This window comes from Mycobacteroides saopaulense, assembly GCF_001456355.1.
Taxonomy (GTDB): Bacteria; Actinomycetota; Actinomycetes; order Mycobacteriales; family Mycobacteriaceae; genus Mycobacterium; species Mycobacterium saopaulense.
Map to the genome: position 1 here is coordinate 3573585 of NZ_CP010271.1, position 115343 is coordinate 3688927.

General features: G+C 64.5%; 113 protein-coding genes, 4 tRNA genes and 1 pseudogene (2 of these 118 cut by a window edge). 44 read left to right on the plus strand and 74 right to left on the minus strand.

Annotated elements, in window-relative coordinates:
- On the minus strand, positions 1–91 hold the beginning of the coding sequence (gene rpsJ / locus MYCSP_RS17910) for a 30S ribosomal protein S10 (protein WP_003883485.1). The gene continues 215 nt to the left of window position 1, outside the view; 91 of the gene's 306 nt are visible here — the first part of the coding sequence; its start codon is at positions 89–91; its stop codon lies off the left edge, out of view.
- A gap of 407 nt (positions 92–498) precedes the next feature.
- Between rpsJ and MYCSP_RS17915 the strand changes: the two genes are divergently transcribed.
- Positions 499–969, plus strand: a complete 471-nt coding sequence (locus MYCSP_RS17915; RefSeq protein WP_088415660.1) for a hotdog fold domain-containing protein — start codon at positions 499–501, stop codon at positions 967–969.
- 64 nt (positions 970–1033) lie between these two features.
- Positions 1034–2293: a cytochrome P450 gene (locus tag MYCSP_RS17920; RefSeq protein WP_088414560.1), complete on the plus strand. Its 1260-nt coding sequence runs from the start codon at positions 1034–1036 to the stop codon at positions 2291–2293.
- 8 nt (positions 2294–2301) lie between these two features.
- On the opposite strand, the gene MYCSP_RS17925 is transcribed toward MYCSP_RS17920, so the two are convergent.
- The 11 genes from MYCSP_RS17925 to mftA form a co-directional block, all read right to left on the minus strand.
- Positions 2302–3804, minus strand: a complete 1503-nt coding sequence (locus MYCSP_RS17925) for an acetyl-CoA acetyltransferase (RefSeq protein ID WP_083013490.1) — start codon at positions 3802–3804, stop codon at positions 2302–2304.
- A 66-nt stretch (positions 3805–3870) separates the two neighbouring features.
- Complete coding sequence (eutC, locus tag MYCSP_RS17930; RefSeq protein ID WP_083013489.1) at positions 3871–4656, minus strand: ethanolamine ammonia-lyase subunit EutC; 786 nt, start codon at positions 4654–4656, stop codon at positions 3871–3873.
- Positions 4653–6056 carry an ethanolamine ammonia-lyase subunit EutB gene (locus tag MYCSP_RS17935; protein WP_070909382.1) on the minus strand — a complete coding sequence of 468 codons (1404 nt, stop codon included), beginning with the start codon at positions 6054–6056 and terminating at the stop codon, positions 4653–4655. Before MYCSP_RS17935 ends, eutC begins: the two co-directional genes overlap by 4 nt.
- A gap of 7 nt (positions 6057–6063) precedes the next feature.
- Positions 6064–7527, minus strand: coding sequence for an ethanolamine permease (eat, locus tag MYCSP_RS17940; protein ID WP_070909381.1), 1464 nt, complete (start codon positions 7525–7527; stop codon positions 6064–6066).
- A gap of 60 nt (positions 7528–7587) precedes the next feature.
- On the minus strand, positions 7588–9003 hold the full coding sequence (mftG, locus tag MYCSP_RS17945) for a mycofactocin dehydrogenase MftG (protein WP_268873123.1): 1416 nt from the start codon (positions 9001–9003) through the stop codon (positions 7588–7590).
- Positions 9004–9011: 8 nt separating this feature from the next.
- A complete protein-coding gene (gene mftF, locus MYCSP_RS17950) occupies positions 9012–10460 on the minus strand; it encodes a mycofactocin biosynthesis glycosyltransferase MftF (protein WP_070909379.1) in 1449 nt (482 codons plus the stop codon).
- On the minus strand, positions 10457–11203 hold the full coding sequence (gene mftE / locus MYCSP_RS17955) for a mycofactocin biosynthesis peptidyl-dipeptidase MftE (protein WP_070909378.1): 747 nt from the start codon (positions 11201–11203) through the stop codon (positions 10457–10459). Before mftE ends, mftF begins: the two co-directional genes overlap by 4 nt.
- Positions 11204–11361: 158 nt before the next feature.
- Complete coding sequence (gene mftD, locus MYCSP_RS17960) at positions 11362–12540, minus strand: pre-mycofactocin synthase MftD (protein WP_070909377.1); 1179 nt, start codon at positions 12538–12540, stop codon at positions 11362–11364.
- The gene (gene mftC / locus MYCSP_RS17965; protein WP_070909376.1) at positions 12541–13755 is read right to left on the minus strand and encodes a mycofactocin radical SAM maturase; all 1215 of its coding nucleotides are present in this window, start codon (positions 13753–13755) and stop codon (positions 12541–12543) included.
- Positions 13755–14057, minus strand: a complete 303-nt coding sequence (gene mftB / locus MYCSP_RS17970; protein WP_070910023.1) for a mycofactocin biosynthesis chaperone MftB — start codon at positions 14055–14057, stop codon at positions 13755–13757. Before mftB ends, mftC begins: the two co-directional genes overlap by 1 nt.
- Positions 14058–14071: 14 nt before the next feature.
- The gene (gene mftA, locus MYCSP_RS17975) at positions 14072–14176 is read right to left on the minus strand and encodes a mycofactocin precursor MftA (RefSeq protein WP_030096679.1); all 105 of its coding nucleotides are present in this window, start codon (positions 14174–14176) and stop codon (positions 14072–14074) included.
- Between the two features lie 94 nt (positions 14177–14270).
- On the opposite strand from mftA, the gene mftR reads away from it, so the two are divergent.
- Entirely contained in the window at positions 14271–14867 is a 597-nt protein-coding gene (gene mftR, locus MYCSP_RS17980) for a mycofactocin system transcriptional regulator (RefSeq protein WP_070909375.1), read from the plus strand.
- 10 nt (positions 14868–14877) lie between these two features.
- Here mftR and MYCSP_RS17985 read toward each other — a convergent pair whose 3' ends face one another.
- Together MYCSP_RS17985 and MYCSP_RS17990 are read right to left on the minus strand one after the other, a co-directional pair.
- Positions 14878–16068, minus strand: a complete 1191-nt coding sequence (locus MYCSP_RS17985; RefSeq protein WP_070909374.1) for an NAD(P)/FAD-dependent oxidoreductase — start codon at positions 16066–16068, stop codon at positions 14878–14880.
- 56 nt (positions 16069–16124) lie between these two features.
- Positions 16125–16577 (minus strand): Lrp/AsnC family transcriptional regulator, encoded by a 453-nt coding sequence (locus MYCSP_RS17990; protein ID WP_030096676.1) that lies wholly within the window; start codon positions 16575–16577, stop codon positions 16125–16127.
- 136 nt (positions 16578–16713) lie between these two features.
- Between MYCSP_RS17990 and ddaH the strand changes: the two genes are divergently transcribed.
- From ddaH to MYCSP_RS18010, 4 genes are read left to right on the plus strand one after another with little or no spacing between them, the layout of a single operon-like run.
- The gene (gene ddaH, locus MYCSP_RS17995) at positions 16714–17571 is read left to right on the plus strand and encodes a dimethylargininase (protein ID WP_088414564.1); all 858 of its coding nucleotides are present in this window, start codon (positions 16714–16716) and stop codon (positions 17569–17571) included.
- A gap of 20 nt (positions 17572–17591) precedes the next feature.
- Entirely contained in the window at positions 17592–18812 is a 1221-nt protein-coding gene (rocD, locus tag MYCSP_RS18000; protein WP_083013535.1) for an ornithine--oxo-acid transaminase, read from the plus strand.
- 26 nt (positions 18813–18838) lie between these two features.
- Positions 18839–20314: an APC family permease gene (locus tag MYCSP_RS18005; RefSeq protein WP_070909372.1), complete on the plus strand. Its 1476-nt coding sequence runs from the start codon at positions 18839–18841 to the stop codon at positions 20312–20314.
- Complete coding sequence (locus tag MYCSP_RS18010; RefSeq protein WP_070909371.1) at positions 20311–21192, plus strand: universal stress protein; 882 nt, start codon at positions 20311–20313, stop codon at positions 21190–21192. Before MYCSP_RS18005 ends, MYCSP_RS18010 begins: the two co-directional genes overlap by 4 nt.
- An 11-nt stretch (positions 21193–21203) precedes the next feature.
- On the opposite strand, the gene MYCSP_RS18015 is transcribed toward MYCSP_RS18010, so the two are convergent.
- Positions 21204–22025 carry a mycofactocin-coupled SDR family oxidoreductase gene (locus MYCSP_RS18015; protein ID WP_088414569.1) on the minus strand — a complete coding sequence of 274 codons (822 nt, stop codon included), beginning with the start codon at positions 22023–22025 and terminating at the stop codon, positions 21204–21206.
- A 160-nt stretch (positions 22026–22185) separates the two neighbouring features.
- Entirely contained in the window at positions 22186–22980 is a 795-nt protein-coding gene (locus MYCSP_RS18020; RefSeq protein WP_070910021.1) for a hypothetical protein, read from the minus strand.
- 110 nt (positions 22981–23090) lie between these two features.
- On the opposite strand from MYCSP_RS18020, the gene MYCSP_RS18025 reads away from it, so the two are divergent.
- Positions 23091–24476, plus strand: coding sequence for an oxygenase MpaB family protein (locus MYCSP_RS18025; RefSeq protein WP_070909369.1), 1386 nt, complete (start codon positions 23091–23093; stop codon positions 24474–24476).
- Positions 24477–24574: 98 nt separating this feature from the next.
- A complete protein-coding gene (locus tag MYCSP_RS18030) occupies positions 24575–25924 on the plus strand; it encodes an oxygenase MpaB family protein (RefSeq protein WP_088415661.1) in 1350 nt (449 codons plus the stop codon).
- A 79-nt stretch (positions 25925–26003) separates the two neighbouring features.
- Here MYCSP_RS18030 and tuf read toward each other — a convergent pair whose 3' ends face one another.
- The 5 genes from tuf to MYCSP_RS18055 all read right to left on the minus strand — a co-directional run bounded on the left by tuf (position 26004) and on the right by MYCSP_RS18055 (position 31255).
- On the minus strand, positions 26004–27197 hold the full coding sequence (gene tuf, locus MYCSP_RS18035; protein ID WP_070909368.1) for an elongation factor Tu: 1194 nt from the start codon (positions 27195–27197) through the stop codon (positions 26004–26006).
- 101 nt (positions 27198–27298) lie between these two features.
- Positions 27299–29404, minus strand: coding sequence for an elongation factor G (fusA, locus tag MYCSP_RS18040; protein WP_070909367.1), 2106 nt, complete (start codon positions 29402–29404; stop codon positions 27299–27301).
- A gap of 76 nt (positions 29405–29480) precedes the next feature.
- A complete protein-coding gene (rpsG, locus tag MYCSP_RS18045; protein WP_043076430.1) occupies positions 29481–29951 on the minus strand; it encodes a 30S ribosomal protein S7 in 471 nt (156 codons plus the stop codon).
- Complete coding sequence (rpsL, locus tag MYCSP_RS18050) at positions 29951–30325, minus strand: 30S ribosomal protein S12 (protein WP_003929602.1); 375 nt, start codon at positions 30323–30325, stop codon at positions 29951–29953. The genes rpsG and rpsL overlap by 1 nt, the downstream gene beginning before the upstream one ends.
- Before the next feature lie 321 nt (positions 30326–30646).
- The gene (locus tag MYCSP_RS18055; RefSeq protein ID WP_070909366.1) at positions 30647–31255 is read right to left on the minus strand and encodes a TetR/AcrR family transcriptional regulator; all 609 of its coding nucleotides are present in this window, start codon (positions 31253–31255) and stop codon (positions 30647–30649) included.
- Positions 31256–31461: 206 nt separating this feature from the next.
- Here MYCSP_RS18055 and MYCSP_RS18060 point away from each other — a divergent pair, with 206 nt between their 5' ends.
- Both MYCSP_RS18060 and MYCSP_RS18065 read left to right on the plus strand, forming a co-directional pair.
- Positions 31462–31842, plus strand: a complete 381-nt coding sequence (locus MYCSP_RS18060; RefSeq protein WP_083013534.1) for a DUF3060 domain-containing protein — start codon at positions 31462–31464, stop codon at positions 31840–31842.
- A gap of 37 nt (positions 31843–31879) precedes the next feature.
- Positions 31880–32320, plus strand: a complete 441-nt coding sequence (locus MYCSP_RS18065; RefSeq protein WP_088414572.1) for a DUF3060 domain-containing protein — start codon at positions 31880–31882, stop codon at positions 32318–32320.
- A gap of 13 nt (positions 32321–32333) precedes the next feature.
- On the opposite strand, the gene MYCSP_RS18070 is transcribed toward MYCSP_RS18065, so the two are convergent.
- The 6 genes from MYCSP_RS18070 to MYCSP_RS18095 form a co-directional block, all read right to left on the minus strand.
- Positions 32334–32876 (minus strand): DUF3558 domain-containing protein, encoded by a 543-nt coding sequence (locus MYCSP_RS18070; RefSeq protein ID WP_070909364.1) that lies wholly within the window; start codon positions 32874–32876, stop codon positions 32334–32336.
- Positions 32873–33442 (minus strand): DUF3558 family protein, encoded by a 570-nt coding sequence (locus MYCSP_RS18075; RefSeq protein ID WP_162266258.1) that lies wholly within the window; start codon positions 33440–33442, stop codon positions 32873–32875. The genes MYCSP_RS18070 and MYCSP_RS18075 overlap by 4 nt, the downstream gene beginning before the upstream one ends.
- Before the next feature lie 63 nt (positions 33443–33505).
- On the minus strand, positions 33506–34282 hold the full coding sequence (locus MYCSP_RS18080) for a crotonase/enoyl-CoA hydratase family protein (RefSeq protein ID WP_088414574.1): 777 nt from the start codon (positions 34280–34282) through the stop codon (positions 33506–33508).
- Entirely contained in the window at positions 34279–35022 is a 744-nt protein-coding gene (locus MYCSP_RS18085; RefSeq protein ID WP_088414576.1) for a PaaX family transcriptional regulator C-terminal domain-containing protein, read from the minus strand. The genes MYCSP_RS18080 and MYCSP_RS18085 overlap by 4 nt, the downstream gene beginning before the upstream one ends.
- Before the next feature lie 2 nt (positions 35023–35024).
- Positions 35025–35930, minus strand: a complete 906-nt coding sequence (locus tag MYCSP_RS18090; protein ID WP_088414578.1) for a crotonase/enoyl-CoA hydratase family protein — start codon at positions 35928–35930, stop codon at positions 35025–35027.
- A 5-nt stretch (positions 35931–35935) separates the two neighbouring features.
- Positions 35936–37570 carry an acyl-CoA dehydrogenase family protein gene (locus MYCSP_RS18095; protein ID WP_088414580.1) on the minus strand — a complete coding sequence of 545 codons (1635 nt, stop codon included), beginning with the start codon at positions 37568–37570 and terminating at the stop codon, positions 35936–35938.
- A gap of 86 nt (positions 37571–37656) precedes the next feature.
- On the opposite strand from MYCSP_RS18095, the gene MYCSP_RS18100 reads away from it, so the two are divergent.
- The 4 genes from MYCSP_RS18100 (at position 37657) to MYCSP_RS18115 (ending at position 39616) form a co-directional block, all read left to right on the plus strand.
- Complete coding sequence (locus MYCSP_RS18100; protein WP_088414582.1) at positions 37657–38358, plus strand: hypothetical protein; 702 nt, start codon at positions 37657–37659, stop codon at positions 38356–38358.
- A 66-nt stretch (positions 38359–38424) separates the two neighbouring features.
- Entirely contained in the window at positions 38425–38781 is a 357-nt protein-coding gene (locus MYCSP_RS18105) for an ArsR/SmtB family transcription factor (protein WP_088414584.1), read from the plus strand.
- Positions 38782–38784: 3 nt separating this feature from the next.
- On the plus strand, positions 38785–39270 hold the full coding sequence (locus MYCSP_RS18110) for an SRPBCC family protein (protein WP_088414586.1): 486 nt from the start codon (positions 38785–38787) through the stop codon (positions 39268–39270).
- Between the two features lie 55 nt (positions 39271–39325).
- Positions 39326–39616 (plus strand): DUF1905 domain-containing protein, encoded by a 291-nt coding sequence (locus tag MYCSP_RS18115; protein WP_088415663.1) that lies wholly within the window; start codon positions 39326–39328, stop codon positions 39614–39616.
- Here the strand turns inward: MYCSP_RS18115 and MYCSP_RS18120 are convergent.
- Positions 39613–41016, minus strand: coding sequence for an amino acid permease (locus MYCSP_RS18120; protein ID WP_070909355.1), 1404 nt, complete (start codon positions 41014–41016; stop codon positions 39613–39615). The two genes, MYCSP_RS18115 and MYCSP_RS18120, sit on opposite strands and share 4 nt — an antisense overlap.
- Before the next feature lie 136 nt (positions 41017–41152).
- Here MYCSP_RS18120 and MYCSP_RS18125 point away from each other — a divergent pair, with 136 nt between their 5' ends.
- On the plus strand, positions 41153–41575 hold the full coding sequence (locus MYCSP_RS18125) for a hypothetical protein (RefSeq protein WP_234809087.1): 423 nt from the start codon (positions 41153–41155) through the stop codon (positions 41573–41575).
- A gap of 40 nt (positions 41576–41615) precedes the next feature.
- Here MYCSP_RS18125 and MYCSP_RS18130 read toward each other — a convergent pair whose 3' ends face one another.
- From MYCSP_RS18130 to MYCSP_RS18165, 8 genes are all read right to left on the minus strand, one after another.
- Entirely contained in the window at positions 41616–45575 is a 3960-nt protein-coding gene (locus tag MYCSP_RS18130; protein WP_070909354.1) for a DNA-directed RNA polymerase subunit beta', read from the minus strand.
- A 35-nt stretch (positions 45576–45610) separates the two neighbouring features.
- Entirely contained in the window at positions 45611–49126 is a 3516-nt protein-coding gene (rpoB, locus tag MYCSP_RS18135) for a DNA-directed RNA polymerase subunit beta (RefSeq protein WP_088414588.1), read from the minus strand.
- Between the two features lie 373 nt (positions 49127–49499).
- Positions 49500–51680: a molybdopterin-containing oxidoreductase family protein gene (locus tag MYCSP_RS18140; protein ID WP_088414590.1), complete on the minus strand. Its 2181-nt coding sequence runs from the start codon at positions 51678–51680 to the stop codon at positions 49500–49502.
- A gap of 96 nt (positions 51681–51776) precedes the next feature.
- A complete protein-coding gene (locus MYCSP_RS18145) occupies positions 51777–52904 on the minus strand; it encodes an ABC transporter ATP-binding protein (RefSeq protein WP_070910015.1) in 1128 nt (375 codons plus the stop codon).
- Between the two features lie 207 nt (positions 52905–53111).
- On the minus strand, positions 53112–54482 hold the full coding sequence (locus MYCSP_RS18150; RefSeq protein ID WP_088414592.1) for an MFS transporter: 1371 nt from the start codon (positions 54480–54482) through the stop codon (positions 53112–53114).
- 81 nt (positions 54483–54563) lie between these two features.
- Positions 54564–55160, minus strand: coding sequence for a DUF4126 domain-containing protein (locus tag MYCSP_RS18155; protein WP_088414594.1), 597 nt, complete (start codon positions 55158–55160; stop codon positions 54564–54566).
- A gap of 49 nt (positions 55161–55209) precedes the next feature.
- Positions 55210–55761 (minus strand): nitroreductase family deazaflavin-dependent oxidoreductase, encoded by a 552-nt coding sequence (locus MYCSP_RS18160; protein ID WP_157886199.1) that lies wholly within the window; start codon positions 55759–55761, stop codon positions 55210–55212.
- 37 nt (positions 55762–55798) lie between these two features.
- Positions 55799–57310, minus strand: coding sequence for a carotenoid oxygenase family protein (locus MYCSP_RS18165; protein WP_083013477.1), 1512 nt, complete (start codon positions 57308–57310; stop codon positions 55799–55801).
- Between the two features lie 45 nt (positions 57311–57355).
- On the opposite strand from MYCSP_RS18165, the gene MYCSP_RS18170 reads away from it, so the two are divergent.
- Positions 57356–58111 carry a TetR/AcrR family transcriptional regulator gene (locus tag MYCSP_RS18170; RefSeq protein ID WP_083013476.1) on the plus strand — a complete coding sequence of 252 codons (756 nt, stop codon included), beginning with the start codon at positions 57356–57358 and terminating at the stop codon, positions 58109–58111.
- Here MYCSP_RS18170 and MYCSP_RS18175 read toward each other — a convergent pair.
- The 3 genes from MYCSP_RS18175 to rplJ form a co-directional block, all read right to left on the minus strand.
- The gene (locus MYCSP_RS18175; RefSeq protein WP_131822110.1) at positions 58108–58407 is read right to left on the minus strand and encodes a hypothetical protein; all 300 of its coding nucleotides are present in this window, start codon (positions 58405–58407) and stop codon (positions 58108–58110) included. The two genes, MYCSP_RS18170 and MYCSP_RS18175, sit on opposite strands and share 4 nt — an antisense overlap.
- Before the next feature lie 99 nt (positions 58408–58506).
- Positions 58507–58893 (minus strand): 50S ribosomal protein L7/L12, encoded by a 387-nt coding sequence (gene rplL / locus MYCSP_RS18180; protein ID WP_070909348.1) that lies wholly within the window; start codon positions 58891–58893, stop codon positions 58507–58509.
- A gap of 51 nt (positions 58894–58944) precedes the next feature.
- Positions 58945–59475: a 50S ribosomal protein L10 gene (rplJ, locus tag MYCSP_RS18185; protein WP_070909347.1), complete on the minus strand. Its 531-nt coding sequence runs from the start codon at positions 59473–59475 to the stop codon at positions 58945–58947.
- Positions 59476–59770: 295 nt separating this feature from the next.
- On the opposite strand from rplJ, the gene MYCSP_RS18190 reads away from it, so the two are divergent.
- From MYCSP_RS18190 to MYCSP_RS18205, 4 genes are all read left to right on the plus strand, one after another.
- Positions 59771–60703 carry an alpha/beta fold hydrolase gene (locus MYCSP_RS18190; protein ID WP_088414598.1) on the plus strand — a complete coding sequence of 311 codons (933 nt, stop codon included), beginning with the start codon at positions 59771–59773 and terminating at the stop codon, positions 60701–60703.
- A gap of 111 nt (positions 60704–60814) precedes the next feature.
- Positions 60815–62119, plus strand: coding sequence for an ABC1 kinase family protein (locus tag MYCSP_RS18195; RefSeq protein WP_083013474.1), 1305 nt, complete (start codon positions 60815–60817; stop codon positions 62117–62119).
- 1 nt (position 62120) lies between these two features.
- Positions 62121–63065 (plus strand): alpha/beta fold hydrolase, encoded by a 945-nt coding sequence (locus MYCSP_RS18200; protein ID WP_162266260.1) that lies wholly within the window; start codon positions 62121–62123, stop codon positions 63063–63065.
- A gap of 181 nt (positions 63066–63246) precedes the next feature.
- Entirely contained in the window at positions 63247–64107 is an 861-nt protein-coding gene (locus MYCSP_RS18205; protein ID WP_088414605.1) for a cyclopropane mycolic acid synthase family methyltransferase, read from the plus strand.
- On the opposite strand, the gene MYCSP_RS18210 is transcribed toward MYCSP_RS18205, so the two are convergent.
- Both MYCSP_RS18210 and MYCSP_RS18215 read right to left on the minus strand, forming a co-directional pair.
- Positions 64086–65531 (minus strand): glycerol-3-phosphate dehydrogenase/oxidase, encoded by a 1446-nt coding sequence (locus MYCSP_RS18210; RefSeq protein ID WP_088414607.1) that lies wholly within the window; start codon positions 65529–65531, stop codon positions 64086–64088. The two genes, MYCSP_RS18205 and MYCSP_RS18210, sit on opposite strands and share 22 nt — an antisense overlap.
- Positions 65532–65551: 20 nt before the next feature.
- Positions 65552–66142 carry a TetR/AcrR family transcriptional regulator gene (locus MYCSP_RS18215; protein ID WP_088414610.1) on the minus strand — a complete coding sequence of 197 codons (591 nt, stop codon included), beginning with the start codon at positions 66140–66142 and terminating at the stop codon, positions 65552–65554.
- Between the two features lie 60 nt (positions 66143–66202).
- On the opposite strand from MYCSP_RS18215, the gene MYCSP_RS18220 reads away from it, so the two are divergent.
- The 5 genes from MYCSP_RS18220 (at position 66203) to MYCSP_RS18240 (ending at position 71704) form a co-directional block, all read left to right on the plus strand.
- The gene (locus tag MYCSP_RS18220) at positions 66203–67795 is read left to right on the plus strand and encodes an FAD-binding oxidoreductase (RefSeq protein WP_070909340.1); all 1593 of its coding nucleotides are present in this window, start codon (positions 66203–66205) and stop codon (positions 67793–67795) included.
- A 4-nt stretch (positions 67796–67799) separates the two neighbouring features.
- Entirely contained in the window at positions 67800–68678 is an 879-nt protein-coding gene (locus MYCSP_RS18225; protein WP_083013469.1) for a diacylglycerol kinase, read from the plus strand.
- A gap of 334 nt (positions 68679–69012) precedes the next feature.
- Positions 69013–69675 (plus strand): TetR/AcrR family transcriptional regulator, encoded by a 663-nt coding sequence (locus MYCSP_RS18230; RefSeq protein WP_070909338.1) that lies wholly within the window; start codon positions 69013–69015, stop codon positions 69673–69675.
- 97 nt (positions 69676–69772) lie between these two features.
- A complete protein-coding gene (locus tag MYCSP_RS18235) occupies positions 69773–70471 on the plus strand; it encodes a YciI family protein (protein WP_070910012.1) in 699 nt (232 codons plus the stop codon).
- 6 nt (positions 70472–70477) lie between these two features.
- Positions 70478–71704, plus strand: a complete 1227-nt coding sequence (locus tag MYCSP_RS18240) for an RNA polymerase sigma factor (protein WP_070909337.1) — start codon at positions 70478–70480, stop codon at positions 71702–71704.
- A gap of 7 nt (positions 71705–71711) precedes the next feature.
- On the opposite strand, the gene MYCSP_RS18245 is transcribed toward MYCSP_RS18240, so the two are convergent.
- On the minus strand, positions 71712–72704 hold the full coding sequence (locus MYCSP_RS18245; RefSeq protein WP_083013467.1) for an alpha/beta fold hydrolase: 993 nt from the start codon (positions 72702–72704) through the stop codon (positions 71712–71714).
- A gap of 12 nt (positions 72705–72716) precedes the next feature.
- Positions 72717–73121 carry a hypothetical protein gene (locus MYCSP_RS18250; protein WP_070909335.1) on the minus strand — a complete coding sequence of 135 codons (405 nt, stop codon included), beginning with the start codon at positions 73119–73121 and terminating at the stop codon, positions 72717–72719.
- Between the two features lie 399 nt (positions 73122–73520).
- Between MYCSP_RS18250 and MYCSP_RS18255 the strand changes: the two genes are divergently transcribed.
- Complete coding sequence (locus MYCSP_RS18255) at positions 73521–74465, plus strand: LysR family transcriptional regulator (RefSeq protein ID WP_268873095.1); 945 nt, start codon at positions 73521–73523, stop codon at positions 74463–74465.
- 6 nt (positions 74466–74471) lie between these two features.
- Here MYCSP_RS18255 and MYCSP_RS18260 read toward each other — a convergent pair whose 3' ends face one another.
- The 14 genes from MYCSP_RS18260 to MYCSP_RS18325 form a co-directional block, all read right to left on the minus strand.
- Positions 74472–76175 (minus strand): sensor histidine kinase, encoded by a 1704-nt coding sequence (locus tag MYCSP_RS18260; RefSeq protein ID WP_070909333.1) that lies wholly within the window; start codon positions 76173–76175, stop codon positions 74472–74474.
- Between the two features lie 44 nt (positions 76176–76219).
- On the minus strand, positions 76220–76870 hold the full coding sequence (locus MYCSP_RS18265) for a response regulator transcription factor (protein ID WP_070910011.1): 651 nt from the start codon (positions 76868–76870) through the stop codon (positions 76220–76222).
- A gap of 219 nt (positions 76871–77089) precedes the next feature.
- Positions 77090–77797, minus strand: a complete 708-nt coding sequence (gene rplA, locus MYCSP_RS18270) for a 50S ribosomal protein L1 (protein WP_070909332.1) — start codon at positions 77795–77797, stop codon at positions 77090–77092.
- 102 nt (positions 77798–77899) lie between these two features.
- Complete coding sequence (gene rplK / locus MYCSP_RS18275; RefSeq protein WP_070909331.1) at positions 77900–78328, minus strand: 50S ribosomal protein L11; 429 nt, start codon at positions 78326–78328, stop codon at positions 77900–77902.
- 84 nt (positions 78329–78412) lie between these two features.
- On the minus strand, positions 78413–79201 hold the full coding sequence (gene nusG, locus MYCSP_RS18280) for a transcription termination/antitermination protein NusG (protein ID WP_070909330.1): 789 nt from the start codon (positions 79199–79201) through the stop codon (positions 78413–78415).
- Positions 79202–79236: 35 nt separating this feature from the next.
- Positions 79237–79662, minus strand: a complete 426-nt coding sequence (gene secE / locus MYCSP_RS18285) for a preprotein translocase subunit SecE (RefSeq protein WP_070909329.1) — start codon at positions 79660–79662, stop codon at positions 79237–79239.
- A gap of 47 nt (positions 79663–79709) precedes the next feature.
- Positions 79710–79782: transfer RNA gene (locus tag MYCSP_RS18290), tRNA-Trp, on the minus strand.
- Between the two features lie 169 nt (positions 79783–79951).
- Positions 79952–80422, minus strand: coding sequence for an FAS1-like dehydratase domain-containing protein (locus tag MYCSP_RS18295; RefSeq protein ID WP_083013464.1), 471 nt, complete (start codon positions 80420–80422; stop codon positions 79952–79954).
- Positions 80423–80424: 2 nt separating this feature from the next.
- Positions 80425–80856 carry a (3R)-hydroxyacyl-ACP dehydratase subunit HadB gene (gene hadB / locus MYCSP_RS18300; RefSeq protein ID WP_070909327.1) on the minus strand — a complete coding sequence of 144 codons (432 nt, stop codon included), beginning with the start codon at positions 80854–80856 and terminating at the stop codon, positions 80425–80427.
- The gene (gene hadA, locus MYCSP_RS18305) at positions 80856–81326 is read right to left on the minus strand and encodes a (3R)-hydroxyacyl-ACP dehydratase subunit HadA (protein ID WP_070909326.1); all 471 of its coding nucleotides are present in this window, start codon (positions 81324–81326) and stop codon (positions 80856–80858) included. The genes hadB and hadA overlap by 1 nt, the downstream gene beginning before the upstream one ends.
- 97 nt (positions 81327–81423) lie before the next feature.
- The gene (rpmG, locus tag MYCSP_RS18310) at positions 81424–81591 is read right to left on the minus strand and encodes a 50S ribosomal protein L33 (RefSeq protein ID WP_043077053.1); all 168 of its coding nucleotides are present in this window, start codon (positions 81589–81591) and stop codon (positions 81424–81426) included.
- Between the two features lie 39 nt (positions 81592–81630).
- Positions 81631–81707 (minus strand) — tRNA-Met (locus tag MYCSP_RS18315).
- 38 nt (positions 81708–81745) lie between these two features.
- Positions 81746–81818: transfer RNA gene (locus tag MYCSP_RS18320), tRNA-Thr, on the minus strand.
- A gap of 116 nt (positions 81819–81934) precedes the next feature.
- Entirely contained in the window at positions 81935–82492 is a 558-nt protein-coding gene (locus MYCSP_RS18325; RefSeq protein ID WP_088414614.1) for a Dps family protein, read from the minus strand.
- Positions 82493–82649: 157 nt separating this feature from the next.
- On the opposite strand from MYCSP_RS18325, the gene MYCSP_RS18330 reads away from it, so the two are divergent.
- Positions 82650–83207 (plus strand): type 1 glutamine amidotransferase domain-containing protein, encoded by a 558-nt coding sequence (locus MYCSP_RS18330; RefSeq protein WP_070909324.1) that lies wholly within the window; start codon positions 82650–82652, stop codon positions 83205–83207.
- 1 nt (position 83208) lies between these two features.
- Here the strand turns inward: MYCSP_RS18330 and MYCSP_RS18335 are convergent, their stop codons facing one another.
- The gene (locus tag MYCSP_RS18335) at positions 83209–84768 is read right to left on the minus strand and encodes a bifunctional aminoglycoside phosphotransferase/ATP-binding protein (RefSeq protein WP_083335778.1); all 1560 of its coding nucleotides are present in this window, start codon (positions 84766–84768) and stop codon (positions 83209–83211) included.
- A gap of 173 nt (positions 84769–84941) precedes the next feature.
- On the opposite strand from MYCSP_RS18335, the gene MYCSP_RS18340 reads away from it, so the two are divergent.
- From MYCSP_RS18340 to MYCSP_RS18350, 3 genes and pseudogenes are all read left to right on the plus strand, one after another.
- Positions 84942–85934 (plus strand): Acg family FMN-binding oxidoreductase, encoded by a 993-nt coding sequence (locus MYCSP_RS18340; RefSeq protein WP_070909323.1) that lies wholly within the window; start codon positions 84942–84944, stop codon positions 85932–85934.
- Between the two features lie 9 nt (positions 85935–85943).
- On the plus strand, positions 85944–86801 hold the full coding sequence (locus MYCSP_RS18345; protein ID WP_070909322.1) for a universal stress protein: 858 nt from the start codon (positions 85944–85946) through the stop codon (positions 86799–86801).
- A gap of 135 nt (positions 86802–86936) precedes the next feature.
- Positions 86937–87233 (plus strand): annotated as a pseudogene (locus tag MYCSP_RS18350) (hypothetical protein); the annotation flags it as partial.
- A gap of 143 nt (positions 87234–87376) precedes the next feature.
- Here MYCSP_RS18350 and MYCSP_RS18355 read toward each other — a convergent pair.
- Together MYCSP_RS18355 and MYCSP_RS18360 are read right to left on the minus strand one after the other, a co-directional pair.
- Positions 87377–87601 carry a hypothetical protein gene (locus tag MYCSP_RS18355; protein WP_088414616.1) on the minus strand — a complete coding sequence of 75 codons (225 nt, stop codon included), beginning with the start codon at positions 87599–87601 and terminating at the stop codon, positions 87377–87379.
- Positions 87598–88878 carry a S8 family serine peptidase gene (locus MYCSP_RS18360; protein WP_083013462.1) on the minus strand — a complete coding sequence of 427 codons (1281 nt, stop codon included), beginning with the start codon at positions 88876–88878 and terminating at the stop codon, positions 87598–87600. Before MYCSP_RS18360 ends, MYCSP_RS18355 begins: the two co-directional genes overlap by 4 nt.
- A 273-nt stretch (positions 88879–89151) precedes the next feature.
- Between MYCSP_RS18360 and MYCSP_RS18365 the strand changes: the two genes are divergently transcribed.
- Positions 89152–89397 carry a hypothetical protein gene (locus MYCSP_RS18365; RefSeq protein WP_157886200.1) on the plus strand — a complete coding sequence of 82 codons (246 nt, stop codon included), beginning with the start codon at positions 89152–89154 and terminating at the stop codon, positions 89395–89397.
- Positions 89398–89421: 24 nt separating this feature from the next.
- On the opposite strand, the gene MYCSP_RS18370 is transcribed toward MYCSP_RS18365, so the two are convergent.
- Both MYCSP_RS18370 and MYCSP_RS18375 read right to left on the minus strand, forming a co-directional pair.
- Positions 89422–92031 (minus strand): LuxR C-terminal-related transcriptional regulator, encoded by a 2610-nt coding sequence (locus tag MYCSP_RS18370; protein WP_083013532.1) that lies wholly within the window; start codon positions 92029–92031, stop codon positions 89422–89424.
- Positions 92032–92134: 103 nt separating this feature from the next.
- Positions 92135–93259 (minus strand): catalase family protein, encoded by a 1125-nt coding sequence (locus tag MYCSP_RS18375; RefSeq protein ID WP_088414622.1) that lies wholly within the window; start codon positions 93257–93259, stop codon positions 92135–92137.
- A gap of 216 nt (positions 93260–93475) precedes the next feature.
- Here MYCSP_RS18375 and MYCSP_RS18380 point away from each other — a divergent pair, with 216 nt between their 5' ends.
- The 6 genes from MYCSP_RS18380 to MYCSP_RS18405 all read left to right on the plus strand — a co-directional run bounded on the left by MYCSP_RS18380 (position 93476) and on the right by MYCSP_RS18405 (position 100594).
- Positions 93476–95281 (plus strand): peroxidase family protein, encoded by a 1806-nt coding sequence (locus MYCSP_RS18380; protein WP_070909316.1) that lies wholly within the window; start codon positions 93476–93478, stop codon positions 95279–95281.
- Positions 95282–95361: 80 nt separating this feature from the next.
- Complete coding sequence (locus tag MYCSP_RS18385; RefSeq protein WP_070909315.1) at positions 95362–96888, plus strand: S8 family peptidase; 1527 nt, start codon at positions 95362–95364, stop codon at positions 96886–96888.
- Positions 96889–96905: 17 nt separating this feature from the next.
- Complete coding sequence (locus MYCSP_RS18390) at positions 96906–98171, plus strand: alpha/beta hydrolase family protein (RefSeq protein WP_088414624.1); 1266 nt, start codon at positions 96906–96908, stop codon at positions 98169–98171.
- 133 nt (positions 98172–98304) lie between these two features.
- Entirely contained in the window at positions 98305–99249 is a 945-nt protein-coding gene (locus MYCSP_RS18395; RefSeq protein WP_083013460.1) for a trypsin-like serine peptidase, read from the plus strand.
- A gap of 45 nt (positions 99250–99294) precedes the next feature.
- Entirely contained in the window at positions 99295–99537 is a 243-nt protein-coding gene (locus MYCSP_RS18400) for a hypothetical protein (protein WP_083013459.1), read from the plus strand.
- A gap of 79 nt (positions 99538–99616) precedes the next feature.
- Positions 99617–100594, plus strand: a complete 978-nt coding sequence (locus tag MYCSP_RS18405; protein WP_083013458.1) for an SdiA-regulated/phytase-like domain-containing protein — start codon at positions 99617–99619, stop codon at positions 100592–100594.
- On the opposite strand, the gene MYCSP_RS18410 is transcribed toward MYCSP_RS18405, so the two are convergent.
- Both MYCSP_RS18410 and MYCSP_RS18415 read right to left on the minus strand, forming a co-directional pair.
- Positions 100588–102240, minus strand: a complete 1653-nt coding sequence (locus tag MYCSP_RS18410; protein ID WP_083013457.1) for a CotH kinase family protein — start codon at positions 102238–102240, stop codon at positions 100588–100590. The genes MYCSP_RS18405 and MYCSP_RS18410 overlap by 7 nt on opposite strands.
- A 268-nt stretch (positions 102241–102508) precedes the next feature.
- Positions 102509–102591: transfer RNA gene (locus tag MYCSP_RS18415), tRNA-Tyr, on the minus strand.
- Between the two features lie 91 nt (positions 102592–102682).
- Between MYCSP_RS18415 and MYCSP_RS18420 the strand changes: the two genes are divergently transcribed.
- Together MYCSP_RS18420 and MYCSP_RS18425 are read left to right on the plus strand one after the other, a co-directional pair.
- Positions 102683–103174, plus strand: a complete 492-nt coding sequence (locus MYCSP_RS18420; protein WP_070909311.1) for a YajQ family cyclic di-GMP-binding protein — start codon at positions 102683–102685, stop codon at positions 103172–103174.
- A 12-nt stretch (positions 103175–103186) separates the two neighbouring features.
- Positions 103187–103822, plus strand: coding sequence for a LysE family translocator (locus MYCSP_RS18425; protein WP_070909310.1), 636 nt, complete (start codon positions 103187–103189; stop codon positions 103820–103822).
- 52 nt (positions 103823–103874) lie between these two features.
- Here the strand turns inward: MYCSP_RS18425 and MYCSP_RS18430 are convergent, their stop codons facing one another.
- Positions 103875–104921 (minus strand): TIGR03617 family F420-dependent LLM class oxidoreductase, encoded by a 1047-nt coding sequence (locus MYCSP_RS18430; RefSeq protein WP_070909309.1) that lies wholly within the window; start codon positions 104919–104921, stop codon positions 103875–103877.
- A gap of 33 nt (positions 104922–104954) precedes the next feature.
- On the opposite strand from MYCSP_RS18430, the gene MYCSP_RS18435 reads away from it, so the two are divergent.
- Positions 104955–105977 carry an NAD(P)H-dependent glycerol-3-phosphate dehydrogenase gene (locus MYCSP_RS18435; RefSeq protein WP_083013454.1) on the plus strand — a complete coding sequence of 341 codons (1023 nt, stop codon included), beginning with the start codon at positions 104955–104957 and terminating at the stop codon, positions 105975–105977.
- Here the strand turns inward: MYCSP_RS18435 and MYCSP_RS18440 are convergent, their stop codons facing one another.
- From MYCSP_RS18440 to MYCSP_RS18470, 7 genes are all read right to left on the minus strand, one after another.
- Entirely contained in the window at positions 105978–106781 is an 804-nt protein-coding gene (locus tag MYCSP_RS18440; protein ID WP_083013453.1) for an RsiV family protein, read from the minus strand.
- Between the two features lie 21 nt (positions 106782–106802).
- A complete protein-coding gene (locus tag MYCSP_RS18445; protein WP_083013452.1) occupies positions 106803–107294 on the minus strand; it encodes a hypothetical protein in 492 nt (163 codons plus the stop codon).
- Positions 107295–107331: 37 nt separating this feature from the next.
- Positions 107332–108399 (minus strand): ferredoxin--NADP reductase, encoded by a 1068-nt coding sequence (locus MYCSP_RS18450; protein ID WP_088414626.1) that lies wholly within the window; start codon positions 108397–108399, stop codon positions 107332–107334.
- Between the two features lie 10 nt (positions 108400–108409).
- Complete coding sequence (locus tag MYCSP_RS18455) at positions 108410–109273, minus strand: SDR family NAD(P)-dependent oxidoreductase (protein ID WP_070909304.1); 864 nt, start codon at positions 109271–109273, stop codon at positions 108410–108412.
- A gap of 27 nt (positions 109274–109300) precedes the next feature.
- Entirely contained in the window at positions 109301–110905 is a 1605-nt protein-coding gene (locus MYCSP_RS18460; RefSeq protein ID WP_088414628.1) for a flavin-containing monooxygenase, read from the minus strand.
- Positions 110906–110997: 92 nt separating this feature from the next.
- On the minus strand, positions 110998–111984 hold the full coding sequence (locus MYCSP_RS18465; RefSeq protein WP_083013448.1) for an AurF N-oxygenase family protein: 987 nt from the start codon (positions 111982–111984) through the stop codon (positions 110998–111000).
- Positions 111985–112091: 107 nt separating this feature from the next.
- Complete coding sequence (locus tag MYCSP_RS18470) at positions 112092–113075, minus strand: diiron oxygenase (RefSeq protein ID WP_083013447.1); 984 nt, start codon at positions 113073–113075, stop codon at positions 112092–112094.
- Between the two features lie 171 nt (positions 113076–113246).
- Between MYCSP_RS18470 and MYCSP_RS18475 the strand changes: the two genes are divergently transcribed.
- On the plus strand, positions 113247–113612 hold the full coding sequence (locus tag MYCSP_RS18475) for a DUF4873 domain-containing protein (RefSeq protein WP_070909300.1): 366 nt from the start codon (positions 113247–113249) through the stop codon (positions 113610–113612).
- Between the two features lie 12 nt (positions 113613–113624).
- Here MYCSP_RS18475 and MYCSP_RS18480 read toward each other — a convergent pair whose 3' ends face one another.
- Positions 113625–114224, minus strand: coding sequence for a TetR/AcrR family transcriptional regulator (locus MYCSP_RS18480; protein ID WP_070909299.1), 600 nt, complete (start codon positions 114222–114224; stop codon positions 113625–113627).
- 49 nt (positions 114225–114273) lie between these two features.
- On the opposite strand from MYCSP_RS18480, the gene MYCSP_RS18485 reads away from it, so the two are divergent.
- Complete coding sequence (locus MYCSP_RS18485; RefSeq protein WP_083013446.1) at positions 114274–114714, plus strand: PaaI family thioesterase; 441 nt, start codon at positions 114274–114276, stop codon at positions 114712–114714.
- On the plus strand, positions 114714–115280 hold the full coding sequence (locus MYCSP_RS18490; protein WP_088414630.1) for a TIGR03086 family metal-binding protein: 567 nt from the start codon (positions 114714–114716) through the stop codon (positions 115278–115280). The genes MYCSP_RS18485 and MYCSP_RS18490 overlap by 1 nt, the downstream gene beginning before the upstream one ends.
- A 13-nt stretch (positions 115281–115293) precedes the next feature.
- On the opposite strand, the gene htpX is transcribed toward MYCSP_RS18490, so the two are convergent.
- Positions 115294–115343: the 3' portion of a zinc metalloprotease HtpX gene (gene htpX / locus MYCSP_RS18495; protein ID WP_088414632.1), read on the minus strand. The gene runs 823 nt beyond the window's last position; 50 of the gene's 873 nt are visible here — the last part of the coding sequence; its start codon lies beyond the right edge, outside the window — the gene reads right to left on this strand; the stop codon is at positions 115294–115296.

A 115343-nucleotide genomic window follows, 5' to 3' on the forward strand; every position in this document is an offset into this window, starting at 1 on the left:
GGGTCACCGTCTCAACAATCTTGCGCGCCGAAGCGTCAATCGCCTCATGGTCGTAGGCCTTGAGCCTGATGCGGATCTTCTGTCCCGCCACGCTTCCTACCTCTACTGTCACTGGTCCGGAGCACGCCGAAGCGCGCAACCCGATACCGCCGCTGTTTACCTGTCGTAGTTCACCGACCCCCGCGGTCGGGCGTGTCGCCCTCGCGCGCAGTCGTCCGCGTCGAAAATTCTCGTCGCTTGGACTGGGCCGACGCGCCCGCAAGGGCGCTAGTGGTTCGCCGTCCCCGTTCGCAGCGCACAATGGGGCGACCCAAGGCACCGAAACCGGTTCACGGCAACCCGAACAGTATGCCTTATCCCGCGGCTGCGGCCAAATCCCGACTCAAGGCCCCCTCCGGACGCCGAGCGCATACCGCACGCACACACTTTGAGCAGTTCAGCAGCACCAGGTATGCGGTCGGTATCGCCGGTATCTTACTTTCAAGTAAGGTACTGGCCGTGAGCGCATCTCCGACCTACAAGATCTGGCAGCGTCTGCAGAACAAGCCCGGCGGTTCCGCCTTGTTCTCCGCCGCCATGATGGCCCGTGTCCCCTACTTCGCCTCGGTGGTGCCGCACGTGCACCGGATGGAACCGGGCTACTGCGAGGTGACCGCCCCCAAGTGGTACTTCGTCTATAACCACATCAAGACCTTCCACGCCATCGCCGCGTGCAACCTGGCGGAAGTCGCGATGGGCATGTTGATGGAGGCCACCACCCCGTCCTCGCATCGCTGGATCCCCAAGGCGATGAACGTCCAGTACCTCGGCAAGGCCACCACCTCTCTGCGCGCGATCGCCCAGCTGGAGGGCGTCGACTTCGCCTCGATCGCCGAGGGCACCGATGTCGTCGTGCCGATCAGCATCACCGATCGCGACGGCAAGGAAGTGGTGAAGGCAGAGATCACCACCTGGGTGACACCCGCCTAATACATACCGGCGAAATTTGACCGTTAGAGGCAAATCTATGGTGTGACGCGCGCACACTCCGGCTATGGCCATCACCGCACTGTCAGAGATCGAAGAAGCCGGCCGAGTCCTGGCCGATCCCACCGCCTACGCCGACGAGCCTCGCCTGCACGCCGCGATGACCCTGCTGCGGCGCGAACAACCCGTGTCGAAGGTGACCGCCGACGACTACCGGCCATTCTGGGCGATCACCAAACACGACGACATCATGGACGTCGAGCGCAACAACGCGCTGTGGATCAACGAGCCACGTCCCCTGCTGATGAACCTTGAGCAGGAAGCCGAGCTGGATAAGCAGGCGGCGATGGGCATCGAACTCAAGACCCTCGTGCACATCGACGACCCCAAGCATCGCGTGCTGCGCGCCATCGGTGCCGACTGGTTCCGACCGAAGGCCATGCGGGACATGAAACTCCGCACCGACGAGCTAGCCACCCGATACGTCAACAAGCTGATGGAGGCCGGCGGAAGCTGCGATTTCGCGCAGGACGTGGCGGTGCACTTCCCCCTGTACGTCATCATGTCGCTGCTCGGCATTCCCGAGTCGGACTTCGACCGGATGCTCAAGCTCACCCAGGAGCTCTTCGGCGGCGACGACACCGAGTTCCAGCGCGGCGCCACTCCCGAGGAGCAGCTACTGGCGCTGCTGGATTTCTTCGGATACTTCAGTGGCCTCACCGCAGCCCGGCGCGAGAACCCCACCGAGGACCTGGCCTCCACCATCGCCAACGCCAGAGTCGACGGCGAACTGCTGTCCGATGTCGATACGGCGTCGTATTACACGATCATCGCGACCGCCGGACACGACACCACCAGTGCCACGATCGCCGGTGGGCTCGAAGCGCTCCTGCAACACCCGGAACAGCTGGACCGGCTGCGCGAGAACCCCGATCTCATGCCGCTGGCCGTCGACGAGATGATCCGCTGGGTGACGCCGGTCAAGGAATTCATGCGAACGGCGACTGCCGACACCGAGATTCGCGGTGTACCCATCGCCGAGGGCGAATCGGTCCTGCTGTCCTACCCCTCGGGCAACCGCGACGAGGACATCTTCAGCGATCCCTTCACCTTTGACATCGCACGCGATCCCAACAAACACCTGGCATTCGGTTTCGGCGTCCACTTCTGTCTGGGAGCGGCGCTGGCGCGCATGGAGGTCAGCAGCTTCTTCTCGGCGCTACTTCCGCGTCTGAAGTCCATCGAGATCGACGGAACCGTCGAACGGACGTCGACCATCTTCGTCGGCGGCATCAAGCACCTACCGATCCGCTACACACTGAGGTAAATGCCGTTCTAGGCGAACCGCGCGGAACCGTCCGCCGCGACGTCGACGGAGGCACCGGCAATATCGGTGTCCGCAATCTGCACGGCGGCATCGCGGTCGTCGATCTTGGCGAATGTGCGTGCGCCGGTTGGTGTGCGCACGCTGACGAACGTCTGGAACGGTGAGCCGTCCCGTCCATAGTTGACGGTCCAGGCTTCGACGCTCGCCCTGCCCGCATAACCGTCGGCGGCCTCGGTCCGGGGTTCTTTGTCGACCTCGGCCTGCACGTCCTCGAAGGTGAATCCGGATGCGGGCGGCTCGGTTCCATAAATTCCGAACGCGTGCTTGGTGAGATATCCGCCGTTGGCCGTGATCAGGCCCTTCGCGCCGGGACGCTCACGCAGTCGCTGCGCCATGGTGGCAATGGAGTGGGTGACGTAGTTGCACCAGGGGCCTCCGGCGAAGGTGAGCCCGCCGGTGACCGTCAACGGCCGTGCCGGGTCATCTAGCGCCAGCCCCAACTCGGTCGCCGCGACCTGGACCGCCGAGGGGAAGCACGAGTAGATGTCGATCAGCTCGACGTCATCGGTTCCCAGTCCCGCGATGTCGAAGGCACGCTTGCCTGCCAACCGAATGGCCGGCGACCGGTGCAGCTCGTGACGCTCACTGAGTGCGAAGGTGTCATTGGCATGCGCGCCCGCCAGGGGAAATATCCAGCGGTCCTTGGGGATTCCCAACCGGGTGGCAGTCTCCACGGAGGTCAGCAGCACCACCGCGCCCTGCTCCACCATGTTGTTGGAGTTCATCAGCTTGGTGTACGGAGAACTGATCCACCGATTGTCGGGGCCAGGCGTGGCGATCTCCTCGGCGGTGTACGCATCGTTGGACCACGCATGCGGGTTGTTCACCGCCACCGCGTTGAACCGCTGCCACAGCTGGGAAATAGCGGTTCGATGGTCCTCGATGGACGCACCCTGGGCGATACGTATCGCCTGCTCGAACAGCGGGTAGACATGGCCGGGAGAAATCAGGCCGATGGCGGTCTCGGCGCCGCCCACCTGATCCATGCGACCGCCGAGAATCGTTGGCTCGGCGATGGATTCATCCTGGGTAGTCCATGCGGGCTGCACACCGGTGGCCATCATCTTGTTGCGCGAACGCCACATCTCCGCTCCGCCGACGAGCACCACATCGGCATCCCCAGCCAGGATGTCCGCGGCGGCGTGATTGACCAACAGCTGTGGCGAGTTGCCGCTGGGGCCGGTGTAGAAGGTGCGCTTGGGCGCCGCCCCCAGACGCTCACCGAGGAGCGCACCAGGGTCGCGGTACTTCCACGAGAAGATGTTCGCCACCGACACGGTGTCGATGGCGGTGAGCAGTTCGGCCGCGCCGGCATCCTCGGCGGCCAGGCGCGCCGCGCGCTCCACCAGATCGATGGGCTCGGGGATCTCGGAGAACGGGGTATCCGCCTCTGTCCGCTGGTTGACCTGTCCGGTACCGACGAGGACCGGCGTGCGAGGGTCGATGGCCATTCGCCGATGGTAACCAACCGCCCGGTTGGCTCCGGCAAGTCCTCCGGAAAGCCGGTGTCCGTCCCATTAGGTGGGCAGCGCCGGCCCGGCACCTTCGATCTGATCCCCCGCGCCGGTCATATCCTTCAGGTCGACCCCGGAGCGGCCGATCTGACGCGCCCCCGCCACCAAGGCCGCCACCACCTGCGCCGCCTGGTCATAGCCCAAGCCCTCGGGGGGATGAATATTGGACACGCAATTACGTTGCGCATCAGTACATCCCACGATGGGGCTGTGCGTCAGGTATATCCCGACGCTGTCGGCGACCGAAAGTCCCGGACGCTCACCGATGAGCACCAACACCGTGTCCACGCCGAGGGCGGCACCGATGTGGTCCCCCAGGGCCACCCGCGCCTGCGTTGCGATGACCAGCGGTGCCATCGAATACCCGCGAAGACGCTGATGCAGTGCCTGCAACAGGAGCACACCGTGGTCGTCGAGCGCTCGCGGTGACAACCCGTCCGCCAGCACGATGCCGATATCGCCGCCGGACCCGGGCAACACGTCCAGCGCTCCCTCTGCGGGGGCACGGCCCAGATCTGGGCGGCGCAGATACTCGGATCGATCCGCCGCCCGGCTGGTCACCAGCAGCGGCGTACCCAGCCCGAGCCCGTCGATGCGGCCCGCCAAAGCCTGAGCGTCCAAGGGCGTGTGCACCGCGTCTCTGGCGGCGGCATGTGCGGTTCCGAACTCCAGCACTCGAGTGGTGGGCAGCGCGTCGCCGCTGCGCCCCAACCCGATGCGCGACTGCGTCGATCGACGCAGGGTGTCCCAGATATCGTGCGCTGCATCATTGTTGGCGATATCGCTCATATCAGCGCCCGCAACGGCGAGTCGTTGACCGCGACTTCACGCAGCCCACCATCGCGCTCCAGCATGCCCATCCGTTCAAGCCAATCGTTGAACTCCGGCGCCGGGCGCAGGCCGAAGGTGCGGCGCGCGAAGAGTGCGTCATGGAAGGACAGGCTCTGGTACCCGAGCATGACGTCGTCGGCGCCGGGCACGGCGATGACGAAGGCGACTCCTGCCGCGGTGAGCACGGTCAGCAGAATGTCCATGTCATCCGAATCCGCCTCGGCGTGATTGGTGTAGCAGACGTCCACGCCCATCGGCAGTCCGAGTAACTTGCCACAGAAGTGGTCTTCCAAACCGGCCCTGATGATCTGCTTACCGTCGTAAAGATATTCCGGCCCAATAAATCCCACGACGGTGTTGACCAGGAGCGGCTCCACCTCACGGGCGACTGCGTAGGCTCTGGCCTCCAACGTCTGCTGGTCCACCGGAGCACCGCCCACCCCGATATGGGCACCGGCCGACAGCGCCGATCCCTGGCCGGTCTCCAGGTACATGACATTGTTGCCAACGGTGCCGCGCGCCAGTGAACGCCCGGCCTCATTCGCCTCACGCAGCAGCGACAGGTTGACCCCGAAGCTCTCATTGGCACCTTCGGTTCCGGCAATCGACTGGAACACCAAGTCCACCGGCAGGTTTCGTTCGATGAGCTCCATCGTGGTGGTGACGTGCGCGAGCACACACGATTGTGTGGGGATATCGAACCTCAGTCGGATGTCGTCGATGAGGCGCAACAGGTCACCCGCGGCATGCGGGGAGTCGGTGGCGGGGTTGATGCCGATGACGGCGTCGCCGCATCCCAGCAGCAAGCCATCCAGGGTGGCGGCGGCGATGCCCCGTGCGTCGTCGGTGGGATGGTTGGGCTGCAGCCGGGTGGCCAGCGTGCCCGGTAGGCCGATGGTGGTGCGGAAGGCACTGTGATTACGCACCGCCGCACCGACTGCGATGAGGTCCTGATTACGCATCAGCTTGCTGACCGCAGCCACCATCTCGGGTGTCAGCCCGGACGATACATCCTTGAGTGATTGCGCCCCATGGGGTTTGGTGACGGTCTCCAACAGCCAGTCGCGAAAATCGCCGACGGTGAGGTGGGAGATGACCGCGAATGCCTCCGCGTCATGGGTATCGATGATGAGCCGGGTCACCTCGTCGGTGTCATACGGAACGATCTCCTCCGAGAGGAACTCCGCCAGAGGCACCTCGGCAAGCGCCCAGCGTGCTGCGGCCCGCTCGGCGTCGGAATGTGCCGCACAACCCGCGAGCTCGTCACCGGAGCGCGGAGGTGAGGCCTTCGCGAGAACCTCGGCCAGCGACCCGAACGTGTAGGTGACCGGTCCTGCGATGTGACGAAAAGTGCTCATGATGTGCCTATTTCAGTTCATTCTCGGCTTCAGCGAGCGCCGCGAACTCTTCATCCGGCGAGTTCGCAACCAAATGGTGACGGCTATACAACCCAAAGTACGCCATAAACAGCACGAATACCCCGAACGTGGCAAAAGCCGCGGTGGTATCCACGATGAACGTCGCCACCACCGCAGCGCAGGCGATCACCAGCGCGAAACCGCTGGTGACGATGCCCCCTGGCGTCCGGTAGGGCCGCGGCATCTCGGGTTCGCGGATCCGCAGCACGATGTGGCTCACCATCATCAGCACATAGCTCAGCGCCGCCCCGAACACGGCCATGTTGAGCAACATGGCGCCTTCACCCGTGAGCGACAACAGGAATCCGACGATTCCCGGCACGATCAATGCCAGCACCGGCGCCTTGCGGCTGTTGGTGATCGACAGCCCCGTCGGCAGGTAGCCCGCCCGGGACAGCGCGAAGGTCTGCCGACTGTAGGCGTAGACGATGGAGAAGAAGCTCGCGATAAGTCCGGCCAGCCCGATGTAGTTGACCGCCTTGGCCACCGTGGTGGTGCCGAGCGCCTCGACCAGCGGATTGCCCGATTGCCCCATGGCTTCGGCGCCACCTGCGCCGGGAACGAGAAACAATACGGCCGTGCCGGTGACGACGAGCACCAGCATCGCCATCACGATGCCGCGTGGGATGTTCTTTGCCGGATCGCGAGCCTCCTCGGCAGCCAGCGGCACGCCCTCGATCGCCAGGAACAACCAGATCGCGAACGGCACGGCCGCCCAGATGCCCAGATACCCAAAGGGCAGTAATGCCGATGCCCCCGTTGCGGTTTCGTCGACAGGAATGTCGGTCAGATTGTGCAGGTCGAATCGGCCGACGGCACCGATGGCGAAAATCGCGAGGCCGACCAGCGCGATCCCGGTGATCACGAACATCGTCTTGAGCGCCTCGCCGGCACCACTGAGATGGATTCCGATGAAAATCGCGTACACCGCCAGATAGATCCACCAGCCGTCTTTGAGCCCGAACAGGTGTAGGGACTGGACATAGCTTCCGATGAAGGTGGCGATGGCAGCCGGCGCGATCGCGTACTCAATGAGAATCGCGGTCCCGGTAGCGAACCCGCCCCACGGCCCCAACGCGCGCCGCGCGAAGGTATACCCGCCACCTGCGGTGGGTAAGGCCGACGACATCTCCGCCATGCTGAGCACCATGGACAGGTACATCGCCGCGATGATGACCGCCGCTATCGCCATTCCGCCGAAGCCGCCCTTGCTCAGGCCCGTATTCCAGCCCGCGTAGTCCCCGGAGATGACATAGCTGACTCCGAGACCTGCCAGCAGCACCCATCCCGCGGTACCCGACTTCAGCTGACGGCGGGCGAGGTAGTCGGCGCCCTCCAGGTGTGATTGAACGCCCGCGTGATCGAGCGGTGCATCCACGCGTGGGCTGACGGCATCATCGGGACTGGACATCGTCCAATTGTGCGACCGATGTCCGCGAAGCGTGGGTCAGACGACGAGATTCATAATGCGTTACGACCACGCAACAAACTGGGCGGCTCGATGCCCGATCATGGCAATGGTGGCGGCGGGGCCACGGCTGGGGATGGTCGGCATGACAGACCCGTCGATGACGAACAACCCGTCGATTCCCCTGACACGACAATATTTGTCGACAACAGCGTGCTTGTCGCCGTCATTGCCCATCGGCGCGGTTGCGCACAGATGCTGCGAGGTGGACCACCGCGGACCGCCGAACCGCCGCCCATACAGCTCGGACACCAAGCGCACCCCGTCGCGCAACCGATCCATATCGGCGGTCTCGCTGTCGTACCTCAGGTCGATGTAAACCGGTGCCCCGGGATCCGGTGATCGCAGTTCCACGCGGCCCCGGCATTGCGGTGTCATCAATGCGACACCGATCTGGCGGGCGTCTGCACCCTCCACTCGCACCCCCGCCATTGCCGCGAATCCTGTTGTATAGGGGCGTATCTCCACACCGGTCCGACGGTCGGTGTGCAGCACGGTATCCAGAACCGGATGGCCCTGCTGCCCCGCGTCGCCGGTATCCAGCACCCATTCCGCGTGATCCATCACTCGGGTACCCACACCCGGCAGATCCACGACCGGCTCCACACCCACCGCACGCAGATCGTCGGCCGGGCCGAGGCCGGACAGCAACAGCAGCTTCGCGCTCTCAATCGCCCCCGCGCTCAGAATGATTCGATCGGCGGTAAGGGTCCTCACCGAACTCCCCACCGCAACCTGCACCCCGGTGGCCCGCCCACCGCTGCACAACACCCGCAGCACCCGGGTACCGGAATACACCCCGAGATTGGGGCGCCAGCCCGCACTCTCCAGGTAAGCGCGCGCAGGCCCGACTCTCATCCCGCTGTCGATGTTCAGCGGCACCAAGCCCACGCCGACGCCGGCCGCACCATTGAGATCGGCCACCAACGGATACCCGCGTTTGACCGCGAGATCCATCAATTCCCTTCCAGCGCTACTCTGTTCGTGCCTACGCCCGATGGGTATGGGACCCGACGACCCGTGCAGCGGATCATCACGAAAGTCTCGGTCGGTCTCCATGGCACGGAAGTGGTCACGCACATCCGTCCAGGACCATCCCGGCACCGACCATCCGTCGAAGTCCTCTGGCCTGCCGCGCACGAAGTAGCCGCCGTTGATCGCACCCGAGCCACCCACCACAGATCCCCGAACCAGCTCGGCCTGATCACCCGTGGAGGTCAGCGTCGCCCAGTAATAGGTGGCTATCTGGCTGTCTGGCCCAATCGGGAGGCGATATCCGTCGCGCACACCGTCTTCGTCCGCGGAGGACGCCGGGCCCGCCTCGACAAGCATCACCCGAAACGATGGATCCTCGGAAAGGCGCCCTGCCAGAATGGAACCCGCGCTACCCGCACCCACGACGAGCGCATCCGCGTGGATCGGCCTACTCAGGGCCGTAGTTCCGGTCGGAGTGCGCCGAGGTCGCGCTCCTGCACGATCCCGGACCACAGGCCAATCCCATAAGCGATGTCGTCCAGACGCTTCAACAGCACATACTCGATCAAACCGATGCGATCATCGGGTGAGGCCGAGTTGTCGTTGCGCTTCATCCAATCCACGACGCCATCGACAACCGCGGCCACCACGAGCACCTGCCGACTACGGCGCGACAGCGCCGCGGCCATCAATGCCAGCGGCCAGTAATGACGGCACAGCGCCGACGCGATCTGCAACGCGGCCCCACCCACCCCTTGGGCGGCCACCCGAACCACGTCACGTGGCGGAGTGTCCACGCCGCGCAGCGTGCGCGCGACACGTCCCGCCGCCAGCGCGGCCATACCTGCCGCGGCCAGATAGCCCATCCCCGAGCCGACCGCCGCCAGGATCCACACCAGCAGCGTCCACCGGGAGATGACCATCGGTGCCACCTTGTCGGGGTGGCGTGTCGACAGCGGAGCCGCGCTCTTTCCGTAGAATGCTTTGCGCGCGAACCACTCTCGAAGAGTCAGCCGATGATCGTGAGCCACATGTGAGACGGGCTCGTACCGGAGCCGAGATCCCACCTCGATCAGTCGCCAGCACAGGTCCACGTCCTCGCCGCACTGCAACGATTCGTCGAATCCACCGATCTCGTCGATCGCGGAACGGCGGACCACGATCGCCGCGCTGGGGACGTACGACACCGGTCCGTACGGCACGACCGGCGCCTCCCGCAGGCCGAGGTCCAGTGAGGACCTAACCGCCTCATATCGAGCAATAGCGTTGTCACTCAACACCAATCCTACGATGCGGGGCGCGACGAGAGCGACCGCCGGATCGCTGAAGTGCCCCAGCAGCGCCTCGAGCCAGCCCCGCCTGGGCACCACATCCGAATCGAGGAACGCGACGAAGTCCGTGGTCGCCAGCTTCAAACCGGTGTTGCGAGCCGCCGCCGGACCGCGACTGTCCGCGTGGCGCACCACCTGCACATCGCAGTACATGCCCTCCAGATCGCTCTCCACGATCGGGATGGTGGAACCGTCGTCGACAACGATCACACGCATTCCGCGAAGCGCCCGAAGCAGTCTTCGTAATCCAAATCCGTTGTTACGGCAGGGAATAACAACTGTCACGTCGCGGTATCCCGGCCCACCCGCCGGACGCGGGTGCGCGACGGTCGCGTCCAGCAGTGTCCGCGCGAGCTGCGCGCTGGTCGCATCACGCACTTCGAGCCGCCCGCCCGATAGCAGCGTCCGCGCGGCCGGAGCCAATCTCAACAGACGGGTCGGCGAGCCGCCCAACAGGGCAGAGCCCTCATCGAGAACCCGGACCCTGCGGTCCACCTGGACGGCGAATCCATCGGGCAGCCGTTCCTGCGGCGTCGACACGTTCTGCGCCTGCTCGTCGCTCGTGGTCATACCAGCCGCCCGTCGGCATCGGGTGCCCACCGGCGCACCGCGTCGGCGCACTGTCGAGTCATCGTCGTAAGCATCCGCGCACCGTCCTGACCACTGGCCGTGGTCGGATCTCCCAGCACTCCGATGGCACTCACCGCAGCCACGCCACCTGCCCGCATGGGCGCCATCAACTCATGCAAGGGTGCAGAGTTTCCGGCCAACGCCTCCTCGCGGCGCACAGTTTCTGGTGAAATATGCAGCAGCAGAGAAGTTTCCACGTGTCCGGCGTGAGCGTCACCGCCCTCCACCGTGCACGCCCACCATGCGGCGTCACGGCCCTCCGCACGCAAAAGCCGTATCGCGGACACCGCCGCTTCGATGTTTCCGCCGTGACCGTTCACGAAGACGATGCGCCTGCACCACTGCGTGGCCGACCTCCCGTACTCGACGAGCATCTGGCTCAGTGCCGCGGTACCGATCGAGATCGTGCCAGCGAAGGATTGGTGCTCACCGCTGGCTCCGTAGGCGATGGCCGGCGCGAGAGCCGTCCGGTCCCCGCCGGCCGCTGCCGCCAGCTCACCGGCCGCGGCGGTTGCCACGGCGGTGGCAATCCGGGTGTCGGTATCCAACGGCAAGTGCGGCCCGTGTTGTTCGGTTGAGCCAAGTGGAGTGAACAGAGTGATGGCCTCGTCTGCGAGCTCCCGGGAGATGGCGGTGCTCAAGACAGTCGGAACAGCCACCCGCCGATGGTAGGCCGAATTCACTTCAAATGCATCCAAAGTTGGCGCACCCGATCGAGGTCTTTACATCCTTGCTGGCCGTCGGCTTATGCCCTGGGCCCTATTTCGCCCCGATTGTCACGCCAGCCCCTGCCGCCACATCGACTCTGCCGGACACCGTGTTCAATTCGCGGTGCGCCGAACTAGTGCCGGCCCAGTCCCCGAGCAAACCCCTCCGGGATGAGAAGGTCATCTGGCGATAGCTCGTGCACAGACTTCTTGCCGAGCCCCATCAGCGCAGAATCGATACCCCCGCGCATGATGTCCAGAACGTTCTCGACGCCGGACTGACCGGCCGCCGCGAGGCCCCACAGATACGCCCGGCCGATCATCACCGCACGGGCGCCCAGAGCCAGTGCCTTGACGACGTCGCTGCCCCGTCGGATGCCACCATCGAGTAGCACTTCGACATCGCCTCCCACCGCCTGGGCGATACCGGGCAGCGCGCGGATCGACGCCGGCGTTCCGTCGAGATTGTTGCCGCCATGATTGGACACCGAGATCGCTGAAACTCCGCTATCCACAGCACGTTTGGCGTCGTCGATACGCATGACGCCCTTCAGCATGAACGGACCGTCCCACTGCTCGCGCATCCAGCGCACGTCATCCCACGTCGGCGCCGGGGTGCCCATCCACTGCCCATAGGCGTCGAAGAACGGCGGGCCGGCCTCCCCACGGGCGGCCTGGTTCGGCACCCGCAGGTCCGGAATGTTCATCCCCTTCCCGAACGACCACAGCCAGCCGGGTTTGGTGACGACTTCCGGCGCCAGCCGGATCATCGATCGCAAGTTCATCTTCTCGGGAATGGACGGACTCCCCCAGTCGCGCCCGTGCGAGAAGCTCCAATCAAGGGTGGCGATAAGACCAACCGCTCCAGCATCTTTCGCACGCTGGATGCGCTGAGCGACATCGTCACGGCCACCCAGCCAGTAGATCTGAAAATGCGTCTTCGGGTTGGCGGCGACCACATCTTCGATGGGCTTGCTCGCGAACGAGGACAACCCCATCGCCGTTCCACGCGCCGCGGCGGCCCGCGCCACGGCGACCTCACCATCGGGGTCTACGGCCTGTACCCCGGTCGGAGAGATCATCACCGGAAGGGAAATATCCTGCCCCAGAACATTTGTCGATAGTTCGCGGTCCGGCTGGATGCCAACCACGTGGGGTTCGAACCCCAGCTCCCCGAATGCCTCGACGTTGTCGCTGACCGTCAGCCCCTTCTCACTGGCCGAGATCAGCGAGCTGTAGACGGACTTCGGCAGTCGCTTCTTGGCCCGCTGCTGGGCAATCGCGACCGTCTCGAACCATGTATTGCGGGCCATCTATCGTCCTGCTCGTAAATTGGAAAGAGGGTTCTCATCGCACGCGCGTGAAGGTGGACGGCGAGTCAGCGTCAGCGCCACCGGACCCGTGGCGGGGCTGCGCTTGCTCTTCGAATGCGAGTGGTCACCACTGGGTTTGGGCACCACGCGGTCCGCGGCCAGGGCCACTTCCCCGTAGCCCTGCACGCATTCCGGGTCCGGCCCGTCCATCGGGAGTCCGGTGAAGAACTTGGCGGCCATGCAGCCGCCCCGGCAGCTGTCGTAGTGACCGCAGCTGCCGCACGCACCGGCCGATTGCGGCTCACGCAGCTCGTTGAACAACCGGGAATGCTTCCATACCGCGTCAAATCCACCGTCGGACACCACGTTTCCAGCCATGAAACGGTCGTGGATCGCGAAGGGGCAGGCGTAGACGTCACCCACCGGGTCGATCAGACACACCACCCGGCCGGCACCGCACATGTTGAGACCGGGCAACCCGCCCGAGCCATCGCCGTAGGCCGAGAGGTGGAAGAAAGAATCACCCGTGAGCACTCGTTCGCCGTTGAGCACCAGCCAGTCATACAGCTGACGCTGCTGCGCGGGGGTCGGGTGCAACTCATCCCAGACGTCGGCCCCGCGGCCCGAGGGGCGAAGCCGCGTGATCCGCAGCGTCGCACCGTATCGCGCTGCCAGGTCCGCGAATTCATCGAGCTGGTCGACATTGTGACGGGTGACCACCACCGAGATCTTGGCGTCCTTGAATCCGGCGTTGGCCAGATTCTCCAGCGCACGCACGGCCATCGCGAATGATCCGGTCCCACGCACCGCGTCGTTGACCTCCGCGGTCGCGCCGTCCAGCGAGATCTGCACGTCGACGTAGTCGCTCGCGGCCAGCCGCGCCGCCACCTCCTCGGTGATCCGTACACCGTTGGTGGAGAATTTGACCCCTACGTGATGCTCGGTCGCATAGTCGACGAGCTCCCAAAAATCCGATCGCACAGTGGGTTCGCCACCACCGATGTTGACGTAGAACACCTGCATGCGTTCCAGCTCGTCGATGATGTCCTTGCACTGCTGCGTGGAGAGCTCACGCGGGTCGCGCTTACCCGACGACGACAGGCAGTGCACACAGGACAGGTTGCAGGCGTAGGTCAACTCCCAGGTGAGACAGATGGGAGCGTCAAGTCCCTGTTCGAACTGGTCGACCAGGCGGGGTACAGCGGGAGCACTCATCACGCGTCCTCTCGGGTCACGATCATCTTGGAATCCGCCAACACGGTCAGGGCATGCTGATACGCGGCGACCTGACCGTCGTCGACACCAACCGCCCGCCAGGCGTTCTCGGCGCTGCTGTGATCGGCGAGGGACTGCACGATCTGCAGCAGAGTGCGGTTCTTGAGGAAGGACAGCTTGCGAGTTCCGAAGTGGTAGAGCAGCGCCCCGAACGGCTCCGGGCGCAGCGACACCTGGGGATGCAACTGCCAGGGCCGGGTCCAGTCGAAACCGGCGGGCGCCTCGTCAATCATGGCGCTCATCGAGATGGGGCGTCTCAGTAGACGCCGCACATCCCGTCGATCGACACCTCTTCGACCAGCGATTCCTGGACCAACTCGGTGTCGGTGGTCTGTCCGGCGACAGTGGTGGGCTCGGCCATCTGTTCACTCCCTTGTGAGTCTGGACTGTGGCAACGGTCACGATAATAATGGCATCGAGTGCAGAAAGGAAAGAGGGTGGCAGGAAATGCTGGCATGACAGCACAGACGGCGCGCGTAGGGCGACGCCCTTCGACAACCCGGGACGAGATCACCACGGTTGCGATGGCGCTCTTCGCGCAGCGCGGATTCGACGAGGTGAGCGTGGACGACATCGCCGCCGCGGCCGGTATCGCCCGGCGCACGGTGTTTCGGTACTACAGCTCCAAGAATGCAATCGTGTGGGGAGACTTCGACTCTCATCTGCAGGTGATGCGCGACCTGCTGCAGGAAACGCCGGACACCGTGGATACCAGCACCGCACTGCGACGGGCAGTGCTGACATTCAACGATTTTCCCGTCAACGAGACACCGCGGCACCGCATGCGGATGCGGCTGATCCTGGAAATCCCCGCCCTGCAGGCGTACTCGATGCTGATGTACACGGGCTGGCGCGACGTCATCGCCCAGTTCGTGGCCAAACGCGGTGGCACCGAACCCAACGCCCTCTTGCCGCAGACCGTTGCCTGGACACTTTTGGGAGTCGCTCTGGCCGCATACGAACAGTGGCTTGCCGACGAGTCGTCAAAGCTCACTACGCTGCTCGGCAGGGGCTTCGATGCCGCCGAGGCAGGCCTGCGCGCCCTGGGCTGAGCCCGCCGAGCTACTCAAGCACCTCGGCGATGGGTGTTCCCGCCGCGATCTTGGCCCGCATCTTCATCACCGGGCCGGCCATCCCACAACCCACGACGCCGGTAAGCACGCCGTCGCGCTCCAGATATGCCAGGAACTTTCGGCCGTCGTCGGAGATCAGATGCACGACATCCGAGTCCCCCAGGTGGCCCAGCGACTGGATCTTCACGTCGTACTGGTCGCTCCAGAAGTAGGGCACAGCAGCGGTATTCGCGGACGGTTCCTGCCCCAGTAACGCCGGCACCAACGCGCGCACCTGATCGGCCACATTGCTCCAGTGCTCCACACGGTTCGGACGCCCGTCCGCGTCGGCCCATGCGGCGACATCGCCCAGTGCCCAGACATGCGGGGTGCTCGTGGCGCCCACCGCATCGCACACCACGCCGTTGTCCACCTCGACGCCTGACCCCTCCAGCCAGTCGGTCGCAGGCCGGCTCCCGATACCCAGCACGACAAGATCGGCGTCCAGCCGTGACCCGTCGGACAGGGTGACGGACTGAACCCGCCCCTCCCCTTCCACCGCGTCGACGCCGACACCAACCCGAACGTCCACTCCCTCGTTACGGTGCAGCCGGGCGACCAGGTCTCCGAGCTGCTGGCCGATCGCCGCCAACAGCGGGGCGGGCTGCGGCTCGACAAGAACCACGTCAACTCCATTGGCACGCAAGGTGGACGCAACCTCGCACCCGATGAAGCCCGCACCGACGACCACCGCGCGCCGCGCGTTCTCGGCGTCACCGCGCAACGCAAAGCTGTCATCGGCGGTGCGCAAGACGTGGATACCGGCCAGGTCGGGGAAGGACGGTATGCGGCGCGGAACCAGGCCGGTCGCGATGATGACTTCGCCGTATTCCAGCGTGCTCCCGTCGCTCAGGGTGACCGTTCGGGCGGCCGGATCCAGCGCGGTCACCTCGACGCCAAGCCGCAGTTCAATTTCCTTCTCGTCATAGAACTCTCGCGGCTTGAGCACCACGGCATCGATCGTCTTCTCCGCGTCGCGTAAGACATCCTTGGACAGCGGTGGACGGTCGTAGGGCAGATGCGTCTCGCTGCTCACGATGGTGATCGGCCCGGAGAACTCCGCGCGACGCAGCTGCTCGGCGGTACGCACCGCACCCAGTCCACCACCGATGATCAATACCCCGTGTTCCGCGTCACTCATGGGTCTCTTCTTACACGACTGGACACGCGGGATGTCAGGCCTATCGTCCCCGCTCGCTACCCCTGTACCTGCGCTCGGTCCACCAGATTGGAAAGCACCACGATGCTCTCGGTGCGGTCGATGTCTCCGCTGGCACGAATGCGTTCCAGGGCGCGCTCAAGGTGCTGAATGTCGCGTGCCAACACCCTGAGCATCGCATCGGAGGTTCCGGTCACCGTCGCCGCACTCACCACCTCGGGGATGTCGATCCACGCCCGCCGCAGGGCCTCCGGCGTGATGGTGCCCTGGCAGTAGACCTGGACGTAGGCCTCGGTGTTCCAGCCGACGGCAGCGCGATCGACCACGGTGGTAAAGCCCTTGATCACGCCCGTGGCGACCAACCTGTCGACCCGGCGCTTGACCGCGGGGGCCGAGAGGTTCACCTCCTCGCCGATCTCGGCGAACGTCGCCCGGGCGTTGCGCATCAACAACGTCACGATCCGCTCGTCGGTGGCATCCAGCTCGGCCATGAATGTTCCCTTCTCGGACCACCCGGCCCATTCCTGCAATAGAATGCCAAATTCATTACCTAGACGCAATGGATCGCATTCCATTGCACAATGGATGAAGATTGATTGCATGGTTCAGCTCTCATACGCTCAGCGCATGACCGCTGTGCACGAGGGTGGACACCCGGCCTCCTCCCCGACTGAACAACCAGACAGAACACCGACGACACGTCACTACGTGATGGTGCCCCCGACGTACTACACCGTCGAATACGCGATCAATCCCTGGATGGATGTAACCAATCCGGTCGATCCGGCTCTTGCCATCGCCCAATGGGATGCGTTGCGCGCCACCTACGAACGCCTCGGCCATACCGTGGACATCCTGTCCCCCGTCGCGGGCCTGCCGGACATGGTGTACGCGGCCAACGGCGGAATCGTATTGCGTGGCAACGCCGTTGTCGCCCGCTTCAAGCACGCCGAGCGTGCGAGCGAGGCCGCCGCGCACGCCGAATGGATGCGCGGACACGGATTGCGGGCCATGCACTCGCGTTACACCAACGAGGGGCAGGGCGATTTCCTGCTCGCAGGCGAGATCATGTTGGCGGGAACGGGGTTCCGCACCGATGTCAGGTCGCATGTCGAGATCGCGCGGATGCTCGAGATTCCCGTGGCGACGCTCGAACTGGTCGACCCTCGGTTCTATCACCTGGACACGGCGCTGGCCGTGCTGGATGCGCAGACCATTGCCTACTATCCGCCTGCATTCAGTGAGGCATCTCAGGCGCGCTTGAGGTCCATGTACCCCAACGCGATCATCGCCAGTTCCGCCGATGCCTATGTCCTCGGTATGAACGCGGTCTCTGACGGGCGCCACGTGATGCTGCCTGCCGGGGCAACCGGATTCGCCGAACAGCTCCGCGGTGCCGGATTCGAACCAATAGGCATCGATCTTTCCGAACTACTCAAGGGCGGTGGATCGGTCAAGTGCTGCACACTGGAGCTGCACTCGTGACCGTCACGGAGGCCCCCGGCATGTCACCCGACTCATACAAGAGCGTTGAGTACATCGAGTTGGCCGAGCAATACGGCGCCCACAACTATGCGCCGCTACCGGTCGTCGCCCACCGGGCCGAGGGCGCGTGGATCGAGGATGTGGACGGCAAGCGGTACCTGGACTGTCTGGCCGCTTACTCGGCCGTGAACTTCGGCCACGGGAATCCCGAAATCCTCGCGACCGCGCACGCGCAGCTCGACACGGTGACGCTGGTGAGCCGGGCGTTTCATTCGGATCGCCTCGGTAGGTTCTGCCGCGACCTCGCCCGGCTCTGCGGCAAGGGCATGGTGCTGCCGATGAACACCGGGGCTGAGGCCGTCGAGAGTGGCATCAAGGTGGCCCGCAAATGGGGCACCGACGTCAAGGGCGTACCGGCGGATCAGGCCAATATCGTGGTGGCGCACAACAACTTCCACGGTCGAACCATCAGCATCGTGAGCTTCTCCTCTGATGAGACGGCGCGCGGCGGGTTCGGCCCGTTCACTCCCGGATTCCGCATCGTGCCGTTCGGCGATGCCGCCGCCCTGGAGCAGGCGATCGACGCCAACACCGTCGCCGTCCTGCTGGAGCCCGTTCAGGGCGAGGCCGGCATCGTCATCCCGCCGGACGACTACCTGCCCACCGTCCGCACACTGTGCACCGAGAACAACGTCCTGTTCATCGCCGACGAGATCCAGGCCGGACTCGCCCGCACCGGCCGCATGTTTGCCTGCGACCACTGGAACGTGGTCCCGGATGTCTATCTGCTGGGCAAGGCGCTCGGCGGCGGAGTGGTCCCCGTCTCTGCCGTGGTCGCCGATACCGACGTACTCGGTGTGCTACACCCCGGCGAGCATGGCTCGACCTTCGGCGGAAATCCGTTGGCCGCGGCCGTCGGGTCGACCGTAGTGGCAATCTTGGAACGCGGCGAATTTCACCGCCGGGCAGCCGTTCTTGGACGGCACCTGCGGGCCCGACTCGATGCCCTGATCGGCCACGGCGTCACCGAGGTGCGATCACTGGGACTGTGGGCCGGCGTCGACATCGACCCGAATCTGGCAACGGGAAGACAAATCAGTCTGCGCATGGCAGAGTTTGGCATCTTAGTGAAGGACACGCATGGCGCGACCCTCCGGTTCGCACCACCCCTTGTCATCACCGAGGACGAAATCGATTGGGCGATAGACCAGTTCACTGACGTGCTGGCCACCTTCCGGTAGGTTTCGTCCCGGCCACAGGAGGCACCATGGCACCCTCGTCACCCAGCTTTGCCCAACAGCTGCTGCGGCGCCGACCGACGTCCGGGGCGCCGACCGCGCACGGCGCGGGCGGACACCTGAAGCAGTCGATGGGAACGTTCCAGCTGACCATGATCGGTGTCGGCGCCACCGTGGGCACCGGTATCTTCTTCATCCTCGCCGAATCAGTACCCAAGGCGGGCCCGGCGGTGATGGCCTCGTTCCTAGTCGCCGGCCTCGCCGCCGGACTGGCCGCGCTCTGTTATGCCGAATTGGCCTCGGCAGTACCGGTATCGGGCTCCTCGTTCTCCTACGCCTACACGACCATGGGCGAACTGGCGGCGATGGTCGTGGCCGCCTGCCTGCTCTTGGAATACGGGGTGTCAGCAGCGGCGGTCGCCGTGGGCTGGAGCCAGTACCTCGACAAGCTCTTGGTCAATCTCTTCGGATGGCACCTGCCGCATGCGATCAGCGCCGCACCCTGGGACGGTGCCGATCCCACGGCACCGCATCCCTGGCTCAACCTGCCCGCGGTCCTGCTCATCATCATGTGTGCGATCCTGCTCATCCGCGGGACAAGCGAATCCGCACTGGTCAACACCGTCATGGTACTGCTCAAGCTCGCCGTCCTGACGGTGTTCGCGATCATCGCGTTCACCGCCTTCCAGGTCGGCAACTTCTCCGACTTCGCACCGTTCGGTGTCAGCGGGATCGGAGCCGCTGCCGGGACGATCTTCTTTACCTACGTGGGGCTGGATACGGTGTCCACCGCCGGAGAGGAGGTGAAGGATCCGCAGCGGACGATGCCGCGCGCGCTCATCGCGGCACTGCTCATCGTCACCGCCTTCTACCTCGTCGTGGCGCTGGCCGCGCTGGGCGCACAGCCCTGGAAAGAGTTCGAGGGGCAGTCCGCCGGCCTGGCCCTGATTCTGGACAAGGTCACCGGAAGCACCTCTGCCAGTACGTTCCTCGCGGCGGGCGCGGTGATTTCCATCTTCTCGATCACCCTGGTCTCGATGTACGGCCAGACGCGCATTCTGTTCGCCATCGGCCGTGACGGCCTACTGCCCTCGGTCTTCGCACAAGTCAACCCACGCACGCTGACACCGGTGAACAACACGATCATCGTCGCGGTCGTGGTGGGCCTGATGGCCGCCTTCGTCCCCCTGGACAGCCTGGCGAACATGGTGTCGATCGGAACACTCACCGCTTTCATCGTCGTATCGATCGGCGTCATCATCCTGCGGGTGCGTGAACCCGAACTGCCGCGCGCCTTCCGGGTTCCGGGTTATCCGGTGACTCCCGTGCTGTCCGTCATCGCCTGCGGGTACATCCTGTACAGCCTGCCCTGGATCACCTGGATCGCATTCGGGTCCTGGGTCGCCATCGTCCTGGTGTTCTATCTGGTGTGGGGCCGACACCACAGCGCGCTCAACGACTTACCCAGCGACCCGGCCGAGTTACCGGAGAAGGAACCGGTATGACCGTCGTCGTCGGATATCTTTCGGGCAAGGGCGGCAAGGGCGCCCTGCATCTGGCGGTCGAATCCGCCCGCGTCCTGGAGACCTCGCTCACCGTCACCACCGTGGTGCCCAAACCGTGGACCACGCTGTCGAAGGCCAAGATCGACGCCGAGTACGCTCAATGGGCACAAAAACTCTCCGACGACTCGAAGACCGAGGCTGCCGCGTATCTCGAAAAGATCGGTACCGGAATCGATGTCACGTTCCACAATGTGGCCCACCGCTCGGTGTCCGGTGGCCTGCTGGAGGCCGTGGAGGCCTCCGACGCCGACGTGCTCGTCGTCGGATCCGCCTCAGAGGGACGCCTCGGGCAGGTGGTCCTTGGCTCGACCGGCGACCGGTTGCTGCACTCCTCCCCCGTCCCACTGGCGATCAGCCCACGCGGCTACCGCGGTTCCAAGGCCGGCACGGTCAGCCGTGTCACGTGCGGTTATCCCGGCACAGAAGACGCGGTCGACGTTGTGCAACAAGCTGTTCGACTGACACAGCGCCTGCATGCGCCCCTACGTGTGGTCACCTTCGCGGTGCGCGGCCGCACCATGCTGACCGCAGGGGTCGGTCCCGAGGCCGAGGATGCGGTGCTCGCCAGTTGGGTCGTCCAGTCCGAGGAGGCGCTGGAGGGGCTGCGCCAGAACGACATCGTGACGCCCGAGGTGGAGTTGAAGGTCGTCACCGGCGATACCTGGGATGACGCACTCGACAATGCCGAGTGGCTCGACGGCGAGCTGTTGGTTCTCGGCAGCCGTCCGCACAGCACCGTCGCCCGTGTGTTCCTGGGCTCCCGCGCAACGAAAATCGTCAGGCACAGCCCCGTGCCCGTCGTCGTGATGCCGGGCTAGCCCAGACGGATCTAGTAGGTGAGGTGCCCCTTGTCCACCGGCACCTGAGCTCCGGCCAACGTTCCCGACGCATCGCCCGCCAGCCACAGCACCACGTCCGAGATCTCATCGGGTTCAAGCATCTTGGTGGGCGACAACGGCATCGGGGCAATACTCGGCAGGTAGTTGGGGTGCTCGGCGAGGATCTTCATCATGGCGTCGCCAGTGATCATGGGCGTGGTCACCCCATACGGGTGGATCGAGTTGACCCGGATGCCGTACTCGGCGAGTTCGATCGTCAGCGATTTGGTGAGGCCGGTGAGGCCGAACTTCGAGGCAACATAGGCGCCGTTACCCGGGGTGCCCTTGAGCCCGGACACCGAGCTCACGATCACGATCGAACCACCGTTGCCGGCCTCGATCATCGTCGGCACAACGGCTTTGACGGTTTTCCAGGTGCCGGTGAGGTTGGTGTCGATGATGTCTTCCCACTGCTGGTCGGGCATCTCCCACAGCCGTCCCCAGCTGAGCACTCCCGCGTTGGCAATGAGGATGTCGATGCGCCCGAACTGTGCGACGGCCTCTTCGACCACGCTCTGCAGCGCGGCGCCATCACGGACGTCGGCCTGCTCGGCGATGATCTTGCGCCCGGCCGCCTCGACGAGCCGGATGGTCTCCTTGAGGTCTTCAGGCGTGGCCGCCTCGTATCCCGCGTAGTCAGACACGGGTGCACAGGCGTCGATCGCGACAATATCCGCGCCGGCCTGGGCCAGCCGCACGGCGTGCTGACGTCCCTGTCCGCGAGCCGCGCCGGTTACGAAGGCCACTTTTCCGGCCAGGGGCTGATCCGCCATCTATCTTGCTCCTTTGCAATCGAAACCAGGCTAGCAGCATTTCTAGAACGTGTTCCAGATTGGGGACCGCTCAGCGGGCGGTGAACACGCGCGACTCTTGCCGACGACGCCTGGCCATGACGGTGACCAAAATGCCCCCACGGCAAGCCACACGGTCGATCTACAGGTCGCCAAGTATCTCCGCACGCTTGGTGTCGTATTCCGTCTCGGAGACCAGTGATGCCAGCTTCAACCGATCGAGCTCGGCGAGCCGGTCGGCCACCGAACCATTGGAATCGGAGCCGGATGCCTGCCCGGATCCCTCCGTCTTGCGCAGAATCGCATCGATCTGTTGGCGAACAACCGGATTCGAACGGATGTCCACCACACCATCGGTACCTATGCCGTTGTCCTTGAGAACCTTCATGATCTCGAACAGCGGACCGGCCTGTCCGGTGAGGTCGTACTCGCGCCCCTGGGATGAGCTGGAGAACTTGGCGGGCACCTGTCCGTTGAGCAACGCGCTGCGCTGCCAATCGATCTGGAATTGCTCGGTACCGGGAGCGACCAGCACGACGAGCTTGCCGCGCGAGAGCGTGGGCACCTGCAACACCGACACCCGAGCCCTTGTCTCGGCGCGGAACGGGCTGATCCCGTCACCATGCACCTGCAACGTCAGCTTGATCACCGGCTGGTCGTTGACCGTCATGCCCGTCTCGTTGGCCGCCACCACGTCAGCCAGCGCCAGAATGCCGTGCGCTTCCAACTGCTCGCGCGCCTCCTGGGTTCGGGTGAACACCAGCGTCAACACGAATGCCAACACCACGATCCCGATGGTGATGCCGATGCCGCTGTACAGCATCCAACTCGTCGCCGGCTCGTCGATCACGTAATACATCACTATGAAAATCGGCCCGACGATCCCGCAGATCAGCGAGAAAGCCAGGATCTTGAGAAAGCGCGCCATCACGTTCATGGGGCAATGATCCTCCATCCGTATGGCATCTTGTGCCGGATCGATCCGACGCTTAATATTGGCAATGGATGTTGTCAACGATGCCGACATCGCCGACAGGAGGCACTCGCATGCCCAAGCTCACCACCGTGGTCGACGACTCACTTCCGGGTGCACCCCACCCCTTCGACTACTACCACCGGCCCGGGATGGATCTGCGCCCAATCCCGGAGGGCAAGAACGAATTCGGCTGGATCTGGCGGCATTGCCGGCACGTCCTCTTCGACAACTGGTTCGACGTCGAGGACCACGTCACCCCGACCCCGCTTACCTGCATGTTCGACGATCACATGTGGCAGGGCGACGAGCTCATGGACGCCGTGGTCGCCATGTTCGACCGGATCGGCTCCAAACGGGCACGCCCCATGTTCGAGCAGGCCATCACCGAGGGCATCGACTCCCTCGATGACCCGCCGGATGAACTGCGCGCACTCCTGGAGGATGCGTACCGGGTGCCGCAGTGGTGGGATCCGGTCAAGGCAGAGCGCGGACGAGTGCGTCTGAACCAAATGGGCGCGCCCACAGCGCTCCTCATGACATCGTTCGGGGTCTTCGACACCGTGATGAACTCCGACGTTTCGGCGACCACCGGCGCCTCCGGCAGGTTCCGGGACCAAGGCCAACAGCGCCTGCTGGAGACCGCGCGCTTTTTCGCGGCACTGCGCGACCGCGACGCCATGCGTCCCGGCTCATGGCAGATACAGATGACCTTGCGCGTGCGCCTCGTACATTCACTGGCCCGCAAGGGACTTCGATCCGCATGGGGGGTGGACAACTTCGCCGACTTCGGCGTGCCGATCTCCAACTCATCGATGTGCGGATTCATCGAAGCCGAGTCCCTGGGGCAGATGCTGATCGAGCACCGGTTCGGCCGGCCCTGCACCGCCGAAGAGCTCGACGACGCATGGCACTACATGACGCGATGGGCGCTGCTGTTCGGCATCACCGAGGAGATGTGCCCCAAGACAGGCGCCGACGCCATGCGCAATCTCGACTACCTACTGGCACGCTCCGGGGATGCCTCGCGCTGGCGCGTCGAGCTCGTGGAGGTCCTGTCCTCGCTACCCTCTGCCGTCATTGCCCCCGTCCCCATGGAACGTTTCCGCAAGCTGCTCAGCGACGTGATGTTCGTGGCAGGCATCGGCGCACCCGGCTGGGTCCTCATGGGCCCCCGGGCCATGGATGAATTCGTGCGTGGCACAACCTACGAGCGGCTCCCCCGGCAGCTCCCCGGGATGGTTCTGCAGGCCGCGATGTCGGTGAGCGCACGCACCGCCGCGATCCGCGACCGGCTACCCGGCACCCGATTGGCGCGACGGCTCGTCTACGGGACCCTGCTGCCCAACCCGAGCGCGGTGCTGAATCCGGCGTTCGGCCTCCTGGAGAAGCTGAACAAGGTGACCTCGACCTACACCATGCACGACAACAACACCGCCGGTCACGCCTTTGCCCGCTAGTTCGAGACGTCACCTCTTGTGAGCAACGTCCCGGCGGCCTAACATTGACAATGCGCGTTGTCAATGATGTCGACGTCAACAACCCAGGAGGCGCCCGGATGCCCAAGCTCACCGTGGTCGACAAACCAGAGGCAGGCGAACCGCACCCGTTCGACTACTACTACCGGCCGGGCATGGACCTTCGCTCAATTCCGGAGGGCAAGAACGAGTTCGGCTGGATCTGGCGCCACTGCCGGCACTACCTCTTCGACCCCTGGTTCGACGTCGAGGACGAGGTAACCCCCACTCCGGCAACCCGGATGTTCGATGACCACATGTGGCAGGGCGACGAGCCCATGGATGCCGTGGTGGAACTGTTCCACGAGCTCGGTTCCGCCGAGGCACGTGCCCTGTTCGAACAGGCCGTGGAGCACGGCGTCGATAGCCTGGACAATCCGCCCGAGGCACTGCGCGCTCTGTTCGCGGATGCGTATCGCATCCCGGAATGGTGGGACCCCGAGAAGGCAGAACGCGGTCGGCAGCGGGCACGGCAGGTGACCACCGCGACCACCGCCGTCATGGCGACCTTCGCGGTCTTCGACACCGTGATGAACTCCGACGTGTCGGCGGCTACCGGAGCCACCGGTCGGTTCCGCTATCAGAGCGCCCAACGGCTGGCCGAGACCAACCGGTTCTTCTCGATGATCTTCGACCGCGACGGCCTGGTGCCGGGCTCCGAACAGATCAAGCTGACCATGCGGGTCCGGCTGGTGCACTCACTTGCCCGGCGGGGTCTGCGCAGCGCCTGGGGCGAGGACAATTTCGCCGAATACGGTGCGCCCATTTCGAACTCGTCCATGTGCGGGTTCATCGAGGCGATGCTGGGGGCTCTCCTCGTCGACTACCGACTTGGAAGGTCCTGCACGCTCAGGGAGATCGACGATGTGTGGCATTACCTACTGCGCTGGGCGTTGATGTTCGGCGTCACCGAAGACCTACTGCCGCGCACCGGGATCGACGCCATGCGCAATCTCGACTATCTGTTGGCACGCTCCGGGGATGCCTCGCGCTGGCGCGTCGAGCTGGTAGAGGCGTTGGCCACCGGCATGTCCGGCGCGCGCACCGGCCCGGTCCGGCGCCTCTTCGCGGAGGTGCTCGCCGGCCCCGGCTCCATGCTGATGGGACCGGCGGCAATGGACGAGTTCTTCCAGGGCACCACATTCGAGGGCGTCAATCATCGGCTGTCCGGTTGGCTGTTCAGCAGAGCGGCCGCGGTCAACGCCAATGCGAGCGCCGTCATGGACCGGTTGCCCGGCATGGGTTTGGTGCGCCGACAGTTGGACGCCTTCAACCCCAATCCCAGTACGGTGAACAATCTTTTGTCCGAACTGATCGAGAAGCGCGCCAAGGTTAGCTCCACCTACACCATGCACGACAACAACACCGCCGGGCACGCATTCGCCCGCTGACGCAACTAAAAGCATTGCACCACAAAAGAAAACGGCGCCCACCCCGAAGGGTGAGCGCCGTTTTCCTGGCGTCTTCAGATCACTTGATGATCTTGGTAACGCGACCCGCGCCGACGGTACGACCGCCCTCACGGATGGCGAAACGCAGACCCTCGTCCATGGCGACCGGCTGGATCAGCTTGACGGAGATGTCGGTGTTGTCACCGGGCATAACCATCTCGGTGCCCTCGGGCAGAGTCACAACACCGGTCACGTCGGTGGTGCGGAAGTAGAACTGCGGACGGTAGTTGTTGAAGAACGGCGTGTGGCGGCCGCCCTCGTCCTTGGACAGGATGTAGACGCTGCCCTCGAACTCGGTGTGCGGGGTGGTGGTGCCGGGCTTGACCACAACCTGGCCACGCTCGACGTCCTCACGCTTCACACCACGAACCAGCAGACCGACGTTGTCGCCCGCCTGGCCCTGGTCGAGCAGCTTGCGGAACATCTCAACACCGGTGACCGTGGTCTTGGTGGTGGTGTCCTTGATGCCGACGATCTCGACATCCTCGTTCACGTTGATCACGCCACGCTCGACGCGACCGGTCACCACGGTGCCACGACCGGTGATGGTGAACACGTCCTCGACGGGCATCAGGAACGGCTTGTCGGTCTCGCGGACCGGGTCCGGGATCGACTCGTCAACCGCGTCCATCAGGTCGGCAACGGTCTTGCCCCACTCGGCGTCGCCCTCGAGCGCCTTGAGCGCCGAGACACGCACCACGGGAGCGTTGTCGCCGTCGAAGTCCTGGCTGCTCAGCAGTTCCCGGACCTCCATCTCGACGAGCTCGAGGAGCTCCTCGTCGTCCACCATGTCGGACTTGTTCAGCGCGACGAGGATGTAGGGCACACCCACCTGACGGGCGAGCAGCACGTGCTCACGGGTCTGCGGCATGGGGCCGTCCGTCGCAGCGACCACCAGGATCGCACCGTCCATCTGGGCGGCACCGGTGATCATGTTCTTGATGTAGTCAGCGTGACCGGGGGCGTCGACGTGTGCGTAGTGACGCTTCTCGGTCTGGTACTCCACGTGCGAGATGTTGATCGTGATACCACGAGCCTTCTCTTCGGGAGCGTTGTCGATCTGGTCGAAGGCCGACGCCTCGTTCAAATCGGGGTACTTGTCATGCAGCACCTTGGTGATAGCTGCAGTGAGAGTGGTCTTGCCGTGGTCAACGTGACCGATGGTCCCGATGTTGACGTGCGGCTTCGTCCGCTCGAACTTCGCCTTCGCCACTTGTGTCCTCCTGGACTCTTGTTGTTGTTACTTACAGTTTTGCGCCAGGGGCGCGATCTTAGGACCTACTCGCGCAAGCCCAATTGGGTCGTTCGCTTCGCTTACTCCCCGGTCGCCTTCGCGATGATCTCCTTCGACACGTTCGCCGGAACTTCGGCGTACGAGTCAAACACCATGGAGTAGTTGGCCCGGCCCTGGGTCTTCGACCGAAGGTCGCCGACGTAGCCGAACATCTCCGACAGCGGAACCTGTGCCTTGACGACACGAGCGCCGCTGCGCTCCTCCATAGCCTGGATCTGGCCACGGCGGGAGTTCAGGTCGCCGATCACGTCACCCATGTAATCCTCGGGTGTGGTGACCTCGACAGCCATGAGGGGCTCCAGGATGACCGGCTGCGCAGCCTGCGCCGCCTTCTTCAGGGCCTGCGAACCCGCGATCTTGAACGCCATTTCCGACGAGTCGACATCGTGGTACGCGCCGTCGAGCAGCGTGACCTTGATGTTGACCAGCGGGTAGCCGGCCAAGATGCCGTACTGCATGGCGTCCTGGGCACCGGCGTCCACCGAGGGGATGTACTCGCGCGGAACGCGTCCACCGGTCACCTTGTTGGCGAACTCGTAGGTCGCGCCGTCCTCGGCATCCACCAGCGGCTCGACGGTGACGATCACCTTCGCGAACTGACCCGATCCACCCGTCTGCTTCTTGTGGGTGAATTCGACGTTCTCGACCTTCTTGCGGATGGTCTCGCGGTAGGCCACCTGCGGCTTGCCGACGTTGGCCTCGACCTTGAACTCACGGCGCATGCGGTCCACCAGGATGTCCAGGTGCAGCTCGCCCATGCCGCCGATGACGGTCTGGCCGGTCTCCTGGTCCAGCTTCACCTTGAAGGTGGGGTCCTCTTCGGCGAGCTTCTGGATCGCGGTGCCCAGCTTCTCCTGGTCACTCTTGGTCTTGGGCTCGATGGCCACCTCGATAACCGGATCCGGGAAGGTCATCGACTCCAGCACGATCTGGTTGTTCGGATCGCACAGGGTGTCACCGGTGGTGGTGTCCTTCAGGCCGATGACGGCGTAGATGTGACCCGCCGCGGCCGACTCCACCGGGTTCTCCTTGTTGGAGTGCATCTGGAACAGCTTGCCCAGCCGCTCCTTCTTGCCCTTGGTGGAGTTGACGACCTGCGCGCCCGAATCGACCTTGCCCGAGTACACGCGGATGTAGATCAGCTTGCCGAAGAACGGGTGGGTGGCCACCTTGAACGCCAGCGCGCTGAACGGCTCGGAGGTGTTGGGCTCACGGGTGATGAGCTCGTCTTCCTTGCCCGGCACGTGGCCGGTGGTGACGCCGACGTCCAGCGGCGACGGCAGGTAGTCGATCACCGCGTCGAGCATGGGCTGCACGCCCTTGTTCTTGAACGCGCTACCGCACAGCACCGGGTACGCCTCGGAGGTGATGGTGAGCTTGCGGATGGCTGCCTTGATCTCGTCGATGGTCAGCTCTTCGCCGCCCAGGTACTTCTCCAGCAGCTCTTCGTCGGTCTCGGCGACGGCCTCGAGCAGCGCCGCGCGGTACTCCTCGGCCTTGTCGGCCAGTTCCGCCGGGATCTCGACCGTCTCGTAGCTCTCGCCCATCTTGGTCTCGCCGCGCCACACCTTGGCGTTCATCTCGACCAGGTCGATGATGCCCTCGAAGTCGTTCTCGGCACCGATCGGCAACTGGATCGGCAGCGCACGCGCACCGAGACGATCCTCGATGGTCTTCACCGTGAAGTAGAAGTCGGCGCCCAGCTTGTCCATCTTATTGACGAAACAGATGCGCGGAACGTCATAGCGGTCGGCCTGACGCCACACCTGCTCCGACTGCGGCTCCACGCCCTCCTTGCCGTCGAACACGGCCACGGCACCGTCGAGCACGCGCAGGTTGCGCTCCACCTCGACGGTGAAGTCGACGTGCCCCGGGGTGTCGATGATGTTGAGCTGGTTTTCTTTCCAGTACGCGGTCGTCGCGGCGGACGTGATGGTGATGCCGCGCTCCTGCTCCTGCTCCATCCAGTCCATGGTGGCTGCGCCATCGTGAACTTCACCGATCTTGTAGGTGATACCGGTGTAGAAGAGGATGCGTTCGGTCGTGGTGGTCTTGCCGGCATCGATGTGCGCCATGATGCCGAAGTTGCGGACCTTGTTCAGGTCGGTCAGCACTTCCTGTGCCACAGAAGTTTCCGCTCTTTCGCTTCGAATATGGATGGACGAGCTGGGCGGGCCGCACGGTAACGCGCGGCCCGTCAGATCACCAGCGGTAGTGCGCGAACGCCCGGTTGGCCTCAGCCATCTTGTGGGTGTCCTCGCGACGCTTCACCGATGCACCCAGACCATTGCTGGCGTCCAGGATCTCGTTGGCGAGGCGCTCGACCATGGTCTTCTCACGACGAGCGCGCGAGAAGGACACCAGCCAACGCAGGGCCAGGGTGGTGGAACGATCGGGGCGAACCTCGACCGGCACCTGGTAGGTGGCACCACCGACGCGGCGGCTACGCACCTCGAGGGCGGGCTTGACGTTGTCCATGGCGCGCTTGAGAGTGACGACCGGATCGGTGCCGGTCTTGTCGCGAGCCTGCTCCAGGGCGCCGTACACGATGCGCTCGGCGATCGACTTCTTGCCGTCCAGCAGCACCTTGTTGACCAGCTGAGTCACCAGCTGCGAACCGTACACCGGGTCGTTGACCAGGGGACGTGAGGGCGCGGGTCCCTTACGTGGCATTAGCTCTTCTCCTTCTTGGCGCCGTAGCGGCTGCGAGCCTGCTTGCGGTTCTTGACTCCCTGGGTGTCCAGCGAGCCGCGGATGATCTTGTAACGCACACCGGGGAGGTCCTTCACACGACCGCCGCGCACGAGCACCATCGAGTGCTCCTGCAGGTTGTGACCCTCACCCGGGATGTACGCGGTGACCTCGACCGCGCTGGTCAGCCGCACACGGGCCACCTTCCGCAGCGCCGAGTTCGGCTTCTTCGGGGTGGTGGTGTAGACGCGGGTGCACACGCCACGGCGCTGCGGGCTGCCCTTAAGGGCCGCGGTCTTCACCTTGGCGATCTTGTCCCGGCGACCCTTACGGACCAGCTGGTTGATGGTTGGCATGTACCGGCTTTCTGTCTCTAGCTACTACTGGGCTCTAGCACTGTGAGCCCATCTAAAGGCCCTGTTGTCCTGCGGTTTTCGCCCAGTTCGGTATCCCGAGGCCGGGCGTGTCGCACGCACCGCGGCCGCGAAGAAACTCCTTCACCCTCTGGGCATGCGAATTGACCTGGCGCCTTATTTGACCCTCACCGGGGCTTCCAGCGGTGGCCATTGGCCAGGCACAGCGCCCTACCATACCAGGGCTGATCACGGTGAGACAAACTCGCCTACCAGGGACAAAGCGCTGGTAGGCGGTGACTCACCAACACCCGAGCAACATGCCTATTTGCGCTCGGCAAGACCCGAGGCGAAGCGATGCACCATCTCCGTGAACGCGATATCGGGGTCCATCTCGATACCTGCCATGAAGCCGGTCATCTCCAGCATCACGAACCCGTGCATCGCAGCCCATAGCTCCACACCCGCATGGAAGGCGGTGTCCTCGTTGAGCCCGTAGACGCCGATGGCCTCGGTCGCCGGCTTGGCCAGCTCGCGTGCGTCGATCGTCGGACGGTTCACCGCATCCAGGAACGGCATCCGGGTCAGCGCCGCATATCGACCGGGATGGTGATGCGCGTAGCTGCGGTATGCGCCGGCCATGGCCAGGATCGCGTCCTCGCTGCTGCGGCCCGCGCTCACCGTGTGCAGCATGCCGACGATCTCCGCCAATACCCGGTCACGCACCTCGTGGCGCAGGTCGTCGAGACTGTCCACATGGTTGTAGAGCGACGGGCCCTTCGTGCCCAGTTCGACCGCCAGCGCATTGATGGTCAGCGCATCCCAGCCGGCGCGGTCCAGAAAGGACAGCGCCGCGTTGACGACGGTGTCACGGTTGAGCCGCGTGGCCCGCGCAGAGTTTCTGCGGTGCGCGGTTGCGGGCTCGGTCGTCACGTGTGGCCGCCTTCGGGGGTGAGTCGTTCTAGTGGGTGCTGTCTGGCGCGGCCCTCTGGGCAGATGGCCTGCTATGACCCTATCTCCCCCACCGCCACCTTTGTGTTTGTCTGCCCATCGAGCCTGTCGTGGCGCGCCGTGGCCTATTCTCATCGAGTGACCAGGAGGCTGAAATGAAACACGTTCTAGTTTCCGCCGGGCAACGCGTGCTGGTCGGCGTCATGGTGACCGCCGGCATCGCCGCGTTGACGAGTACACACGCGGTGAGTTCACGTCTCGCCGACAACATTCGGCTGACCAAGAACGGCGACACCCACATCACCCAGTACGGCCTCGTCACCACCATCGATTGCGGCGACTCCACCGTCTTTGTGAACGGGTCGCAGAACGTCATCACCGCACTCGGCAGCTGCTACGCGATTTCGGTACAGGGATCGTCGAACACGATCATCGCCGACAACGTGGTCAACGACATCACCGTCTACGGCTTCAACCAGAAGGTTCTCTACAAGTCCGGCGAACCGGCGGTCATCGATCGCGGGCGCGAGCTGGGCATGATGAATTTCATCGACCGCATTCCCGGCTGACCCCATCCCGTCACTCGGATCTCGGGATACTGGGGACATGTCCCGTAATCACGTGCTCCTCGCCATCGCCGTCGCCTGCCTCGGGCTGGCTGGTTGCGGCGTCATCAAGCCGGGTTCGAGCAATCCGACACCCGGCACCTGGACTCCCCCGTCCAGCAGCACTTCGTCCACCGTCAGCACGCCGACATCCGCGAAGGTCGACATCGGGGACGAGACGGTCATCGGATACTTCGGCCAGACCACGACGGCCGCCTGTGAAGACGGCAAGCGCCTGAACATCACCGGTGCCAACAACACACTCACCATCACCGGCGCCTGCGACAAGGTCACCGTCTCGGGCTTCTCGAACACCATCACGTTCGACGAACTGAAGTCCGAGGTGACGGTCACCGGGTATGCGAACAAACTCACTTACAAGGCGGGCGAGCCCAAGGTCAACAACTACGGAAGCAACAACACCATCCAGAAGGCCTCCTAGAGCCCCTGGCCCCCTACAGCACCGTCTGCACGATGTGCTCGACCAACTGGCGCGCCGCGGCACAGCTGTCACCGCCCTTGCGGTACTGAACCCACCAGGTCAACGAACCGGTTCCGGCCGGCACGGTGACACCGCACCCGGAGCCGGGCCCGGTGCTGGTGAACCCCTTGCGGCTGTTGATCGTGATGTCGGCGGTCTTCTGTCCCATCCCGTCGGCGGACTTGCGGTCGCGATCGACGTCACCGCCCTCGTAGTACGCGTACAACAGGTCGATGAGGTTTCCGGCGTCATCGGCGGCTACCCAATAGCACAGGGCCCCAAAGAAATTCTGATAGATCTGGGCGGCCTTGACCGTCTCGACGATGGTCTTCTCATCCAGCGGACCGCACTGGCCGTTGGCGAATCCGTAGGGATCCAGCTTGTCGTTCTCGCCCCGTTCATTGGCGTTCAAACCCTCACCCGGCGTAACCGCGGTGCCGTCCACGGTTCGCGCGCAGCCGGTCGGTCCCACTAGCAGCAGTGTCGCCGCAGCCAGGGCGCCGATGATCTTCTTCATTGCTTGCCCACCTTGCCCAGCAGTGAGTCCATCAGGGTCTCGACGGCCTTGCACGGATCATTCTTGACGGCGGCACCCGACTGCAGCGACCAGTGCAGGAAATCCGGTCCCGATCCCGCGGACAGCTCGCACAGTCCGACATTGCTCACCCGGTAACCGGGATAGGACTTGGTGGTCACCGATTCGACCGTGTGCCCGAGGTTTCGCGCGACCGACGCCTCCTTCTCCGCAGAGCTGCCCCGGTACCAATAGAGCGAAATCGAGGTGTCCTCGGTGCCGGGGCCCGTTGACCACCGGCAGCCGAGCAAGCTGTCCACATCACGCTTGAGTCCTGGATTCCCCACTGCCGCTGTGACTTCCCCATCGGTCATGCCACCACAGTCACCCAGCTTGAAGCCCTTACCCGGCCCGTTGTTCACCTCGGGCACGGTGGTCACCTGCACGTCTGGCGACCCGCCATCATCGCCGTCACCGCCGGTAGACGACCGGGGCGAGCACCCGGCGAGCATTACGGCGGCGACAATCAGCGCCGAGACCGAGACAATCCGCACACTCACGCTGTCCACAGTACGTCCGCGACTCGCGCGTCTCCTAGATGGACGAGTGTGTCGCTGCCGCTACTCGGCGTGTCAGACTCCGGCGCCGTGTCGACCCGCACCCGCGGCGAACCGACCGGCACCCTCCAGCGCCTCGGCGGCCACTCGTTCGATGCTGCCAAACTCGTTGTCCAGCGCCGCTTCCTCGGTCATCCCCCATTGCGCGATCGCCGAATCACGGTCGGCACGCACACATTGTTGCGGGAAGGCCGCGATCTCGGCGGCCAATGTCTCGGCCGCCTCACGGGCATGTCCGCGCGGGACCACCCGATTGACGAGTCCGATGTCCAGGGCCTCATTCGCCGTGACGGGCCGCCCCGTCAAGATGAGGTCCATCGCACGCGAGTGCCCGATCAGCCGGGGCAACCTGATCGTGCCGCCGTCGATGAGTGGAACACCCCAGCGCCGGCAGAACACGCCCAGCACCGCATCCTCCTCGACCACCCGAAGATCGCACCACAACGCGAGTTCGATGCCACCGGCGACGGCGTGCCCCGAGATCGCCGCAATCACCGGCTTGGACAGCCGTAGCCGCGAGGGGCCCATCGGACCGGGACCGTGCGGATTCAGTTCGTTTCCGCGGTCGGTCCCCATTGCCTTGAGATCTGCTCCGGCACAGAATGTTCCGTTATCACCCCAGAGCACCGCCACCGATGCCCCGGGGTCCGCGTCGAACTCGGTGAAGGCTGCGAGCAGCGCCGCCGCAGTCGGGCCGTCGACCGCATTGCGCGCATGAGGCCGGTTGAGGATGACGGTGGTCACCGGCCCCGACTTCTCAACCCGCACGGCCGGATCGATGTCTTCACTCATAGCGAGGCCTCCTCCATCTCCGCGGTGTCCCGCAGTGCCACCAACTCATCCTTGAATTCTCGGTAACGGGAGCGTATTTCGTCGGCAGGCCAGCCCGTCGGCAACAACTCATCCGGCAGCACCGGGTCGGCCAACAGATGCCGCACCATCGCCGCGGCGAGTACGAATCGCGCGGGAATCGCCTCGGCCTGCTCCCACCAATGCAGCAGAGACGTTGCATACAGGGACCACCCGGGCAGATCCCACAGTTGGGCGGCCAACACGTCGGGACGCTCGGTTCTGGTACGCAGCGCCCACACATGGTCCGTCACCGACGCCGGTAGGTCGATATCCAGATTATCCGGCCGCAGCCACACTCCCTCTCGCAGTTCACCGAAGCGTCTCTGCCGCAGGGCTGTTCGCAGATCGTTGCGGTCGCGGGCATCGCGACCCACGCTGGTGATCACGAGCTGGCTCCAGTTGCCGTCCCAGGAGCCTCGATGCGGATCGCACGCCTCGTCCTGCCGAAGCTGACGGGCCTGCAGACGTTCGGCGAGCCGGTATCCCGCTTCGGTTCTGACAAGGTCTCCGGCGGAGACCATCCGGGTGAGCGCCACCCGGACCGTGGTGTCGCTGATACCGAACAAGGTGGTGAGCGAACGGATTTCTCGCACCGACAGCTCGGCCGGATGAGCTCCCAGCAGCAGACTCAGGATGACCGAGCGAGCGGTCATCGGGTGATGATCGACCGGGTTTTCCATCACTACAGTTCGGTGGGCTTACGGCCGTAATCGCCGAAGGGCTCATCCCGGTGCCGGACCGCCTCCCGGTAGCCGTTCGCGATGGCATCGGCGGTGAACGCGTGCGCCTCAGCCGTGTGCCGCGAGATGCCGTCGAAGACGGTGCTGACCATCGCGCTGTTGGCGATCCCCTGGCTGATGAGCGCAGAGTTGCAAGCCAGTTTCACCATCATCAGCTGGTTCAACGGCATCGCCGCGATCCGTGCGACCAGCCGCTCGGTGCGCTCGTCCAGCTCCTCCGGCGCGGGCGCCTCGACCGCAAGACCCCACTCGTAGGCCTGCTCACCGGAGAGGCAATCTCCGGTGAGCAGAAGACGTTTCGCGCGTTGATCGCCCAGCTTGTGCGCCCAGAGCCCGGTGGCCGGGACGCCCCATACCCGGGTGGGTGGGTACCCGATCTTGGCATCGGCGGCGACGATCAACTGATCGGCATGCAAGGCGATGTCGGTACCGCCGGCCACGCAGTAGCCGTGCACCTTCACGACGGTCGGCTTGTTGGCATGCAACAGCGAAGAGAAGCCACGGGTGAACCGGCTCATCATCTGGTAGTCGAGCATGGGATCCCAGTTGATGTTCGGCAGGTGGTTGCGCAGCTGAACCTGACCGTCCAGTGCGGTGCCCGAATACCGCGCCGAGCCTTCATCGTTTGCCTCGGCGTAGGCACTCAGGTCAAAGCCACCACAGAAACCGTCGCCCCTGCCCGACACCAGGATCACGTGGACCCGGGGGTCCAGGTCGGCACGTTCCACAAGTGCCGCCAATTCCATTGGAGTCTCGGCGATGATGGCGTTGCCCTGCTCGGGCCGGTTGAAGGTGATGCGCGCGACCCGATCGGTGACCTCGTAGGTCATCGTCTTCAACATATCCATAGCTGCTAGTTGCCCGCCTTGACGGACGCCCGCTCCAGGATCGGCGACAGATCCAATCCGGTGGGCAGGGTGCCGAATGCGCCGCCCCAGTCGCCGGCCAGCCGGGTCGCCAAGAACGCCTGGGCGACCGCCGGATGGCCGTGGCGGACCAGCAGTGCGCCTTGCAGGGCGAGGCAGATGTCCTCGGCGACCTTACGGGCGCGGTACGTGACGGACTCCAGGTCACCCAGCTGCGAATGCAACCCGTTGACGTGGCGGTCCAGGCGCTCGTCCTGTCCCTGCGCCAGGGCAAGCTCCTTGAACAACACCTCGATGCATTCGGGCTTGGTGGCCATGGCGCGCAACGTATCCAGCGCGCTCACGTTCCCCGACCCCTCCCAGATTCCCATCAGCGGCGCCTCGCGATACAGACGCGGCAGCCCCGAGTCCTCGACGTAGCCGTTGCCGCCAAGACATTCCATGGCCTCACCCGCATGCGGGGTGGCGCGCTTGCACACCCAATACTTACTGGCGGCCAATCCGATACGACGCAGCAAGGACTCGGTCTCGTCTCCACGGGTGGCCCGGTCGGTGGCGCCCGCCATCCGCATCGCGACCATGGTGGCTGCCTCCGCCTCGATGGCGAGGTCGGCAAGAACATTGCGCATGAGCGGCTGATCGACGAGGTATTCGCCGAATGCCTTGCGGTGCTGCGCGTGATGCATGGCCAGGGCGACGCCGGTGCGCATGCTGGTGGCCGATCCCAGCGTGCAGTCCAGGCGCGTCATGTTGACCATCTCGATGATGGTCTTGACGCCCTTGCCCTCCTCGCCCACCAACCACGCGGTGGCATCGTCGTACTCGACCTCAGAGGACGCGTTGGAGTGGTTACCGAGCTTGTCCTTCAAGCGCTGCAACCGCATCCGGTTACGGGTGCCGTCGGGCAGCACCCGCGGCAGGAAGAAGCACGACAGGCCACCGGGCGCCTGAGCAAGCACCAGGAACACATCGCACATCGGCGCCGAGGTGAACCATTTATGCCCGACCAGCGTGTAGCTCCCGTCGGCATTCGGAGTGGCCACGGTGGTACCCGCGCGCACATCCGAACCGCCCTGCTTTTCGGTCATCGACATACCCGCCGTCAGCCCCGCCTTGGTGGTGGGTACCGCCAGCACGGGGTCATAGACGCGACTGGACAGCAGTGGCTCGTAGACGGCCGCCAATTCGGGATTGGCACGCAGCGCCGGAATCACCGCATAGGTCATCGAGATGGGACACATGTGGCCCGGATCGGCCGTCCACACTCCGGTCTTGGCGGCACGCACCACGTGCGCACCCGGCCGGTCGTCGGCCCACGGCGCACCGTGCAGTCCGTGGGCGACCGCCTCGCCCATGAGCTCGTGATAGGCCGGGTCGAACTCGATTTCGTCGACCCGATGCCCCCAGCGATCGTGGGTGTGCAGCACGGGGCGGTTCCGGTTCGCCAGTTCCCCGGCGCGCTGCATGCGGTCGGTGCCGTTGAGTGCGCCAACCTCGACGACCTCGTCGACACCCCACTGCCCTCCCTCGCGAATGAGCGCTTCCATCAGCACGGGGCTTGTCGCTGCGTTGTAGTTGCGCAACGGGGGGACCTGATTGGTGACGACATGCGTATCGGCCATGCATCCAGTGTTACATTTCCCCGACAGTCGCACAAGATCTGTTCGCATGCCCTTTTTCATGCCGTCCGTGCGCTAGAAAGGGAGGCGTGGAGAAGGTCGTCTTCGTGCTGCGCCAACCATCCGATGCCGCCACGGACGAGTGGGCAGAGCAGCTGCGCACGGCCGCCGCCGACAAGATCCGGGCCGCCGGAGTACGCGGCCTGACCGTGTCTGTTCACGACGCCGCCGTCAGGGCCGCCGGCCTGCGCCTGATGACTCTGGACCCGCCATTCGCCGCTGCGGTCAGCGTATGGGTGCAACAGTCGTACGGCCCGGCGGTGTCGGAAATCGAGGCAATCCTTGCAGCGACATCGGCGAACGTGCACGGCTACCTCGTCACCGAGTCGGTGCCACTGCCCTCACCCAACCTCGAATCCGACATGCGATCAACGGGTTTCACCAATATCGCACTGCTGCGCAGGCCCACCGACATGCCGTTCGACGCATGGCGTCAGCAATGGCAGGGCGTGCACACCCAGAACGCGCTCGACCTGCAGTCGACCATCGGCTACGAACAGAACCTGGTGGTCCGTGCCGTCACCGCCGACCCGCCGCCCATCTCGGCCATCGTGTTCGAACAATTCCCTGCTGCGGCACTGACCGACCCGCTCGCCTGGTATGGCGCATCGGATCAGCAGCAGCTGGGTCAGCGCGCCCTGGCGATGCTGGAGAGCGTCAAAGCCTTTGGCGCCCATACCAACATCGACACGGTCGCAACGAGCAGATATGACGTGATGCGACCGTTCTAGCGCCCTCTTCGCCCCTGCGAGGATGTCAGCCATTGACATACAACCAAATGGTTGTATGTTTGGGGAGTGACCGAGGCGGATCAGGACAAGGCAGACGCCATGTTCCATGCGCTCTCCGACAGGACTCGACGCGACATCCTGCGGCGCGTCCTGGCAGGTGAACACTCGGTCTCGACACTTGCGGCGAACTACGACATGAGTTTTGCCGCGGTGCAAAAGCACGTCGCCGTGCTGGAAAGGGCCGGCCTGCTGACCAAGCGGCGCCATGGCCGCGAGCAGCTGGCCAGCGGCGATGTGGAAGCAGTTCGCTCGGTCGGCGCCATGCTCTCGGAACTGGAGCAGTTCTGGCGCGGCAGGATCGCTCGCATCGATGAACTGATCGCATGCGAATCACCGACGGCCAATACACCACGGAAGGACTGAACCATGCCCGTCACCAACGTCACTCACGATATCGACACACGCACTATCACCATCGACGCGGAGTTCGACGCACCGATCAGCAGGATCTGGCAGATCTATGCCGACCCACGTCAGCTCGAAAAGATCTGGGGACCACCGACATACCCGGCGACATTCGTCGAACACCAGCTCAAGCCGGGCGGCCGGATGAGCTACTACATGACAGGGCCCGAGGGGGATCGCTTCGGTGGTTGGTGGGAGATCACAGCCGTCGATGAGCCGAATAGCTTCGCCTTCAAGGACGGATTCGCTGACAATGATCTGGAACCGGTTGACAATATGCCGGTTTCGACGAACGTGTATAGCTTCGCCGAGAGAGACGGCCGTACGTACGCCACCTATGTCGCAACTTACGAGACCGCCGAGGGGCTGCAGAAGGTGTTGGAGATGGGTGTCATCGAGGGCGCGTCCTCGGCGATCAATCAGATCGACGAGCTGATTCGCCCCTAAGCGATCGGACACCCGCACCATGAGGCTCGGTGCGGGTGTCCTCTACGCTCGCACCATGGTGGAGTACCGCGACCCCGGCGCCATCACTTTCGAGGCAACGATCGAAAAGCCGGACGGCCCCGGCGCGTACGTCGAGTTCCCGTTCTCCGCGGTCGACACCTTCGGCGTCAAAGCCCGGGTACCTGTGCAGGTCGTGTTCGACGGCTCGGTGACCTATGCGGGGTCCCTGGCACCGTACGGCGGCAAGCACCTTTTGGGGGTTCGCAAGGACATCCAGGTGCAACTGGGCAAGGGGCCCGGAGACCGAGTGACCGTCGAGGTCAGGCTCGATACCTCCCGCGCCTAGGCGTCTTGCCTTTCACGCTCCGCAGGCTCGCCGTGATGCACGAAGTAGCCGAGCACCACGATCACGAACCAGACCAGACCCACCAGGATCGCGGTGCGGCCGTCGTCGGTGAAGAACAAGAGCACCACCACCAAGGCGAGGAAGCCCAGTGCCAACAGATTGGTCACCGGCGCGCCGGGCAGCCTGTAGTCCGAGGCGGGCAGCTCACCGGCAGCGACTCGCTTCCGATAAATCATGTGGGAAACCAGGATTGAGCCCCATACGAAGATGATGCCGATGGTCGACACGGAGGTGATGTAGGCGAACGCCTTGTCCGGCGAGAGCCAGTTGACGAACACTCCGATACCCATGGTGAGTGCCGAGAAGCAAATCGCCAACATCGGGACGTGGCGCGAACTCAAAGCCTGCAGACCTGCCGGAGCATCGCCGCGCTGGGCCAGGCTACGCACCATACGGCCGGTCGAATAGATACCCGAGTTACAGGACGACAGCGCAGCCGTCAGCAGGATGAAGTTCACGATGTTCGCCGCCTGCGGAATGTTGAGGTACTCGAACACAGCGACGAAGGGGCTCTCCCCCTTGTGGTAGTTCCGCCAGCCCTGGATCGACAGGATGACGATCAGCGCACCCACGTAGAACAACCCGATGCGGAAAGGCAGGGTGTTGATCGCCTTGCGCAGGGTCACTTTCGGGTTCTCGGCTTCCCCCGCCGTGACACCGACGAGCTCGACGCCGACATAGGCGAACACCACGATCTGCAGGCTCAACAGGGCTTGACTGAAGCCGGTCGGGAAGACGCCACCGTCGTTCCACAGATTGGCGACGGTCGGCCCGGATTCCGGCCCCAGTCCCGAAATGGGAAGCAGCACACCGATACCGATGATGATCATGCCGAGAATCGCGGTCACCTTGATCATCGAGAACCAGAACTCGGCCTCGCCGAAGATCTTCACCGAAATCAGATTGGCCCCGAACAGGATGAGCAGGACTACCAGTGCGGTGACCCACTGCGGGACACCGGGCCACCATCGTTGGATGTACACACCGGCGACGGTGATCTCGGCCATGCACGTCGTGGCCCACACCGCCCAGTACGTCCACCCGTTGGCGAATCCGGCGAAACGTCCCATGAACTCCTCGGCGTACTCCGAGATGCTGCCGGAGACGGGCCGGTAAACCAAGAGCTCACCGAGCGCGCGCATGATCACGAAGATGGCCAGCCCCGCGACCAGGTAGGCCAAGATGAGCGCCGGACCGGCCTTCTCGATCGCACCGCCGGCGCCGTAGAAGAGGCCCGTGCCGATAGCACCACCGATCGCAATCATCTGCACGGTGCGGGCGGACAGGCCACGTGAATATCCGGCGTCGGGGGTCTCGGATTCGGAATTGGCTACGGTCATCCGGACATCATTGCGTGAGTGGACACTTATTGCACGGGAAACCCGGACAGACCGTCCACAATGCGCGTGGAATTGCGTGGCCCAGCTAGGTATTTGTGCGCTGAACCGACTTCACTTACGTACATAGGCTTCTGGCATGCTCAACCAACAGTTCATCGGACGCGTGGCATTGCCGATACTCACCGTAGTGTTTCCGTTCGTGATCGTCGCCGGGCAACTCGGCCTGGACATTTGTCGCTGGTGGATCGTGTACGGCACCGCAACCATTGTGGCCGTGCCGATGGGCATCGCCACCCTCGTGATGTGCAATTCGAGCGGCTCAGGGCTCGCGGTCAGTCACTCCTGGGCGCTCTTTTGGTTCAGCCTGGCGGCGCTCACCGCGGTGCAGGGCTTCTTCTACGCACAGTTCCGTCATCGGTGTCCGGTAGCCGGGCCGATCATCGCGATCGACGCGTTCCTCGAATGGCTCACCGCACCGGTGGTTCTCGTCGTCGTGGTAGGCAGCACGTTACGGCGCGTGTGGACCCGCTCGGCGAAAGGAAAGGCCCCCGGGGTGTAACCCGGGGGCCTTTCCTTTGACGAACTCGCGCTAGGAGGTCCTAGCGGTAGTCGCTGTAACCGTAGTCGTCCAGCGGCACCGCAGCACCGGTGTTGGTACCGAAGTCGGGGCTGTAGTACTGATCCTCGTACGACGGGATCGTGTACGCGGCAGCCCGTGCCTCTTCGGTCGGTTGCACCGAGATGTTGCGGTAGCGGTTGATACCGGTACCAGCCGGGATCAACTTACCGATGATGACGTTCTCCTTCAGACCATTCAGCTTGTCGCTGCGGCAGTTGATCGCCGCATCGGTCAGCACGCGAGTGGTCTCCTGGAAGGACGCCGCCGACAGCCACGAGTCGGTGGCCAGCGACGCCTTGGTGATACCCATCAGCACCGGACGCCCGGCCGCGGGCTCGCCACCCTCGGCCACCACGCGACGGTTCTCCGACTCGAACTCGGCACGCTCGGTGAGCGAGCCGGGCAGGAATTCCGTTGCGCCCGAATCGATGATCGTCACGCGACGCAGCATCTGGCGCACGATGACCTCGATGTGCTTGTCGTGGATCGACACACCCTGGCTGCGGTACACCTCCTGGACCTCGTTGACCAGGTGCACCTGCACCTGACGCGGGCCCATGACGCGGAGCACCTCGTGCGGATCGGCCGCACCTTCCATGAGCTGCTGTCCGACCTCGACGTGGTCACCATCGGCCAGCGGACGCTCGGAGCCGTCTTCGTGCTTGAAGACACGCAGGCGCTGACGCTTGGAGAGCTTGTCGTAGACGACTTCCTCGCCACCGTCATCCGGGATGATGGTGATCTTGTAGAAGCGCTCGCCCTCTTCCAGACGCACCCGTCCGGTGACATCGGCAATCGGCGCCTTGCCCTTGGGAACTCGCGCCTCGAACAGCTCGGTGACACGCGGCAGACCACCGGTGATGTCGTCACCGACGCCACCCTGGTGGAAGGTACGCATGGTCAGCTGGGTACCGGGCTCACCGATCGACTGCGCGGCCACGATGCCGGCCGCCTCACCGATGTCGACGAGCTTGCCGGTCGCCATCGAGCGGCCGTAGCACATCGCGCAAACCCCGGTACCGGTGGTGCAGGTGAGCACCGACCGCACCTTGACCGTGGTGACACCTGCGGCGAGAAGCTTCTCGATCGCCGGATCGCCCAGGTCGTGTCCACGCTCCACCAGCACGGTGCCATCGGCATCCACCGCGTCAGCGGCGAGAGTCCGTGCGTAGGCGGAGGTTTCGATGTGTGCATCGCGGATCAGCGTTGCCTTGCCATCGGGCCCAGTCTGCTTCTCCGCAATAACCACATTGATGCCGCGCTCGGTACCGCAGTCGTGCTCGCGGACGATGACGTCCTGCGAGACGTCCACCAGACGACGGGTCAGGTAACCCGAGTCCGCGGTACGAAGCGCGGTATCCGCCAGACCCTTACGAGCACCGTGCGTGTTGATGAAGTACTCGAGAACGGTCAGGCCCTCACGGAAAGAGGACTTGATCGGCCGCGGGATGTACTCACCCTTCGGGTTGGTCACCAGACCCTTCATGCCCGCCAGGTTGCGCACCTGGGTCATGTTTCCGGTCGCGCCGGACTTGGGCAGCAAGGTGATCGGGTTGTCGGCCGGGTAGTGCTCCTCCAGTGCCTTACCGACCTCGTCGGTGGCTTCCTGCCAGATCTTGACCAGCGCGTCGCGCCGCTCCTGCTGGTTCAAAGCACCACGCTGGTACTGCTTTTCGATCCGCTCCGCTTCCTTCTCGTAACGGTCGAGGATCTCCGCCTTCTGCGGCGGCACCAGCACGTCGGCCATGGACACCGTGACACCCGAACGCGTGGCCCAGTGGAAACCGGCGTCCTTGAGCTTGTCGACGGTCTGGGCGACCACGATCATCGGGAACCGCTCGGCGAGGTCGTTGATGATCGCCGACTGCACCTTCTTGTGCATCTGCTTGTTCACGAACGGGTACCCGTGGGGCAACAGCTCGTTGAACAACACACGGCCCAGCGTGGTCTCGGCGACCCAGGCATCGCCTGGCTGCCAACCGTTTTCGAACAGCTCGGCCTCCACCTCGGCCGGCGGACGCTGATGCGTCAGCCGCACGCGGATGGGAGCGCGCACGCTCAGCGCACCACGGTCGAGGGCCATGATGGCCTCGGCGGGCGAGCTGTACACACCGACCTCCGGCTGATCCTTGGCGGCCGGTGCGTGCGCACCGGTGTCGCCGGGGACCTCGGTGGTCAGGAAGTACAGACCGGTCACCATGTCCAGACGCGGCATGGCCAGCGGACGACCCGACGCGGGCGACAGGATGTTGTTCGAGGACAGCATCAGGATGCGCGCCTCGGCCTGCGCCTCCGCCGACAGCGGAAGGTGCACGGCCATCTGGTCACCGTCGAAGTCGGCGTTGAACGCCTCACACACCAGCGGGTGCAGCTGAATTGCCTTGCCTTCCACCAGCTGCGGCTCGAAGGCCTGGATACCCAGGCGGTGCAGGGTTGGTGCACGGTTCAGCAGCACCGGGTGCTCGGCGATGACCTCTTCGAGGACGTCCCACACCTGGGCGCGCTGACGCTCCACCATCCGCTTGGCGCTCTTGATGTTCTGCGCGTGGTTCAGGTCGACCAGACGCTTCATCACGAACGGCTTGAACAGCTCCAGAGCCATCAGCTTGGGCAGACCACACTGGTGCAGCTTGAGCTGCGGGCCAACCACGATGACCGAACGGCCCGAGTAGTCGACGCGCTTACCGAGCAGGTTCTGGCGGAACCGGCCCTGCTTGCCCTTGAGTAGATCCGACAGCGACTTCAGCGGACGGTTACCCGGTCCGGTGACCGGACGTCCACGACGGCCGTTGTCGAACAGCGCGTCCACCGACTCCTGCAGCATGCGCTTCTCGTTGTTGACGATGATCTCGGGCGCACCCAGATCGATCAGTCGCTTGAGGCGGTTGTTGCGGTTGATGACGCGGCGGTACAGATCGTTCAGGTCCGAGGTCGCGAAGCGGCCACCGTCGAGCTGAACCATCGGGCGCAGCTCCGGCGGGATCACCGGCACCGCGTCGAGCACCATGCCACCGGGTGAGTTGGTGGAGTTCTGGAACGCCGCCACCACCTTCAGGCGCTTGAGGGCACGAAGCTTCTTCTGGCCCTTGCCACTACGGATGGTCTCCCGCAGGTTCTCCGCCTCGGCATCGAGATCGAAGGTCTGGATCAGCTTCTGCACGGCCTCGGCACCCATGGCGCCGGTGAAGTACTCGCCGTAACGGTCCACCAACTCGCGGTAGAGCACCTCGTCCACGATGAGCTGCTTGGGAGCCAGCTTGGTAAACGTGGTCCAGATCTCGTCGAGCCGGTCCAGCTCGCGCTGCGACCGATCGCGGAGCTGACGCATCTCGCGCTCGCCGCCGTCGCGCACCTTGCGGCGCACGTCGGACTTGGCGCCCTCGGCCTCCAACTCGGCCAGGTCGGCCTCGAGCTTCTGGGCGCGGGCCTCCAGGTCGGCATCGCGCTGATCGGCGACAGCCTTCTTCTCGACCTCCATCTCGGCCTCGAGCGTCGAGAGCTCGTTGTGGCGGAGCTCGTCGTCGACCGTGGTGATGACGTAGGCGGCGAAGTAGATGATCTTTTCCAGATCCTTCGGCGCCAGGTCCAGCAGGTAGCCCAAGCGCGACGGAACGCCCTTGAAGTACCAGATGTGCGTGACCGGGGCGGCCAGTTCGATGTGGCCCATCCGCTCACGACGCACCTTGGCGCGGGTCACCTCGACGCCGCAGCGCTCACAGATGATGCCCTTGAAGCGCACGCGCTTGTACTTGCCGCAGTAGCACTCCCAGTCGCGAGTAGGTCCGAAGATCTTCTCGCAGAACAGGCCGTCCTTCTCGGGCTTGAGCGTGCGGTAGTTGATGGTCTCCGGCTTCTTGACTTCGCCGAAGGACCAGTTACGGATGTCATCCGCCGACGCGAGGCCGATACGGAGTTCATCGAAGAAGTTGACGTCGAGCACGCAAACTCCCTTTCCCCTTGCGGGATAGAAATCGGTTAGGCGAAGTCCTCAATGGACGCAGATTCGTTGCGGGACAAGTTGATTCCCAGGTTCGCGGCAGCGCGCTCCAGGTCCTCGTCGTCGCCGTCGCGCATTTCGATGGCGGCGCCGTCCTTGGACAGCACCTCCACGTTCAGGCACAGCGACTGGAGTTCCTTGAGCAGAACCTTGAACGACTCCGGGATACCCGGCTCGGGGATGTTCTCGCCCTTGACGATCGCCTCGTAGACCTTCACACGACCGACGGTGTCGTCGGACTTGATGGTCAACAGCTCCTGCAGCGTGTATGCCGCACCGTAGGCCTGCATGGCCCAGCACTCCATCTCACCGAATCGCTGACCACCGAACTGCGCCTTACCACCGAGCGGCTGCTGGGTGATCATCGAGTACGGCCCGGTCGAACGCGCGTGAATCTTGTCGTCGACCAAGTGGTGCAGCTTCAGGATGTACATGTAGCCGACGGTCACCGGGTACGGGAACGGCTCGCCACTACGGCCGTCGAACAGCCGCGCCTTGCCGTCACCATCCACCATGACCTCGCCGTCCCGGTTGGGCAGCGTCGAGGACAGCAGTCCGGTCAGCTCCTCCTCGCGGGCACCGTCGAACACCGGGGTGGCCGTGCGGGTGTCGGCCGGGGCCGACTGCAGGTCCTCGGGGAGGTTCTGCGCCCACTCGGGAGATCCTTCGATGTTCCAGCCGGTCTTGGCCACCCACCCGAGGTGGGTTTCCAGGATCTGGCCGATGTTCATACGACGCGGCACACCATGGGTGTTCAGGATGATGTCCACCGGGGTGCCATCGGGCAGGAACGGCATGTCCTCGACGGGCAGGATCTTGCCGATGACGCCCTTGTTGCCGTGGCGTCCGGCCAGCTTGTCACCGTCGGAGATCTTGCGCTTCTGCGCGACGTACACGCGAACGAGCTCGTTCACGCCGGCGGGCAGATCGTCGTCGTCATCACGCGAGAAGACGCGGATGCCGATGACCTTTCCGGACTCACCGTGCGGCACCTTCAGGGAGGTGTCGCGAACCTCGCGGGCCTTCTCACCGAAGATGGCACGCAGCAGGCGCTCCTCGGGGGTCAGCTCGGTCTCACCCTTCGGGGTGACCTTGCCGACGAGGATGTCGCCGTCGCGAACCTCGGCGCCGATGCGGACGATGCCGCGCTCGTCGAGGTCTGCCAGCACCTCATCGGAGACGTTCGGGATGTCCCGGGTGATCTCCTCGGCGCCCAGCTTGGTGTCGCGCGCATCGATTTCGTGCTCTTCGATGTGAATCGAGGTGAGCACGTCCTCTTCCACCAGACGGTTGGACAGGATGATGGCGTCCTCGTAGTTGTGGCCTTCCCACGGCATGACAGCCACGAGCAGGTTCTTACCGAGGGCCATTTCACCGTTCTCGGTGCAAGGACCGTCGGCGATGACCTGACCGACCTCGACCCGCTGGCCTTCGTCCACGATGGGCTTCTGGTTGGCGCAGGTGCCGTGGTTGGAGCGGGCGAACTTGCGCAACCGGTAGCTCTGGCGGGTGCCGTCGTCGGCCATCACGGTGACGTAGTCGGCGGACACCTCTTCGATGACACCGGCCTTCTCCGCCACGACGACGTCACCGGCGTCGATGGCGGCACGCAGCTCCATACCGGTACCGACCAGCGGTGCCTCGCTGCGCACCAGCGGAACCGCCTGGCGCTGCATGTTGGCACCCATGAGGGCACGGTTGGCGTCGTCGTGCTCGAGGAACGGGATCATGGCGGTCGCGACCGACACCATCTGGCGCGGCGAGACGTCCATGTAGTCCACCTCGGTGGCCGAGACGAACTCGACCTCGCCACCCTTACGGCGGACCAGGATCTTGTCCTCGGTGAAGCGGCCCTCGGCGTCCACAGGCGAGTTGGCCTGCGCCACGACGTGGCGGTCCTCTTCGTCGGCGGTCAGGTAGTGGATCTCGTCAGTAACCACACCATCCGACACCTTCCGATAAGGCGTCTCGATGAAGCCGAACGGGTTGACCCGCGCGTACACCGACAGCGAACCGATCAGGCCGATGTTCGGGCCTTCCGGGGTCTCGATCGGGCACATGCGGCCGTAGTGCGAGGGGTGCACGTCGCGGACCTCAAGGCCGGCGCGGTCACGGGTCAGACCACCGGGGCCCAGCGCCGACAGACGACGCTTGTGGGTCAGGCCCGACAGCGGGTTGTTCTGGTCCATGAACTGCGACAGCTGGCTGGTTCCGAAGAACTCCTTGATCGCCGCCACGACGGGACGGATGTTGATCAGGGTCTGCGGGGTGATCGCCTCGACGTCCTGAGTGGTCATGCGCTCACGCACGACACGCTCCATGCGGGACAGACCGACGCGGATCTGGTTCTGGATCAGCTCACCGACGGTACGCAGGCGCCGGTTACCGAAGTGGTCGATGTCGTCCACATCCACCGGCACCTCGACGCCGCCGGGGGCGGTCATCGTGGTCTGGCCCTCGTGCAAGCGCACCAGGTACTCGATGGTGGCGACGACGTCTTCCTCGGTGAGGGTGGTGGTGGTCACCTGAGCCGGATTGGTACCGCCCAGACCCAGCTTCTTGTTCACCTTGTACCGACCCACGCGGGCCAGGTCGTAGCGCTTCTCCTTGAAGAACAGGTTCTCCAGCAGAGCCTGCGCCGACTCCTTGGTCGGGGGCTCGCCCGGACGCAGCTTGCGGTAGATGTCCAGCAGGGCCTCGTCCGGACCGGCGATGTTGTCCTTCTCCAGGGTGCCCATCATGATCTCGGAGAATCCGAAACGCTCGACGATCTGCTCGTTGGTCCAGCCGAGCGCCTTCAGCAGCACGGTGACGGGCTGGCGACGCTTGCGGTCGATGCGGACGCCGACGGTGTCGCGCTTGTCGACGTCGAACTCGAGCCATGCACCGCGGCCGGGGATGACCTTGACGCTGTGCAGGGTCTTCTCGGTCGACTTGTCGATGCTCTCGTCGAAGTAGACGCCCGGCGAACGGACCAGCTGGGACACCACGACACGCTCGGTGCCGTTGATGATGAAGGTGCCCATGTCGGTCATCATCGGGAAGTCACCCATGAAGACCGTCTGGCTCTTGATCTCACCGGTGTTGTTGTTGATGAACTCGGCCGTGACGAACAGCGGAGCCGCGTACGTCATGTCCTTGTCTTTGCACTCGTCGACGGGTGCCTTGACCTCGTCGAAGCGCGGGTCGCTGAACGACAGCGACATCGAGCCGGAGAAGTCCTCGATCGGCGAAAGCTCCGTGAGGATCTCCTCAAGGCCGCCGGTCGGGTTCACCTCACCACGTGCAGTCGCAACCTCACGCCAGCGCGGCGAGCCAACCAGCCATTCAAAGGACTCCGTCTGCACATCGAGCAGGCCGGGAACCGCAAGCGGTTCACGCAGCTTGGCGAAGGAAAGTCGGCTAGGGGCCCCAGGTACGGAGTTAGTAGTTGCGTTATCGGTCTTAGTCTGGCGAGAGACTGCCAAGATCGGTCCTCCAGTGTTGCCGCGCATCTGCGATGTTTTGCGCAAGCAAACGACCAAACACACACGACAAAAACCACACCGTCAACGGCGAGGGAAGGTGGGCAGGAGGCAGCCAGCGCAACGTCTAACGATAGCGTACTATCGCGCAGCCTTCAACTGCCCGGTCAATTCTGCGGATCAGCACTGGCTAGGCGCCCCGCTTGTTGCCGTGCCGCTGTCCGCACTGTCCGTGCTGCCAAACAGAGTGACTCGTCACACGCCGCCCGTCAAGAGATAGCGCCAGTATTTTCGGTGTTTCTTTCTCCGCAGCACCGAGTGCACACCAGGCGCAGGCGAATGGCCGCAATGACCTGCGCCCGGTATGCGCTCGGCAATATGAATGCGCTGCCCCGTGCGCCGGTCATGCTCGCTGGATGCGGACAGGCACCCCGTTCAGGCGCGCCATCCCGGCCAGCGCCTCCAGGTCGTCGGGCTCGCTGGACATCAGCAGGTTGACGTTGGCACCCGGGTTTGCGTTGGCGGTGTTCCATCCGGCGCGGCGACGGTGCCCCCAGCCGTGCGGCACGGCGACAACCCCCGGAAGGATGTCCTTGCTCACCTGAGCCGGCACCTCGATCTCGCCCTGCGCGGAGGTGATGGTCAGCAGGTCATCGGTCGCCACACCGAGCCGGTCGGCGTCATAGGCATGGATGAGGGCACGTTGCACTCGCCCGCCCCGCATCAGCATCGGCACGTTGTGCATCCAGGAATTCTCCGAACGGGCCTCCCGCATACCGATCAGGCGCATAGGGAACCGCGGATCGTGTGTCCGCGCGACCAGTGAGGCGACCTCGGTCTCAATATCCTTGTGTTGCAGTCGAACCCGCCCATTGAGATACGACACCGAATGCGACAGCGGCACCTCCGGCAAGTGTTCGGCGAGGACCTTGCCGTGCGGATACTCATGGCTGAGCCGATCGAAGGTCAGGCCCCGGCGACGCAGCCGGAATCGGTCGCCTCCCTCGGACAACCTGATCAGCGCGTCCACGAAGAGCCGGGGCTGCAGCCGCGAACCGAACACGGCCAGCGTTCTGCGCACGCCCTCGATGAGCCGCAGGCCCGGCGTGAGGTCGCCGAGCCTGCTGGTGAGGTCGTCGATGATCTGCCATTCCTGGCGCGCCTGCCCCGCGGGAGCCGTCACCGCCTCGGTTACCTGCCGGAAAGGCGCGGGCCGCAGCATCGCGAAGGGGATCATGAAATCGTCGCGCTCGTACATGGTCGTGGCCGGCAACACGTAGTCACAGTGCGCCAACGTCTCGTTGACGTAGAGGTCAATACCCACCATCAAGTCCAGCTGCGCGAACGCGGCCTCCAACTCGTTGCCGTTGGGCACCGAGAGCACCGGGTTTCCCGCTCCCACGAACAGCGCCCGGATCTGGCCCCGGCCCGGGGTGGTGATCTCCTTGGCCATGATCCCCGCCGGTTCCGAGGCCAATACCGAGGGGAAACCGCCGATACGAGAGCGGCGGCGGCGGTACACCGAGCCCAGCAGGGCGCCGACCGCCTTCATGGCGAATCGCTCACCCGGCATGCCCAGCGATCCGAACATCGAGCCACCCGCACGGCCCAGGTTTCCCGCGGCCAGGTTCACGACATCGAGCAGATACGTTGTGAGCGTTCCATTTTGGCCGAGGCACGTGCCCACCCTGCCGTACACCACGGAGCGGTCGGCGACGACGAGATCGCGGGCCAACTGCCGGACCGCACCGGGATCGATGCCGGTGTGCTCCTGCGTCGATTCTGGCGTGAACGGCCTTGCCAGCTGCTCGAGCCAGGCGGCGCCGCTGGCCTGCTCGGCCAACCGGGCCCTGTCGATGAGCCCTTCCTCGAACATCACCTGCAGCAGCGACAACAGTAGGAAAGCGTCGCCGTCGGGGGCAATGCCAAGCCATTCGAAGTCCGCCGCGGTTTCTGTGCGGCGGGGATCGATCACCAGCACCCTTCCCCCACGCTTGACCACCGCCTTCATGTGATCGCGTATTCGCGGGATGGTCACCCCGGAGCCGTGGGATACGACGGGATTGGCCCCGATGACCACCAACAGGTCGGTGCGTGGGATGTCCGGAATCGGCATGGTCACCGAGTTCCCATAGAGCAGCTGACTGGCGACAAATCGGCTGTTGATGTCCTGCGAACCCGCCGTGAACAGATGCAGCCGGGAGCCGAATCCCAGGCTCAGCATCAACAACCAGAGCACATGCGAATAGCTGAACGCCCCCGGGTTGCCGAAGTACCAGCCCAAGGCGCCGGATCCGTGCGCCCGGTGGATAGCGCGCACGCGCTCGGCGATATCGGCCATCGCGGTATCCCAGTCGACCGGCTCGAACTCCCCGGAGGGTGTGCGTCGCATGGGGGTGATCAGCCGGTCGGGATCGTTGTGCACATCGGCGAACGCAATCCCCTTCTGACAGGAGAACCCCGATGACGCCGGGTTCTCCTTGTCGGGACGCAGCGAGAGCAGCTTGCCGTCCTCGACCGTGGCGATCATGCCGCACAGCGGTTCACAGATACGACAGAACGTTGTCTTCGTTTCGACTGTCATAGTCGGCACCGCTTTCACGCGCGTCCACAGGGCTGACCCCTATCAGATAACGCACGTTCGCAAATATCAACCCCTGATTTGTTCAGGGGTGCGCCACTACCCCCGTACGGGCGGGATCTGACCCGTCGGAGCGTCGTCGTCACTGGCGTCGATGCTCTGCGTGGGCTCCTCGGCGTGCGGCGGCGCCAACGTGGCGGTGGTCACGCCGGTGGGCTCGTCGCCGAAGTCGTGCACGCGGTACTGGTGCGTCCCGGCGAAGCTGTCCTGAATCGCGGCCTGGGCGTTCGGCGGCAGCTGGTGCATGATCTCGCGCACGCGCGCCTGACGGCGGCCGACTGCCTTGCGCTCGGGCATGCCCGGGGTGGCCTGAATCTGCGGGGGCACACCCTCGATCTCCTCGACACCACCGTCGTGGTGCCCCGCGTCCAGGTGCGCCTGCTCCTCGGCCATGGTGGCCTCGTCCTTTTCCTCGGACATACCGATCGGACCGATACGACGGCCGTTGAGGAACTGCTTGATCACCGGCTCGTCGCTGGTCAGCAGGACCTCGCGCGGACCGAACATGACCAGGTTGCGGCGGTAGAGCATGCCCATGTTGTCCGGGACGGTACGGGCGATGTTGATGTTGTGCGTCACGATCAGGATCGTGGCGTCGATCTGCGCGTTGATGTCGATGAGCAGCTGGCTCAGGTAGGCGGTACGGACCGGGTCCAGACCGGAGTCGGGCTCGTCACAAAGGATGATCTGCGGATCCAGCACCAGCGAGCGGGCCAGACCGGCACGCTTGCGCATACCGCCGGAGATCTCACCGGGGAACTTGGTCTCGTGGCCGGTCAGACCCACCACGTCAAGCTTCTGCATGACGATGTCACGGATCTCGGATTCCTTCTTCTTGGTGTGCTCACGCAAGGGGAAGGCGGTGTTGTCATACAGGTTCATCGAACCGAACAGCGCGCCGTCCTGAAACATCACGCCGAACAGCTTGCGGATCTCGTACAGCTCCTTGGAAGAGCACTCCATAATGTTCGTGCCGTCGATGTAGATGGCGCCCTGCTCCGGGCGCAGCAGACCGATCAGCGACTTCAGAAACACCGACTTACCGGTACCCGACGGCCCCAGCAGCACACTGACCTCACCCGGCGGCAGGGACAGCGTGACGTTCTCCCAGATTCGTTGTGAACCAAAGGACTTGGTCAAACCCTCGACGGAGACTTCTGCACCCACCAGGCGATCCTTCCGCAACACGCACACTTCACCACCAACCCGGCCAGGCTGTGGTTCGGATCACTTTAGCGCATGCCCAAGAGCTGCATCGCGTTTGTGTCCAGACCGCGGCCAAGGACCGGCTAACTGTGATAACCAGCCACTACGCAATTAGTAGGGCGCGGTGTCACCCGGCTTGCACCGAGGCTCCCGCTATCTCCCGCACACCTACGCGTCGGCGGACTCCCTATCGGCCGAACCACTGCGCCGTCGCTCCACGATGAGCAGCGCCCCGGCCAGCAGTGCGATCAGCACGACGATCAGCCCGACGATGTCGGCGAAGACAGTCGGGTGTGCCAGGCCGTACCCGGTCAGCAGGTCCACCTGGGCGCGCTGCCTGACGAACTCGCCGAGGACCGCCCCCAGTGCGGATGCGGTGACCGCCAGACCCCCGACCACGGTCAGCTGCACGGGTGACACCCCATGGAACACCGCGTAGAACAGATAGACCGCCAGCGTCGAGATGCCGGCCCCGGAGAGCAGCAGGCCCAGGAGCAATCCATTCTCCGTGTGGGCGGAGTGCAGTTCGACCACGGTCGCGGCGACTCCGGCCACCAGCAAGACAACGCCAAGCACCGCCACGAGCGTGCGCTTTCCGGCATCGATCAGGTACCCGGCCACCGGCGCCAAGACCAATCCGGCGGCGAAAAGTGCTATTGGCGGGGTATCCGAAGGCGCCAGCTCACGGTCGATCGCCCACCACATCGCCGCGTGGTCGAAGTCCGCGAACCGCACCAGGAAGGTCAGCACGGTGATCGCCAAGAGCGCGGCCAGCACGACCGGACGGGTCAGGACCTCCGCGGCGATCAACGCGGCCGAGCCCCTGCGCCGGGTCTGCGCGAAGAGCGCACCAAAGGCCACCAGGGCAATGATTCCGAGGATCACCGCACGCACCGGAGAGGACTCGTCGATCAGCAGCCAAGCCAGCGCGGACACCCCGACCAGCCACAGCAGCGCGCCGACGAGGTCGAAGGTGTCGAATGTGCCGACGAACTCGCGGTGTGGCTGCGTGAGAACCACAATCAGCACCACCACGGTCGCCGCGAGGATCCCATAGGTGATCGGACGCCAGTTCTGTGGCGAGTTGATGTCCAGAACCTCGCCCGCCAACATGGCCAACGGGTACATGGCTACCCAGAATCCCAGGGATAGCCCGCGGCCACGTCTGGGTGTGGAATGCAGGACGATCAGCATCGAAGCCACCATGGTCAGACCCGCCCCCAGCGCGGAAACCAGCATCACCCAGGCGAGCAAGGTCGCCGAGCCCGGGATCAACGATCCGGCCGTCGACAGGCCAAGGATCACCAGTCCGGCGGCCAGGAAGGTCGTCGGCCGGATGTGATTTCCCAAACGGGCGAACACAAGCAATGTCACCACTGCCACCACGTCGCCCGCGACGGTCGCCCATTCGATCGAGCCGAGGGCGTCGTCACCCCGGTCCACTCCCCACACCGCCGCTAGACCGTGGTCCAGCATGGTCAACCTCGCCACGAACAGTGCGGCGCACGCGATAACTACGTGCCGTACGGCCAGATTCATGTCACCTTCATTTCTCTCGTCAGCTCACTCTATGGGCCCCAGCCACATTCGTCCTGCGATAGCGGTTATCACCGGGGCAACCTACGGGCTGGCCGCGCCGGTTTGACGCCTACCGCGCGCCCATCGAATCGCCCGGTAGATCAGCCATCCGAGCCCGACCAAAAGCACCAGCACCACGACGAATGCGAGAAGCGGCACGGCCAACGCGAGAATCGTCAACACCAGCGAGGTGCCGTCCTCGGCGGTCGAGACCACCGGGTTTCCCACGCCGGCAGTGGTTCCGGTCACGAAGGGGCGTGCGACGGTCCGGCTGGCATGCACACTGCCCGCAGTAATGGCCCCCAGAATCGCCGCCACGGCCGGCGGCAGATGCGACGAGAGACTTGTCTCCGCGGTGAACAGAATCGCCCCCGACGCCGGCGCGATGAAGGTACCCACCGCATGCAGGACGGAGTCCAGGGCCGGAATCTTGTCTCCGATGAGGTCGAGCACGAAGACGACCGCGAGCACGATGAGCGCCGGGGTGGAGGACAGCCAGCCGTACGACGGGCCGAGCTCGATCCACCCGAACCGATCGGCGGCGCCCACCGCCAGCAGCGGCAGCCAGGCATTCAGCCCGGCGGCACCCGAGAGCCCGAATGCCCCGAGGATGGCACTGATGGCTGAAGTGATCTCCATGTCACGAGTGTGACGCCGTCAGCCGGTTTCAGCGACGCTTTCCTCAGTGTCACGCTCGACTGCCGAGTTCCACGACGAGCGGCGTCCCACCTTCGAACCAGGCGCGATGCAATTCGATGATCTTGCGCCGCGACGGCAAACCCTTGCGGTGAAACATGTTCTCGACGTAGTCGAAGAGATGGACGACACCGCAGAACCGCTCGTGAGCCGCCTCGTACACCGGATCGCCCGGGGCGATCGGCCGAGCCTCTCCCGCATACGTTCCGCCGGTCAGGCCAATCCGCACCTGTGGATTGGCCTGAATGTTCTTGACCCACAGGGTGTGCCGACCAGTGATCGCGGCCAGGTACACCCTGTCCCCGTCACGCACGGCCTTGACATAGGTGACGCGTGGGCTCCCCGACTTCCTTCCGACGGTGGTCAGTATCCCGACGCCACGAGGTACCCGGACCGCAAACCACGGGCGGTGTATCGCATGCAGCGCGCCGGCGAACCGACGTCGCTGTGCCAGCGGAGCCGCGGTCGTGTCCAATCCGGGCATGCGCTCAAAGACGTACTGCCCGTCGGTATAACGCAGGGAGTCGGGCAGTGGGCCGTTCATGGATGAACCGTGTGCGCGTAGGCCGTCGGCCATGGCCTCAGCGGGGGGCCCAGTTGCCGTGGAACCCGGCCGGAACGCGCTGCGGCAGATGCACCGTGGCCATCAGATCCAGCGAGCCCGCATCCAGGAGCAGCAGCTGCCCCTCGTCGGATCGGCGGTCGACCGCGAAACCCATCAGCACGCCGTCGTCCTCCGTGGCCGCCGTGGGGTTCGGCACGAACGACACCTCCCCCAGCACGATGGCGGGGTCCAGTCGGCTCGAGACACTGGACCCGGTCTCGTAGTCGTACTTGACGATGCTGCCTCCGGCCGCTTCACCGGCGCTGAAGAAGTTCTCGACATCCGGCAGATACCCGTAGCGATGCTTCTTGCCTGTCAAAGCCTCGTTGATGCGCGGGAATTCAAGTTGCCGGTCGTCCTTGCGCTCCATGTGCACCGTGCCCTTGGCCAGATCGATCGTCCAGCGATCCAGCTGACCCTTGGCATCGCTGGGGCCAAGCACATCGTGAGAGAACATCGAGTCGTACCGCACCAGGTCGATCACGATTACCTCTGAGCCGTTGCGCGTTTCGGAGTAACCGTTGAGCGGGTGAAAGACATAACACGGGTCGATCTGGAACCACCGCACGGGTGCCTGCCGAGAGGGGTCGTCGCCCTCACGCGGCATCACCCCAATCCTCGCCGGGTACTTGGTGTTCCAGGAATACGGAATGGACGGGGACTTCCCGGAGTATTGGCTGGCCTTCGCCGCGATGGGCCCGGGTATCTTCACCTTTCCGATGAGTGAGTTCATGACGATCTGGGCGGGCTTGCGCAGTAGCCGTGGCACAGGCACGGACTGGCTGATCATCGACATGTCGAGCGTGACCGGCAGATCGTAAAAAACGACGTACTTCTCGGTGAGGGTGAAGTCGTGCATCATCGGCGACCCGTGCACCTGGATGTCCACGGTCCGCCGGGCGCGGCCGTTGGTATCGATAACTGAGTATTGGACCGAACTTCCGCGAGCGAAAGAGTATGAGACGGCATGCATTTCACCGGTATCGGGGTCGGTGTGCGGGTGCGCCGTATACCCACCGGGCAGGGTGCCGTCGAAATCACAGGTGCCGACGGTGTCGAGGTCCTCGGTGAGTTCGTAGTTGGCGATGCCGCCTTCAACCAGAGCGAGCGTGCGTCCGGCATGGTCGAGCACGTTGGTGTTCGGCCCGATGACGCCCATGCCCGCACTCGTGCTGATGGCGGCGGGGTGCACCTCGCCAAGCGCCTTGCTCACCGACGGGGTGCGTACCCAGCGATTGCGATACCACTGCGCCTTACCGTCGCGCAGCGATAGTCCGTGCACCATCGCATCGCCGCTGAAGAGGTGGTATGCGGCAGGGTCCACCTCGGCCGCCGGGTTGGGGCCGTTACGCAGATACCTGCCATCGAGGTGCTCGGGCAGCGTTCCGGTCACCTGAAGGTCGACGCTGTCCACCTCCTGCTGGACCGGTTCCCAGATCCCGGTCAGATATGGACTCGCGTTGGTGGTCGGCTGAGCTGTGGCAGTCATGGCGTCCTCCGGGGCTGGCTGGCATAACACTGTTATTACGACGTTATGGTGAACCTACTCCCGTTGTGCGAACATGGCAAGACCATGAGTTCATCTGCGCCGAGAAATAGCCAGGGAAACGACCGGACCGCCGTCCGCAATCCCCGGATCGACCTTGTCACCGCAGCCGTACAACTCCTCAACGAGCAAGGCCCCGACGCGCTGCAGACGCGCAAGATCGCCGCGGCGGCCGGCACCTCCACGATGGCGGTCTATACCTACTTCGGCGGAATGCGCGAGCTGATCGCGGAGGTTGCCGAGGAGGGGCTGCGCCAATTCGCCGACGCGCAGGCGGTAGTCGCACAGACCGACGATGTGATCGCCGACCTCATGATGACAGGAATGGCCTACCGCCAGTTCGCCATCGACAGCCCGCACATGTATCGGCTGATGTTCGGCGTGACCAGTGCACACGGTGTCAACGCACCCCGCAAGAATATGTTCGACACCACGCACGTCACGCCGGAGCACCCCAGCGCGGCTTACCTGTTCCGCTGCGTACAACGCGCGATGGCCGCCGGCCGGATCGACGGCTCCCCCGACGATGCTGCGAAGGTCGCCGCGACCGCCGCCAAATTCTGGACCATCATGCACGGGTTCGTCATGCTGGAGCTCGCCGGCTTCTGGGGCGAGGACGGCGCGGCGGTGGGCCCGGTGCTGGGCTCGATGACCACGGATCTGCTTGTCGCCCTGGGCGATACCCCTGATCGGGTGAGCGGGTCAACCGCCGCGGCGGCCGCCCGGCTGGCGGCGTCGCTCTAGGGCGCCCAGGAGATTTCCTCCCCCTCGTCGTCCGGCCGAGTCGTGGCAGCGACGGGAGCCGGCGCCGGTTCCGGCGTCATGTCGCGTAATGCCGACATCGCCCGGGCCGCCCGCGCGGCGGGGACGCGCATGTCGACCGCGAGGCGCGTCAACAGCCGCCGGCGCAATTCGTCCTCGGTCGGTACCGGTCTCCGAGACGACACCGCGACCGGCGCCGCGGTGCGTCGACGACGCGCGCGAAGCACCACGAGGAGCAGCAGAAGACAGCCCACCACCGCCAGCACGTAGACAGCCACGTTGTCGAGTGTGCGGAGTGTGTCGATTTTCCGCACATTCGACAACGAAATCGGCCCCGCAAGTCCGAAGACTTACGGGGCCGATCGAGGTGCTGCGAACTACTTGACGGTGACCGTGGCGCCGGCGGCCTCGAGCTTGGCCTTGGCGTCGTCGGCGGCCTCCTTGGCGACCTTCTCCAGCAGCGGCTTGGGGGCGCCGTCGACCAGATCCTTGGCTTCCTTCAGACCCAGGCCGGAGACGATCTCGCGGACAACCTTGATGACGCCGATCTTCTTGTCGCCGGCGCTCTCCAGGATGACGTCGAACTCGCTCTGCTCTTCGGCAGCCTCGGCGGCCGGGGCAGCGCCACCGACAGCGGCGACGGCGACCGGAGCGGCAGCGGTGACCTCGAAGACCTCTTCGAAGGTCTTGACGAACTCGGACAGCTCAAGCAGCGTCAGCTCCTTGAAAGCATCGATCAGTTCCTCGGTGCTCAGCTTTGCCATGATGTTGGTTCCTTCCTTGATTTACAACAGGTTTGGGTTGATGCAGGCGTCTTAGGCAGCCGACTCTTCGGCAGCCTTCTTCTCCTGCAGGGCGGCGGCCAGGCGTGCAACCTGGGACGCCGGGGCGTTGAACAGCCCGGCGGCCTTGGCCAGGTTGCCCTTCATCGCGCCGGCCAGCTTGGCCAGCAGCACCTCGCGCGATTCCAGATCGGCGATGCGCTCAACCTCGGCGACTGACAGAGCGCGGCCATCCATGTAGCCGCCCTTGATGATCAGTGCCTTGTTGTCCTTTGCGAAGGTCTTGATGGCCTTCGCTGCGTCCACGGGCTCGCCCTTGATGAACGCGATTGCCGTTGGGCCGGCGAACAGGTCGTCCAGGCCCTCCACACCGGCGTCCGCGGCCGCACGCTTGACCAGCGTGTTCTTGGCGACGGAGTAGGTGGCGGAAGCTCCGAGGGAGCGGCGCAGGGTGGCCAGAGCGGACACCGACAAGCCGCGGTACTCGGTGATCACGGTCGCAGTTGAATCCTTGAACTGCTCGGTGATCTCGGCAACGGCGGTGACCTTGTCAGTCTTGGCCATGTATTGCCTCCTCATCTCGTTTCGGTCGCTACACCGGCAACCGATGGTCGAGAAGGCTTTCCGCATTTCAACTCGATTGAAATGACGAACGCCCCGACGCAGACAGGTCGGGGCGCGAAAATCCACGGATTTTTGGCCCGCGGTCTAACCTCGTCCTCCTGCGTGGGCCGTCAGGACGAATCCTGAACCTTCAACCTCACGAGAGGTGACCGACGGTCTTCGGTGGAGCTGCGTCAGATTACCGCAGATGAGGGCGATCATCCAAAACGGCCCGAAAGTCCCGTGGTATCCAGGAATGGTGCCGCTGTCCTCCGAAGTTCCGACCCGCTCGGGCATCGCACGCAATGGCGATATCGAGCTGTTCTACGAAGACCTGGGTGACCCGCACGATCCTGCCGTCATCCTGGTGATGGGAGTCGCCGCCCAGCTGCCGATGTGGCCCGATGGGTTCTGCCAACGGCTCCTCGACAGCGGCTATCGGGTGATCCGGTTCGACAACCGCGATTGTGGACTCTCGACGAAGCTGGACGGTCACAAGGCACCGGGTTCGGTGCAGCGCCGGGTGGTGCGCTACGCCTTCGGCCGGGGCAGCGAGGTCCCCTACACCCTGGTCGACATGGCCGAGGACGTCCGCAGTCTCGTGGACCACCTCGGTCTCGGCAAGGTGCATATCGCGGGAGCCTCGATGGGCGGCATGATCGTGCAGGTCTTCGCGGGTACCTACCCCGAGCGGGTCAACTCGGTGGGCATCATCTATTCGGCGACCGGGCGCCCGTTCTCACGGCCGCCGTCCTGGGAACTGATCAGGACCGCCATGAACGCCCCGGGCAAGAACGCCACCGCCGAGGAGTGGCTGGAGTTCGAGGTGAACAACGGCATCGTCTACAACGGGCCCGACAACCTGCCCTCCCGTGAGGAGCTGCGGCAACGCATCCTCGATCACCGGGCCCGCAGCGACTACAAGATCGGCACGGTGCGCCAGTTCGACGCCATTCTGGGTACCGGGAGCCTGCTGCGCTTCACCCGCGCCATCACCGCACCGACCGTCGTGATCCACGGCCGCAACGACCCCCTGGTGCCGTACCAAAACGGGCGGGTGGTGGCCAAGAACATCCGTAACGCACGTTTTGCCCTGATCGAAGGGATGGGGCACGACCTGCCCGAGCCCGTGTGGGCACCCGTCACCAGTGAGTTGTTGACAACTTTTGACAGCTGCGTGCAGGACTGAGTAGGGCCGCGGGGGCACGATGCGGCACACTTGCATTTCATGACTGCGCAAGAACGGTCCGGCCGAAGCGTGGGTGAGGGTCGCGGACGTCAGGTTGCCCCACTCGGGCGCGTGGCCCTGCTCTCCGAGGCCGCTCGGTTGGGCACCACCGGCTGGCAGGTCGCCCGCACCGCCGGACGCGTGCTGGGCAAGCTCACCAAGAAGGGCAGCCTTGAGCAGAAGCTGATCGCCGAGCTCCCGCAGACCTTCTCCGATCTCGGACCCACGTACGTCAAGCTCGGCCAGATCATCGCGTCCAGCCCGGGCGCCTTCGGCGAGCCCTTGTCCCGCGAATTCCGCGGGCTACTGGACCGCGTTCCGCCCGCCGATCCGGCGCAGGTACGCGAGCTCATCATCTCCGAGCTCGGAGATGAACCCGAGAAGCTGTTCGCGTCCTTCGATACCGAACCGTTCGCGTCCGCGTCCATCGCCCAGGTGCATTACGCGACGCTGCATTCCGGCGAGGAGGTGGTGGTCAAGATCCAGCGACCGGGGATCCGCCGACGGGTCGCGGCGGATCTGCAGATCATGAAGCGCGGCGCCAGGCTCCTGGAGCTCGGCAAGGTGGGCCGGATGCTTTCGGCCCGCGACGTGGTGGACGACTTCTCCGGAAACCTTTCCGAGGAACTGGATTTCCTCGCCGAGGGCCAGGCCATGCAAACCTGGGTGGAGCACCTGCACACCTCGTCGCTCGGCAAGAACATCCGGGTTCCGGATGTGCACTGGCACTACACGACCTCCAAGGTGCTCACCATGGAGCGGGTGCACGGCATCCGCATCGACGACGCACCGGCAATTCGCAAGGCGGGATTCGACGGCACCGAGCTGGTGAAGTCGCTGCTGTTTTCCGTGTTCGAATCCGGCCTGCGCCAGGGACTGTTCCACGGCGACCTACATGCGGGCAACCTACTGGTGGACGACGAGGGCCGGATCGTGTTCCTGGACTTCGGCATAGTCGGCTTCATCGATCCGCGGACGCGTTGGCTGTTGCGGGAATTGATCCACGCGCTCCTGGTCAAGAAGGACCATCGCGCCGCAGGCAAGATCGTCGTGCTGCTGGGAGCCGTCGGTAATCCAGGAGACGCCGACAAGGGCACCCGTGACATTCAGGAATTCGCCACTCCTCTGACGATGAAATCGCTTGGGGACATGTCCTATTCGGATATCGGCAAGCAGCTTTCCGCACTCGCCGAGCAGTATGACGTCAAGCTGCCGCGCGAGCTGGTGCTCATCGGCAAGCAGTTCCTGTACGTCGAGCGCTACATGAAACTGTTGGCACCGCGCTGGCAGATGATGGAGGACCCGGAACTCAAGGGATACTTCGGCAATTTCATCGTCGACATCAGCCGTGAGCACAACCGTGAGGGAGATATCTGAGATGACGGCCCACATCGCCAAGGTTGGCGATATCGAGTTGTGTTACGAGGAGTTCGGTAATCCGGCCGACCCCGCCGTGCTGCTCATCATGGGCATCGGCGCGCAGATGGTGTTCTGGCGTCCCGAGTTCTGCCAGCAGCTCGCCGACCAGGGCCACCGGGTCATCCGGTTCGACAATCGGGACTGCGGCCTGTCCACGAAACTGGACGGGGTGCGTGCCGGCGGCGGATCACTGCTGCCGAGCATGGCGAAATTCCTTGCCGGAGTGAAGATCACCGGCACGGCCTACACCCTGGTCGACATGGCCGCCGACACCGCCGGCCTATTGGATCATCTCGACATCGACAAGGCACACATAGTGGGTGCCTCGATGGGCGGCATGATCGCGCAGGTATTCGCCGCCGAACATCCCGATCGGACCGCGACGGTCACCATCATCATGTCGAGTAACAACCAGCCCTTCCTGCCGCCACCGGGACCGCGCCAACTGATGGCATTACTGAAGCCTCCGCCCGCCGATGCCACCCGCGAGCAGATCATCGCCAACAGCGTCCAAGTCGGCCGAACCATCGGCAGCCCCAAATACCGCCAGTCGCAAGCGAAGTCGTACCTGCATGCCGCCGAGTACTACGACCGCAGCTATTACCCCAGGGGATTTGCACGACAGTTCGCCGCGATCATGGGCACCGGCAGCTTGGCACCCTTTGACAACCGAATCACTTCTCCCGCACTGGTTTTACACGGCAAGGCCGACAAATTGATGCGCCCTTCGGGTGCGCGGGCCATCGCTCGGGCCATCCCCGGAGCGCGCCTGGCACTGATCGACGGGATGGGGCACGACCTGCCCGAACCGCTGTGGAATCGAATCATCAACAAGCTCACCGAAAACTTCGCTCGGTCGGAACCCGCGGAGGACACTTCCGAATCCGAAGCCGCGGGTCGCTAATTAGCTCCGCTAGGGAACGATTTTGGCGAGTTCAGATCGCTTGTTAATTCTCCGCGGAATCCTTGTCGCTGCTGTAATCGTGCTCTAGCCTCTGCACGGAACACACAGCCACAATCAAGATCCAATATTCGTCCGCGCGCCGTTCGGGGCTCCGCGCCAATCTCTCTCGAGAGGCCGCCGCATGCCAAAATTGACCCCAAAGTTCTCGGACGTACAGGCCCACTACGACCTGTCCGATGACTTCTTCGCCCTGTTTCTCGATCCCAGCAGGACATACAGTTGCGCGTATTTCGAGCCCGCGGACCTGACGCTGGAACAAGCCCAGCAGGCCAAGATCGATCTCGCGCTCGGAAAACTGAACCTGGAACCGGGAATGACGCTGCTGGACGTGGGCTGCGGCTGGGGTTCCACCATGAAACGGGCCCTTGAGCACTACGACGTCAACGTCATCGGCCTGACGCTCAGCAAGAACCAGTTCGCCTACGTGAACGCCCTCCTGGACTCCACCGAGAGTTCGCGCAACTACGAGGTTCGGCTGGCCGGCTGGGAGGAATTCGAGGGCTCGGTCGACCGAATCGTCAGCATCGGCGCCTTCGAGCACTTCGGGCACGAACGGTATGACAGCTTCTTCGCGATGGCTCACCGCGTGCTGCCGGCCGACGGAAAAATGTTGCTGCACACCATCGTCAGCCACCACCCCGACGAGTGGAAACGCATGGGAATTCCGCTGCTGATGTCACGGGTCCGGTTCATCTACTTCATCGGCACCGAGATATTTCCTGGTGGGCGTTTACCTTCCGTGCCGATGGTGGACAAGCACGCCGCATTGGGCGGCTTCCACATCACCCGCCATCAGTCGCTGCAACCTCACTACGCACGGACTCTGGACTGCTGGACCGAGAATCTCGTCGCCCACAGGGACGAAGCGATCTCCCTTCAATCCCAAGAGGTCTACGACCGGTACATCAAGTACTTGACCGGATCCGCACAGGGTTTCCGTGAGGGCTGGATCGACGTCGTTCAGTTCACCTGCGAGAAGTAGGAGTCGACCAGGCCCTGCACCGCCCCCAGGGCCGCCTCCCGGTCGGCGGGCACCAGCCCGATCCGAGTGCGCCGATCGAGAATGTCGTCGGCATCGAGCGCACCCTCATGGGTGAGCGCGAACTCGGCCTGTTCGCGGGTGATGTCGATGCCGTCCACCAACGGGGTGCCGACGGCGCCGGACCAGTCGTCCACGACCGCCAGGTTCTGTGTCACGCACTCCCCGGCGGCCAGCGGACTACGTTCCAGCCCCGCATCCAGTGCGTCCTGGGCCATTTTTCGATAGGTGGTCAGCTTGCCGCCGACCACACTGACGACTCCGGACTCCGATACGCGCACCGCGTGCTTTCGGGACAGATCCGCGGTCGCCGAGTCGTCGCCGTCGAGCAGGGGCCGCAGGCCCGCGAAGCGCCCCACCACATCCGCTTCGGACAGCGAGGTCTGTAGCACCGTATTGACGGTGTCGAGCAGGAATTGTTCCTCTGCCGCAGAGGGTTCGGCCACATCGGGAATCGGGCCGGGTGCCGGCTCGTCGGTGAGCCCCAGGTACACCCGATCGTGGATCGCGGGCAGCGCGAACACGAACCGGCTAATGCTGCCGGGCACCGGAACCGTCAGCGCCGCGGTGAGACCGCCGAAGCTCTGGGCCCGGAAAACCAGGTGTGTCCCCCGGCTCGGGCGCAACTTGATATCGCGATCGACCTGCCCCGCCCATACTCCGGCGGCATTGATGACCAAACCCGCCTGTACCCGGACGGCATCGCCGGTCAGTTCATCGCGAAGGACGGCCCCTTCTCCGGTGACCTGTTCGGCAGAGACCCGTGTGAGGATCCGGGCGCCCAAACCCGCCGCCGTGCGCGCTACCGAAACCACCAGCCGTGCATCGTCCACCAGCTGACCGTCGAAGGCGATGAGTCCACCGCGAAGTCCGTTGCGCCGCACTGTCGGTGCCCGTCGAATCACCTCGCCGGCCTCGATGGCACGCGATCGCGGCAGCACATCGGCCGAGGTATGCGCGAGCTTGCGCAGTCCATCGCCGGCGATGAATCCTGCCCGCACCAGGGTTCGGCTGAACATGCTCACCGAGGGATGCAGCGGGACCACCTGAGCCAACGGGTGAATGAGATGAGGGGCGGTACGGGTCATCAGGATGTGACGCTCGACCGCACTCTCCCTGGCGATGCCGATCTGACCCGATGCGAGATAGCGCAATCCGCCGTGCACCAGCTTCGAGCTGAACCTGCTTGTACCGAAGGCTAAATCATGCTTCTCAACCAGAGTGACACGCAGTCCGCGGCTCGCCGCGTCGAGCGCCACGCCCACTCCGGTGATGCCGCCTCCGATGACCAGGACATCGACCGGGGCACCGCCGGCCAGCGCGGCGAGGTCGGCGCCGCGGCGGGTGCTGTTGAGCTGGGTTGTCATGAACTCTCCTAAGGGGCGGGTCAAGCCTTGAGATATCCGTCGATGGCGGTGGCCAATTCGTTCACCAGCTCATCTGGGGAGAGGATGTCGGCGACGATGCGCGCCGATTGCAGCACCGATTGACCGATCAGCAACACCATCGCGGCCATCTGCTCCGGGGCGCCGGGGCGGATCGACCCATCGGCCTGCCCTTCGGCGATGAGCAACGCGGTCCAGCCGATGAGTGCGCGCTGACTGGTGCCCAATCGCCGCACGATGTAGGTCAAGAGCAGTTCGGGATCGGACCGCAGGATCGCCGCGAAAATGGAATGCTCACGCACCTGCGTAACCAGACCGGTCACCGACTGGACCAACCGATCGCGCGCAGGTCCGCATCCCGACGCAGGCAAGATCGAACCCATCTCCCGCGTGAGCAGCTCGGCAACCAGGGCACGCACATCCGGCCAGCGCCGATACACCGACGGACGGCTGACCTCGGCACGTTTGGCGATCTCGACCAGCGTCGTGCGACGCACTCCGAACTCGGTGATGCAGGACAACGCGGCATCGAGAATGCGTTCCGTGACGGGATCCGCCGCGATCTCGGCGATGTCCGTGGTCTGGACCGTCATGTCACCTCACCTTGCTAGAGACAGCGTTACATCTTGCCATCGTATGTAATACTGTAACGCATGATGGAGTGGGACGCCTGGGGCGTGGCCGAAAATCGACAGACTCTCTCACCTCAGGTGAAGGCGCTTTTGGCGTCGGCGCTGGGCATTCCCGAGCGGGAACCCGTCAGCCGAGACGAATCGGATGTCACCCTGTCCCCCAGCTCGCTCGCCGACGAACAGCTGGCGGCCCTGGGCGACCTACTCGGCGCGGAACATGTGAGCACCGAGCACGGCGTCCGGCTGCGGCATTCGGGCGGCAAGAGCACCCCGGATCTGTTGCGCCGCCGCTCCACCGGCGTCCAGGACGCACCCGACGCCATCGTCTACCCGGCCTCACACGACGAGGTGTCCGCGCTCCTGACGCTGTGCGCCGAGCGGTCCATCGCCGTCGTGCCGTTCGGCGGCGGCACCAGCGTGGTGGGTGGGCTTGACCCCGAACGCGGCGAATTCACCGCCGTTATCGCCGTCGACCTGCGCCGGATGTCGGGCCTGGTCTCTCTCGACGAGGTGTCGGGGACCGCGGTGCTGCTGCCGGGAACGACCGGCCCCGAAGCCGAGGAACTCCTTGGCGCCAAGGGTTTTTCGTTAGGGCATTTCCCGCAGAGCTTCCGCTTCGCGAGCATCGGCGGATTCGCCGCGACCCGTTCCTCCGGGCAGGCCTCCAGCGGTTACGGGCGCTTCGACGCCATGGTGGACGCAATCCGCATCGCCACTCCGCGTGGCGATCTCAACCTGGGCAGGGCACCCGCCTCTGCCGCCGGCCCGGATCTGCGTCAGCTCTTCCTCGGGTCCGAGGGTGCGCTGGGCATCATCACCGAGGTCACGGTGCGCGTACACCGACTCCCCGAGGAGACCTGGTACCAGGGTTGGTCCTTCCCGTCCTTCGACGCCGGAGCGCAGGCGCTGCGTACCCTCGTCCAGTCCGACGCGGCGCCCACGGTGCTGCGGCTGTCCGATGAGGCAGAGAGCGGATTGAACCTGGCTCTGGCCAAGGATATTGGCGGGAAGAACCCCGCCGCCGGGGTGCTGGCGATCACGACCGTCGAGGGCACCCACGGACACGTCACGGCCAAGTCGGCCGAAGTGGCCGCTGTCCTCGCCGCCGCCGGTGGCACCGCGCTCGGCGACGAGCCTGCCAAGGCCTGGGATCACGGCCGTTTCGACGCACCGTATCTGCGTGATGCACTGATAGACGCCGGTGCCGTGGTAGAGACCTTGGAAACCGCGACCTCGTGGCAGAACCTCGCCAACCTGCGCGCAGCCGTCACCACGGCGCTGGCCGAAGCGCTTGGCGCCCAAGGCACCCCACCGCTGGTGCTGTGCCACATCTCGCACACCTACCGCACGGGCGCATCCCTCTACTTCACCGTGGTGTGCGCGGCCGCAGAGGACGCGTTCACCCAGTGGGGCAGGGCGAAGAAGGCGGCAGGAGACGCGATCGTCGCCGCCGGTGGCACCATCACGCACCACCACGCGGTGGGCCGCGATCATCAACCGTGGCTTGCCGATGAGGTTGGCGAGCTCGGCATCGAGATCTTGCACGCCGTGAAGAAGACCGTCGATCCGCGGGGGATCTTGAACCCCGGCAAGCTGATTCCCGCGCAGGGGTGACGCGGTGACGCACCTGACCGTTCTGACGAATCCGGCCGCCGGCCACGCCGCGGCACAGGCAGCCGAAGCGGCCATCGCGCATCTGCGGGGACGCGGACTGACGGTGACTCATCATGCAGCATCATCGGCGTCGGAATCGCACGCACTCGCGCAGGAAGCCGCCCGCACGGGTGCCCGCGGCATCGTCGCCGCGGGCGGCGACGGCCTGGTGAGCATCGCCCTACAGGCGGTGGCGTCCACCCCGGTGGCGCTCGGCGTGATCCCAATCGGCACCGGAAACGACTGCGCCCGCATGCTGGACATTCCGCTGGGTGATCCGGTGGCCGCCGCCGACGTGATCGCCACCGGCAACATCCGGGTGATCGACGCCGGACGTGTCCGGTACGACGGAAACACCACCTGGTTCGCCACGGTCGTGGCCTCCGGTTTCGACTCCCTGGTCAACGATCGGGCAAATCGCATGAGCTGGCCGCGAGGTCGCCGCCGCTATGACATCGCCATGGCGTTGGAGGCCGCGAAGCTCAAGCCTCTGCCGTTCCGCATCGAATTGGACGACCAGGTGGTAGAGACCGACGTGACCCTGGTCGCTGTCGGCAACGGAACCTCGTACGGCGGCGGAATGCGCATCTGCCCCAACGCGATTCTGGACGACGGCCTGTTGGATGTGACGGTGGTGGCGGCCGGCGGGCGGCTGCGTCTGCTGCGGCTGTCCCCCACCGTCTACAAGGGCACCCATGTCGACTTGCCCGAGGTGAGCACCTTCCGGTCACGGCGGGTCCGGCTGTCCGCCGCCGATATCACCGCCTACGCCGACGGCGACCCGGTTGCCCCGTTGCCGATCGACATCGACGTGGTTCCCGGCGCGCTGTCCGTCTTCGCCTAGCCGGTCTCCTCGGCGAAAAGGAAGGCCGAATGCGGAAGCGCGCCAGGCGCGTCGTTTCCGCATCTCGGGCACTGACCACTCCCAGAGCCGTGGTGCCCATGCTCTCGTGAGGCCCGGCGGTGTCCGCCGCCGCGCCATGAGTTCCTTTGTACGCCAGCCTGGATGGCGCGCCGAGAACGCCAGGCGCACCATAGTTGTCAGCGCGGACCCCTCAAACCGCGCATCCCACCACAGCCCCGTGAGACCGCCCGGAAGAGTCACAGACGACAAGCTCGCACTATTTATAGAACAACGCGATATATTTGTCTAGTAATTTCGAGGATCGGGACACACGTTGAAGGACCACACCAACGCCGCCGAGGCGGGACGTGGCCGCGGACGGCCCATCAAAGACGGTAAGACGTCCGCGGAAGTGCGCTCGAACCTGCTCGACGCGACCGAACGCGTACTGGCCCGGGTGGGCGTCACCGCGCTCAGCATGGGAGCCGTCGCCCGCGAGGCGGGCTACAGCCGCGGTGTCGTCTACCGCTATTTCGACAACCGAGACGAGGTACTGGATGCCCTCGTCGTGCGCAGGGCAACAACGAACATCGCTGAGACTGCCCCACGGCTGGTGGCGCTGGGCGACTGGTCTGACATGGTCGTGGAGTCCATGGTCATCGTCGCAACGGAGACCACGCAAGATCCGTTGCTCCGCGCACTCGTAGATCCGGACGGTAGCCACACCACCGCGGCGAGCCTGATATTCGGCTCACCCGGGCTCAACCACATGCTCACATCGCTGTACGAGTCCATGTTCAACAGCGGGCTCGCGCCGCTTCGGGACGGACTCAGCGCTCACGACGCCTCCCGCTATGTGCTCTCGGTGGTCATGAGCCTGCTCTCGGGTTCCATACCGGGCTGTGATGATCCCGATCAGGTACGCCGGTATGTCCGGACTTTTGTGCTTCCCGCGCTCCTGCAGACGCCGCCACCTCCCCAGCAGGTCTTCACGTAAATCCTCGGCTGATGTCGGATCAGTGGTGCACGGTTCGTCAGACAGGTAGAGAGTGGATCGCAGAGTTCCGCTCACGACACAGACGGAGGGCTCCACCATGTACTACCTAGCGCTGCTCATCGGCCCCCAGCAGGAACGCACACCCGACGAGGCCGCCCTGGAACTGACGGACTACCTGAACTTTCACGCCAAGGCAGCATCTGCCATCCGTACCGGAGATGCGCTGTATCCCGAAGCCGATAGCGTGCGGATCACCGGCGGACCCGATGCTCCCGTCATCACCGACGGCCCGTTCGCCGAGGGCGCCGAGGTCGCGAACGGCTACTACGTGTTGGAGGCGGACAACCTCGATGACGCCATCGCGCTGGCCCGGGACATCCCGGAGGCCAAGCGCGGAGCAGTCGAAGTGTGGCCGCTGGTTGACTGTTCACAAGAGTTCGGGGGCCAGGGGCCCACGGGTTGGCTCGCACTGTTACTGGAGCCACGGGAACGCGCGTACGTGCCGGGCAGCGCCGAATGGGAAGCCGTCGCGGCGCAGCATGGGGTATTCGGCGAGAAGGCCAGCGGGCACATCAAGATCGCCGGACCGCTGCATCCTCCGTCGACGGCCACCACCGTGCGAGTCCGTGACGGAGAGGTTCTGCTCACCGACGGTCCCTACATCGAGGGGTCCGAGATCGCCAACGGCTTCTACGTGCTCGCCACCGAGGACCGTGACACGGCCATCGAGCTCGCCGCGCAGATACCCGCGTCCGCCGTGCACCTGCGCCAGCTCACCGGCGTCTCGGGTCTATAGGGCCGAATGACCGATCTGGACGGCGTCTTCCGGCGGGAGTGGGGGCCGACCGTCGCTGCCATCGCGCGGTGGTCAGGTGACCTCACCGTCGCCGAGGACGCCGTCCAGGAGGCATGTACCGACGCTCTGCGAACCTGGCCGCGTGACGGCGTACCCGAGAATCCGGGCGGCTGGTTGTTGACGGCCGCGCGAAATCGGGCCCGTGATCGGCTACGACGCGAGACTCTGCGTCCGGGAAAGGAGTTGGCCGCCGTGGTCGACGACATCACCGCCCGCACCGACGTCTCCGATCCCCATCCTGTGCGCGACGACGAACTGCGGATGATGTTTACCTGTGCCCACCCCGCGCTGGAGAGGATGGCGCAGCTGGCGCTCACGCTGCGGCTGGTGTCGGGCCTGACGGTCGCCGAGATCGCCCGGGCGCTGTTGCACAGCGAGGCAGCGATAGGTCAGCGAATCACGCGTGCCAAGAACAAGATTCGTACAGCCAACATCCCACTGCGAGTCCCGCCCGCCGAACTGTTGCCCGAGCGCACGCCTCATGTGCTCAGTTGCATCTATTCGGTGTTCACCGAGGGCTACTGGTCGACGAGCGGGCCTTCGGCCATTCGGGACGAACTCTGCGACGAGGGTGTGCGCCTGGCCGGCGAGCTATGCAAGCTCATGCCGCAGGAGCGGGAGGCCAACGCGCTGGCCGCACTTGTGTTGCTTCATGATTCGAGGCGCCTGGAACGCATGAACGGCGACGGTGCACTCATACCTCTGGAGGAGCAAGACCGCACCCGGTGGAATCGCGATCGCATCGATCGCGGACTCGGCCAGCTGCGCCAGGCGGCGGGTGCGACGGGTCCCTATCTCCCCCAAGCGGTTATCGCCGCCCTTCATGCCACCGCACCGTCCTGGGAGGAAACCGATTGGCATGCCATCTGCCTGGCCTACGACCAGCTGGCCGGCATGACGGGTTCGCCTGTGGTGTTGGTGAATCGGGCGTTGGCCATCGGCCTGCGCGATACTCCCGAGGCGGGGTTGGCGGCCCTGGAGAAGGTCGCCCACGATCCGCGGCTGACGCGATCGAATCTGGCAGCCACCGTCCGCGCCGATCTACTCCGACGCGCCGGCCGACATGCCGAGGCGGTCGATTGGTATCGAACAGCCTTGGAAGCCAATGGTTCCGATCCAGGGCGGGCCTTCCTTCAGCGACGCATCGCCGAGTGTCTCGACAGCCCGGGCTAGACGCGCCCTAGGAGGATCCGAGCACTCCGTCCAGCCAGTGACCGATATCGCGGTGGACACGGTCCTTTTCCGGTTCATTGAGAATCTCGTGGCGGCCACCCGCGTAAAAGCGGTATTCGAGACAGCGGTGACCTTCTGCCATGTACCGAGAAATAAGGCTCTGGATGGTCTTCGTGCGGCCACCCACCGGATCGTCGGCCCCGGACACGATGAGGATCGGGAGATCGACCGGGATACGCGATTCACTCCCGGGCTCCCACAAGGAGTGAAATCCCTTGATCACCGAGTAGGTCATCGCGTTCGAAAAGGGCTTGCCACACAAGGGGTCCGACTGGAATATGCGAATCTCTTCGGGATCGCAGGTCTGCCATTCCGACCCGGTGGGCATGGCACCCGCAGCCACAAAGGGGGCGTTGAACTCCGCCAAAGTCGAACCGAAGAATTGACTGGGCGCCATCGCGTCCGGTCCGGTGGCCAAAGTTTCCAGCTGTCCGATGACCTGCTGGTACGACTCCTCGGCCAGGCCAGGGACAGCGCCGAGCGTGCCGCAGAGAACGGCCCCCGCCAGCAGGTCTCCGTGGTTCTCGATATGCGACTGCATCAATGCCGAACCCATGCTGTGCCCAAAGGCGATCAACGGCAGGCCCGGGTTCTCAGCCTGTGCGATATCGGCGAGCTGCTTGATGTCCGCAGCCATATCGTCCCAGGCCGTGACCCCGAGCTGTCCTAGACCGCCGGGGCCGGCCGTTTGCCCGTGTCCGCGCAGGTCCAGGGCGTAGACGACGCAACCGCGCGCCGCCAGGAATCGGCCCAACCGGTCGTATCGGGCGCTGTACTCGGCAATGCCATGGGTGACCTGCACCGCGGCCCGCGTTTCGATCCCGCACGGCGGGTACCACACGCGATACCAGATCACCATCTGATCCACAGTGGAAGAAAACGTGGAAAAAGCGGGCCCGCCAACGGCGTTCACATCGAGGCCGAAACCAGTCTCATTCATGACGATGCTCTCTCACTCTATTTCTTCGGCGTACTTGCGGGCGTAGATCGCATAGAGCACAGTATCTTCCGCCTCTTCGATTGCCGAGAGCGCGATGTCCACCGCATAGGCCGCATCGGATTCGGCGATATCGGCGTCCCGTGCGGCAAGTCTCGCGTCGATCTTGCGTTCCTTCTGGCCCAGCGTCAGCTTGATCTTGGTTACCTGCGATTTCCAGCTGGCGCCCAGTTCGGTCCACGACGAACTGGCCTTGGCTGCAGCCTTGTCCGCGCTGGTCTCGAGTTCCTCACGATGCGCCGCGGCCCGATCCACGTCGCACTGCAATTCATCCCTCGTCTTGCCCCACGCATTCTCGGCCCTGAGTTCGGCGGCCTGCGCTCGCTCGACGATGTGCGAAAAGAACCGGTCGGTGCTCACGGTGAGCCTCCTTGCCGTCGAGGGAATCACGGATCATTCGAATACGTGAATAGTCACGCCGCATTGTCACCGCGACCAGGAACAAACTCCCAACCCCGAAAACACGAACGGCAAAGTCAGTCACAGTCCGCAATTCGCCGAAATACGAACGCGGCGACGGCACCGCTGAGCGGCAGAAATAAAGCTGTGAGCAAACTCGCGAAAATCCACCATAAGCAGGTATTTCGCTCATTGAGTCGCCTTTGCCAACCCACCGATGCCACCAACAGCAAGTTAGCATGAGCATTACCCGAACTCTCCGCGAGAGTATTACCAATTCAGACACGGTGTATTACTCACAAAGAAACAGTGACGCGGCGAGCAGATAATCGCATCGCTAGTGCGCGTTATGATCGCGCGGTGGGTCTCCAAAGCCTTGATGTATACGACCTTCGGTGTTTTGTCGCCGTGGCAACAAAGTTGAATTTCACCCAAGCCGCGCGGGATCTCCATGTCTCCGCCCCGCCGCTCAGCCGGCGGATCCGGGACATGGAGCGACTGCTGGGTGTGAAACTGTTTCTGCGCGACACACGTCGGGTGACACTGACCCCGGAAGGCGCGCGCCTGCTGCCCGCAGCGCGACGGGTGCTCGCACAATTCGACGAGTTGCCGTCGATCGTGTCGCCCGAGCCGACCGCATCCGCACGGTCCGTTGACTATGGTGTGCCACCCTGGCTACACCCGGACCTGCGCGCGGCGCTGGCGGATCTGGAGAAGGTGCACGCAGACAAACTCATGCTGAAAAAGTGGCCGCGAGGCAGCACGGAGATCGTCTCGGCGCTACAGCGGGGAGACATCGCGTTCGGACTGGCCCGGCCACCGTTCGATTCGGCGGGATTGATCAGCACGGTCGTGCACGAAGAAGACTTGGGCGCAGTGCTTTCCAAGGCGAAGTACGGATCCAGGTCGTCGGTATCGGTGTCCGAACTCGCCGACCTGAACTACGTGACCGCCCGGCGAGACACCGATACCGAGTATCGACAGCAGGTGGACAGTGCGCTGGAGTCCGCGGGTGTGCCTCGTCGGGAAGCTGTTGAGCCCGGCGACTACGTGGGTGCTGCCGATGTCATCGGCGTCGGCGGCGGGTTCGCCATCGCGCCGCTCGCCCCGGTCAGCGGCGCCCGGATGTACAACCTGGCCGAGGATGTCTGTGTACCGATCCATGATCTGGAGCTGACCCTGGTCACCTGTCTGGTCTGGCAGGCGAACCTCGCCGAACAGGACGAGGAGATACACGCCGTCATCGAGTCAGCTGTCGCACTACTACGCGAATCCGGTAACCCGCAGCGATCAGACGCCGGATAGCGGTGTCTACGGCAGCGGAGCCGACCACACCAATCGCGTGCCGCCGGTGTCCATCGCCGAGACGCTGAACGTGCCGCCCGACTCCGCGGCCCGATTCGCGAGCCCGCTCAACCCGCTGCGCGCCACTACTTCCGGTATCCCGATCCCGTCGTCGACCACCTCGATGACCAATTCGTCGTCGACCGAGACCGTCACCGACAACTCCCTGGCACGCGCGTGCCGCACCGCATTGCTCACGGCCTCGCGCACCACCGCCTCGGCGTCGCCTGAGGTACTCGCGGGCACCACGTCCAGGGGCCCGCTCATGCGGACCGACACCCGCAGGCCCGTATCGGCGGTGAGCTCATTGATAGTGGAACGTAGTGTGGCGCGCAAAGATTCGTCATTGGTGTGCAGATCGAAGATCGCGGTCCGAATCTCTTGAATCACCTCATGCAGCTGGTCGATATGGTCGGCGAGTCGTGCTGCCACCGTCGGGTCGACCGAGCGGCGATGGGTGCTCTGCATCGCCAGGCCGACGGCGAACAACCGTTGAATGACGTGGTCGTGCAGATCGCGGGCTATGCGATCACGATCTGCCAGCACATCCAGTTCGTGTTTGGCCAAACGAACCTCGGCCTGTTCCAGCGCCAGCGCGGCCTGTCCTGCGAACGAGGCCGCCATATCGAGCTGCTCCTCGTCGAAGGCCACCGCTCCCGCCGTCCGTAACAGGATGAGCACACCCGCGGTCGACTCCCCACCCCCCAGCGGAAGTACCAGGGCGGGCCCGAATGCCAAATCGGTTCCCTCGGCCAGATTCACGGCCAGTCGGCCCACATTCCTGGGCTCGTGATCGACGAAAGTGCTCCCCGAGGTCGAGCCGTCAACGGGAATGAGCTTGTCCCCCAGTACTTCCGCACCCTGGCCTTCACACACCGCCACCACCAGTTCGGCGATACCTTCCTCGTCGCCGACGGGCAACGCGATGAACGCGAAATCCGCCTCGGCAAGAAGCGCCGCGCTGGAGGCCACCAGGTGCAGTGCCTTACCCGGGTCCACGCCGCCCAGCAGTTCGGCGGTGATATCGGCCGTGGCGCGCTGCCATTGCTCGCGGCGGCGCGCGTGCTGGTAGAGACGAGCATTCTCGATCGCGATCCCGGCCGCGCCCGCGAGGGCGCGCACCACCACCTCGTCGTCCTCGGTGAATTCCTGCCCGTCGAGCTTCTCGGTGAGGTAAAGCCGCCCGAACACCTCGCCGCGCACCTGCACGGGCACGCCCAGGAAGGTCCGCATGGGCGGGTGATTCGCCGGGAATCCCACCGAGGCCGGGTGCGCCGCGATATCCCGCAACCGCAGCGGTTTGGCCTCGTCGATCACCACACCGAGCACACCGTGCCCCGTCGGCAGTGGGCCGATCAGTTCGCGGGTGGCCTCGTCGATTCCCTCGTAGACGAACTCGGCCAGCTTCTCGTCCGATCCCACCACGCCCAGCGCCCCGTACCGGGCACTGACGAGCTCTGATGCCGCACAGACGATTTCCCGTAGGGTCGCGTCCAACTCGAGCCCCGAGCTGACGGCCATCACGGCATCCAGCAGGGCGTCCATGCGGCCACGGGTGCCATCGACAATCTGCTCTATCCGGCCCTGCACCTCCGCGAGCAGTTCACGCAACTGCAAATGGGCAAGCTCGGCCGTCACCCGATTGGGTTGCGCACCAACGTCGTCGACCACAATTCAACTCTCGCACACCTTGCCCCGGGGTGAATACCAACCCGTCAGCCGTGCGACCCCTGATTCTCGCGCGCAAGCTTGGTGGCCAGCACGGCGACCTGAGTGCGGCGTTCGAGATCCAGTTTGGTGAGCAGACGAGAGACGTAGTTCTTGACCGTCTTCTCCGCCAAGAACATTCGCTCCGCGATCTGACGGTTGGTCAGTCCTTCCCCGATCAGCTCCAACAACGTACGCTCCTGGGCAGTGAGGCCGGCCAGCGGCGACGGATTGTCGGCCGCGGCGCGCAGCTTGTTCATCAACGCCGCGGCGGCCCGATTGTCCAGCAGTGAGCGTCCCGCACCGACGGTGCGGACCGCGGAGATCAGTTCCATCCCCTTGATGTCCTTGATGACGTAACCGCCGGCGCCCGCCATGATCGCGTCCAGCATGGCATGTTCGTCGGTGAACGAGGTCAGCATGAGACAGTTCAGATTCGGCAATCTAGACCGAAGTTCGCGGCACAGCTCGATGCCGTTGCCGTCGGGCAGCCGAATGTCCAACACCGCGATATCGGGCTGCAGTGCGGGGATACGCGCCATCGCCTCGGCAACCGAAGACGCCTGCCCGATCACCGAAAAGTCTTCTTCTTCTTCGAGCAGATCGGCCAGACCGCGGCGTACCACCTCGTGGTCGTCGACGAGGAACACCGTGATCATGTCCGTCTCCCTTCCACCTGCCGCCCCCAGTGTGGCACTGACAGAACACACCGACATGGCTTTCCTCCGTCCTACCTCTGCTGATTCCACGGTAAGACCGGCAGATCCATGCCGGCTATGGTCTTTGGTCCCTAGTAACAGCAAGGACAACGGCAGAGGCCCCCATGTCCCGTAGCCGGGACATGGGGGCCTCTGCGGTCAAACGTTCGCGCGGGGCGCTTAGGCCTCGAGGAAGTTCCGGGTCACGCCCGGGTCGACCTGGATGCCCGGGCCGGTGGTGGTGCTGACGACGACCTTCTTCAGGTAGCGCCCCTTGGCCGACGACGGCTTGGCACGCAGGATCTCGTCCAGGACCGCCCCATAGTTCTCCGTCAGCTTCTCGGCATCGAACGAGGCCTTGCCGATGATCAGGTGAAGGTTGGAGTGCTTGTCCACGCGGAAGTTGATCTTGCCGCCCTTGATGTCGGTGACGGCCTTGGCCACGTCCGGGGTCACGGTGCCGGTCTTGGGGTTCGGCATCAGACCGCGCGGGCCCAGGACACGTGCGATACGACCGACCTTGGCCATCTGATCCGGGGTGGCGATGGCTGCATCGAACTCCAGCCAGCCGCCCTGGATCTTCTCGATCAGGTCGTCGCTACCAACGACATCGGCACCGGCGGCGGCAGCCGCTTCGGCCTTGTCGCCCACCGCGAAGACGATGACGCGGGCGGTCTTACCGGTACCGTGCGGAAGGTTCACGGTGCCGCGGACCATCTGGTCAGCCTTGCGGGGGTCGACGCCGAGGCGCATGGCGACCTCGACAGTTGCGTCGTACTTCTTGGACGAGGTCTCCTTGGCCAGCTTGGTGGCCTCGAGAGGGGAATACAGCTTCTCGCGGTCCACCTTTTCGGCGGCTTCGCGATATGCCTTGCTGTTCTTGCTCATTGGTATCCAATCAATTGTTGGGTCGTGGTCGTACAGGCCGAAGCGGGCCTTACCACTGGGTTAAGCGGGCTACTCGATGCCAGCGCGGACGGCTACACCGTGTTATTCGACGGTGATGCCCATCGAGCGCGCGGTGCCGGCGATGATCTTGGCGGCGGCGTCGATGTCGTTGGCGTTGAGGTCTTCCTTCTTCGTCTCGGCGATCTCGCGCACCTGATCCCAGGTCACCTTGGCGACCTTGGTCTTGTGCGGCTCACCGGAACCCTTGGGCACACCGGCGGCCTTCAACAGCAGCTTGGCGGCGGGAGGGGTCTTGAGTGCGAAGGTGAAGCTGCGGTCCTCGTAGACGCTGATCTCCACGGGGATGACGTTGCCGCGCTGCGACTCCGTCGCGGCGTTGTACGCCTTGCAGAACTCCATGATGTTGACGCCGTGCTGACCGAGCGCGGGACCGACCGGAGGCGCGGGGTTGGCTTCGCCGGCCTTGATCTGCAGCTTGATCAGCCCGACGACCTTTTTCTTCGGGGCCATTGGGTGTTTCCTTACTTTCCTTCCGTGTTCCGGCCGTTATTCGACCGGAGGTTCTGCGGACCGTGACGCGGTCCGAAGTCTTTGTTAGAGCTTCTCCACCTGGGTGAAGTTGAGCTCGACAGGCGTTTCGCGGCCGAAGATGGACACCAGCACCTTGAGGCGCTGCTGTTCGGCGTTGACCTCGCTGATGCTGGCGGGCAGCGTCGCGAACGGGCCGTCGGTGACGGTGACCGATTCGCCGACCTCGAAATCGACCTCGATGACCGGACGCTCCAGGCCACCCGACTCCGGGGCGGTTCCGGCGGCTTCCGGGGTCCCACCCTTGGCGGGCTTCTTGGCAGGAGTCTGCGGGAGCAGGAACTTCACCACGTCATCGAGCGACAGCGGCGACGGGCGCGAGGTCGCGCCGACGAATCCGGTGACGCCGGGGGTGTTACGGACCGCGCCCCACGACTCGTCGTTTAGTTCCATCCGGACCAGGATGTAGCCGGGCAGCACCTTGCGGTTGACCTGCTTGCGCTGACCGTTCTTGATCTCGGTGACCTCTTCGGTGGGCACCTCGATCTGGAAGATGTAGTCGCCGACGTCCAGGTTCTGCACACGAGTCTGCAGGTTGGCCTTGACCTTGTTCTCGTATCCGGCGTACGAGTGGATGACGTACCACTCGCCCGGCTCGCGGCGCAGCTGCGCCTTCAGCGTGACGGCGGGATCGGCGTCTTCTTGGTCTTCCGGGTCTTCTTGCGCTCGCACCTCGGCGCCCGACTCTTCCGCAGACGGCTCAGGCGCGGCACTCTCGTCGATCACGTCGACCGAAGCAGCCGTGTCAGCGGTGTCTTCTGGCTCGCTCGCAGCGTCGCCGTCGAAGGTCGTCACCGTTCGTCCTCTCTTGTTTCTTGCGTCTCGTCGGTCTACCCGAACACCAGCATGACCAGCCGGGCCAGGCCCAGGTCAATCACACCGATCAGGGTGACCATGAACACCAGGAAGACCAGCACCACCGAGGTGTAGCTGACCATCTGCTTGCGGTTCGGCCAGATGACCTTGCGCAGCTCGGCGACCACCTGCTTGAGGAAAACCCAAAGCTGGACCAGCGGGTTACGCGACGGCCCCGTCTTGTCCTTCTTGGTGGCCGGTTTCCGGCTGTTCTTCCCGGCCTTCGTCTTCTTCTTGACCTCACCGGTCTCGGAGGCACCGGACTCGGTGAGCTCAGTGGCCGCGGTCGAAGCGTCAGCACGGCGGGTGCGCTTACCCGTCGGGCGAAGCGGTTTGGTCGAGGTGACGGCCCGGTCGCTGTCGGCGGTGCCGATGTCGGGCTCGTCTAGCTCGTCGCTCATTCCCTTCCGTACCTCTCTGTTTCCCTAGTGCTTACTCCAGGGTGTTGCAGGGGTGACAGGACTTGAACCTGCAACCTGCGGTTTTGGAGACCGCTGCTCTGCCAGTTGAGCTACACCCCTATGGCTGGCACGCCAACCCGGTGGCCGGGGCCCTCACACAACACACGCGCCTCCCGAGTACCCGACAGGCGCGTTGTGGTGGGAAAACCCCGAATCTTGAGTGTACCCCGAGGCCAGCCTCAGACTGAAATTGCCCGGCACACTCACTCCACCGTTCGCCGAACCGACGTCAGATGAGCTTGATATCGGCCATCCGGTCCGAGTCGCGGCCCATCAGCGTGGTGAACGCCTCCATGACCAGCTCGTCGTTCTGGTTGCGGACGATGTTGCGGGTGGTCACGATGTCCACGCCGAAAGCCTCTTTGTGGGAGTCCACCTGAAAATCGCAGGACAGCTCGTCGCCCTCGGTGATGGGCTTGTGGTACACGAACTTCTGTTCGGAATGCACGATCTGCATGGTGTCCATGCCGACGTCGTACGTGCGGAAAAACTCCTTCTGCACCAGCAGTGCCATCACCGCCGGGAAAGCCAACGGCGCGATCAGACCCGGATGTCCGAGCTCGGCCGCCGCCTTCGGGTCGTGGCTGGCCGGGTCGGTCGCCTTGACCGACTTGGCGAACTCGCGGATCTTCTCCCGGCCCACCACATAGGTCTGGGAGTACTTGTGCGTCATCCCGACGATGTCTAGTTGCAGTGCCATGACTACGCCAGCGTCGCGGTCGCCACGGCGCGCCCGAAGATCTTCTTGCCGTTGGTGGTAGCGGTCAGCGCGATGGTCACCGACTTGGTGTCCTCGTCGACCGACTTCACCCGACCGTTGAAGATGATCTCCGCGCCGACACCGTCATTGGGGACGGTGACGAAGCTGGTGAAGCGCACGTTGTACTCGGTCACCGCCGCCGGATCGCCGATCCACTCGGTGATGTAGCCGCCGCCGAGGCCCATGGTGAGCATGCCGTGCGCGATGGCGCCGTCCTCGAGCCCCACCAGCTTGGCGGTCTCGTCGTCCCAGTGGATGGGGTTGAGGTCACCGGAAACCCCGGCGTAGTTCACCAGATCCTGCCGGGTGAGCGGAATCATCCTCTCCGGCAGCCGATCTCCCACGCTGACCGAACTGAACTCACGCAATGCCATCAGTTGAACCCGCCTTCTTCTCCGTCTTCTGCAGTTCGCCCGGCAAGAGTCGTGAACAGCTCCTGCACGAGCTCACCCTTGTCATTGGTGATGAGGCTCTTGGTGACGATGATGTCGGCGCCGAACGAGCGCCGAATCGAGTCGAGGTACACATCGCAGTACAACTTGTCGCCGGCCTTGATCGGGTGCAGAATCCTGAGCTCCTGGTCGACCTGGACGATCTTCTCGTCCTTGACGCTGATGTTCGCATCCTCGAAAAAGGCCGCTTGAGCGGTGTATCCGAAGATGCACAGGAAGGTAGGCGTTGCGATCAGTGCGTCGTGACCAAGAGAAGCAGCACCGGCCTCGTCGTGGTGGGCCGGGTGGTCGCTCTTGACCGCTTCGGCGTGCTCACGAATCTTCTCCCGCTCAACCACATAGTGGTCGGGGTATCGGTAGTGAGTTCCGACGAGATCTTGCGATAAAGCCACGGGGCGGAACCTACCTACTGATGTTGACCGATACCAAGTAAGGCTTGCCTATTCGTGTCGCGCCCAGGGGACACGGGAAAGGCACAAAGAAGCGCGATTAACGCGATTCTTTGTGGGGCTGGTGCGATCCGCAATTCGGGCAGAACTTCTTCAGTTCCAGCCGGTCAGGGTCGTTGCGCCGGTTCTTCTTGGTGATGTAGTTACGGTGCTTGCACGTCTCACAGGCCAAGGTGATCTTGGGCCGGACGTCTGTGCTGGAGGCCACTGCAGTTGCCCTCTTTCGTTCGTTGTCTCTATGTTCGGGTGGTAGCGGTGGGGAGGCTCGATCTCCCGACCTCACGATTATGAGTCGTGCGCTCTAACCAGCTGAGCTACACCGCCCCGCAGACAGGGCCGGCGTTTCCGCCTGCCGTCTACCGAGCCCCCTAACGGAATCGAACCGTTGACCTTTTCCTTACCATGGAAACGCTCTGCCGACTGAGCTAAGGGGGCATTAAAGCCCTCACGAGGGTACCCGTTGACGTCGGCGGAACCAAAACGGCTTATCGGGTCGGGATTCGCGAGGCCGGGCGCCGCTCGCGACCGGCCGCAGCAGAGCTGATGTTCCCCTACTTGGCGCTTGACTTCTTCTTCGCCTGAGCCGCGGCCTGCTTCTCGGTACGGGCGTCCCGATGAGACAGTTGACCTCCCGAATTCTCCAGATGCGCGCGGACGAACCACTGGAATTTCTCCAGCTCGCCGGCGTGCCCGATCAGGAGGTCCTGAGAGACCAGGTCGAGATCGTCCAGTTCCTCGATCGCCACGCGGATGTCCCCGATGATCCCGGAGTACACGAGGTCGAGCGCCGCCAGATGCGCTTGCACCGTGTCGCGGCCCACCGCGTAGTCATCCCAGGTTCGGTCCTTGAGGATGGCTGCGGGCGTGCCCTGCGGAGATCTGCCCAGCGCAGCAATGCGTTCGGCAACCGCGTCGGCGTATCCACGGACGAGCTCGACCTGCGGATCAAGCATCTCGTGCACACCGATAAAGTTGGGGCCCACCACATTCCAATGCACGTGCTTGAGAGTCAAATGCAGGTCGTTGTAGGTGCTGAGCTGCAGTTGCAGAAGATCAGCAATCTTGCGGCTCTGGGCGTCGGTCAGGCCGGGGATGGTGAATTCGGTCATCGTCTGCTCCTCGAATGTGTCGGGTCCAGACAGCGCTTACCCCGCTGACGGTCCGACGAAACCCGGGACCGAAGGCGGCCCGCGCGATGCATAGCCGGCGACGAAGCGGGTATACGAATCGTCCGAGATCCTCTATTCCGAATGATCGGAGGCAACGATGCGTAATTCCCTTGAGCGACAGGTGGTTGCGATACTCGCCGCCGATGGTGTCGAGCGCGTCGAACTGGAACAACCACGTGAGGCCATCCTTGCCGCCGGCGGCCGGGTTGTGGTGCTGTCTCTGCGGTCCGGCGAGATTCAGGCGCGTAACCACGATCTTGAACCGGCAGGCACCGTTCGGGTCGACCGCACGGTGCGTACGGCCTCCGTGGACGAGTACGACGGGCTGGTACTCCCGGGCGGCACGGTGAATCCCGACAAACTGCGTAGCGATCCCGACGCAGTGCGGTTCGTGCGCGACTTTGTCGCCTCGGGTAAGACAGTGGCCGCAATCTGTCACGGCCCATGGACACTCGCGGAGGCGCGGGTACTGACGGGCCGCACGGTCACCTGCTACCCCAGCATCCGCACCGATCTGCGCAACGCCGGCGCATCAGTGCTGGACCGGGAACTGGTCATCGACCACAACCTCATCACCAGCCGCTCCCCGGACGATCTCCCGGCGTTTTGCCGGGCCATCGTGGACAACCTGTCTGCGGCGCGCATCGAGTGCTGATTCATCGGGGGTGGCAAGGCACCGGCGCATACAACGCCTGCCTGCAGCATTCCTCCGCCTCGGCGGTCGACCGATCCAATGGCAGACGGGTGTCGATCACGTGCGCCTCACCCCAGCCGTTGTCTGACCCGACGAATTCGGCGCCCAACGCCGCCGCGATGTCCCCCGTGGCATCCGAGATCCCGTCATGACGGTTGGCCACACGATGTTGGGCCGTGACCAGTGGCGCCGTGCACAGGAACTCCACCATCGGCGCGCCCGCCTCGTAGGCGAGCTGATGTGCCCGCAGCCGGTGCCGCGGACTGCGCCAGGTGCCGTCCAGGATGACGGTGTGACCACCTGCCAGGCTCAGGCGCGCACGCCTGAGCACCGCGTCGTATACGGCACTCACGTTCTCCGGCGAATACAGCCCGGTGTCCAGCACGCCCTTCCCCCCGGATATGACGCCCAGTCGATGCAGCTGATGACGCACCTCATCCGTTGAAATAACTTGAGCTCCAATATCTTCCGATATCCTACGGGCCAATGTGCTCTTACCTGTGCCCGGGCCGCCACCCACCAGCACGAGCCGCACCGTGGCGGATCCCAGGTGCTGCAGCGCCATTGCCAAATGCCTCGTGGCCCGTCCCCCGGCCGACCGTTGCCCCTGAGTGAACCGGATGCAGTCCACCTTGGCTCGGACCAAGGCTCGATAGGCGATGTAGAAGTGCCGCAGGGGTTCCGGTGCGGGATCCGCGGACAGCTCCACATAGCGGTTCATGAAGTAGTCGCCGAGATCCTGGCGCCCCAGAAACTCCAAGTCCATGGCAAGGAAGGCCGCGTCGTCCAGACCATCCACGTGCCGTAGCCGGTCGTCGAATTCCAGGCAGTCCAACAGCACCGGCCCGTTGGGCAGGCAGAAGATGTCGCTGGCCAACAGGTCTCCGTGCCCGTCGATGATTCTCCTGTCGGCGACACGCTGCGCGAACAAAACTGCGCGACCGGAAATGAACTGCGTCGCAAGTGTCCGGACCAGGCGCACATCATCAGCGGAGAGGACCGTCCCCGCGTACTTCTCCAGGGATGCCAGCGTGTCCTCCCACCGGTCGACGATGGCATCCAGCGACCCGGCCTCGTCGATCGACGGACTGCGGTCGGCACGTTTGTGGAAGGCGGCCAGCACCTCCGCGATCGCGTCCAGATGAGCCTTGGTGACCCGCTTGGACTTGGCCATCGCCGACAGCCGAGCGGAGTCCGGGTAGCGCCGCATCACCACCACCGGTTCGCCCAATCCGCCGTCGGGATCGGTGAGATGCGAAACACCGACGTAGCTGTCTCCCGAGATGCGGCTGTTGAGCGCCACCTCACGGGCACAAGCCCGTTCCCGAAGCTCCGGGGTGCTGAAATCCAGGAAGTTGGTGACGACGGGCTTTTTGATCTTGTAGGCCCGCCCGCCAACCAAAATCACGATACCCGTGTGAGTTTCACGGATCTCCGCGCCGACGGAAGTGGGACTGACGGTCGATCGTAGTGAGCGCATGAGTTCATCGTTGCGGTGCGGGCGATGCGGATATCCGGCCATGGGACCCCGGTCCATGGGTCGTAAGTCACCAGTTATCCCCCGCCGAGGCCTGGCCGGCCGGCTCCCCTGCACAGACTCGGGGACTTCGGGCACATCGCTGGTGACCAAGTGCCCTGGTCACGTTCGAAGGCATATCCAAGAGTCGATACCACCACCAGCCGAGCGGAGCCGACATGCCCAAGACAATGGTTCACATCGACGTCATCCAGACCGCGATCCAACTTGCCTGCCGCGCACCGTCTCTGCACAACACTCAGCCGTGGCGCTGGGTTATCGACCATGGATCAGGGCCGGGCGATCTGCATCTGTATCTGGACCGCACGCGATGCGTCAAACGGACCGACGGTGCCGGCCGTGAAGCGATCATCAGCTGCGGCGCGGCGCTCGACCATTTCCGAGTCGCGATGGCCTCGGCGGGCTGGATGGCCCGTGTCGAGCGAATCCCCGACCCAGACAACCCGGACCATCTGGCCACCATTACCTTCTCCCCCAGGACCGTTGTGGTGGTAGGGGATCGTCGACGCGCCGACGCGATCCTGCAGCGCCGCACCGATCGGCTGCCCTTCGAGTCGCCGCCGAACTGGTCGCAGTTCGCCCGGATGCTCAACGCAGTGATCGCCGACCGCGCGGTGATTCTCGATGTGATCGACGACGTGCTGCGGCCGAGATTGGCCGACGCCTCGGCCCTCAGCGACGCACTGCGCATCTACGACTCGGCCTACCAAACCGAACTCGATTGGTGGACAGCACCGTTCACATTGGAGGACGGTATTCCACGCAGCGCACTGGTATCGGCCGCCGACAGCGATCACGTCGATATCGGCCGAACCTTTCCGGTTGTCACGGAGCGGACCGAGCGACCCGGACTACACGAGGACCAGGCCAAGGTGCTGGCGTTGTCTACGGCCAGAGATACCCCGAAGAACCTGTTGCGCTGCGGTGAGCTGCTCTCGGAGGTGTTGTTGGAGGCCACGCTCGCCGGACTGGCGACCTGCACCATCACCCACATGCTGGAGCTGACAGCGAGTCGCGAAGTTGTCGGCGCTGCCATCGGCAGGGCGCACCCTCAGGCGCTCATACGGGTGGGCCTGGCTCCGACCTTCGGCCGCGTCTCGCCGCCGACTCCCCGCCGGTCGCTGGCCGACGTGCTCGAGATTCGCGGTTAGGACACGGTGATGAACAGCATCGGTACAACCGCACCCGCGGTGGTGGTCGGCATTGACGGATCACGGTCGGCGGTCCGCGCCGCGATATGGGCGGTCGACGAGGCATTGCATCGTGACGTGCCGCTGCGCCTGGTCCACGTGACGCCCCAGGTGGAGTTTCCTGAGTTCAGCGACGAACGCAGTCCCGCCGGGACAGCCGTGCGGCACGCGTTTCGCGAGATAGGCGCCACCCGAAAACCGGTGAAGGTGGAAGCCGAGATCCGGCACGGGCGAGTCGCGGACGTCCTGTTGGACGCCTCGCGCAGCGCCGTCATGCTCTGCGTGGGAGCGATCGGCATCAGCGGCTCCGACACCCGCACGGTCGGATCCACCGCCGCCGAGGTCCTTCGCTCGGTGCGCTGCCCCGTCGCGGTGATCCGCGATGACCCATCGTGGCTCGGTGCAACGCCCGCGGTGGTGGTGGAGGTCGACGAATCCCATGAGTCGGTCGCGTCGCTGGAGCTGGCCGCTCACGAGGCCCGGCTGCGCGGTGCGCCGATGCGGGTGCTGCTACGCCATCGCCCGATCGGGCAGTCCGGCCAGCGGGTCGCCACCTTGGCGCGTGCGGATCGGCGAATGACAGCCGTCCTACTGGAGCGGCGCCTGGCACCGCTGCGGGTGCGGCATCCCGATCTGGACATCCGTGCCCTCGACCCGGTGGGCGGCACACTGGATTACTTAGAACGCCACGGACATACCGTGCAACTAGTGGTCGTCGGGGCCGGCGACGCGGCCCACGTTCAAGAGCTGGTCGGCCCCAACGGGTGCGGTGTCCTGGGCCGGACACACTGTTCGGTCCTCATCGCAGCACGGCAGCGTCTGCTGTAGACGGCGCCGCGCAGCTATCCGCGTTTGGGGTACCTCGCTACTCACGTCATCGAGACCGTGGCAGGTCAGGATCTGTTGTGTACCGCTTGTACACAACAGATCCGATCTACATGGCCTTTGCCGGGAGGAGTCGACATGATCACGCGAACAGCCCCCCACAGCGTCTCGCCCGACGTCAACCTCCTCATCCTGGTCGAGGCCGGCCCCGCACACGATCTTCGCGAGCACCCGGGCGAAACCAATTCGGCCGCACCTATTTTTGAGGCCATCCGGGCCGCCGGGCACACAGTCTCACCCCTGCACACCAACGCAGCGAGCGTGCCCCCGGAACTTCGATCGATTTTCGTGGTCACCGCCGCCTCCGGCCCTGAATTCGACCAGCTCGACGAGCAGCTACGGGCACTCCCGGGCGTCACCGCCACCTACCTGGAGTTCGACGATGCCTACCCACCGCCTGCCCGCCCCAGGACGGTACCGCGCAGTGGTCAGCGCTGGACCGCGGCCCGCCGTCTCAGACGCGGCGGGCTCACCGCGCTCGACGCAAGCAGACTGGCCGGCTAGCTCCTACAGTGTTGCTATTGGATTCCCGCGTTCGGAGGCGCGATATGCGCCTGCCCTTCCGGCTCCACAACCATCACTCCCGGGATATCCACCAGTGCGGCAGCATTCGCGATATCGCCTGATACCACACCGATTTCGCGGTGCACTTGCATACCCGCCAAACCGGCTGCCCGCAACGCGGCCACCGTACCGTCGAAATCACGCTCTTCGATCGTCACGGTGACCCGCTGCGACGTCACTGTGGGGCCTGCACAAGCCCGGCACCGACGTCTACGGCCGGAACGTTGAGTGGTGCCGCATTCTGCAGGAGCACCGCCCAGAGCTGCCTGCCGGTGAGCCCGGTGGCTTCGCACCACAATGCCGCGATACCAGAGACATGCGGGGTGGCCATGCTGGTGCCGCTGATCGTGTTGTAGCGCTTGGGCATCGGCCAGGACGAATACACGTCAACGCCCGGCCCGGCGAGATCGATACGGCCCGCGGCCTTCGTCTTGGTGCTCGAGCGCGCCGAGAACCAGCCCGGATTCAACGACGAATCCACTGCCGCGATGGCCATGATCGAGCGGCTGTTCGCGGGCACGCCGACAAACCCGTAGTTCCCGATCCTCCGATTTGCGTTGTTTCCGGCCGCGGCGATGATCAGGGAGCCGTGGTCGAGCGCACGCTGCCCGACCGTCTCGTAGGCAAGCGATATCTTGTCGACGTTGGCCCCCAAAGACATCGAGATGATCGCGCAGTTATTGGCCACCGCCCAGTTGATGCCCGCCAGGATGCCACCGTCGGCACCCGACCCCGCGTTGCTCAGCACCTTGCCCGCGAAGATCTCCGCCTCGGTCGCCGCCCCGTAGCGGCGGCCTCCCCGCGGGGAACGCGGTCCACACGAGGTACCGATGCAGTGTGTGCCGTGACCGTGTCCGTCATCGGCGGTCTCCCCGTCGATGAACGATTGCATGGTGACGTGCCGCTTCTTGAAGTCAGGATGCGAGGCATCGAAACCGGTGTCCAACACCGCCACCCGCACACCACGGCCGGTTTTGGTGCTGGTGGTCGTCCTCGTCGCCTGTAGGCCCCAGGTCGACGTGTCGGTGTCGACGTAGGCGGCGGTGAGCTCATCGACCGCGGACGTCGCCGTGTCGGCCTGCAACCGCGCGAAGAAGTCGGAGACACCATGCTGATAACCGCTGAGGTACTCGGGCGAGGTGATCGTGAGCGCATGGTGGATCAGTTCCGGCTCGACCGACAGCACCACGTCGCCGGCTTCCGCGGCGGCCTGAAGCGCCGCGGTCTGATCGGCATCGGAGTCGACGACTGCCAGTCCCAACTCGTCGAACACCGTGGCATCGGCATCGACGACCGCACTGATGTCCATCGCCTGGTTCTGAAAATCACTGCTGTGCGCGATATTCGACAGTCCGGCGACGCCCGCGAGGGCATTGGCGCGATTTCCGCGAGCCTTCACCGGGGCCAACACGACCACATGCCTTCCGGTATAGATTTCCGCGTCGGTGTTAGTCATTTCTAGGTCCGTCCTTCCTGACGTACGTGATGGAAAGCCGCAGACGCCATCGGGATACAGACGCACTGGTTCGGCTGCCAGCAATGATCGGCGGCATCGTGCGATTCCGAATGAGTGGTCCACTACCTGCATTTGGCCGCAGTCACCTCAGGGCCGGCCAGGCGAAGACGTCGCGCTTCATCGCCCGCACGAACGAAGTAGTCCGCTACTCGCGCAGGTGCCCGTCCACCGGTCTTACGGTTCGTGCAGACCTATCACCCCGAGGAGCCGACCATGACAACGCTTGAACGCCAGGCAATCCGGCAACCGTCAAACACCCCGACAACCAAGGTGGCGGCCAGCGGCACGGCCGGCGCGATCTCGGTTCTGCTGGTGTTCGTCCTCGGCAAGTTCGACGTCGAGATACCGGGAGACGTCGGGTCGGCCATCACCGTGCTCTTCTCCGTGGCCTCCGGCTACCTGGTGCGCGAACGCATCGTTCTGCAGCAGTCGGCACCGGCGGGCACGGATGACGATTGACCCGCCGAATCATGGGCGGTGTGCCTACTGCGGTGGGTCGGCCAGATCGCTCCATACGATCTTGGCGAGCTGATCGCGGTCCACGACATCGAGTTTGATGCAGGCGCGGTAGATGTGCCCCTCGATGGTGCGCACCGAGAGAGTGAGGCGCTCGGCGATCTCGCGGTTGCACAAGCCTTCACCGATCAGGGCCGCGATCTCGCGCTCGCGCGCGGTGACCGGCAGCGGACGCGCGGCGGCCCGGATGGCCGGCGTGGCCGCACCGCCACACTGGCCGGCTATCCGCAGTGCACGGGCTGCGGACTCGGCGCTCTTGCTTCGATCTCCACCGCGACTCAGCAGCGCTACCGCTTGCGCGGCGGCATCTGCCGCCGACAGCAACAGACCCGCATTCTCGAATTCGACACTGGCCTGGGCCAGTGCCGCGGCATCGGCCGCGCCGACAGCGAGTGCGTGCCGTGCGTACAGCCCCACCAGTGGACCGTGTACCCGCGGGGTCAGTGAGTCAAGGCGGCGCCCCACCGTCCGGTCCCCGAACCGCGCCGCGTGGTGCAGCGCCTCGGCCTCCACCGCGTACTGCCCGGCGGTGTGCGCGGTATCGGCCGCACGGCGGGCGATATCCACCGCCGACCGATCTGCACCGCGTGCCGCGGCCACCCAGGACTTCGCGATCAGCAGCTGCGGGTCGTGCAGTGCAACGAATTGCCCTGAGTGTTCCCCCGATTCGGTCAACACGCGCTCCGCGTCTTCGACCTTCCCGAGCGCCGCGTAGGCACGTGCCAGCAGCAGTCGCGCGGGAAGCTGCCATGGCAGCGGTCTCTCGGCGTTGAGTGCCGCCAGCGCCTGTTCGATAGAAGTAATCGCCGTGGGGAAAGCCCCGCGGTGCACGGCGACCAGCCCGGCCATGATCCGCGCTATCGCCCACGCGAGAAACTGTCCGGCAGAGGAGAACTCGGTGTACTCGGTAACGCGGCGGTCGGCCAGCCGCAGTTGCCCGGTGTACACGAGCGCCAGCACGTCGCAGTAGCGCACCATCACCGCGATCATGCCGTCGGTGGACCGTTTCTGTGCGCGGCATCTCGCCGCGATCGGCTCGAATTCGTCACCGCGCCCGGCGACGGGCAGCGCCAATCCGATACCGAATGCCGCGAACTCCACGGCCTGTCGGGGAGCCTCCGGGTCCGAGAGCACGACGGTCGCGGCGGCAAGCCCCTCATCGAACTGGTTCTCGTGCACGGCCAATGCCGCGCCCGTCGCGTCGACGACCAGTTTCAGGGCCGGATGCTGGACGCGTTCGCGTAGCAGAGCCATCAGCTGATGGGCACGCGGGACATCGCCCATCGACCAGAACGCGATGGAGACGAGCGGAAGGCCCCAGAGGACCAGCGAGAGTTCGTCGAGCTGGTCTGGATCGAACTCGGCGAGCGCCTGCTCGGCCTCCTCGGGGCGCCCCTGCCAGAGCAGAGCGCGGGAAAGCACCTCGGCGGCACGCAGACCTCCGTCGCGTTCGACCGCGCACCGCGCCAAGTGTTCCCCGACGGGGAGGTTGGACAGGTATATGGCGTCCTTCGCAGCGGAGACCAACAGGGCCGGGTCGGTGGCTTCGTCGCTTTCGACGGACAGTTGCGCGAGCCGAATGCGTTTAGCCGCCGAGTCGATATCGCGCTCCCGGAGCGCCCGCACAAGCTGACCGCGCAGACGGCGGCCGGAGGCGGTTCCCACTCTGCGCCGGACCACCTCGCCCAGCATCGGATGGCTGAACCGCACGTTGATACGGCGGCCATCGGACTCGACGCGGACAAAGCCGGAGATCTCCGCGCCATCCAGCGCGTCACTGCCCCCGATCTCGCACAACGTGTCCAGATCAAGCGGTTCACACAGGGACAGCAGTTTCAGCACGTTGAGTACGTCGCCGTCCAACTGTTCGAGGCGGTCTCCGAGCAGCGCGGCCAGGCCCGAGGGGACCACCGTGTTGCCGCGCAGCTGCCACACCCCGTTGACAGCCGTCAGGGATCCCGCTTCGATCGCACCCTCCACCAGGTGGCGCAGGAACAGCGGATTTCCACCGGACGATTCCCACATCACGTCTGCGCTCAGCCCCTCCAGCGCACCGCCCAGCACCGATTCGACGAGCGCGACGCTCTGCTCCTTGGTAAACGCCTCGAGTTCGAACCGGCGCAGATAGTCGTCTTTCCACAACGCGGTGACAGCATCCGGAACGGGCTCACCGCTACGCACCGTGGCGACCAACCGGCCGGCATGCCCGACCGCTATCTGATGCAGCAATGTCGCCGACAGGTCGTCCAGCAGATGGGCATCGTCGATTCCGATGATCGGATGTGGCGACGCGACAATGGATTCCCGCGCCGCGGCGATGAGTGCCGCCGGATCACGCGATCCAGTCGTCTGTATCCAATGGGCGAACACTCCCAATGGAATACTGCGCGACGACTCGGTGCATGCCACCCAGCGAACCTGGCATCCCAACGAGTCGGTGACGGTACGCGCGAGGGTCGTCTTGCCGACTCCGGCGGAGCCGACCAACACCACCCCACACGACACACTGTCCGTCAGCGTCGAGCGAACGGCATCGAATTCGGTTGGGCGGTCGAGCAACTGCCAGCTCCCCGACATGGGAAAAGAGTCTAGATCGCGATGGCGGTTTGCGTGAGCCAGTCCGCGGGACGGCTTCTCCTGCCCGGCGATTTTGGTGATCGAAACTGTCATCGCAACCTTCTCAGTCTGGTAGATCCTGGACCCCCGCCGGCTCCATCCGCGACACCCCGTTCTTCTCATGCCTGAAGTTGCTGGATGCCTCGTAAACCTTGAGTTTCAACCGATTGATCGATCCCAGCGGCCGGTGCGCAGCCAGGGCGCGCCACGAATTGAAGGACAACACATCGTCACCGAAAACCCGTCGCTCGGTGCCATATGAATCTTGTACGGGGAAGACGATTCTGGCGATACCCCGGTGCGGCGAATCCACCTCGGGCCACGCGACGGTGGCATCCTCAAGTGGCATTGTCTTGGCATCGGTGCACAGTTGGGCCCGCAGTTCATACTCAGCGCTGTTGTGCTGAAAGAACTCTGAGACCAGGCGACGAAACTCGTCGTCGGCGATATCGTCCGGCAGCAGCACTCCCTCAAGGTCCCGCACGGACTTCGACAGAGGGACATAGCTGAGCTTGGCCACATACGCCCCGTATCGCAGCGGCGCCGAGGAGTAGAACGTATCGCCCAGGATATGAGTGTTGGGACGGACGAACACTGCCACGGATTCCGGGAGCGAGAGTCCCACGCGTGGAAGAAGTTTCGCCACCCCGCCAAGAAGGTTGCTGCCCACCCTGAGCGCGGTGTCCGGCAGGCGTGCCAGCAACCAGGCCGTCGGCATTCCTCGCCGCAGATACGCCTTGGCGTCTGCGAACAGGAACTCGCGGTGCGTGACCAGCACGAAATCCTGGGTGGTGGCCTCGTCGTCCGGAAGCGTACGCGGACCACTGACACCCAGAACCTTGATACCCAGCCCCCGCACGCCCCGGATCCGGTCGCTGCGCAGCAGGCCGGACGTGGTGGACAACCTGCAGATGACCGGGTAGGTACCAGCAGTCGAGAACATTCCCTGGCGCAGGTGCGGCGGTAGATCCGGATAGACGATCAGCTCGCCACGCAGGATGCCATGACTCTTCGCGTGCGCATCGCGAACAGCATGCCGGTACTTCCGGAAGGCCCGTTCGTTGTTGGTGTGCAGTACGTTGACGATCTTGTCGATGACTTCGTCCTCGCCGGGAGGCGCGACGTCCATCTCCTCGCTGTACGGGAGGTAGGTACGCGTGGGATCGAGCGATTCATCCGTTGTGCTCATCGCGGTCCGGTCCTCCCGTATTGGTGATGTGCTCAGTGTCGTGAATGCCGGAGGTGCGCGCATGAGTACACGACTACTCAATCCTGCGCCGCGACTGACGCCGATGCAGGCGAAATGGCGAGGTATTCCCGGTACTATCGGGAACCTGAATTTCATGGCGATCGAGTAGCCCGATACTCATGTTCCCGCCCGCCGGAATTTGTCAGCATTACCGGTATGGCGAAAAAGAATGGCGCCGCCAAATCGGCCACCACACTGGCGTCGTGGCTCGCGACACGAATCGATCGGTCGGTCGGGTGGTCCCGGCTTCCCACGGCATTCGGCATCCCAGTACTCATCGGGCTGCGCAACGCACTGCGGGCCGACAATCTGTTCGATACGGGGCGGGCTCCCGGCGGATCGCCCCCGCTCGAGAACACCGACTACCGCAACGCCCGGACCTTGGACGGCACCTACAACAACCTCGAACAGCCGCTGATGGGATCGATCGGCAGCCGGTTCGGGCGTAACGCGCCGCCGGCCCAGACCTTCCCCGAGTCCGCCGAACAACTCCTGGAGCCCAACCCGCGGCTGATCAGCCGCAGGCTGCTGACCCGCGACCAGTTCATTCCGGCGACGACGCTGAACGTACTGGCCGCTGCGTGGATCCAGTTCGAGGTCCACGACTGGTTCAGCCACAACACCGTCGAAGCCGAGCCGTGGACCGTGACGCTCGAGCGGAACGATCCGTGGCCACAACGCCCCATGCAGATACGCCGCACCGCACCCGACCCGTGCCCCGATGCGTCAGGCCCCCCGACGTTCGTCACGCAGGACACCCATTGGTGGGACGGATCGCAGGTCTACGGTGGCACGCGCGCCATCGCCGAGGCACTGCGCTCAGGAACCGGTGGGAAGCTGCGGCTGGACGGGCAGGGTCTGCCGCCGGCCGATGTCGAAGCGCTGGCCAGCACATCAGAGACGGCCGTGAACTTTTGGGTCGGTCTGGCTGTCCTGCATTCGCTGTTCATGCGGGAACACAACGCAATCTGCGAGCATCTGGCTGCTTGTCATCCAGAAATGTCCGATCAGGAGCTGTACGACAAGGCCCGCCTGGTCAACACCGCGCTCATGGCGAAAATCCACACGATCGACTGGACTCCCGCGATAATCGGGCACCCCACCACGGTTTTCGCGATGAACACCAACTGGTCCGGAATTCTCGGCGAGCGCTTAAGCAACCTATTTCGGCGTCAGCCACATAACGCTCTGCTACGCGGTATACCCGGCTCACCCACAAGTCTGCACAACGTGCCATATTCGCTGACCGAAGAATTTGTCGCGGTGTACCGGATGCACCCGCTAATTCCCGATCGTTTCGTGCTGCGGTCGGCTTCCGATGATTCCGTGATCGCCGAGCACGAATTGCCCGATCTCGCCCTTCAATATGTGCGCACCCGCTTCAGCGAGACATCAATAGAGAACATCATTTATTCGTTCGGCCGTGCCAATCCGGGTGCACTGACTCTGCATAACTTCCCGCGCCATCTGCAACGTCTGGAGCGGCCGGACGGGTCCATGTTGGACCTCGCTGCCATCGATGTGCTTCGGGTACGCGAACGCGGCGTCCCCCGTTACAACGAGTTCCGCCGGATGCTGCGGCTACGGCCGGTGTCATCTTTTCCAGAGCTGACCGACGACCCGGTGGTGGCCAAAGAGCTCGCGGCGATATACGACGATGTGGAGCGGGTGGATCTGATGGTCGGGCTGTACGCGGAGCCCAAACCGAAAGGATTTGGGTTCAGCGACACCGCTTTCCGAATATTCGTGTTGATGGCGTCTCGACGGTTGGAGAGCGACAGATTCTTCACCTCCGACTTCCGGCCCGAGATCTACACTCCGGAAGGCATCGCGTGGGTGAGGAACAACTCGATGCGTTCTGTCCTGCTCCGGCACTTCCCATCCCTGGACGCCGCCCTGGACGGTGTCGCTAATCCTTTCGCGCCGTGGGCGCCCGCATGGGCCACCGGGTCGACCGAGTAGTCGAATACTCATGACCGACAAGGACGTTTGGGTTCACAATCTTCAGATGAGCCCCACCGGATTCGCGCCTTCGGTGTGCGATGACTAGCCCCGTGCCGCGCGGACCCAAGCGACCATCGGTCATCAGCCCGATGGTCCTGGCCGATCCGCAGACGGCGCTACCGGCCGAGGCCAACGCCTTGGTCACCGACGCCGACGATCGCAGGATGGTGCTGATCGAGCTTCTCGTTGGCGCCGGTGTCGACCCCGACGACGTACGCGATCAATTCCTGCACATGTTCCATCGGGTGCTGCACGACGAGCCGCCCACGCCAACGCCCGTCGGCCGCCACTATGTGCGGTGCATGCTCACACCGGACGAAATCCAGCGCCTGGTCCGCGGGGGCGCCAAATCCTCGAGCGCCAAAAGCGCACAACAGGCACTGCAGCTGATCCGACGGGTGTGGCCCGACCTGGTGGTCGAGGCCCACCTGGACCGCTCAGTCACCACGATCAAGGCCGATGCGGCGATCCGTACCTATGGCTCCGGCGGAACCGGTGTCGTCTGGGCCGTGCTGGATTCCGGAATCGACGCCGAGCACCCGCATTTCGCCGCCAACGGCACCCTCACCGCGGATTCCGTGCGGCCCCTGCACAAGGACTTCACGCTTTCCCCGGAAGCCTCGAAGGGGCCGCTCGTCGATGTCTACGGACACGGCACCCATGTGGCCGGCATCATCGCGGGCGAATCCCCCACCGACCCGAAACTCATCCGGATCGCATCCACCCAACCAACCGCCGAGGGGCTGCCGGAATGGGTTCCGCGGGTACTGGCACAGGGGTCGCGGCTTTCCGGGGTGGCGCCGCACGCCAACCTGGTGAGCCTCAAGGTGCTCGACGACGACGGCAAGACCCTGTCCAGCGTGCTCATCGACGCCCTCAACTATGTACGCGAGATCAACAGCTACGGCAATGACCTACAGATCCACGGCGTGAATCTGTCTCTGGGATGCGGATGGATGCCAAGGGATTACGCGGCAGGACAGAGCCCGCTGTGCCGCGAGCTCGATCTACTCACCGGGTCAGGGGTGGTCTGCGTCGTGAGTGCCGGAAACCTGGGAGCCGGCACCGCGGCAGCCGGTGTGGGCGCCGCGATCATGGGGACGACGGCCGATGTCTACGGTCAGCTGTCCACCATCACCGACCCCGGCAATGCCGCCACCGCCATCACCGTCGGCTCGGTCCACAGGTACCGACCGCATACCAGCGGTGTCACCTTCGACTCGTCCAAGGGGCCGACTCTCGATGGCCGACGCAAGCCCGACCTGGTGGCCCCCGGTGAGCGGATAACCTCGGCGGCAACCGGTCTCATGGCCAAGGGCATTGACCTGTTGAAGGACGACGGCACCGAGGGGGCCGCCAACTACATCGAAGACAGCGGGACCTCGATGGCCGCCGCGCATGTGTCGGGTGCGATCGCCGCGTTCTTGTCGGCGCGCACGGAGTTCGTGGGTAAACCACAAGAGGTCAAGGACATCTTCCTGAAGTCGGCCGTCGACTTGGGGCGCCACGAATTCTTCCAGGGCGCCGGGTTGGTCGACCTGATGCGCGCACTATCCAACACGTAGAGACTAGCGAGGACATCATGACAACGATCAAGGGATTGCCTTATTACGAGCCGGATTTCAATGCCGATGGCTCCCTCAACGACGCCACCGGTGACGGTGATGGCGGTCTGCCGGCTGCGGTCGCGGCCGGGGGCATCACCGAACTGTTCGTGATGTCACACGGATGGAACAACAGTGTGGCCTCCGCGCGCCAGCTCTACACCGCGATGTTCTCGCTGATCGCCGATCAGCTCGGCGGTGATACCGCCGGTGTGGCCGTCGTGGGAATCAACTGGCCGTCGGTGCTGCTGCCCGACGACAGCCCCGATAGCGCGCCGCCGGTGCCTTCCACGGGCGCGGAGCTCGCCGCGGCGCTGGCACCACGCTTCCCCGACCAGACCGCGCAGCTGAAAAAGATAGGCGAGCTGCTCGACGAGAAGCCGCAACAGTCCGCCAAGCTCATCGAGTTCCACACCTTGGCGGCCGGACTCGTCACCACCGCCGCCCAGTCGCAGGAAGACAGCGGCGAATCGGACATCGTCAAGGGAGATCCGCTCGCGGTGTTCGGACAAGCCTCGGCCATGGCACCGAAATCGACGAGTGCCGCGCAGGGGCTGGGCAATCCCTTCGCCGCTCTGTGGTCGGGGGCTCGCGAGATCCTGCGCACGATGAGCTACTACGAGATGAAAAACCGGGCCGGAGTTGTCGGCCAACGCGGCCTCGGTCCACTGCTGGCCTCACTGTCGGGCCCGAGTGGCCCGCCCCGCATTCACCTCATCGGACACAGCTTCGGGGCGCGACTCGTCTCCTACGCGCTGGCAGGGCTTCCGAAGACCGGCACGAGCCCTGTCAAATCGCTCACCCTGATCCAGGGCGCCTTCTCGCACTTCACCTTCAACCGCGAGCTGCTCTTCGACCGCGGCCGCGGGCCCGGGGGCCTCGCCGGGCTCGAAGAACGCGTGGACGGGCCGCTGCTGTCGACGTACACCTCCGCCGACCGCGCGGTCGGATGGTGGTATCCGGCCGCCAGCATGCTTGCACGGCAGGACAGCCAAGCCGGGCAAGACCCTTGGTTTCGCTGGGGGGCAATGGGTCACGACGGGTACCAGCAAGACCCGGCCGCGACCGCTCTCGAGCTGGCCGAGGCCGGAAAGCCGTACGACTTCCAGCGCGGGCATTTCTACCGGCTCGACGCCAACAAGGTCATCGACGACGCCAGCCAATCCGAATTCAGCGGTGCACACAGCGATATCAAGCACCCCGAGGTGGCCTGGGCCATCGTCTCCGCCGCGCGCGCCGACTGAAGTCCTGGTCAACACCGAAATGCTTTCCTGCACTGTGAGATCGAGTACCTCACTACGCGCGATCCCGGCCCGACATCGGAACAGGATGAGCACGTCCTAGCTCGACCCTCACGCACTACGCAAGGAGACCACCATGGCCACCGCAGTCAAGTCCACGAATCACAAACCGTCCGAGACCGAGTACGAAATATCGGGAGCCGCTGGTGCGGGCGCCGTCACTCAACACGAATTGCCTTCGGCGCAAGCAAGTAAGGACGACACCGAGACCACCAATGCCGCCGCCCAGGCCGCCGGTGAATCATCGGTCAGCGAGTTGGGGTCCGTCGACGGACTGACCACCGACGAGTCCGAGCTCGCACCGCTGGATGCCATCCTCGGTAGCTATCCCGAGTTGGCCAACAGTGCCGAAGTCATCATCGGCACCGATGATCGTGTTCGGGTCGGCAACACCACAACCTTCCCGTGGCGGGCGATCTGCCACCTGATCATCACCTCCGCCAACAACCGCACCTATGTGGGTACGGGCTGGCTGATCGCACCCCGCACGGTGATGACGGCAGGGCACTGTGTCTACATGCATGCCGATGGCGGATGGGTGCGTTCCATCCAGGTGATCCCCGGACGCAATGCCGGTGTCCGCCCGTTCGGCACCCACGTGGGCACCGCCTTCCGCAGTGTCACCGGTTGGACCCAGAACCAGAATCGCGACAACGACTACGGTGCGATCATCCTGCCGGCGTCGTCGCGTCCGGGTGACCAGACGGGCTATTTCGGTTTCGCGACTCGCAACGACGATTTCCTGAAGGCCGCGGCACTGAACCTGTCCGGGTATCCCGGCGAGAAGAACGGCGAGCAGTGGTTCATGGCGCAACGGGCCAAGGCGGTCTCCGATCGTGTCATCACCTACGACATCGACACCACCGGCGGCCAGAGCGGCTCACCGGTGTGGGTGCTGCAGAACGGCAACCGCTATGGCGTCGGCATACACACCAACGGTGCCAACTCGGGCAACTCGGCCACCCGCATCAACAGCGCCGTCTTCAACAACATGTCCACGTGGAAGAGCAGCGGTATGTGACAAGGCATTTCAGATAACCCGAGAAATCCGGACACTGGAGGATACGTGGTCGGTATCTCATTCCGCGACTCCGCCGGGCGGCCGATGGCCGGTGCTGTGATCAGCATCGCCGCGGCGCCCGGCGAGGTCCACGACATCGCGATGGTCGCCGACGACTGGGGCGAGATCGTGATCGCCGCGCCTGTCGCCGGCGACTACCGATTCCTTGTGTCGTACACCGGGAGGACATTCCATGCCACGGCGCATATCGCCAAGGGGCAAGAGCAGCTGACGGTGACGGCCGATTAGACCCCGCACACGGGCCCATAGGCAGCACAATGCACAGGGGCCCGTTTGGTGGCCGATGCTGTGCTGCGAAAGGGGCGATGTGGAATCTTGGACCACTACGGCTGCCAACGCATTTCGGTCCCTCCGCAATGCGGCGAAGCATGTTGGTTGGCGCAAGAAGGTCAAGCCCGTCGCATTTCGCGAGCAGAACGGCAAGACACCGTTCAACGCCTCGGGCGTGGTTCCGGTGGCGCCGGGCCGGTTCGTCTTCGTCGACAACAACGACTCATCCGCTCTGTTCGAACTCTCGCTCGACGCGGACGGCGCGCAATCCACGCAGATCCGGCGCCGTACCCTGACCGGAATCGAGCGTGGGAGCGTCGGCGACCTGGAGAGTCTTACCCGGGTGGACGTGGACGGCGACATCTATCTCATCGCCGCGTCCTCGCTGTGCGCGACCAAGACAGGAGTCAATGACGGGCTGTTGCGGATCCGATACGCGTCGGATGGTGTTCTGCCCACCGAGGCCATGCGCGGATTCCGGGCCTCGCTACTGGAAATCGTTCCCTCACTACGGATATCCGGTGGCCGAGAACCTGATAGCGAGGGCCTGAACATCGAAGGCCTCACCTGGGACCCGGCAGCCGGTGCGCTGCTTTTCGGACTGCGCAGCCCCGGCATGCCTGGGCAGATCTCGCTCATCCGGGTGCCCCTGGACGCGGGCACCGCCCCGTGGGTCACATCATCGCTGGCAGCCGCTTCGACGGTGCACATCCGCGTGCCTGGATCGAAGGCTGCGCAAGGGATCCGTGATATCTGCCGCGACGAGCAGACCGGAGATTTCCTGGTTCTACTCGGGCGCTCGACAAGTGGTGGCGACGCCCCGTTCCAACTCTGTCTCTGGGACGGCGGTGACGAGGAAGTACGGCTGCTGGACGTCGGCTTCCATCGGTCCATGAAGCCCGAGGGCATCACGATCTTCGGCGCCGGCGACGACAGGAAGGTCCTGATCGTCGACGACCGAGGCGGTTACGCGGTACTGGATTACACCCACACGGTACGAGTTGCCGATCAATAGAAGTACAGCCGAGAACCGCCGGACTCCTGGTGCACCCGCGCCCGGCCTCCCGGCGTCAGATCCAGTCCGAAGGCCGCACCCAGACCGGTCCGGATGCTCATGAGCCGGAAGTACCCGCTGAAGGTGAAACGGTCAGGGTTGTCGGCCGCGACAATCGCGAACTCTTCGGACTGCCCGGCATTGTTGGGCGCACAGGTGTACAGATACAGGTGCCCCTGCTCGGTGGCCAAGGTGCCGCTGGCATGCAAGGCGCGGCCAAACGCCTTGTTGGTCAGTGATTTTCCCGCTCCGAGGTCTGCGACCAACCAGATATCGGTTGGGTCGTCGTCGTCCCGCAACGGCAGGCGATAGACCTCGAAGTTCTGCGCACCGGGTACACCCGGCGGGACGGTTTCGGTGTTACTGGCATGTAGACACTCTCCGGTGCGGCCGTGCAGTACGTAGATCTGCGCCTGGCCGGGGAGCCCCGCGCACAGATAGCCGGCCGATTCGGCCAGTTTGAGCTGCTGGCGCACCGTCGCGATCTCGGCGACGGCGTTCGGCACCCCTAACCCCACCACCAGCCCCTGCATCTGATCGATCAGCGGCCTCCAGACCGACTGTTGGTGCTCCCGGCCGAAAATCGTCTCGCGATAGGTCCTGATCTGATCCAGCAGTTGCGTGCGCCGTCCCGGATCTTCACGCACCAGCCTGCCGATGATTCCGTCGCTGTCCAGTTTGAACGGCCGGTCCGGCTGCAGCGTCTGGTCGATGCCCCAGGGGATCATCGCGAACTTCACGTTGTCGATGCCGGGCGCCTCGACCGCGGCGACGTCGTTGTAGATGTAGGTGTTGTTGGTGTTGCCGGCGTAGCCGTCCCAGTGCTTGAGATAGAACTCCATCGCATACAACTTGATGAACTGATCCAGATCGATCACCTCGGCCGCTCCGGCCAGCCCGCGCCCGGCGATCTGATCGATCGCAAGCTCCAGGTCGGCCTTGTTCTCGAATTCGGAGAGCGACTCCACTCCGATGAGATCCAGGCGATCGCGCACGAAGTCGTCGTGATGTTCGAGCTCGTAGAGATTGCCCTTCATGTTGCCGAAATTGCGCTCGATGTAGCGCTTCATGACCGGTTCGGCGTTGACGTAGATGCCCGGGCTGTTGACGTCACCCAGCCCCTGCCCGATCAGCTCACCGTTGACGAACACCTTGGCGTAGTTGCACCGCGAATGCGGCAAGCCTGCCTCGGCGAGCAGTCGATACCCCAGCGTCTGCCGGATATAGGAACGGTCCTGGATGGAGTTGTTGAGGGTGAGGTAGCGGGACCCGATCAGGGCCTCGACGGTATCGGAGTCGCCAAACTTGCCGAAGTCGAGGTGCAGGCAAGGCTTTTCACTGTCGATGGAACCACAGAACGACTTCTTCTTGATGCCCACGTCGGTGAACGTGCTTCGCGCCGGGAAACGCGTTCCGGACAATTCCACCGAGGCCGCCTTGCGCCAGGTATATCGGGCGCCGCCGGTCCATTCGAAATTGCAGATGCCGCCTTTGGGCTGCTCGGTACGCACCGCATCCCAATCGGCCTGCGGCATCGTGATCTTTATGGTGAGTACGTTGTCGAGGGCGTAAAGCAAATCGAGGGCTTGCTGCTGCTGGACGCTCATCTCTGTCTCCGGGCTGATGCGAACCGTGCCGCGATATCGGAAGAGGATTAGGGCGCAATCCCCGCGCTTGTGATCGTTGTCACCGCCATGTCAGCGCCCTTCGTCGTGCACCCGCTTCTAGGGGCGAAAACGCCCGCTGGAAGCACCGGGGCGGGCCACCGAAGCCAGGCCGCCCAACCCCCTCAAGTGTGCACGCCCCACCCGGCAAGATTCAGCGTTTCCTGCCCAAAACGACGCCAGGCCCCCTCGAAAGGGGGCCTGGCCGCTGTGGCGGGTGCAGGATTCGAACCTGCGTAGGCGTAAGCCGACGGATTTACAGTCCGCTCCCATTGGCCGCTCGGGCAACCCGCCTTATCAGACGATGCAGGATACAACGATAGGGTCGGGCCAACGCAAACCGACTGGATACGGAACATACGAAGACCAGAAAGAGGGAGCAGTCATGGCGGACTCATCATTCGACATCGTGAGCAAGGTCGATCGCCAGGAGGTGGACAACGCGCTGAACCAGGCGGCCAAAGAGCTGGCCACCCGCTTCGACTTCCGCGGCACCGACACCACCATCGCCTGGAAGGGCGACGAGGCCATCGAGCTCATCAGCTCCACCGAGGAGCGCCTGAAGGCAGCAGTCGACGTCTTCAAGGAGAAGCTGGTGCGCCGCGACATCAGCATGAAGGCCTTCGACGCGGGCGAGCCACAGCCCAGCGGCAAGACCTACCGGCTCACCGGCACCCTCAAGCAGGGCATCGACACCGAGAACGCCAAGAAGATCAACAAGATCATCCGTGACGAGGGGCCCAAGGGCGTCAAGTCGCAGGTGCAGGGTGAAGAGATTCGGGTCTCGAGCAAGAAGCGCGACGATCTGCAGGCCGTCCAGGCGCTGCTGAGGGGCTCCGACCTGGATATTGCGTTGCAGTTCGTCAACTATCGGTAGGACGATGGTCCGGTGATACCCACAACGCATCTGATCGGGTTCGCGATCGCGGCCTACGCCCTGATCGTGATCCCGGGACCCAGCGTGCTGTTCGCGGTGGGTCGCTCGCTGAGCCTGGGACGTCGATCGGGTTTGGTCACCGTCCTGGGCAACACGGCGGGCACGGTGGTGCCGTTGGTGCTCACGACGGCCGGCCTGGGCGCACTGCTGGCAGCATCGACCTGGGCACTGACGGTGGTCAAGCTCGTCGGCGCCGCGTATCTGATCTACCTTGGGATACAAGCGATTCGGAATCGCAAGTCGCTGATCACGGCGCTGGACACGGCTGCGCCCGCGGCGGGTGCACACCGCGTGTTCCGGCAGGGCTTCATCGTCGGCATGACCAACCCGAAAACGGCGCTGTTCTTCGCTGCGGTGCTGCCGCAGTTCGCCGACCCCGCCGCGGGATCGGTATCGGTACAAATCGCGGTGTTCGGTGCGATCTTCGTGCTGATAGCCCTGGTCTCGGACAGCGTGTGGGCGCTGTTGGCCAGTACCGCACGCAACTGGTTCGCCCGCTCCCCCAAGCGTCTTGAGGCGGTCGGGGCAACCGGCGGGTGGATGATCGTCGGGCTGGGCGCCGGTGTGGCGGTGAGCTCCTCGTCCTAGCGCCGAGATGACATTGACGCCGTCATTTAGCCCCGAATCTCCCGCTTCAATGTCATCTCGACGGGAAGGCGGCCAGCAGCTCGGCCAGCAGTGCGCGGTCGGGCCGGTACGGGGTGTTGAAGCCCAACCGGTGCACCAGATCGCCATAGCGGGCCTGCAATTCGCGTGCGCCCTGCGCGGCGTCGGTCACGGTGACGGCCGCGGTATCGACGAAGTCCTCGTCGATCAGCTCGCCCATGGCATCCCATTCACCTTGTTTGGACAGCTCTTTCAGTTTCGGGCCGACCTCTGCCCGGCCGTGTAATTCCAGGATCGGCCAGTAGGCGGGGGTGGATCCGTAGAACGCGAGCTGCTTGCGCACGGCCGTGCGTGCGCGCGCCAGCTCGGCCTCATCACGCCCGATGACGATCATCGGCGAGTGGTGGATCTGAATGTCGGCCAGCGTCTTTCCGGATTTCGCGGCGCCTTGACCCAAGGTCGGCCGGGTGACCTGTGCCAGATAGTCGGGTGTGCAGAACGGGTGTGACAGAAATCCATCGGCCACCTCCCCGGCCACCTCCGTCATGGCGCTGCCGACACCGGCCAGCCAGATCGGGGGCGGGCCAAAGTCGCCCACCTCGGCCGGATCGGGCATGAACATCGGCGTCATGAGGGTGTGCTGATAGAACTCGCCGCGATAGTCCAGCGGCCCGCGCTCCTGCCACGACTGCCAGATGGCGCGAATGGCCAGCACCATGTCCCGCATGCGCGCCGCCGGGCTGCTCCACGGCATGCCGAACCGGCGAGTGATGTGCGGCTTGATCTGTGTGCCGAGGCCCAGGATGAACCGGCCACCGGAATAGGCCTGCAGGTCCCAGCCAATATTGGCCAGCAGCATCGGATTTCGGGCGAAAGCGACCGCGATCGAGGTGCCCAGCGCGACATTCTTGGTGTGCTGGGCAGCCAGCAGTATCGGCAGAAACGGGTCGTGCGCGCCTTCGAATGTCCAAATGCCGGCGTATCCGGCTTCCTCGGCCTCGGCAGCGTCGGCAGCCATGGTGTTCAACCCGGTCGTGAGCGTCACATCGATCAACACCTCACTCATATTGCCGAAGTCCATATTCGAGGCGCACCGGGCCCATACCCTGGCGGCATGCCAGCACTTCGCGAACCACAAGTCGTCGTCCTCGGTGGCGGGTCCTGGGGCACCACGGTGGCCTCGATTGTGGCGCGGCGCAGTCCCACTCTGCAGTGGGCCCGCTCCCCCGAGACAGTTGCGGATATCAATGAACGACACCGCAATTCGCGATACCTGACCGACGAGGTGGAGCTGACCGAGAGCCTGCGTGCCACCTCCGACCTCCACGAGGCCGTCGAGCAGGCCGATGTGGTGATCATGGGAGTTCCATCGCACAGCTTCCGCGAGGTGCTCACCGAGATCGGGCAGTCACTGCGCCCGTGGGTGCCCGTCGTCTCGCTGGTGAAGGGGCTCGAGCAGGGGTCGCGGATGCGGATGTCGCAGATCATCGAGGAAGTGCTGCCCGGGCATCCGGCGGGCATCCTGGCCGGGCCCAATATCGCCAAGGAGGTGGCCCGCGGATACGCGGCCGCCGGCGTGGTCGCGATGCCCGACCAGCACCAGGCAGCGCGCCTCGGGGAGCTTTTCCGCACGTCGCGTTTCCGTGTGTACAGCACCAACGACGTGGTGGGTGTCGAGATGGCCGGGGCGCTCAAAAACGTCTTCGCCATCGCCAGCGGCATGGGTTATGCGATCGGGATCGGCGAGAACACCCGCGCCATGGTGATCGCCCGAGCGCTGCGGGAGATGACCAAACTCGGTGTGGCCATGGGCGGTAACCCCGAGACCTTCCCGGGCCTGGCGGGTCTGGGCGATCTGATCGTCACCTGCACGAGCGCCAGCAGCCGCAACCGGCACGTGGGTGAGGAGATCGGCAAGGGCAAGACCATCGACGAGATCATCGAATCGATGAACCAGGTGGCCGAGGGGGTCAAAGCCTCATCGGTGGTGATGACCCTTGCCGACGAGTACGGCATTCAGATGCCGATCGCCCGCGAGGTGGACGGGGTGATCAACCAGGGCTCGACGGTGGAACAGGCCTACCGCGGACTCATGGCGGAAACGCCCGGCCACGAGGTGCACGGCACCGGATTCTGATCAGGCCGGCAGATACTCGGGCTTCACCACATCGCGCAGTTCGGTCAGCGCCACCCGACTCTGCATCGGGCCTTCTGCGTACGCCGCCACCCGGTACGGCTCGAAAGAGAACAGCAGCGCGTCGCCGTCCAGGGAGAAGTCTTTGAAGTTTCCCGGCTCCGGAACCGTTCCGGTGTCGACGAACTCGGTGCCCACCCCGCCGAGCTGCGCGCGTAGGTCGGTACGGACCAGCGCAGAGATCTTGGCCAGTGCGGCCGCCGGATCGATCAGCAGGGTGTCCAGGGTGATGGACTGTTTGGTGGTGCGATCGAACGCCAGAGTGCGGAACGCGAAGCCCGGGTGGTAGCCGCCGAGTGACTCGCTGATCGAGAACCGCACGCTGTCGGAGGGATGCACTCCCTTGCCCTGGTAGGCCTCGAAGCTGACCTGAAGTGCCCACGGCTTGCCCTCGGGCGGGGCACCCGCCCGCTCGACGGACTTACGGAAGTTGGCGCGGATGTCCGCCACCGTGTCGTCGACGGCCCGCTGCAGCTCGGGGAACGACGAATCCCACTGGACGGGGATCACCAGATGCTGCGTGCTCTGCGGCGTGGTCTCGTCGACGACGCAGCCTTGCGCCGCGTCCCAGCGGCCGCCGTGTTTGGGGCACGCGGCCGCCCCGGACTGGTCGACGGCCGGTGTAGGGGTGGCCGTGGTCGAGCTGGTGGATTCCGCGACCGGAACATCCCTGGGTGCTTCTCCGCTGTCGCAACCGACGAGGACGATGCCGCACGCAGCGGCGATCAGCAGGTACCCGAGACGCATGCAGACCAATCTAATCGGCCGCTAGGTGGTGTAGCTGCCACCCGGACCGACCACGAAGCCGTTCTGCCAGCGATTGTTGACGCAGGTCAGGGTGCCGCCGCCGTCTAGACCGCAGCTGACCTCGCGGTAGCTCAGCCGGGATCCCGGCGGCAGGGGCTTGAAGGGCTCACCACCGAAGCCGTAGATCGGGCGGTCGGTGCTGGCGAAACCGGGAGCATTGCTGCCGCTGACGAGGTTCGCTCCGTTCGGGGCACCCGGCAGCGGCCCGCTGCAGCCGTAGCTGGCATCGGCCCGTTTGATCAGGCACGAGATCCCACCGGGGATGGTGAAGCCGTATGCCGTGTCCGCCATCGTGCTGTACTCCAGGGGCGACACCGGGGTGAGTCCGTTGACGTTCGGAAGCCCGGACGGGTCGAGGGGGTTGGGGGTGTCCGGGTCGGCGGATGCCGCCCCCGCCAGCATCACGGCAGCGACGGCGCTGGTCACAGCGCCAAGGATGGGCAGGATACGCATCCCGTGACCATATCCAAGATTGCGCGCAATCTCGCGTCTACTGGTCAAAGACGATATCGACGCTGTCGGTGATCGGAACGGCCTGACAGGCGAGCGTCAACCCCATCGCGAGGTCGGCATCGACCAGGGTGTCGTTGCGCAGCATCCGCACCTCGCCGCCGCGCACCGTGCAGGCGCACGCACTGCACGCGCCTTCGCGGCACGAGTACGGCGCGTCGAGGCCTTGCGCCAGGAGCACATCGAGCAGCGGGGTGTCCCGCGGCCACTCGACGGTGACCTGGGTGCCGTCGAGTTCCACGCGGGCCTGGGCGGCATCCGCGCCGCCTTGCGGCACCACGATATCGGCGAACGGGTCACCGGACAGGGATTGGTAGAGCTCGATGTGTATGTGGTTGGCGGGCATCCCGACAGCCGACAACGCGGAGCGGACCTCGTCCATGAAGGGCGCCGGGCCGCAGACGTACGTGCTGTACCGCGTGTACGCGGCGAACAACTCGGACATGGCGTCACGCGTGGGCAGGCCACGTTCGGCTTCGAGCCAGTGCACGACGCGCAGCCGATCCGGGAACTCCACCATGATGTCATCGATCTCGGCGCCGAAGATCACGCTCTGCTCGTCGCGGTTCGCGTAGAAGAGATAGACCGTTCCGGCGCCCCCGAGCAGCACCGACTTGGCGATGGACAGCATCGGGGTGATCCCACTACCCGCGGCGAGCAGCAAGAAATCTCCGTCCAGCGAGCGCGGCACGAAGACCCCGGAGGGGGTGAGCACCGTGATGTGGTCTCCCACGCTGACGTTGTCGCACAGCCAGTTCGACGCGTACCCGCCCTCCGTGCGCTTGATGGTCACCACCAAATCGTCATCGAGATGCGGGGAACTGGACAGCGAATAACAGCGGGCGACCGAGCCCGTGCGTTCACTGGGTATTTTCAGCGTGAGGAACTGGCCCGGCCGGTACCGGAAAGCGTCGACGAGCGCATCCGGAACCTCGAATACCAGGGACACCGCATCCCCTGTCTCCCTGATGATCTCGACGACCTCAAGGGAGTGAACATGAGGGTTTCCCGTCACCTTGCGCACGTCGGGCGTCACAGTGTCTGTCATCGACGGCCGCCTACAACTCGATACCGAAGCGGCCCGCGATCTTCTTGCCGACCCCGTACTTGCCTATTCCGTAGAAGGGCGCCATCAGGTCCTCGTAGCGCGGCCCGATGATGCGCGGTATGGCATCGAACACGCGCGCGTCGGGACCGATCAGGACGCGGGGGCGGTTCTTCTCCACCCCCCGCAAGATGATCCGGGCGGCCGAGTCGGGACGGGTGATCGCCATGAGCTGGAAGCCCTTTCGCACGGTCTCCCGGTCCACACCCTCGGGGATACCACGCGCACTGGAGGCGATGTTGGTCTTGATGCCGCCGGGGTGCACACAGGTGACCCCCACGGGATACTTGGCCGCCCGGATCTCCTGACGAAGCGATTCGGTGAAGCCGCGAACTGCGAATTTCGCGGCGTTGTAGGCACTTTGAGAAGGTATGCCCATCAGGCCGAACACCGACGATACGTTGACGATGTGGCCGTCGCCCGATTCGATCAAATGGGGCAGGAATGCCTTGGTGCCGTGCGCGACTCCCCAGAAGTTGATGTTCATCAACCAGTCGAAGTCATCCCATTCCATGTCCTTGACATCGGCCGACAGCGCCACCCCGGCGTTGTTGAACACCAGGTTGACCTGACCGAACTCGTTTTTGACGTCGGCGGCGTGGGCATAGACGGCGGCCCGGTCCGCGACGTCCAGCTCGAACGGGATAGCGGTCGCACCCGCCTTCTCACAGCGCCCGGCGGTATCGGCCACACCCGCGGTGTCGATGTCCGAAAGCGCCAGCCGCGCACCACGCTGCGCCAGCGTCAAGGCCAGACTGCGGCCGATACCCGAACCCGCGCCGGTGATCACGGCGACCTTGTTGTCGAAGTCCTTCATGGTTTCTCGCTTCTACTGGGCGGAAGACTACTTTGCGGCCATGCTCGGCGAGGTCTGCCGAGGCCCGTTCGCGAGCGGGACGGTCTTACGCACCGCCGGACGCACCGCGCCCTCGAACTCGTACTCGGACGGGTCGACTTTCCTTGTCTGCGACCAGTACTCGAAGGTGAAACCAGACCACAACGTCCGATTCTTACCGTGCTCGTCCAGGTACCAGCTCTGGCAGCCGCCGCTGTTCCACACCGAGCCTTGCAGCTTGCGTTGAACCTCGGCGTTGAACTTGTCCTGCGCCGCGGTGGTGGGCACGATCGCCTGGGCGTAGGCCTCGTCGACGTGTTTGATCGCCTCGGTGACGTAGTGGATCTGCGACTCGATCATGAACACGATCGAGTTGTGTCCCAGTCCGGTGTTGGGCCCCAGCAGGAAGAAGAGGTTGGGCATGCCGGCGATGGTGATGCCGCGGTGTGCGGTGACGCCCTCGGTCGACCAGCGCTGGCCGAGATCCTCGCCGTTCTTTCCCTTCAGATCCAGGTATTTGTACGAGTCCGTGACGTGGAATCCGGTGCCGAAGATGATGGCATCGACCTTGCGTTCCATCCCGTCACCAGTGACGATGCCGTCGGCGGTGACACGGGCGATGGACTCGGTGACCAGTTCGGTCTTCGGGTTCTCGATGGCCTTGTAATACGTGCCGGACCCCAGCAGACGTTTGCATCCGGCGCGGTAATCGGGCGTCACCTTGCGGCGCACCTCGGGATCTGAGATCTGGCTCTTGATGTACGAGCGTCCCAGCAATTCCACGCCTTTGAGCAAGGCCGGACGCCGGTTCATCGCGTACGCGCCGGCCTCCGCGCCGAAGTACATGCCGCTGCGGAACAGCGCGCGTAAACCGGGAACGCTGGCGAACGCCCGTTTGGCCAACGGGCCGAACTCGACGTTGGTGCGCGGCAAGACCCAGGGCGGGGTGCGCTGGAACAGCTTCAGCTCGCCGACCTTGCCCACGATCTCGGGGACGAACTGAATCGCACTGGCGCCGGTGCCGATGACGGCGACCTTCTTACCGGTCAGGTCGTAATCGTGGTTCCACTGCGCGGAGTGGAAGACCGGCCCCTCGAAACGATCCAGATCTTCGATTTCCGGGATGCTTGGGATGTGCAGAGCCCCTACGCCGGAGATGAGGAACTGGCAGATGTACTCCTGCCCGCTATCGGTGAACACGTGCCAGCGGTACTCGTCCTCATCCCAGTATCCGCGGGTGACACGTGTGTTGAAGGTGGCGTGCCGGTATAGGCCATATTTGGCGGCGACTTCCTTGAGGTAGTCGAAGATTTCCGGCTGCCGGGAGAACAGTTGGTCCCAGTTCGACCGCGGTTCGAACGAGAAGGAGTACAGGTGGGTGGGCACATCGCAGGCCGCGCCGGGGTAGGTGTTGTCGCGCCAGGTGCCACCCATCTCGCCGGCCTTTTCGAGGATGAGGAATGGCACGCCCATCTTCTGCAACGCGATGGCCGCCCCGATGCCCGAGAACCCCGTGCCGACAATCAACGCACGAATACGAATGGGCTCCGATGAACCGCCGTCAACCACGGTATCGGGCTGCTGCCCTTCGTGCGATGTATCGGTAACAGTCATGTGGCGCAATCTCTTTCTGTTTCACGGGTGAACACTTGACATGGCTGAAACTGGCTCATCGCACCGGCAATGAGCCAGTTCTCTTGTCGCGCTTACCGCGCCTTGATCTCGGCGAGGATGTCGTCCGGCATCGCGCGTGACATCCGCAACAGGCGGCCGGTGAATTTGCCATCCAGGAAACCGATCTCATGCATGAAACGCATCAGCGGCTCCGAAACCCAGGTCGCATTCTCGCGGTAGTACGGCGATGTCAGGAAGGCGATAAATCCGCGGAGGGGATGGATGCCCACCGCCCGGTAGGCCTTCGGGTTGAAGAGCACCGGGTAGATGCCGATGACCGCCAGGGCGAAGACGGCCCGGTGGAATGCGTTGGAGACCGGACCCCGCTCGCCGATCTGGCGCACCAGTTCCTCACGTGCATAGGTGATGTGCCGCGCTTCTTCGAGCACGTGGATCTTCATGAGCTGGCGGGCGTGCGGCTGCACCGTCTCATCCATCATGGTCTCGCGCTGCGCGCGATCGAGCACCTCTTCGACCAGTAGCAGACCGCCGAGACCCGAGGGACCCAGCGGCACCAGGCCGAGAAGCCGGATGACACGCGTCGCGAACTTGGGATAGGTGTACGGCTCGATGCCGAGCTTGTTCACCAGGCGACCGAACATGGTGGAGTGACGGGCCTCCTCGCTGATCTCGGTCAGCGCGTAGCGACCGTGATCGGTTGCTCCCCCGTTCTGCTCGACGACCTGACGCCACAACATGGCGCTGAGGCCGGTCTCGACGTAGATGCCGAAACTCAACACAGAACCGAGCTCGTGGCGGGTCAGTTCGATGCGCTGTTCCTGGGTCAGCTTGTCCCACAGCTTGGTGCCGTACAACGATGTGCGGCGCGGGGTGGCCCAGTACAACCCCGGCACAACCGGTGCGTCCCAATCGATGTCGACTTCGCCGTCGTAGGCACGGTCGGCGGCCGAACGCAGCAGCCGTTGAGCCGTCTTCTGCCGATCGCCCACGGACTTACCCCGAACCGAGGAAGCGCCGGCCTCGTGAAGCGCCGTCGTCGGCTGGTCGATGGTCGTCATTGATCCCACCCTCCAATTTAATGCATTACTTTAAGTACCCGTTACTTTGCATACCGTAAACTGAGTCTCACCGTCACGCGCGGGTTTGTCAATCCCCCACGCGTGCGTCAGAGCAGGCCTCGATCCCTGAGAATTGTTCTCGCAGCGCCAGTTCTGAACATTCCCGCATCCTCGGCGACGTCGAAGTAGCGCCGGAGCAGCGCCGCGTTCCGGCGGCGGAGGTTCTCACTGCGTGCCGCGGCCCGGCGCCCGGCACGTCGGGCCAGGCCCACGCTGCCGTAGACCTGCGGCCGCACGATCAATGACGTTGCCAACACCGTCAGCAGTGCCAGCGACACGTCCGCCATGGCCGCCGGGAGGTACCGGCGAGCGTCCACGGCTCGATACAACTCGTCTTCGGCGAATTCGAGCTGGCGACGGCCCACCAGGACACAGATCTTCGCGACCTGCCGGACCACGGGTTGGGCCTGCTCGTCCGCCTCAAGCTCACACATCAGCTGGTGAATCAGCTTGTGCAGCAGCAGAATGAATCCGCGACCCAGCGGGCCGTGCGGGATGAGTGGCACGAAAAATCGCTGTAGACGCTGCACGGCCACCGGGGCCGGCTGGAGCTCGAGTCCCGTCTTGTTGATCAGACGGCCCACCATGGTGGCGTTGCGGCTGATATCGCGCACACTGGCCAACAGAAACCTCGTGTAGTCGTCGGCCAAGGTGTTGCCCTCGATGACATCACGGAACATCAACGATGCCAGCGCACCTTGGGCGTCCACCACAAAACTCAGCAGACTGACCAGTTCCTGACGCGCCAATTCCTCTTGTTGCCCCATCGACAGCGCCTCCCACTCCGGCGTGCCGTACAGCGACACCTGCCGGGCGGCCAGCCAGTGCTTCGCCTCATCCAGGGGCGCGTCCCAGTCGATGTCCAGCTCGGGGTCGTAGCTCAGTTCCGTCGCCTCGAACAACAACCGGCGGGCGGTCTTGAGCCGATCACCAACCCGCCGCCGCCGTGCGGGAATCTCGCCGTCGACCGTGGTGGCCGGGGTGAATGCATAGTCGGCGTAGTTGATGTCTTTGTAACTGCTGGACGTCACGTCAATACCTTCTGGTCAGCCAAGGACAGATACACGTATCTGACAGTATGGGGTACTGTTTGTTACGGATATGTCAGCGAGTTTGCCGGGGCGGTGTCCCGGTTGTCAAGAGGTAGCCACGTCCGCTGCGGACCCACACCTATCCCCACGCGGGATCACCCGAGGAGAGTCATGAGCCTTCCCCGACAGGACGACACCAACAGCGTCTTCGCACACAGCCCGCATGACGATTCGGACTACATCGGCGAAGCGACGGTGACCGTTCGCGGTGTCGATGTCCCGGTAGAGCTGGAGCTCAAGGGGTACAGCGAGCCGATCGACGGCATCTTCCGCTGGATCGGCCGCATCAGGCCCAACGAACAGCTGACCGCGCTCGTCGGCGACGAGGCGCGCGTGAAAGCCACCATCCGCACCGCGCACAGCGCGCGGGATGCCTTCATCGGCGATCCCGACCCATGGAATCGGTACCGGGTGATCGGCAAGAGCACCCCGCCATTCCACGTGCCCACCAAGCTCTCGGAAGTCGAAGCGGAATAACGCCTTTCGCCCTCAACGCCGGCGCGTGCGGACGAGCGCGATCAGTTCGCTTTCGACCTCGCGCAGCGGCTGCACCGAGTGTGCGGCCTGCGCCTGCAGCAGCGCCCCCTCGATAGCACTGACCGCCAACGAGGCCAGGCTCTCGACGCCCTCGGCCACCCCCGAGTCGCGGAAGGACTCCTCCAACCGGGTGCGCATGCCGATGAAGGCGGCGTTGGCCGCGGCCCGGATCTGCACCTCGCCCGGCCCGGCCAGCGCGGCCGCGGCATGGGGGCATCCGGTGTCGAAGTGGTGGGTCTCGAGCTGGTTGACCCACCACGCGATGAACTTGGTGATCAGGTACTCGGCGTCCCCCCGCGCCCTCAGCGCATCCAAGAATCCGTTGGCCAGCTCAGATGCCTCTCGCTCGGCCTCAGCGATGAGTTCCGCCTTGCCGTCGGGGAAGTGCTGGTAGATGGAATTGCGTGCGGTACCGCTGCGCTTGAGCAGGTCAGCAAGGCCGGTGGCATGCACGCCGCGTTCCCGCATCATGGTGATCGCGCTGTCGATCAGCCGTTGCCGTGGGCCCGGTGCCACCTCGGCCTCCTTACCCCGATGGACCAATTGGTCCATCGGCTGCTACCGTCGATATGGACCAATCAGTCTACGCGGAAGGGTGGCCATGACCACGGAAATCGAGAATCTGTCCGGACTCGAACTGATCCGGACGATGGGCGCCTGGCCCGAGTCGGTACCCAACATCGGCCGCATGCTCGGGATGCAGCTGGAAGAGGTCGAATTCGGCTCCGTCTCGTTCAGCCTGGTGACGCGGCCGGAGTTCGCCAACCCCCTGGGCACCCTGCACGGTGGAATCTGCGCGACGCTGCTCGACTCGGTCTTGGGCTGTGCCGTGCACTCCATCTTGGAGCCGGGAATCGGTTATGGCACACTAGAACTCAAGGTCAACTATGTCCGCGCGGTGCCCACGAACGGTGAACGCCTGGTGGCGTCCGGCCAGGTCCTGCATCCGGGCCGGCGCGTGTCGACGGCCGAGGGCAAGGTTGTCGACTCCCAGGGCAGGTTGGTGGCGCACGGCACCACGACGGTCATGGTGTACCGCTGATGAGCGCCTCACGCGAAGCAGATCGCGCAGTGATGGGACCCGCGGAAGACTTCGCCCGCGCCTCGGCAGCCATCGAGACCATGCTCGGTGCGGTGCGCCCGGATCAATGGGAAGCCTCGACACCGTGCACGGAGTGGAACCTGCGCCAACTGGTGGACCACCTCATCGAGGTGAACTACGCGCTGGCCGAGCGCTTCGGCGGAACCCGCGGTAAACCGGCCGACGACCCCGGGGCGGGGTACCGTCAGTCGGCCCAGGCATTGAGTGACGCCCTGGCCCTTCCGGGCGTGCTGGAGCAGACCTATGCCGGCCCATTCGCACACACAACCGGCGATAGGCAGCTTCAGGTCCGCATGGCGGATCTGTTGACACACGGCTGGGATCTGGCGCGAGCCACCGGCGTTCGGCCGGATCTACCTGCCGATCTCGTCGCCGACGCACTCGGTTTGGTGGAGAAACTGACCGGCGCATTCGCGCGCTCGGGGAAGTTCGGGACTCCGCAACCCGTCGCGGCAGACGCGCCGGTGCTGGACAAGCTGGCCGCCCTGAGCGGACGGATGGTCTAGCTCCCGCGGACGCCTAGAAGCGGGCCATATCCTCAAGGCGCGCAATGCGATCAGCCATCGGTG

Bases quoted from the DNA above. Each gene is read 5' to 3' on its own strand.
- MYCSP_RS18340 (WP_070909323.1), top strand. From the start codon at position 84,942: ATGCCCAAGACAATGGTTCACATCGACGTCATCCAGACCGCGATCCAA.
- MYCSP_RS18410 (WP_083013457.1), bottom strand. From the start codon at position 102,240: ATGAGCGTCCAGCAGCAGCAAGCCCTCGATTTGCTTTACGCCCTCGAC.
- mftC (WP_070909376.1), bottom strand. From the start codon at position 13,755: ATGAGTGCTCCCGCTGTACCCCGCCTGGTCGACCAGTTCGAACAGGGA.
- MYCSP_RS18440 (WP_083013453.1), bottom strand. From the start codon at position 106,781: ATGCGTCTCGGGTACCTGCTGATCGCCGCTGCGTGCGGCATCGTCCTC.
- MYCSP_RS18240 (WP_070909337.1), top strand. From the start codon at position 70,478: ATGACCGATCTGGACGGCGTCTTCCGGCGGGAGTGGGGGCCGACCGTC.
- MYCSP_RS18090 (WP_088414578.1), bottom strand. From the start codon at position 35,930: ATGGATATGTTGAAGACGATGACCTACGAGGTCACCGATCGGGTCGCG.
- mftA (WP_030096679.1), bottom strand. From the start codon at position 14,176: ATGGCCGAGCCCACCACTGTCGCCGGACAGACCACCGACACCGAGTTG.
- MYCSP_RS18085 (WP_088414576.1), bottom strand. From the start codon at position 35,022: ATGGAAAACCCGGTCGATCATCACCCGATGACCGCTCGCTCGGTCATC.
- mftB (WP_070910023.1), bottom strand. From the start codon at position 14,057: ATGAGCGCCATGATTGACGAGGCGCCCGCCGGTTTCGACTGGACCCGG.
- MYCSP_RS18370 (WP_083013532.1), bottom strand. From the start codon at position 92,031: ATGTCGGGGAGCTGGCAGTTGCTCGACCGCCCAACCGAATTCGATGCC.
- MYCSP_RS18190 (WP_088414598.1), top strand. From the start codon at position 59,771: ATGGTGCCGCTGTCCTCCGAAGTTCCGACCCGCTCGGGCATCGCACGC.
- MYCSP_RS18210 (WP_088414607.1), bottom strand. From the start codon at position 65,531: ATGACAACCCAGCTCAACAGCACCCGCCGCGGCGCCGACCTCGCCGCG.
- MYCSP_RS18170 (WP_083013476.1), top strand. From the start codon at position 57,356: ATGGTGAACCTACTCCCGTTGTGCGAACATGGCAAGACCATGAGTTCA.
- rplJ (WP_070909347.1), bottom strand. From the start codon at position 59,475: ATGGCCAAGACTGACAAGGTCACCGCCGTTGCCGAGATCACCGAGCAG.
- MYCSP_RS18245 (WP_083013467.1), bottom strand. From the start codon at position 72,704: ATGAATGAGACTGGTTTCGGCCTCGATGTGAACGCCGTTGGCGGGCCC.
- MYCSP_RS17985 (WP_070909374.1), bottom strand. From the start codon at position 16,068: ATGAGTGACGCGGAACACGGGGTATTGATCATCGGTGGTGGACTGGGT.
- rplL (WP_070909348.1), bottom strand. From the start codon at position 58,893: ATGGCAAAGCTGAGCACCGAGGAACTGATCGATGCTTTCAAGGAGCTG.
- MYCSP_RS18485 (WP_083013446.1), top strand. From the start codon at position 114,274: ATGACCACGGAAATCGAGAATCTGTCCGGACTCGAACTGATCCGGACG.
- MYCSP_RS18385 (WP_070909315.1), top strand. From the start codon at position 95,362: ATGACTAGCCCCGTGCCGCGCGGACCCAAGCGACCATCGGTCATCAGC.
- ddaH (WP_088414564.1), top strand. From the start codon at position 16,714: ATGACCGCTGTGCACGAGGGTGGACACCCGGCCTCCTCCCCGACTGAA.
- mftD (WP_070909377.1), bottom strand. From the start codon at position 12,540: ATGGCCCGCAATACATGGTTCGAGACGGTCGCGATTGCCCAGCAGCGG.
- MYCSP_RS18215 (WP_088414610.1), bottom strand. From the start codon at position 66,142: ATGACGGTCCAGACCACGGACATCGCCGAGATCGCGGCGGATCCCGTC.
- MYCSP_RS18120 (WP_070909355.1), bottom strand. From the start codon at position 41,016: ATGACCGTAGCCAATTCCGAATCCGAGACCCCCGACGCCGGATATTCA.
- eutC (WP_083013489.1), bottom strand. From the start codon at position 4,656: ATGAGCGATATCGCCAACAATGATGCAGCGCACGATATCTGGGACACC.
- rplK (WP_070909331.1), bottom strand. From the start codon at position 78,328: ATGGCCCCGAAGAAAAAGGTCGTCGGGCTGATCAAGCTGCAGATCAAG.
- MYCSP_RS18125 (WP_234809087.1), top strand. From the start codon at position 41,153: ATGCTCAACCAACAGTTCATCGGACGCGTGGCATTGCCGATACTCACC.
- rpsL (WP_003929602.1), bottom strand. From the start codon at position 30,325: ATGCCAACCATCAACCAGCTGGTCCGTAAGGGTCGCCGGGACAAGATC.
- MYCSP_RS18475 (WP_070909300.1), top strand. From the start codon at position 113,247: ATGAGCCTTCCCCGACAGGACGACACCAACAGCGTCTTCGCACACAGC.
- MYCSP_RS18200 (WP_162266260.1), top strand. From the start codon at position 62,121: ATGACGGCCCACATCGCCAAGGTTGGCGATATCGAGTTGTGTTACGAG.
- MYCSP_RS18010 (WP_070909371.1), top strand. From the start codon at position 20,311: ATGACCGTCGTCGTCGGATATCTTTCGGGCAAGGGCGGCAAGGGCGCC.
- MYCSP_RS18455 (WP_070909304.1), bottom strand. From the start codon at position 109,273: ATGAAGGACTTCGACAACAAGGTCGCCGTGATCACCGGCGCGGGTTCG.
- MYCSP_RS18330 (WP_070909324.1), top strand. From the start codon at position 82,650: ATGCGTAATTCCCTTGAGCGACAGGTGGTTGCGATACTCGCCGCCGAT.
- MYCSP_RS18205 (WP_088414605.1), top strand. From the start codon at position 63,247: ATGCCAAAATTGACCCCAAAGTTCTCGGACGTACAGGCCCACTACGAC.
- rplA (WP_070909332.1), bottom strand. From the start codon at position 77,797: ATGAGCAAGAACAGCAAGGCATATCGCGAAGCCGCCGAAAAGGTGGAC.
- MYCSP_RS18080 (WP_088414574.1), bottom strand. From the start codon at position 34,282: ATGAGTGAAGACATCGATCCGGCCGTGCGGGTTGAGAAGTCGGGGCCG.
- MYCSP_RS18110 (WP_088414586.1), top strand. From the start codon at position 38,785: ATGCCCGTCACCAACGTCACTCACGATATCGACACACGCACTATCACC.
- MYCSP_RS18095 (WP_088414580.1), bottom strand. From the start codon at position 37,570: ATGGCCGATACGCATGTCGTCACCAATCAGGTCCCCCCGTTGCGCAAC.
- secE (WP_070909329.1), bottom strand. From the start codon at position 79,662: ATGAGCGACGAGCTAGACGAGCCCGACATCGGCACCGCCGACAGCGAC.
- MYCSP_RS18155 (WP_088414594.1), bottom strand. From the start codon at position 55,160: ATGGAGATCACTTCAGCCATCAGTGCCATCCTCGGGGCATTCGGGCTC.
- MYCSP_RS18435 (WP_083013454.1), top strand. From the start codon at position 104,955: ATGCCAGCACTTCGCGAACCACAAGTCGTCGTCCTCGGTGGCGGGTCC.
- MYCSP_RS18465 (WP_083013448.1), bottom strand. From the start codon at position 111,984: ATGACGACCATCGACCAGCCGACGACGGCGCTTCACGAGGCCGGCGCT.
- MYCSP_RS18165 (WP_083013477.1), bottom strand. From the start codon at position 57,310: ATGACTGCCACAGCTCAGCCGACCACCAACGCGAGTCCATATCTGACC.
- MYCSP_RS18140 (WP_088414590.1), bottom strand. From the start codon at position 51,680: ATGACAGTCGAAACGAAGACAACGTTCTGTCGTATCTGTGAACCGCTG.
- MYCSP_RS18365 (WP_157886200.1), top strand. From the start codon at position 89,152: ATGACAACGCTTGAACGCCAGGCAATCCGGCAACCGTCAAACACCCCG.
- MYCSP_RS18375 (WP_088414622.1), bottom strand. From the start codon at position 93,259: ATGAGCACAACGGATGAATCGCTCGATCCCACGCGTACCTACCTCCCG.
- eat (WP_070909381.1), bottom strand. From the start codon at position 7,527: ATGTCCAGTCCCGATGATGCCGTCAGCCCACGCGTGGATGCACCGCTC.
- MYCSP_RS18025 (WP_070909369.1), top strand. From the start codon at position 23,091: ATGCCCAAGCTCACCACCGTGGTCGACGACTCACTTCCGGGTGCACCC.
- MYCSP_RS18380 (WP_070909316.1), top strand. From the start codon at position 93,476: ATGGCGAAAAAGAATGGCGCCGCCAAATCGGCCACCACACTGGCGTCG.
- MYCSP_RS18265 (WP_070910011.1), bottom strand. From the start codon at position 76,870: ATGATCACGGTGTTCCTCGTCGACGACCACGAGGTGGTACGCCGCGGT.
- MYCSP_RS18395 (WP_083013460.1), top strand. From the start codon at position 98,305: ATGGCCACCGCAGTCAAGTCCACGAATCACAAACCGTCCGAGACCGAG.
- MYCSP_RS18070 (WP_070909364.1), bottom strand. From the start codon at position 32,876: ATGAAGAAGATCATCGGCGCCCTGGCTGCGGCGACACTGCTGCTAGTG.
- MYCSP_RS17990 (WP_030096676.1), bottom strand. From the start codon at position 16,577: ATGGCCGAGCTGGATGCCACCGACGAGCGGATCGTGACGTTGTTGATG.
- MYCSP_RS18115 (WP_088415663.1), top strand. From the start codon at position 39,326: ATGGTGGAGTACCGCGACCCCGGCGCCATCACTTTCGAGGCAACGATC.
- MYCSP_RS18235 (WP_070910012.1), top strand. From the start codon at position 69,773: ATGTACTACCTAGCGCTGCTCATCGGCCCCCAGCAGGAACGCACACCC.
- MYCSP_RS17935 (WP_070909382.1), bottom strand. From the start codon at position 6,056: ATGAGCACTTTTCGTCACATCGCAGGACCGGTCACCTACACGTTCGGG.
- mftF (WP_070909379.1), bottom strand. From the start codon at position 10,460: ATGACCACGAGCGACGAGCAGGCGCAGAACGTGTCGACGCCGCAGGAA.
- MYCSP_RS18450 (WP_088414626.1), bottom strand. From the start codon at position 108,399: ATGACAGACACTGTGACGCCCGACGTGCGCAAGGTGACGGGAAACCCT.
- MYCSP_RS18390 (WP_088414624.1), top strand. From the start codon at position 96,906: ATGACAACGATCAAGGGATTGCCTTATTACGAGCCGGATTTCAATGCC.
- hadB (WP_070909327.1), bottom strand. From the start codon at position 80,856: ATGGCATTGCGTGAGTTCAGTTCGGTCAGCGTGGGAGATCGGCTGCCG.
- MYCSP_RS18030 (WP_088415661.1), top strand. From the start codon at position 24,575: ATGCCCAAGCTCACCGTGGTCGACAAACCAGAGGCAGGCGAACCGCAC.
- rocD (WP_083013535.1), top strand. From the start codon at position 17,592: ATGTCACCCGACTCATACAAGAGCGTTGAGTACATCGAGTTGGCCGAG.
- MYCSP_RS18065 (WP_088414572.1), top strand. From the start codon at position 31,880: ATGTCCCGTAATCACGTGCTCCTCGCCATCGCCGTCGCCTGCCTCGGG.
- MYCSP_RS18430 (WP_070909309.1), bottom strand. From the start codon at position 104,921: ATGGACTTCGGCAATATGAGTGAGGTGTTGATCGATGTGACGCTCACG.
- rpsG (WP_043076430.1), bottom strand. From the start codon at position 29,951: ATGCCACGTAAGGGACCCGCGCCCTCACGTCCCCTGGTCAACGACCCG.
- MYCSP_RS18005 (WP_070909372.1), top strand. From the start codon at position 18,839: ATGGCACCCTCGTCACCCAGCTTTGCCCAACAGCTGCTGCGGCGCCGA.
- MYCSP_RS18160 (WP_157886199.1), bottom strand. From the start codon at position 55,761: ATGAACGGCCCACTGCCCGACTCCCTGCGTTATACCGACGGGCAGTAC.
- MYCSP_RS18490 (WP_088414630.1), top strand. From the start codon at position 114,714: ATGAGCGCCTCACGCGAAGCAGATCGCGCAGTGATGGGACCCGCGGAA.
- MYCSP_RS18335 (WP_083335778.1), bottom strand. From the start codon at position 84,768: ATGGCCGGATATCCGCATCGCCCGCACCGCAACGATGAACTCATGCGC.
- MYCSP_RS18295 (WP_083013464.1), bottom strand. From the start codon at position 80,422: ATGGCACTGCAACTAGACATCGTCGGGATGACGCACAAGTACTCCCAG.
- MYCSP_RS18015 (WP_088414569.1), bottom strand. From the start codon at position 22,025: ATGGCGGATCAGCCCCTGGCCGGAAAAGTGGCCTTCGTAACCGGCGCG.
- rpoB (WP_088414588.1), bottom strand. From the start codon at position 49,126: ATGCGCGGCAACACTGGAGGACCGATCTTGGCAGTCTCTCGCCAGACT.
- MYCSP_RS18360 (WP_083013462.1), bottom strand. From the start codon at position 88,878: ATGACTAACACCGACGCGGAAATCTATACCGGAAGGCATGTGGTCGTG.
- MYCSP_RS18020 (WP_070910021.1), bottom strand. From the start codon at position 22,980: ATGAACGTGATGGCGCGCTTTCTCAAGATCCTGGCTTTCTCGCTGATC.
- MYCSP_RS18220 (WP_070909340.1), top strand. From the start codon at position 66,203: ATGATGGAGTGGGACGCCTGGGGCGTGGCCGAAAATCGACAGACTCTC.
- MYCSP_RS18150 (WP_088414592.1), bottom strand. From the start codon at position 54,482: ATGAATCTGGCCGTACGGCACGTAGTTATCGCGTGCGCCGCACTGTTC.
- MYCSP_RS18345 (WP_070909322.1), top strand. From the start codon at position 85,944: ATGAACAGCATCGGTACAACCGCACCCGCGGTGGTGGTCGGCATTGAC.
- MYCSP_RS18420 (WP_070909311.1), top strand. From the start codon at position 102,683: ATGGCGGACTCATCATTCGACATCGTGAGCAAGGTCGATCGCCAGGAG.
- MYCSP_RS18325 (WP_088414614.1), bottom strand. From the start codon at position 82,492: ATGACCGAATTCACCATCCCCGGCCTGACCGACGCCCAGAGCCGCAAG.
- MYCSP_RS18445 (WP_083013452.1), bottom strand. From the start codon at position 107,294: ATGCGTATCCTGCCCATCCTTGGCGCTGTGACCAGCGCCGTCGCTGCC.
- MYCSP_RS17920 (WP_088414560.1), top strand. From the start codon at position 1,034: ATGGCCATCACCGCACTGTCAGAGATCGAAGAAGCCGGCCGAGTCCTG.
- MYCSP_RS18460 (WP_088414628.1), bottom strand. From the start codon at position 110,905: ATGACTGTTACCGATACATCGCACGAAGGGCAGCAGCCCGATACCGTG.
- mftR (WP_070909375.1), top strand. From the start codon at position 14,271: ATGACAGCACAGACGGCGCGCGTAGGGCGACGCCCTTCGACAACCCGG.
- MYCSP_RS18480 (WP_070909299.1), bottom strand. From the start codon at position 114,224: ATGGACCAATTGGTCCATCGGGGTAAGGAGGCCGAGGTGGCACCGGGC.
- MYCSP_RS17925 (WP_083013490.1), bottom strand. From the start codon at position 3,804: ATGGCCATCGACCCTCGCACGCCGGTCCTCGTCGGTACCGGACAGGTC.